This is a genomic window from Corallococcus sp. NCSPR001, assembly GCF_017309135.1.
Lineage (GTDB): Bacteria > Myxococcota > Myxococcia > Myxococcales > Myxococcaceae > Corallococcus.
In genome coordinates, this window is record NZ_JAFIMS010000002.1 from 4502093 (window position 1) to 4615374 (window position 113282).

98 protein-coding genes, 2 tRNA genes and 1 riboswitch (2 of these 101 running past the window's edge) are annotated in these 113282 nt (G+C 70.2%); of the genes, 66 read left to right on the top strand and 34 right to left on the bottom strand.

Translation table 11 applies throughout. From position 1 onward, the window contains the following. Together JYJ93_RS20380 and JYJ93_RS20385 are read right to left on the bottom strand one after the other, a co-directional pair. A protein-coding gene (locus JYJ93_RS20380; protein ID WP_120525317.1) for a hypothetical protein crosses the window boundary here: on the bottom strand, positions 1-34 show its start. The gene continues 167 nt to the left of window position 1, outside the view; 34 of the gene's 201 nt are visible here — the first part of the coding sequence; its start codon is at positions 32-34; its stop codon lies off the left edge, out of view. A 107-nt stretch (positions 35-141) separates the two neighbouring features. Continuing rightward, positions 142-936 carry a hypothetical protein gene (locus JYJ93_RS20385; protein WP_206793739.1) on the bottom strand — a complete coding sequence of 265 codons (795 nt, stop codon included), beginning with the start codon at positions 934-936 and terminating at the stop codon, positions 142-144. Positions 937-1380: 444 nt separating this feature from the next. Between JYJ93_RS20385 and JYJ93_RS20390 the strand changes: the two genes are divergently transcribed. Continuing rightward, positions 1381-3021 (top strand): bifunctional 3-(3-hydroxy-phenyl)propionate/3-hydroxycinnamic acid hydroxylase, encoded by a 1641-nt coding sequence (locus JYJ93_RS20390; protein WP_206793742.1) that lies wholly within the window; start codon positions 1381-1383, stop codon positions 3019-3021. Between the two features lie 8 nt (positions 3022-3029). Here JYJ93_RS20390 and JYJ93_RS20395 read toward each other — a convergent pair whose 3' ends face one another. Both JYJ93_RS20395 and JYJ93_RS20400 read right to left on the bottom strand, forming a co-directional pair. Continuing rightward, positions 3030-3773, bottom strand: coding sequence for a hypothetical protein (locus JYJ93_RS20395; protein WP_014397311.1), 744 nt, complete (start codon positions 3771-3773; stop codon positions 3030-3032). Positions 3774-3784: 11 nt separating this feature from the next. After that, positions 3785-5932 (bottom strand): hypothetical protein, encoded by a 2148-nt coding sequence (locus JYJ93_RS20400; RefSeq protein ID WP_206793744.1) that lies wholly within the window; start codon positions 5930-5932, stop codon positions 3785-3787. 402 nt (positions 5933-6334) lie between these two features. On the opposite strand from JYJ93_RS20400, the gene JYJ93_RS20405 reads away from it, so the two are divergent. From JYJ93_RS20405 to rsmI, 18 genes are all read left to right on the top strand, one after another. Further along, positions 6335-6886 carry a HAMP domain-containing histidine kinase gene (locus JYJ93_RS20405; RefSeq protein ID WP_206793746.1) on the top strand — a complete coding sequence of 184 codons (552 nt, stop codon included), beginning with the start codon at positions 6335-6337 and terminating at the stop codon, positions 6884-6886. Between the two features lie 180 nt (positions 6887-7066). Beyond that, the gene (gene icd, locus JYJ93_RS20410) at positions 7067-8362 is read left to right on the top strand and encodes an NADP-dependent isocitrate dehydrogenase (protein WP_206793747.1); all 1296 of its coding nucleotides are present in this window, start codon (positions 7067-7069) and stop codon (positions 8360-8362) included. 29 nt (positions 8363-8391) lie between these two features. Continuing rightward, positions 8392-9333, top strand: coding sequence for a malate dehydrogenase (mdh, locus tag JYJ93_RS20415; protein WP_206793750.1), 942 nt, complete (start codon positions 8392-8394; stop codon positions 9331-9333). A gap of 229 nt (positions 9334-9562) precedes the next feature. Continuing rightward, a complete protein-coding gene (sdhA, locus tag JYJ93_RS20420) occupies positions 9563-11440 on the top strand; it encodes a succinate dehydrogenase flavoprotein subunit (protein ID WP_206800394.1) in 1878 nt (625 codons plus the stop codon). 96 nt (positions 11441-11536) lie between these two features. Continuing rightward, entirely contained in the window at positions 11537-12343 is an 807-nt protein-coding gene (gene sdhB, locus JYJ93_RS20425) for a succinate dehydrogenase iron-sulfur subunit (protein WP_206793752.1), read from the top strand. 267 nt (positions 12344-12610) lie between these two features. Beyond that, a complete protein-coding gene (gene sucC, locus JYJ93_RS20430; RefSeq protein WP_206793754.1) occupies positions 12611-13771 on the top strand; it encodes an ADP-forming succinate--CoA ligase subunit beta in 1161 nt (386 codons plus the stop codon). Between the two features lie 32 nt (positions 13772-13803). Next, positions 13804-14700: a succinate--CoA ligase subunit alpha gene (sucD, locus tag JYJ93_RS20435; protein WP_120525306.1), complete on the top strand. Its 897-nt coding sequence runs from the start codon at positions 13804-13806 to the stop codon at positions 14698-14700. A gap of 43 nt (positions 14701-14743) precedes the next feature. Continuing rightward, positions 14744-15166: a nucleoside-diphosphate kinase gene (gene ndk / locus JYJ93_RS20440; RefSeq protein ID WP_120546387.1), complete on the top strand. Its 423-nt coding sequence runs from the start codon at positions 14744-14746 to the stop codon at positions 15164-15166. 151 nt (positions 15167-15317) lie between these two features. After that, positions 15318-16133: a siderophore-interacting protein gene (locus JYJ93_RS20445; RefSeq protein WP_206793756.1), complete on the top strand. Its 816-nt coding sequence runs from the start codon at positions 15318-15320 to the stop codon at positions 16131-16133. 88 nt (positions 16134-16221) lie between these two features. Continuing rightward, positions 16222-17352: a 23S rRNA (adenine(2503)-C(2))-methyltransferase RlmN gene (gene rlmN, locus JYJ93_RS20450; protein ID WP_206800395.1), complete on the top strand. Its 1131-nt coding sequence runs from the start codon at positions 16222-16224 to the stop codon at positions 17350-17352. A gap of 102 nt (positions 17353-17454) precedes the next feature. Next, entirely contained in the window at positions 17455-17715 is a 261-nt protein-coding gene (gene rpsP, locus JYJ93_RS20455) for a 30S ribosomal protein S16 (RefSeq protein WP_014397299.1), read from the top strand. A gap of 23 nt (positions 17716-17738) precedes the next feature. Next, on the top strand, positions 17739-18023 hold the full coding sequence (locus JYJ93_RS20460; RefSeq protein ID WP_014397298.1) for a KH domain-containing protein: 285 nt from the start codon (positions 17739-17741) through the stop codon (positions 18021-18023). Next, on the top strand, positions 18020-18568 hold the full coding sequence (gene rimM, locus JYJ93_RS20465; protein WP_206793757.1) for a ribosome maturation factor RimM: 549 nt from the start codon (positions 18020-18022) through the stop codon (positions 18566-18568). Before JYJ93_RS20460 ends, rimM begins: the two co-directional genes overlap by 4 nt. Next, positions 18565-19302 (top strand): tRNA (guanosine(37)-N1)-methyltransferase TrmD, encoded by a 738-nt coding sequence (gene trmD, locus JYJ93_RS20470; protein ID WP_206793759.1) that lies wholly within the window; start codon positions 18565-18567, stop codon positions 19300-19302. The genes rimM and trmD overlap by 4 nt, the downstream gene beginning before the upstream one ends. Before the next feature lie 119 nt (positions 19303-19421). Beyond that, positions 19422-19811, top strand: coding sequence for a 50S ribosomal protein L19 (gene rplS / locus JYJ93_RS20475; protein WP_206793760.1), 390 nt, complete (start codon positions 19422-19424; stop codon positions 19809-19811). 101 nt (positions 19812-19912) lie between these two features. After that, positions 19913-21823: a chromosome segregation protein SMC gene (locus JYJ93_RS20480; RefSeq protein ID WP_206793762.1), complete on the top strand. Its 1911-nt coding sequence runs from the start codon at positions 19913-19915 to the stop codon at positions 21821-21823. Positions 21824-21861: 38 nt separating this feature from the next. Continuing rightward, positions 21862-22227, top strand: a complete 366-nt coding sequence (locus JYJ93_RS20485; RefSeq protein WP_161662756.1) for a YraN family protein — start codon at positions 21862-21864, stop codon at positions 22225-22227. 13 nt (positions 22228-22240) lie between these two features. Then, complete coding sequence (gene rsmI, locus JYJ93_RS20490; protein WP_206793764.1) at positions 22241-23074, top strand: 16S rRNA (cytidine(1402)-2'-O)-methyltransferase; 834 nt, start codon at positions 22241-22243, stop codon at positions 23072-23074. Positions 23075-23108: 34 nt separating this feature from the next. Here the strand turns inward: rsmI and JYJ93_RS20495 are convergent, their stop codons facing one another. The 5 genes from JYJ93_RS20495 to JYJ93_RS20515 form a co-directional block, all read right to left on the bottom strand. After that, a complete protein-coding gene (locus JYJ93_RS20495; protein ID WP_206793766.1) occupies positions 23109-24395 on the bottom strand; it encodes a hypothetical protein in 1287 nt (428 codons plus the stop codon). 78 nt (positions 24396-24473) lie between these two features. After that, positions 24474-25505: a M23 family metallopeptidase gene (locus JYJ93_RS20500; protein WP_206793768.1), complete on the bottom strand. Its 1032-nt coding sequence runs from the start codon at positions 25503-25505 to the stop codon at positions 24474-24476. Between the two features lie 76 nt (positions 25506-25581). Next, positions 25582-27006, bottom strand: coding sequence for a sigma-54 dependent transcriptional regulator (locus tag JYJ93_RS20505; RefSeq protein ID WP_206793770.1), 1425 nt, complete (start codon positions 27004-27006; stop codon positions 25582-25584). Between the two features lie 24 nt (positions 27007-27030). After that, positions 27031-27903 (bottom strand): encapsulin nanocompartment shell protein EncA, encoded by an 873-nt coding sequence (gene encA, locus JYJ93_RS20510; RefSeq protein ID WP_014397288.1) that lies wholly within the window; start codon positions 27901-27903, stop codon positions 27031-27033. Positions 27904-27966: 63 nt separating this feature from the next. Next, complete coding sequence (locus JYJ93_RS20515) at positions 27967-28467, bottom strand: ferritin (RefSeq protein WP_206793772.1); 501 nt, start codon at positions 28465-28467, stop codon at positions 27967-27969. A 105-nt stretch (positions 28468-28572) separates the two neighbouring features. Between JYJ93_RS20515 and murJ the strand changes: the two genes are divergently transcribed. From murJ to JYJ93_RS20545, 6 genes are all read left to right on the top strand, one after another. After that, positions 28573-30306: a murein biosynthesis integral membrane protein MurJ gene (gene murJ, locus JYJ93_RS20520; protein WP_206793774.1), complete on the top strand. Its 1734-nt coding sequence runs from the start codon at positions 28573-28575 to the stop codon at positions 30304-30306. Between the two features lie 228 nt (positions 30307-30534). Then, positions 30535-32544, top strand: a complete 2010-nt coding sequence (locus JYJ93_RS20525) for a S1 RNA-binding domain-containing protein (protein WP_206793776.1) — start codon at positions 30535-30537, stop codon at positions 32542-32544. Between the two features lie 103 nt (positions 32545-32647). After that, a tRNA-Met gene (locus JYJ93_RS20530) sits at positions 32648-32721 on the top strand. Positions 32722-32799: 78 nt separating this feature from the next. Next, a tRNA-Met gene (locus JYJ93_RS20535) sits at positions 32800-32873 on the top strand. Between the two features lie 178 nt (positions 32874-33051). After that, positions 33052-33564, top strand: a complete 513-nt coding sequence (locus JYJ93_RS20540; protein WP_206793778.1) for a MarR family transcriptional regulator — start codon at positions 33052-33054, stop codon at positions 33562-33564. After that, positions 33557-34249, top strand: a complete 693-nt coding sequence (locus JYJ93_RS20545; protein ID WP_206793780.1) for a GNAT family N-acetyltransferase — start codon at positions 33557-33559, stop codon at positions 34247-34249. Before JYJ93_RS20540 ends, JYJ93_RS20545 begins: the two co-directional genes overlap by 8 nt. A 130-nt stretch (positions 34250-34379) precedes the next feature. Here the strand turns inward: JYJ93_RS20545 and JYJ93_RS20550 are convergent, their stop codons facing one another. After that, complete coding sequence (locus tag JYJ93_RS20550; protein ID WP_206793782.1) at positions 34380-35321, bottom strand: LysR family transcriptional regulator; 942 nt, start codon at positions 35319-35321, stop codon at positions 34380-34382. Between the two features lie 77 nt (positions 35322-35398). On the opposite strand from JYJ93_RS20550, the gene JYJ93_RS20555 reads away from it, so the two are divergent. Both JYJ93_RS20555 and JYJ93_RS20560 read left to right on the top strand, forming a co-directional pair. After that, positions 35399-36034 carry a pyridoxamine 5'-phosphate oxidase family protein gene (locus tag JYJ93_RS20555; protein WP_206793784.1) on the top strand — a complete coding sequence of 212 codons (636 nt, stop codon included), beginning with the start codon at positions 35399-35401 and terminating at the stop codon, positions 36032-36034. A gap of 60 nt (positions 36035-36094) precedes the next feature. Further along, positions 36095-37306 (top strand): alpha/beta hydrolase, encoded by a 1212-nt coding sequence (locus tag JYJ93_RS20560; protein ID WP_206793786.1) that lies wholly within the window; start codon positions 36095-36097, stop codon positions 37304-37306. Between the two features lie 13 nt (positions 37307-37319). Here the strand turns inward: JYJ93_RS20560 and JYJ93_RS20565 are convergent, their stop codons facing one another. The 5 genes from JYJ93_RS20565 to JYJ93_RS20585 all read right to left on the bottom strand — a co-directional run bounded on the left by JYJ93_RS20565 (position 37320) and on the right by JYJ93_RS20585 (position 42927). Next, on the bottom strand, positions 37320-38384 hold the full coding sequence (locus JYJ93_RS20565; protein WP_206793788.1) for a patatin-like phospholipase family protein: 1065 nt from the start codon (positions 38382-38384) through the stop codon (positions 37320-37322). Positions 38385-38435: 51 nt separating this feature from the next. After that, positions 38436-39779: a sigma-54 dependent transcriptional regulator gene (locus JYJ93_RS20570; RefSeq protein WP_206793790.1), complete on the bottom strand. Its 1344-nt coding sequence runs from the start codon at positions 39777-39779 to the stop codon at positions 38436-38438. Continuing rightward, positions 39776-41911 carry an ATP-binding protein gene (locus tag JYJ93_RS20575; protein ID WP_206793792.1) on the bottom strand — a complete coding sequence of 712 codons (2136 nt, stop codon included), beginning with the start codon at positions 41909-41911 and terminating at the stop codon, positions 39776-39778. Before JYJ93_RS20575 ends, JYJ93_RS20570 begins: the two co-directional genes overlap by 4 nt. 217 nt (positions 41912-42128) lie before the next feature. Then, the gene (locus tag JYJ93_RS20580; protein ID WP_206793794.1) at positions 42129-42365 is read right to left on the bottom strand and encodes a hypothetical protein; all 237 of its coding nucleotides are present in this window, start codon (positions 42363-42365) and stop codon (positions 42129-42131) included. Then, a complete protein-coding gene (locus JYJ93_RS20585) occupies positions 42295-42927 on the bottom strand; it encodes a hypothetical protein (RefSeq protein ID WP_206793796.1) in 633 nt (210 codons plus the stop codon). The genes JYJ93_RS20580 and JYJ93_RS20585 overlap by 71 nt, the downstream gene beginning before the upstream one ends. Positions 42928-43271: 344 nt before the next feature. On the opposite strand from JYJ93_RS20585, the gene JYJ93_RS20590 reads away from it, so the two are divergent. Then, complete coding sequence (locus JYJ93_RS20590) at positions 43272-43775, top strand: SRPBCC family protein (protein ID WP_206793798.1); 504 nt, start codon at positions 43272-43274, stop codon at positions 43773-43775. 10 nt (positions 43776-43785) lie between these two features. On the opposite strand, the gene JYJ93_RS20595 is transcribed toward JYJ93_RS20590, so the two are convergent. The 4 genes from JYJ93_RS20595 to JYJ93_RS20610 form a co-directional block, all read right to left on the bottom strand. Beyond that, positions 43786-45225 carry a cytochrome c peroxidase gene (locus tag JYJ93_RS20595; protein ID WP_206793800.1) on the bottom strand — a complete coding sequence of 480 codons (1440 nt, stop codon included), beginning with the start codon at positions 45223-45225 and terminating at the stop codon, positions 43786-43788. An 82-nt stretch (positions 45226-45307) separates the two neighbouring features. After that, positions 45308-45613, bottom strand: a complete 306-nt coding sequence (locus tag JYJ93_RS20600) for a hypothetical protein (protein WP_206793802.1) — start codon at positions 45611-45613, stop codon at positions 45308-45310. A gap of 87 nt (positions 45614-45700) precedes the next feature. Beyond that, positions 45701-47824, bottom strand: a complete 2124-nt coding sequence (locus JYJ93_RS20605) for an Ig-like domain-containing protein (RefSeq protein ID WP_206793804.1) — start codon at positions 47822-47824, stop codon at positions 45701-45703. Positions 47825-47887: 63 nt separating this feature from the next. Further along, positions 47888-49525, bottom strand: coding sequence for an OmpA family protein (locus JYJ93_RS20610; protein ID WP_206793806.1), 1638 nt, complete (start codon positions 49523-49525; stop codon positions 47888-47890). A 415-nt stretch (positions 49526-49940) separates the two neighbouring features. Here JYJ93_RS20610 and JYJ93_RS20615 point away from each other — a divergent pair, with 415 nt between their 5' ends. The 3 genes from JYJ93_RS20615 to JYJ93_RS20625 all read left to right on the top strand — a co-directional run bounded on the left by JYJ93_RS20615 (position 49941) and on the right by JYJ93_RS20625 (position 52206). Beyond that, positions 49941-50219, top strand: coding sequence for a hypothetical protein (locus JYJ93_RS20615; protein ID WP_206793808.1), 279 nt, complete (start codon positions 49941-49943; stop codon positions 50217-50219). A gap of 52 nt (positions 50220-50271) precedes the next feature. Then, entirely contained in the window at positions 50272-51099 is an 828-nt protein-coding gene (locus JYJ93_RS20620) for a PPK2 family polyphosphate kinase (protein WP_206793810.1), read from the top strand. Between the two features lie 99 nt (positions 51100-51198). Next, positions 51199-52206: a fatty acid desaturase gene (locus JYJ93_RS20625; RefSeq protein ID WP_206793811.1), complete on the top strand. Its 1008-nt coding sequence runs from the start codon at positions 51199-51201 to the stop codon at positions 52204-52206. A 60-nt stretch (positions 52207-52266) separates the two neighbouring features. On the opposite strand, the gene JYJ93_RS20630 is transcribed toward JYJ93_RS20625, so the two are convergent. After that, positions 52267-52752: a DUF892 family protein gene (locus JYJ93_RS20630; RefSeq protein WP_206793814.1), complete on the bottom strand. Its 486-nt coding sequence runs from the start codon at positions 52750-52752 to the stop codon at positions 52267-52269. Positions 52753-52962: 210 nt separating this feature from the next. Here JYJ93_RS20630 and JYJ93_RS20635 point away from each other — a divergent pair, with 210 nt between their 5' ends. Beyond that, on the top strand, positions 52963-55368 hold the full coding sequence (locus JYJ93_RS20635; RefSeq protein WP_206793816.1) for a helicase-related protein: 2406 nt from the start codon (positions 52963-52965) through the stop codon (positions 55366-55368). Positions 55369-55474: 106 nt separating this feature from the next. On the opposite strand, the gene JYJ93_RS20640 is transcribed toward JYJ93_RS20635, so the two are convergent. Next, positions 55475-55846 carry a DUSAM domain-containing protein gene (locus JYJ93_RS20640; protein ID WP_206793818.1) on the bottom strand — a complete coding sequence of 124 codons (372 nt, stop codon included), beginning with the start codon at positions 55844-55846 and terminating at the stop codon, positions 55475-55477. Between the two features lie 542 nt (positions 55847-56388). Between JYJ93_RS20640 and JYJ93_RS20645 the strand changes: the two genes are divergently transcribed. Then, complete coding sequence (locus JYJ93_RS20645) at positions 56389-58107, top strand: cobalamin-dependent protein (protein ID WP_206793820.1); 1719 nt, start codon at positions 56389-56391, stop codon at positions 58105-58107. Here the strand turns inward: JYJ93_RS20645 and JYJ93_RS20650 are convergent. Beyond that, positions 58064-58867, bottom strand: coding sequence for a DUF6600 domain-containing protein (locus tag JYJ93_RS20650; protein ID WP_206793822.1), 804 nt, complete (start codon positions 58865-58867; stop codon positions 58064-58066). The genes JYJ93_RS20645 and JYJ93_RS20650 overlap by 44 nt on opposite strands. A gap of 110 nt (positions 58868-58977) precedes the next feature. On the opposite strand from JYJ93_RS20650, the gene JYJ93_RS20655 reads away from it, so the two are divergent. Further along, entirely contained in the window at positions 58978-59688 is a 711-nt protein-coding gene (locus tag JYJ93_RS20655; RefSeq protein ID WP_206793824.1) for a siderophore-interacting protein, read from the top strand. A gap of 1 nt (position 59689) precedes the next feature. Here JYJ93_RS20655 and JYJ93_RS20660 read toward each other — a convergent pair whose 3' ends face one another. Beyond that, positions 59690-60055 carry a hypothetical protein gene (locus JYJ93_RS20660; RefSeq protein WP_206793826.1) on the bottom strand — a complete coding sequence of 122 codons (366 nt, stop codon included), beginning with the start codon at positions 60053-60055 and terminating at the stop codon, positions 59690-59692. A 215-nt stretch (positions 60056-60270) separates the two neighbouring features. Here JYJ93_RS20660 and JYJ93_RS20665 point away from each other — a divergent pair, with 215 nt between their 5' ends. The 5 genes from JYJ93_RS20665 (at position 60271) to JYJ93_RS20685 (ending at position 65196) form a co-directional block, all read left to right on the top strand. Continuing rightward, entirely contained in the window at positions 60271-60765 is a 495-nt protein-coding gene (locus JYJ93_RS20665; protein ID WP_206793827.1) for a hypothetical protein, read from the top strand. 27 nt (positions 60766-60792) lie between these two features. After that, positions 60793-61617, top strand: a complete 825-nt coding sequence (locus JYJ93_RS20670; RefSeq protein WP_206793829.1) for an alpha/beta hydrolase — start codon at positions 60793-60795, stop codon at positions 61615-61617. 170 nt (positions 61618-61787) lie between these two features. Then, complete coding sequence (locus tag JYJ93_RS20675) at positions 61788-62459, top strand: Isoquinoline 1-oxidoreductase subunit (protein ID WP_206793831.1); 672 nt, start codon at positions 61788-61790, stop codon at positions 62457-62459. Beyond that, complete coding sequence (locus JYJ93_RS20680; RefSeq protein WP_120523719.1) at positions 62456-62917, top strand: (2Fe-2S)-binding protein; 462 nt, start codon at positions 62456-62458, stop codon at positions 62915-62917. Before JYJ93_RS20675 ends, JYJ93_RS20680 begins: the two co-directional genes overlap by 4 nt. Positions 62918-62928: 11 nt before the next feature. After that, positions 62929-65196, top strand: a complete 2268-nt coding sequence (locus JYJ93_RS20685) for a molybdopterin cofactor-binding domain-containing protein (RefSeq protein ID WP_206793832.1) — start codon at positions 62929-62931, stop codon at positions 65194-65196. A gap of 15 nt (positions 65197-65211) precedes the next feature. Here JYJ93_RS20685 and JYJ93_RS20690 read toward each other — a convergent pair whose 3' ends face one another. After that, positions 65212-66465 carry a hypothetical protein gene (locus JYJ93_RS20690; RefSeq protein WP_206793834.1) on the bottom strand — a complete coding sequence of 418 codons (1254 nt, stop codon included), beginning with the start codon at positions 66463-66465 and terminating at the stop codon, positions 65212-65214. 105 nt (positions 66466-66570) lie between these two features. Here JYJ93_RS20690 and JYJ93_RS20695 point away from each other — a divergent pair, with 105 nt between their 5' ends. Continuing rightward, positions 66571-66762 carry a hypothetical protein gene (locus JYJ93_RS20695; RefSeq protein WP_206793836.1) on the top strand — a complete coding sequence of 64 codons (192 nt, stop codon included), beginning with the start codon at positions 66571-66573 and terminating at the stop codon, positions 66760-66762. Between the two features lie 110 nt (positions 66763-66872). Here JYJ93_RS20695 and JYJ93_RS20700 read toward each other — a convergent pair whose 3' ends face one another. Further along, on the bottom strand, positions 66873-68852 hold the full coding sequence (locus tag JYJ93_RS20700) for an amidohydrolase family protein (RefSeq protein WP_206793838.1): 1980 nt from the start codon (positions 68850-68852) through the stop codon (positions 66873-66875). A gap of 215 nt (positions 68853-69067) precedes the next feature. Beyond that, positions 69068-69180, top strand: a riboswitch (TPP riboswitch). A 45-nt stretch (positions 69181-69225) separates the two neighbouring features. Between JYJ93_RS20700 and thiC the strand changes: the two genes are divergently transcribed. Together thiC and JYJ93_RS20710 are read left to right on the top strand one after the other, a co-directional pair. After that, positions 69226-71097: a phosphomethylpyrimidine synthase ThiC gene (thiC, locus tag JYJ93_RS20705; RefSeq protein ID WP_206793840.1), complete on the top strand. Its 1872-nt coding sequence runs from the start codon at positions 69226-69228 to the stop codon at positions 71095-71097. Between the two features lie 130 nt (positions 71098-71227). Beyond that, complete coding sequence (locus JYJ93_RS20710) at positions 71228-71641, top strand: DUF4870 domain-containing protein (RefSeq protein WP_206793842.1); 414 nt, start codon at positions 71228-71230, stop codon at positions 71639-71641. A gap of 3 nt (positions 71642-71644) precedes the next feature. Here the strand turns inward: JYJ93_RS20710 and moaA are convergent, their stop codons facing one another. The 3 genes from moaA to thiO form a co-directional block, all read right to left on the bottom strand. Next, positions 71645-72670 (bottom strand): GTP 3',8-cyclase MoaA, encoded by a 1026-nt coding sequence (gene moaA / locus JYJ93_RS20715; protein ID WP_242543875.1) that lies wholly within the window; start codon positions 72668-72670, stop codon positions 71645-71647. 47 nt (positions 72671-72717) lie between these two features. Further along, positions 72718-73950: an HD domain-containing phosphohydrolase gene (locus tag JYJ93_RS20720; RefSeq protein WP_206793844.1), complete on the bottom strand. Its 1233-nt coding sequence runs from the start codon at positions 73948-73950 to the stop codon at positions 72718-72720. A gap of 172 nt (positions 73951-74122) precedes the next feature. Continuing rightward, complete coding sequence (gene thiO / locus JYJ93_RS20725; RefSeq protein ID WP_206793846.1) at positions 74123-75238, bottom strand: glycine oxidase ThiO; 1116 nt, start codon at positions 75236-75238, stop codon at positions 74123-74125. 293 nt (positions 75239-75531) lie between these two features. Between thiO and hisG the strand changes: the two genes are divergently transcribed. The 10 genes from hisG to JYJ93_RS20775 all read left to right on the top strand — a co-directional run bounded on the left by hisG (position 75532) and on the right by JYJ93_RS20775 (position 83389). Beyond that, positions 75532-76389 carry an ATP phosphoribosyltransferase gene (gene hisG / locus JYJ93_RS20730; RefSeq protein ID WP_206793848.1) on the top strand — a complete coding sequence of 286 codons (858 nt, stop codon included), beginning with the start codon at positions 75532-75534 and terminating at the stop codon, positions 76387-76389. Further along, a complete protein-coding gene (gene hisD, locus JYJ93_RS20735) occupies positions 76386-77687 on the top strand; it encodes a histidinol dehydrogenase (RefSeq protein WP_206793850.1) in 1302 nt (433 codons plus the stop codon). The genes hisG and hisD overlap by 4 nt, the downstream gene beginning before the upstream one ends. Then, on the top strand, positions 77684-78721 hold the full coding sequence (locus tag JYJ93_RS20740; protein ID WP_206793853.1) for an aminotransferase class I/II-fold pyridoxal phosphate-dependent enzyme: 1038 nt from the start codon (positions 77684-77686) through the stop codon (positions 78719-78721). The genes hisD and JYJ93_RS20740 overlap by 4 nt, the downstream gene beginning before the upstream one ends. Further along, the gene (gene hisH / locus JYJ93_RS20745; protein WP_206793855.1) at positions 78721-79314 is read left to right on the top strand and encodes an imidazole glycerol phosphate synthase subunit HisH; all 594 of its coding nucleotides are present in this window, start codon (positions 78721-78723) and stop codon (positions 79312-79314) included. Before JYJ93_RS20740 ends, hisH begins: the two co-directional genes overlap by 1 nt. Further along, a complete protein-coding gene (locus JYJ93_RS20750) occupies positions 79311-80027 on the top strand; it encodes a 1-(5-phosphoribosyl)-5-[(5-phosphoribosylamino)methylideneamino] imidazole-4-carboxamide isomerase (RefSeq protein ID WP_206793857.1) in 717 nt (238 codons plus the stop codon). The genes hisH and JYJ93_RS20750 overlap by 4 nt, the downstream gene beginning before the upstream one ends. Next, complete coding sequence (locus JYJ93_RS20755; protein WP_206793859.1) at positions 80024-80569, top strand: imidazoleglycerol-phosphate dehydratase; 546 nt, start codon at positions 80024-80026, stop codon at positions 80567-80569. The genes JYJ93_RS20750 and JYJ93_RS20755 overlap by 4 nt, the downstream gene beginning before the upstream one ends. Further along, complete coding sequence (gene hisF, locus JYJ93_RS20760; RefSeq protein ID WP_120562857.1) at positions 80569-81330, top strand: imidazole glycerol phosphate synthase subunit HisF; 762 nt, start codon at positions 80569-80571, stop codon at positions 81328-81330. Before JYJ93_RS20755 ends, hisF begins: the two co-directional genes overlap by 1 nt. Further along, a complete protein-coding gene (hisN, locus tag JYJ93_RS20765) occupies positions 81327-82109 on the top strand; it encodes a histidinol-phosphatase (RefSeq protein WP_206793861.1) in 783 nt (260 codons plus the stop codon). Before hisF ends, hisN begins: the two co-directional genes overlap by 4 nt. Continuing rightward, positions 82106-82723 carry a bifunctional phosphoribosyl-AMP cyclohydrolase/phosphoribosyl-ATP diphosphatase HisIE gene (gene hisIE / locus JYJ93_RS20770; protein ID WP_206793863.1) on the top strand — a complete coding sequence of 206 codons (618 nt, stop codon included), beginning with the start codon at positions 82106-82108 and terminating at the stop codon, positions 82721-82723. The genes hisN and hisIE overlap by 4 nt, the downstream gene beginning before the upstream one ends. Before the next feature lie 222 nt (positions 82724-82945). Beyond that, on the top strand, positions 82946-83389 hold the full coding sequence (locus JYJ93_RS20775) for a DofB protein (protein WP_128796955.1): 444 nt from the start codon (positions 82946-82948) through the stop codon (positions 83387-83389). Between the two features lie 60 nt (positions 83390-83449). Here JYJ93_RS20775 and JYJ93_RS20780 read toward each other — a convergent pair whose 3' ends face one another. Beyond that, the gene (locus JYJ93_RS20780) at positions 83450-84559 is read right to left on the bottom strand and encodes a hypothetical protein (protein WP_242543876.1); all 1110 of its coding nucleotides are present in this window, start codon (positions 84557-84559) and stop codon (positions 83450-83452) included. Positions 84560-84673: 114 nt separating this feature from the next. On the opposite strand from JYJ93_RS20780, the gene lpdA reads away from it, so the two are divergent. Beyond that, complete coding sequence (gene lpdA / locus JYJ93_RS20785; RefSeq protein ID WP_206793867.1) at positions 84674-86071, top strand: dihydrolipoyl dehydrogenase; 1398 nt, start codon at positions 84674-84676, stop codon at positions 86069-86071. Here the strand turns inward: lpdA and JYJ93_RS20790 are convergent. Further along, on the bottom strand, positions 86068-87066 hold the full coding sequence (locus JYJ93_RS20790) for a WYL domain-containing protein (protein ID WP_206793869.1): 999 nt from the start codon (positions 87064-87066) through the stop codon (positions 86068-86070). The two genes, lpdA and JYJ93_RS20790, sit on opposite strands and share 4 nt — an antisense overlap. 102 nt (positions 87067-87168) lie before the next feature. Here JYJ93_RS20790 and JYJ93_RS20795 point away from each other — a divergent pair, with 102 nt between their 5' ends. The 7 genes from JYJ93_RS20795 to JYJ93_RS20825 all read left to right on the top strand — a co-directional run bounded on the left by JYJ93_RS20795 (position 87169) and on the right by JYJ93_RS20825 (position 101221). After that, positions 87169-88125 (top strand): SDR family oxidoreductase, encoded by a 957-nt coding sequence (locus JYJ93_RS20795; RefSeq protein WP_206793871.1) that lies wholly within the window; start codon positions 87169-87171, stop codon positions 88123-88125. 64 nt (positions 88126-88189) lie between these two features. Then, positions 88190-89683: a hypothetical protein gene (locus tag JYJ93_RS20800; protein ID WP_206793873.1), complete on the top strand. Its 1494-nt coding sequence runs from the start codon at positions 88190-88192 to the stop codon at positions 89681-89683. 106 nt (positions 89684-89789) lie between these two features. Beyond that, positions 89790-90002: a hypothetical protein gene (locus JYJ93_RS20805; RefSeq protein WP_206793875.1), complete on the top strand. Its 213-nt coding sequence runs from the start codon at positions 89790-89792 to the stop codon at positions 90000-90002. A gap of 104 nt (positions 90003-90106) precedes the next feature. Continuing rightward, complete coding sequence (locus JYJ93_RS20810; protein WP_206793877.1) at positions 90107-96004, top strand: Ig-like domain-containing alpha-2-macroglobulin family protein; 5898 nt, start codon at positions 90107-90109, stop codon at positions 96002-96004. Between the two features lie 35 nt (positions 96005-96039). Then, the gene (gene pbpC, locus JYJ93_RS20815; RefSeq protein WP_269012444.1) at positions 96040-98307 is read left to right on the top strand and encodes a penicillin-binding protein 1C; all 2268 of its coding nucleotides are present in this window, start codon (positions 96040-96042) and stop codon (positions 98305-98307) included. Between the two features lie 11 nt (positions 98308-98318). Beyond that, positions 98319-99518 carry a SpoIID/LytB domain-containing protein gene (locus JYJ93_RS20820; protein WP_206793881.1) on the top strand — a complete coding sequence of 400 codons (1200 nt, stop codon included), beginning with the start codon at positions 98319-98321 and terminating at the stop codon, positions 99516-99518. Positions 99519-99727: 209 nt separating this feature from the next. Then, a complete protein-coding gene (locus tag JYJ93_RS20825) occupies positions 99728-101221 on the top strand; it encodes an OmpA family protein (protein ID WP_206793883.1) in 1494 nt (497 codons plus the stop codon). Positions 101222-101257: 36 nt separating this feature from the next. On the opposite strand, the gene JYJ93_RS20830 is transcribed toward JYJ93_RS20825, so the two are convergent. Continuing rightward, the gene (locus tag JYJ93_RS20830; protein WP_242543878.1) at positions 101258-102040 is read right to left on the bottom strand and encodes a DUF72 domain-containing protein; all 783 of its coding nucleotides are present in this window, start codon (positions 102038-102040) and stop codon (positions 101258-101260) included. 140 nt (positions 102041-102180) lie between these two features. On the opposite strand from JYJ93_RS20830, the gene lipA reads away from it, so the two are divergent. The 4 genes from lipA (at position 102181) to lipB (ending at position 107215) form a co-directional block, all read left to right on the top strand. Next, positions 102181-103110, top strand: coding sequence for a lipoyl synthase (gene lipA, locus JYJ93_RS20835; RefSeq protein WP_206793885.1), 930 nt, complete (start codon positions 102181-102183; stop codon positions 103108-103110). Positions 103111-103154: 44 nt separating this feature from the next. Further along, a complete protein-coding gene (locus tag JYJ93_RS20840; RefSeq protein WP_206793886.1) occupies positions 103155-104402 on the top strand; it encodes a dihydrolipoamide acetyltransferase family protein in 1248 nt (415 codons plus the stop codon). A 99-nt stretch (positions 104403-104501) separates the two neighbouring features. Continuing rightward, complete coding sequence (locus tag JYJ93_RS20845) at positions 104502-106133, top strand: ClpX C4-type zinc finger protein (RefSeq protein ID WP_206793888.1); 1632 nt, start codon at positions 104502-104504, stop codon at positions 106131-106133. Beyond that, entirely contained in the window at positions 106130-107215 is a 1086-nt protein-coding gene (gene lipB, locus JYJ93_RS20850) for a lipoyl(octanoyl) transferase LipB (RefSeq protein WP_206793890.1), read from the top strand. Before JYJ93_RS20845 ends, lipB begins: the two co-directional genes overlap by 4 nt. Before the next feature lie 6 nt (positions 107216-107221). On the opposite strand, the gene JYJ93_RS20855 is transcribed toward lipB, so the two are convergent. The 3 genes from JYJ93_RS20855 to glp form a co-directional block, all read right to left on the bottom strand. After that, a complete protein-coding gene (locus JYJ93_RS20855) occupies positions 107222-108043 on the bottom strand; it encodes an MBL fold metallo-hydrolase (protein ID WP_121779227.1) in 822 nt (273 codons plus the stop codon). Between the two features lie 34 nt (positions 108044-108077). After that, on the bottom strand, positions 108078-108752 hold the full coding sequence (gene ribA, locus JYJ93_RS20860) for a GTP cyclohydrolase II (RefSeq protein ID WP_120551886.1): 675 nt from the start codon (positions 108750-108752) through the stop codon (positions 108078-108080). A gap of 122 nt (positions 108753-108874) precedes the next feature. After that, positions 108875-110104, bottom strand: coding sequence for a gephyrin-like molybdotransferase Glp (glp, locus tag JYJ93_RS20865; protein WP_206793892.1), 1230 nt, complete (start codon positions 110102-110104; stop codon positions 108875-108877). Positions 110105-110266: 162 nt separating this feature from the next. Here glp and JYJ93_RS20870 point away from each other — a divergent pair, with 162 nt between their 5' ends. Then, on the top strand, positions 110267-111664 hold the full coding sequence (locus JYJ93_RS20870; RefSeq protein WP_206793894.1) for a protease inhibitor I42 family protein: 1398 nt from the start codon (positions 110267-110269) through the stop codon (positions 111662-111664). Between the two features lie 127 nt (positions 111665-111791). Further along, positions 111792-113282 carry the 5' end (the start) of a ribonuclease R gene (gene rnr, locus JYJ93_RS20875; RefSeq protein WP_206793896.1) on the top strand. It continues 1881 nt past the right edge of the window, so the window shows 1491 of its 3372 coding nt (coding positions 1-1491); the start codon lies at positions 111792-111794; its stop codon lies beyond the right edge, outside the window.

Below are 113282 nucleotides of genomic sequence, written 5' to 3' on the forward strand. Positions count from 1 at the left end.
CGGGTGACCAACGCTTGAATTCGAGCCATTCCATGAGCCTGCTCCTCGTTGAAGGAGCGGCCATTGAACCCACTTCAAACCCGGAAATCACGACGCCCCGCGTCGGCCCGGGGCGTCAGTGACCTCCTGCTGACAGGCCACTCAGGCCTGCGAGGGGGTGGCGGGTCGGCCAATGAGCATCATCAGGCCGAAGGGGTTCCCCGGGTTGGTGAGCCGGTCGATCTCCCAGATGTAGTCGTCGCTCAGGCCCTGGGTGAGCTCGCGCATCTCCTCCACGGAGTACGTGCGCAGACAGGACACCACGCCGTCGAACGCCGCCGCGATGGGGATGAGCGGCATGAGGTAGGTGAGGGCGAGCCGGTCCATGCGCACCGGGCGGATGAACGGCGTCGTCAGCGGCACGTTGATCAGCGCCGCCGCCGTCATCGCGATGGCCGGCCCGCGCCGCTCCACCAGCTCCATGATGGCGATGCCCCGGCGCTGGGCCACGGCGTCCGCCAGCACCTTGCGCGCCATGTCCGGCGGCAGGTGGTGGAACGAATTGCACATGATGCGGAAGCCCTTGTACGTCGCGGGCACCGCCGTCGCGTCCACCGGCGTCGTCACGTAGTCGATGCGGCCGGGGTTCGCCGCCTTCGCCTTCTCGAACGCGGAGACCTCCGGGTACAGGTCCGTCAGGAGCGCCGTCGCCTGGTAGCCCTCCTGCGACTCCAGCATCTCCAGCAGCTTCGGCACCGGCCCCGCGCTGCCGGACGCCATGTCCAACAGCTGCGTCTCGCCCATCGCCGCCATCGCGCCCTTCAGCCGCTTCACGAACTCCGAATAGCGGTCATCCGACAGGCTCCACACGTACGCGAGGAAGTCCGTCACCCCCCGGCGCAGCACCTTCGGGAACCAGGGCTGATCCTCTAATTCAAAAAGTTGCAGTCTGGGCATAATCGCTGGGCGCTCCAAGGGGCTCAGGGGGAGACAACTCCCGCACTGTCCCGCAGTCCCGAGCGACGTACAAGGGCCGCCTTCCAGGGGGATTGGCACACATCCCCAGTGCAGGGAACACAAGCAAAAACCTGTGTCTCTGCCGCTGATGCGAAACTTTGAAGCCTCGCAGGAAATCACTGCCCGAAAGGCAGACAGCGGACCGCGAGTGCTGATCAGCCCTGCAAGGTTTCTGGAGGGGTGCGTTTGATTATCAGGCGGTCGGAATGACGCGGACCGGGTGTTTCTGACTCGGGGGCGGGGCAACCGGAAACGCGTAGAGATCGCGTATCTGGAGTGGGGTTGCCGGAATTTATAGGTATTATTACTTACGACCGAGGGGGGCTTCGGTCGTTCGGTCGCTCGGTTCAAAACGGATCAGCTCGCACACAACGGGAGGGAGTAATGGCTCCGGAATCTGTTGATGTGATCGTCGTCGGAAGCGGCCCGGTGGGTGCCATGGCCGCGAACCTGCTCGGCCAGTACGGCCTGCGCACCGTGGTCATTGAGAAGGAGACCACCGCGCACACGCAGTCCCGCGCCATCAACGCGGACGACGAAGCGCAGCGCATCTTCCAGGCCGCGGGGCTCACGGGCGAGCTGGGGCCGGGCTTCCACCCGTGCCTGAAGATGACCTACGTGGACGACGAGATGCGGATGCTCGCCGAGGTGGACTTCACCAAGGTGGAGCGCCCCAACGGCCACTACATCGGCGCGCTCTTCAACCAGCCCCGCCTGGAGGCCTCGCTGCACCGGGGCATGGAGCGCTTCGCGCACGTCAGCATGTGGCGCGGCCATGAAGTCGAGTCCTTCATGCAGGACGACGAAGGCGTGTCCGTGCGCGTGAAGGACAACGTCAACGGCCGCACCTTGACGGTGCGCGCGCGCTACCTGCTCGCGTGCGACGGCGCCAAGAGCGGCATCCGCCGCCGGCTGGGCCTGAAGCTGGAGGGCACCACGGCGCTGGAGCACGCGCTGGCCGTCTCCGTGGAGACGGCGTCGTCCGCTCCGGACTTCACCTACTACCCCTGCGGCCCGGAGCGCGTGGGCATCGTGACGCGCACCGCGCACGACGAGATGCGCTTCGACACGCTGGTCAAGCCGGGGCAGGACCTGGAGTACGTGAAGACGCCCGAGTACGTGCGCGGCATCATCGCGCCCTTCATCGACCCGGACACCGTGAAGGTGAAGAGCGTCAACCTCTACGCCTACCACAGCCGCATGGCGGAGAAGTGGCGCGTGGGCCGGGTGTTCCTGCTCGGAGACGCGGCGCACCTGATGCCGCCGTTCCTGGGGCAGGGCCTGTGCTCCGGCCTGCGCGACGCGGCGAACCTCACCTGGAAGCTGGCGCACGTGCTGGGCGGCGCGGCGGACGCGTCGCTGCTGGACACCTATGAGGTGGAGCGCCGGCCGCACGCCGCGGAGATGATGAAGATGTCGGACTCGCTGGGCTCGATGCTGGCGTCGGGCGGTCCGTTCGTGGCCCGCGCGCGCAACGCCTTCATCAAGCTGCTGTACCACATGCCCGTCACCGGCCCCTTCATCCGCGAGTACAAGATGAAGCCGAACCTCTTCCACGCGGAGGGTTTCCTCTTCGGCGGCAAGCGCGGCAAGTCCAAGCAGGCGGCGGAGGGCGCCTACTTCCCGCAGCCGCGCGTGGAGCACGGCGAGGAAGGGGAGCGCCCGCTGGATGACATCATCGGCCACCGCTTCGCGGTGCTGACGCGGCCGGGTGCGCCCGCGGACGTCCAGCAGGCCGCCAGGACCCTGGCGGAGGACATCGGCGGCGTGTGGCTGTCCGTGGCGCCGGCGGCGCGCTCCGGCGCGGGCCGCTCCGGCGAGGTGGTGGACCTGGAGGGCAAGCTGGGCGAGTGGTTCGCCCAGCACGGCTCGGACCTGGTCGTCCTGCGCCCGGACCGCTACGTCTACGCGGCCACGAACAGCGCGGGCGTCGCGCAGGTCCACGCCTCGCTGAAGCAGGCCATCCGCCCGCTCACCCGCTGGGGCAACCGCGGCTCCCGGCGGACGGCGCAGCTCGGGGCCTGAAGGCTTCTTCAGGCGGCGGCGGACTGGAGCAGCTGCTTCGCCTTCGCCATGCAGTCGCCGTAGAAGCGCAGGTAGATGTCCAGCGCACGGGCGCCCGTCTTCGCGATGGTCGCCGCGTGCTCGGGCTTCTGGCCCAGCAGCTTGTTGAGCATGACCTCGTTGAGCGCCGTGTGGCCCACGTCCAGCTCCACGTGCTCCTTGATGAAGGACAGCGAGTTCATCACGTCCGGGCCCAGCACGGCCTTGCACTGCTCGATGAGCCGGGGCGCGAACACCACCGACAGGTTCTCAATCTCGTACTCGATGGCGACCTGGCCGCCCGGCATGGGGCCCGCGATGGTCTCCTCGTGGATCTCCCGGTACTCCTGCATGGCCCGGGTGGGGGCCTGCGCCATCAGGGCCTCCGCGTCCAGCTTGGGAAAGCGGCGCGCGTTCCAGCTGGCCACCAGGTTCTTCGTGTCCTCCACCATCATCAGGTGGTGACCGGCCTCGTGCTTGGCGTGGGTGATGAGCTTCTCGCCCACGTCCACCATCCCCGCCTTCACGCACGCCTCACCGGCGCGGCGGATCCAACCGTCCACGGGCTCCGTCATGTACACGCCCAGGGCACACAACTGGATGAGGAAGGCCTCCAGCAGGGCGGGCTCCACGTTGGGGTCCAGCAGCGTCGTCACGTGGGGACCGGTCGCCAGCAGGTGACGGACGTCGGTGACGTGGGGGAGGTACTGCTCTTCGACGAGGGGCTTGGTCATGGGGGGAATCCTCAACGGGAGTGGGCACCACGGCGCCCGATGGTGAGTTCGCTGATGTGCTCCAGGAAGTCCGGGACGAGCTTGGCGGAGATGATCCACAGGTAGGGATCCGGCCCGTCGTGCAGGCCGCACTCCTGCACGTAGTCGCCACCCTCGTCCTCGCGCAGATAGAGGAAGGAGGGGCGGTTGCGCGCGGCGTACCAGCGGCGGGCCGCGTCCAGGAGCGCCGAGTACGCGCGCGTTCCATCCCCCAGCAGGGAGAACAAGCGCGTGTTGTCCAGCAGGCGGAAGAGGTTCGCGCCCAACTGGCCCAGCTCCACCACGGCGGCGGCGTGGGGGACGCCGTCGCGGCGGGCGACCAGGACGGTGCGCTCGCGCTCCATGCCGAAGCTCTTCCACTTCGCCGTGACGGGGCCCATGTCCAGCCGGTCGCGGGTGAGGTCCAACGACTGCACGTAGCACTCGGGGAACTGCTGCGCGATGGTCGCCGCCAGCAGGGAGAGCTCGCTCGCGGTGGCGGGGCCCACCGTGTACGGGTGCACGCGGCCGGTCAGCTCGTGGCTGAAGGCCTTCATCTTCTGGATCTTCCGCGTGAAGGCCAGGGACGAGCCGGCCTCCATCTGGCGCTGCGCGTACTTCACGTGCGCCTTGTTGATCCACGGGTTGAGGGCCTCCACGTAGGCCACCACCCAGTGGAAGTCCGGGTCGCTCTGCGGGTGCTCGAAGGTGCGCAGGTAGAGGTCGCGCATGATGGCGCCCGCCTCCTTCAACCCCTCCGGCGGCTTGCCGGGCCGCTTCGCCACCTGGTGGCCCAGCCACGCGTTGCGGTACGGCTTGGTGAAGGACAGCGTCGCTTCAATGCCGCGCTCGGACGGCCATACGGCATTGCAGAAGAGCTGCGGCACCTCCGCGGCGCGCTTCGCGAGCGACGCGAAGTTCTGCTTCAGCTCCTCGAACTCCGCCGGGGTGCTGCCACCCAGGCTGAAGAAGCCGGAGCGGTTGAACAGGTCCCACAGCTGATCCACCAGGCCCTCGCTGGTGCGCGTGGCCGGGGACAGCGTCTGGGACACGAAGCGCACCCAGCGCGCCTCGTCGGAAGAGTAGGGCAGCACGCTCAGGCCGCACAGCACGGTGCCGTCCGCGCGCAGGCTGCTGACGTAGCGGATCTCCCCGCGCACGCTGACGCGCTGTCCGTCGCCCAGCTCCAGCTCGATGAGGGGCGGCAGCAGGCCGGGGAAGAGCAGGTCCTGCGGCTGGCAGCGCATGCACAGGCCGGAGAAGGAGATGTCCAGCACCTCGCGGCGCATCAGCCCCTGCTCCCGCCAGAGCGGGTGGTGGAACCGGGCGCGCACGCCCTCGGGGGCGGGGACGCGGCGGTGCCAGCGGTGACGGATGCGGAACAGCTCTTCGGGCAGCGGGGTGAAGAGGCGGTCACCCTCGGTCCGGCCCGTCTCCACGCGCAGGCGGTACGCGGAGTTGTAGCCGATGACGTCGATGTCGTACGCCGGCTCGCCGAAGTCCGGGGTGGACTCCTCCGTGCGCCACTCGAGCTGACCGGAGGAGGCGTGGAAGCGCTCCAGCACCATGCGCACCACCCGGCCCTGGCGGCGCAGCACGCCCTTGTTCCCGGACGCGCAGATGGCGGTGAAGATGGAGCGGATCCGCTCCCCATCCGTGATGATGTCCTGCACGGGCAGCGCGGAGGCCGCCGGCACCGCCACGCCCTGGCGGAGCGCGTCCGACAGGAAGCCCAGGATCTGCCGGCCCTGCTCCAGCGTCACGCCCACCAACTGCAGGCCCACCGGCGCGTTCGGGACGTCCATGTCCGTCCGGATGAAGGCGCCATTGAGCGGACCGATCGTGGCGCCGTTGCACGCCAGGTACACCGGGAAGGTGCGCGACTCGGTCGCCTCCGCCAGCGGCTGCCGCGGGGCCACCCACACCACCGTCGGGGACAGCCGCGTCACCTCACCCAGCACCGCGTCCGGCCGGCCCACCGCGCAGGTGATGGCCGTGGGACCGCTGCCGTGCAGCGAATAGCCCGAGTCATCCAGGGCGGCTTCAGCGGGGGGAAGGGGAATCACGTTGCGCAGCGCGTCGCCACTGCCGAATTCAATCGCATGCCGGAACTTCGAGGATGCCGGGATCCCTCCATCCATCGTCAGGACTCCCCTCTTGCGGGCAGCGACACCATTGGTGGTCGGCGATGTTGCGAGCACAACACTTCCTCCCTGATTCACTGGAGACGCTGACGGCTCTGGATTCTGGGAAGACATATTGGAGATCTCGGCCGTAACAGTCAAATCGAATTTATATGCCGGGGCTGTTTTTCCGCCTTGGGCCCTGACTCACCCTGGGTCGTAGTTGACCGATGGTATACGGGTTTTCCGAGGAGCAATCCGGACCCAGCGTGCGCATCCTTATCAGCAAAGTGTCGCAGGGCTGTAACCCTCCTTCACGTGAATAAGCGGTGGCGACCCGGGGCTGACGTGCGATGGACCGTGTCAGGGGGCGCCGTTATGGTCGGTGCATCTGGGACTGGCTGGGGAAGGGAGCCGCGAATGAGCGCAGCGCTGGATGTGAAGGGATCGCCGGGGGACGCGCGAGTCTCCTTGAGTGGCCAGGGGCTCGAGTCCGTGGACCTTCCAGACGTCTTCCAGGTGGACGTGGCGGTCTGCGTGCGGGACGCGCTGGGGCTGCTGGGCGCGACGCGGCGGCTGCACGGTGTGACGGTGTCGCTGGAGCTTCCGGAGGATCCCGTGGTGGCCCGGGTCAGCCGGCGCCGCCTGGAGCAGGTGCTCCTGCTCCTCGTCGCCCACGCGGCGGACGTGGCCCCGTCCCCGGCGGCGGCCGTGCGCGTGGTGGTGGATCCGCCGGACGACTTCGGGGATACGGGCCCGCGCTTCCAGGTGGTGATGCCGGGGGTGAGCCTGTCCGAGCGGGAGACGCGCTCGGTGGCGCTGTCGCCCCTGCGCGTGGGCAGCCCCCAGCGGCGGCTCGCCCGCGCGCGGGAGCTGGTGGACGCGATGGGTGGCGAGCTGGCGGTGGAGCGGCTGGAGGAGGGGACGGCGGTGAGCGTCCTCCTGCCGGCGCCCGGGCTCGCGAGCTTCTAGTTCCGCGTCCAAATCCGGAAAAACGATCCTGCTTCCGGACCATTGGCAGCGATAAGCGCGGCACGCTCCGGGTGCGTCCAACCCAGGAGGGCGTGCGGCCAAACTCCTTGACGACCGGGGGCGGGTTCCCGACTATCCGCCGCCTCCAAACACCCCGGTCTCAATCAGGAGTTTGCGTTCATGGCGCCTCCCTCTGGCGAGAAGATCACCCTGCAGAACGGCAAGCTGACCGTTCCGAACAACCCGATCATCCCCTACATCGAGGGCGACGGCACCGGCCGCGACATCTGGAAGGCCTCGCAGGCCGTGTTCGACGCGGCGGTGGAGAAGGCCTACGGCGGCAAGAAGAAGATCTCCTGGTACGAGGTGCTGGCCGGCGAGAAGTCCTTCAAGCAGATGAACAACTGGCTGCCGGACGAGACGGTCGCCGCGTTCCGCGAGTACCTGGTGGGCATCAAGGGCCCGCTGACGACGCCGGTGGGCGGCGGCATCCGCTCCCTGAACGTGGCGCTGCGCCAGATGCTGGACCTGTACGTCTGCCTGCGCCCGGTGCGCTACTTCAAGGGCGTGCCCTCTCCGGTGAAGCAGCCGGACAAGGTGGACATGGTCATCTTCCGTGAGAACACGGAGGACATCTACGCGGGCATCGAGTTCGAGGCCGGCACCGCGCAGGCGGAGAAGTTCCTGGGCTGGCTGAAGCAGGAGTTCCCCAAGGAGGCGGGCAAGATCCGCTTCCCGGCGAACGTGGGCATCGGCATCAAGCCCGTGTCGCAGGAAGGCACGGAGCGCCTGGTGCGCGCGGCCATCCAGTACGCGGTGGACCTGAAGCGCAAGAGCGTCACCCTGGTCCACAAGGGCAACATCATGAAGTTCACCGAGGGCGCGTTCCGCAAGTGGGGCTATGACCTCGCGGCGCGCGAGTTCGGTGACAAGGTCTACACCTGGGATCAGTGGGAGGCCACCAAGGCCGCCAAGGGCGAGGACGCCGCCAACGCCGAGCAGAAGGCCGCGGTCGCCGCCGGGAAGATCATCATCAAGGACTCCATCGCGGACATCACCCTGCAGCAGGTGCTGACCCGTCCGGACGAGTTCGACGTCATCGCCACGCTCAACTTGAACGGCGACTACCTGTCGGACGCGCTCGCGGCGCAGGTGGGCGGCATCGGCATCGCGCCGGGCGGCAACATCAACTACGTCTCCGGCCACGCCGTCTTCGAGGCCACCCACGGCACCGCGCCGAAGTACGCGGACCTGGACAAGGTGAACCCGGGCTCCGTCATCCTCTCCGGTGAGATGATGCTGCGCCACCTGGGCTGGCACGAGGCCGCGGACCTGATCATCAAGGGCATGGACAAGGCCATCGCGGCGCGCACCGTGACGTACGACTTCGCGCGCCTGATGAAGCTGGAGACGAAGGAGACCGTGTCCGAGGTGAAGTGCTCGGAGTTCGGTCAGGCCATCATCAAGCACATGTAGTCCCCACCCCAAAGCAGGAGGGCGAAACCATGGCTCACAAGAAGAAGAAGATCGGCCTCATCGGCGGCGGTCAGATCGGCGGCAACCTGGCGCTGCTGGCGGTCCAGAAGAACCTGGGCGACGTGGTGCTGTACGACATCCCGGCCGCCGAGGGTCTGGTCAAGGGCAAGGCGCTGGACATCAACCAACTGTCCGCGGTGGACGGCTACGACTGCCGCGTCACCGGCTCCACGGACTGGAAGGACGTGGCGGGCTCGGACGTGATCATCATCACGGCCGGCGTGCCCCGCAAGCCCGGCATGTCCCGCGAGGACCTGCTGGAGGTCAACCTGAAGATCATGAAGGACGTGGCGGGCAACATCAAGCAGCACGCCCCGGACGCCTTCGTCATCAACGTGGCCAACCCGCTGGACGCGATGGTGTTCGCGCTCCACAAGATCGCCGGCCTGAAGGACAACATGGTCGTGGGCATGGCGGGCGTGCTGGACACCAGCCGCTTCAAGTGCTTCGTGGCCGAGGCCCTGGGCTGCTCCATCCGTGACGTGGAGGCGCTGGTGCTCGGCGGCCACGGCGACGACATGGTCCCGCTCGTGCGCCACAGCACCGTGGGCGGCGTGCCCCTGACCCAGCTCATCGCCAAGGACAAGCTGGACGCCATCATCGACCGCACCCGCAAGGGCGGCGCGGAGCTGGTGGGCCTGTACAAGACGGGCAGCGCCTACTTCGCCCCGGCGTCCTCCTCCATCGCCATGGCGGAGAGCTTCCTCTTCGACCGCAAGCGCGTGCTGCCGTCCGCCGCCCTGCTCAAGGGCCAGTACGGCATCAAGGACTTCTTCTTCGGCGTCCCCGCGCAGATCGGCGCGGGCGGCGTGGAGAAGATCATCGAGGTGGAGCTCAACGACGCGGAGAAGGCCGAGCTGAACAAGTCCTTCACCTCCGTGAAGGGCACCGTCGAGCTCGTGAAGCTGTAGTCCCCGGCACGTCGGCCGGGCCCGCCGGAAGCTTGCTGGCGGGCCCGCCTGATGCCGTGAATGATCCGGGCTTATCGCCCGGCGCACCGTCGTTGCGGCGGTATTTTTCCAAGTTAACTAGCGTGTTGGACTCGTACCTGGCACGGGTGCGGGGCAGCGTCGCGAAGCAGGACTTCAGCGGCCCCCCGTGAAGGCACCCCCCCGGCAGCCGGTGCTCAAGGAGACGATGATGGCGGCAGCAGCGCGATTCACGGTGGTGGGCGGCGGTCTGGCCGGGCTGATGACGACGATCAAGCTGGCGGAGGCGGGTCACCAGGTGGACGTGCTCTCGCTCGTCCCCGTCAAGCGTTCCCACTCCGTCTGCGCCCAGGGCGGTATCAACGGCGCGGTGAACACGAAGGGTGAGGGCGACCACCCGGACATCCACGTGAAGGACACGCTGCGCGGCGGCGACTTCCTCGCGGAGCAGGTGTCCGTGAAGGGCATGTGCTACGCGGCGCCCGGCATCATCTACCTGCTGGACCGCATGGGCGTGACGTTCAACCGCACGCCGGAGGGCCTGCTGGACTTCCGCCGCTTCGGCGGCACCCTGCACAACCGCACCGCGTTCGCGGGCGCCACCACCGGCCAGCAGCTGCTCTACGCGCTGGACGAGCAGGTCCGCCGCTACGAGGCGGAGGGCAAGGTCACCAAGTACGAGTACTGGGAGTGGCTGGGCACGGTGAAGGACGAGTCCGGCCGCTGCATCGGCAGCGTGGCCATGGACCTGCGCACCATGGAGATCCGCACCTTCCCGGCGGAGGCGGTGTGCCTGGCCACGGGCGGCCCCGGCATCGTCTTCGGGCGCTCCACCAACTCCATCATCAACACCGGCACCGCCGCGGGCCGCGCGTACATGGAAGGCGCGCTGTACGCCAACGGCGAGTTCATCCAGGTGCACCCCACCTCCATCCCGGGCGAGGACAAGCTGCGCCTGATGAGCGAGTCCGTGCGCGGCGAGGGCGGCCGCGTCTGGGTGCCCAAGAAGAAGGGTGACACGCGCAACCCCCGGGAGATCCCGGAGAGCGAGCGCTGGTACTTCCTGGAAGAGAAGTACCCCAAGTACAAGAACTTGGTGCCGCGCGACGTGGCGACCCGGGAGATCTTCATGGTCTGCCGCGACCTGGGCATGGGCCTGGGCGGGCGCGACGGCGTCTACCTGGACGTGACGCACATCCCGGCCAAGACGCTCGACGCGAAGATCAAGGGCGTGATGGAGATCTACGAGAAGTTCGTCGGAGATGATCCGCGCCACACCCCCATGGTCATCTTCCCGGGCATGCACTACTCGATGGGCGGCCTGCACGTCTCCTTCGAGGCGGACTCGCGCACCCAGACGCCGCTGGACGGCAGCCCGGTGAACCAGAGCACGCGCATCCCGGGCCTGTACGCGGCCGGCGAGGCGGACTACGCCTTCCACGGCGCGAACCGCCTGGGCGCCAACTCGCTCTTGTCCTGCATCTACTCGGGCATGATCGGCGGCCCGGCGATGGCGGCCTTCGCCAAGAACCAGACGACCAGCGCCGCGGCGATGCCGGAGAAGTACTTCGCGGACGCGAAGAAGTACTGGCAGGACCGCTTCGCCACCATCAAGGCGATGAACGGGCAGGAGAACCCGTACCAGATCGCCAAGGAGCTGGGCGAGGTGATGACGGAGAACTGCACCGTTGTCCGCTACAACGACCGCCTGAAGAAGACGGTGGAGACCATCCGCGGCCTGAAGGACCGCTGGAGCCGCGTCAACGTGCTGGACACGGGCGTGGTCGCCAACCGCGCGCTGTCCTACACCAACCAGGTGTGGAACATGCTGGAGCTGGGCGAGGTCATCGCCACCAGCGCGCTCCTGCGCGACGAGAGCCGCGGCGCCCACTACAAGCCGGACTTCTCCCTGCCGGAGCCCAAGACGAAGGATCCGCGCGAGGATCCGCAGTGGATGGACCTGTGGCGCCAGCGCCACGAGAAGTGGGCGAAGACGACCATCGCCACCTACGCCACCCAGGGCCCGCAGATCTCCTACCAGGACCTGCCCACGCCGGTGCTGGAGCCCGAACCCCGCTGGTACGCGTAAGGCGTTCGTTTGCTTTCCGGGCCCGCGCGCGCCGTCATCCAGCGCACGCGGGTTTCCGCCACCTGATTTGGCAGTGAAGGGAAGGGCATCCGCATCATGGACACCGCACAGGCCAGCGCCGTCAGCTCCAAGACCATCGCCTTCCGCATCTGGCGGCAGGATGATCCGAACAAGCCGGGCCACTTCGAAGAGTTCAAGGTCCCCTACACGAAGGGCGCCAACGTCATCTCCTGCCTGATGGAGATCCAGCGCAACCCCGTCACCGTGGAGGGCAAGAAGGTGGCCCCCGTGGTGTGGGACTCCGCGTGCCTCGAGGAGGTCTGCGGCAGCTGCGCCATGAACATCAACGGCCGGGTGCGCATGGCGTGCTCCGCCCTGGTGGACAAGCTCCAGCAGCCCATCACCCTGGAGCCGATGAAGAAGTTCCCGGTGGTGCGCGACCTCACCGTGGACCGCGACCGCATGTTCGAGTCGCTCAAGCGCGTGAAGGGCTGGGTCCCCGTCGACGGCACGTACAACCTGGGCCCCGGCCCTCGCCAGTCGCAGAAAGACCAGTCCGTGATGTACGTGCTGTCCACGTGCATCACCTGCGGCAGCTGCCTGGAGGCGTGCCCCCAGGTGACGCTGGACAACGACTTCATCGGCGCCGCCCCCATCAGCCAGGCCCGCCTGTTCAACATGCACCCCACGGGCAAGCTGAACGCGGAGGAGCGCACGCGCGCCCTCATGGGCCCCGGCGGCATCCAGGACTGCGGCAAGGCGCAGAACTGCGTGAAGGTCTGCCCGAAGGAGATCCCCCTCACGACCTCCATCGCGGTGATGAACCGCGAGGTGAGCAAGCTGATCATCAAGGACATCTTCTTCAAGGAAGAGGAGCAGAAGGCCTCCGCCGGTCCGGGGTAAGCCTCCCGGACGCCGTCCTGGCTTCCTCGCGGCCCCGTGCCTGCGCCCCCTGTCACCGGGGCGCCGGGCGGGGCCGCGGCCTTTTGGGTGAAGGCCGCCTCATTCACCCGGACACCGGGTGTTATCCCCGGAGGCGACGCCTGTGTCCCGTCGCGACGCTGGAGGCCAAACGGCCTTGCCATCCGTCGTTTTCTGCGCAATGAGGGCCCGCGTTGACGCCCCGTGTAGGGGTTGTCCTCGTCTCCCCTCGTCCCACCCGGAGATTCGATGAAGATCCACGAGTACCAGGGCAAGGAACTCTTCCGGAAGTATGGCGTGCCCACGCCGCGCGGCATCCTCGCGCTCTCTCCCGATGAGGCGGAGGCCGCGGCGAAGGAGCTCGCGACGCCCGTCGTCGTCGTGAAGTCGCAGATCCACGCGGGCGGCCGCGGCAAGGGCGGCGGCGTGAAGCTGGCCAAGAGCCCCGCGGAGGCCAAGGATCTGGCCCGGCAGATGCTGGGCATGATGCTCAAGACCATCCAGACAGGCCCGGAAGGGCAGAAGGTCCACAAGGTCTACATCGAGGAAGGCCTCGACATCGGCCAGGAGCTGTACCTGGGCGTGACGCTCGACCGCGCCACCAGCCGCATCACCTTCATGGCGTCCACCGAGGGCGGCGTGGAGATTGAAGAAGTGGCGGAGAAGCACCCGGAGAAGATCCTCCGCGCCGTCGTGGACCCCGCGATTGGCTTCGCGGACTTCCAGGGCCGCGAGCTGGCCTTCGGGCTGGGCCTGACGGGCCCCACGGTGAACAAGTTCGTCCAGTTCTGCTCCGCGCTCTACCGGATGTACGTGGAGACGGACGCGTCGCTCGTGGAGATCAACCCGCTGGTCATCCGCAAGAGCGGCGGCGTGGTCGCGCTCGACGCGAAGGTGACCTTCGACGAGAACGCGCTCTACCGGCACAAGGACCTGCTGGAGTACCGCGACCTGGCGGAGGAGGAGCCCCGCGAGACGCAGGCCAAGGAGTACGACCTGGCCTACATCGCGCTGGACGGCAACATCGGCTGCATGGTGAACGGCGCGGGTCTGGCCATGGCCACCATGGACACCATCAAGCTGGTGGGCGGCGCTCCGGCCAACTTCCTGGACGTGGGCGGCGGCGCGAGCAAGGAGAAGGTGACGGCGGCCTTCAAGCTCATCCTCGCGGATCCGCAGGTCAAGGCGGTGCTCGTCAACATCTTCGGCGGCATCATGAAGTGTGACGTCATCGCGGAAGGCATCATCGCGGCGGCGAAGGAAGTGCAGCTGAAGATCCCGCTCGTCGTGCGCCTGGAAGGCACCAACGTGGAGCAGGGCAAGGAGCTGCTCCGCAACTCGGGCCTCGCCATCACCCCCGCGGACAACCTGCGCCAGGCGGCCGAGAAGGCCGTGGCGGCCATCAAGTAGGGCCTTCGCCCCCTCTTACCTGAAAGATCGCCATGAGCATCCTCGTCAACGAGAACACGAAGGTCCTCGTCCAGGGCATCACCGGTTCGGCGGGCTCGTTCCACGCCAAGCAGATGCTGGAGTACGGGACGAAGATTGTGGGCGGTGTCACGCCTGGCAAGGGCGGCACCTCCTTCGAGGGCAAGGTCCCCGTGTTCAACACGGTGGCCGACGCGGTGAAGCAGGCGGGCGCGAACACGTCCGTCATCTTCGTGCCGCCGCCCTTCGCCGCGGACTCCATCATGGAGGCCGCGGACGCGGGCATCTCCCTCATCATCACCATCACCGAGGGCATCCCGGTCAACGACATGGTGCGCGCCAAGCGCTACCTGCAGGGCAAGCCGGGCGTGCGCCTCATCGGCCCGAACTGCCCGGGCGTCATCACCCCCGGCGCCAAGTGCAAGATCGGCATCATGCCGGGCCACATCCACAAGCCGGGCCGCATCGGCGTGGTGTCCCGCTCCGGCACGCTGACCTACGAGGCCGTGCACCAGCTGACGCAGCTGGGCCTGGGCCAGTCCACCGCGGTGGGCATCGGCGGCGACCCGGTCAACGGCACCAACTTCGTGGACGTGCTGAAGCTCTTCCAGGCCGACCCTGAGACGGACGCCGTCATCATGATCGGTGAGATCGGCGGCAGCGCGGAGGAAGAGGGCGCCGAGTACGTCAAGCGCGAGTTCACCAAGCCCATCGCCGGCTTCATCGCCGGTCAGTCCGCTCCCCCGGGCAAGCGCATGGGCCACGCGGGCGCCATCATCTCCGGCGGCAAGGGCACGGCCTCGGAGAAGATCAAGGCGATGGAGGCCGCGGGCATCCTGATGGCCGCCAGCCCCGCCGAACTGGGCACCACGCTGCAGGCGGCCGTCAAGCGCGGCCCGCCGAAGCGCTAAAGCCGAACCTTTCACACGACCCACACACGAGGAGCCAAACACCATGGCCATCGAGCGCACGCTGTCCATCATCAAGCCCGACGGAGTGAAGAACAACCACGTCGGCGAGATCATCGCCCGGTTCGAGAAGGCGGGCCTGAAGCCCGTCGCCATCCGCCGTCAGCAGCTGTCCCAGGCGGAGGCCGAGGGCTTCTACGCCGTCCACAAGGCCCGGCCGTTCTTCAAGGACCTGGTGTCCTTCATGATCTCCGGCCCGGTGGTCCTGATGGCCCTGGAGGGTGAGAACGCCGTCCAGAAGAACCGCGACCTGATGGGCGCCACGGACCCGAAGAAGGCCGACAAGGGCACCATCCGCGCGGACTTCGCCCAGAGCATCGACGCGAACACGGTCCACGGCTCGGACAGCCTGGAGAACGCGAAGAACGAGGTCGCGTACTTCTTCCGCGAGACCGAAATCCACGGCTGAGCAGCTTCTTCAGCCTGGTGACAGCGGCCCGGTGTCCACGCCCCACGCGGCGCGGACCCGGGCCGTCGTCTTTTCCGAAGTTCGTCGGCCTTGCCCTCGTCGGCGCTCCTTGCTAGCGATAATGCAAATCACTATCGACAAGGACTCATGCATGAGTGGCGATTCGGAGCGCGTGGCCCGTCGTGGGCCGTTCCCGGTGAAGTTGCGGTTGCTGGAAGTGCAGCGCGTGACGCGGCTGTCGCCGCACATGGTGCGCGTGACGCTGGGCGGCCCGGAGCTGGAGGGCTTCTCGTCTCCCGGCGCGGATGACCACGTGAAGTGCTTCTTCGCGAAGCCCGGCGTGAAGAAGCCGGACATGCCGGTGGTGGGGCCCCACGGCCTGTCCATGCCGGAGGGGCTGGAGAAGCCCGCGTCGCGCGATTACACGCCGCGCCGCTTCGACCCGCAGGCGAACGAACTGGACATCGACTTCGTGCTGCACGGTGAAGGCCCCGCGTCGTTGTGGGCGCAGCAGGCGAAGCCCGGCGACTTCATGGGCATTGGCGGTCCGCGCAGCACGCACGACGTGGCGGACGACTTCGACTGGTACCTGCTCGCCGGGGACCAGAGCGCGCTGCCGGCGATTGCCCGGCGCCTGGAGGAGCTGCCGGCGGGCCGGCGCGCGTTCGCCTTCATCGAGGTCGCGGACGCGGCGGAGGAGCAGCCCATCGTCAGCAAGGCGGACGTGAAGCTCACCTGGCTGCACCGGGGCAGCGCGGAGGCCGGCACCACGAAGCACCTGGAGGACGCGCTGCGCGCCTGGGCGCAGCCCGCGGGGGAGGGGTTCGTGTTCGTGGCTGGAGAAGCCAACTCGCTCAAGCCCATCCGGGAACACCTGGTGAACGAGCGTGGTCTGAACAAGAGCTGGATGCGGGTGACGGGCTACTGGAAGCGCGGCGTCGCCGAGCACCACGACGCGAAGGGGTAGGCAGGGAAGGGGGCGGGCTCTCCTTTGACTTGCCGTGCCTTCTTGTGGGAAGCACGCCTCACTGCCCTTCGTTAGCCCCGACTGAATGATGTCCGAGCCTACCGCCACAGCCCTCCCAGTCACCGAGCCCCTGCCGGTGCCGGCCCCCGCGAAGCTGGTCGACGTGGCCAGCCTGTCTCGCGAGAAGCTCGCGCTGTTCCTGAGCGAGGAACTGGGCGAGCGCCCGTTCCGCGCGGCGCAGCTCTACCGCTGGCTGCACCAACGCGGCGCCACCTCGTTCGACGAGATGACGGACCTGTCCAAGGCCCTGCGCGAGAAGCTCAAGGTCAAGGCGGAGATCGTCCCGCTGGTGAAGGACCTGGAGCAGCGCAGCGTCGACGGCACCATCAAGTACCGCTTCAAGACGCGCGACGGGCGCTTCATCGAGTCCGTCTACATGCCGTCGGAGGACCGCAAGACGCTCTGCGTGTCCACGCAGGTGGGCTGCGCCATGGCCTGCTCGTTCTGCATGACGGGCACGCTGGGGCTGAAGCGCAACCTGACGCCCGGGGAGATTGTCGCCCAGGTGCACGCGGTGAACCGCGAGGTGCGCGCCAACGAGGGCCTGGAGACGCTGCGTCCGCTCACGAACCTGGTGTTCATGGGCATGGGCGAGCCGCTCCACAACTTCGAGAACCTCAAGACGGCGCTCTCCATCCTCCAGTCGGAGGAGGGGCCCAACTTCAGCCACCGGCACATCACCGTCTCCACCGTGGGCCTGGTGCCCATGATCGAGCGCTTCGGCCAGGAGACGGACGTCAAGCTGGCCATCTCGCTCAACGCCAGCACGGACGAGCAGCGCAGCAAGACGATGCCGGTGAACCGCAAGTGGAACATCCAGGCGCTGCTGGATGCCTGCCGCAAGTTCCCCCTGCGCCAGGGCCGCCGCATCACCTTCGAGTACGTGCTGCTCAAAGGGTTCAACGACACCGACGAGGACGCGCACCGGCTGAAGGAGCTGCTGCGCGACATTCCCGCGAAGGTGAACCTGATCCCGTACAACGAGAACCCTGGCCTGGGGTTCCAGACGACCGGCGAGCAGCGGGCCGAGGAGTTCCGGGCCATCCTTGCCGAGGCCCACGTCGCGGCATACATCCGGAAGAACCGGGGCCGGGACATCGCCGGGGCCTGTGGTCAGCTCGCCAACCGCGACGAGACGGCCGCTGAAGCCCCGGTGTGACATAAGCACCCGAGCTTCCTTGACAATCCAGTCGGCGGGGCGCTAAGAGCGCCCCCCTCCGCCTGTTACCGTAGAAGTCACACGATTTCGCTGGAGCGTTCCATGGCCGTTGTCCTCCGTCTTGCCCGCGCGGGCGCCAAGAAGATGCCGTACTACCACGTGGTTGCCACCGACTCGCGCAGCCCGCGCGACGGCAAGTTCCTGGAGCAGGTCGGTTCCTACGACCCCAACCACAGCCCCGCGAAGGTGCAGTTCAACGAGGAGCGGCTGAACTACTGGCTGAAGAGCGGCGCGCTGCCCTCCGAGACGGTCGCGGACCTCATCAAGACGGCGAAGAAGCAGGCCCCGGCGACCACCGCCTGAGCACGCCCCCGTCTGGACAAGACGTGGAGCCGCTGCTCACGTATCTGGCGAAGGCCCTGGTTGATCAACCCGACCAGGTCACCTTGCGCATCTCCGAGGCGGATGGCGGCCGGCTCTATGAGCTGAAGGTCGCCCCCGAGGACGTCGGCAAGGTCATCGGACGTGATGGGCGCACCGTGAACGCCCTCCGGACGCTGATCAACGCCGCCGCCCAGAAGCAGGGCCAGAAGGTCCGCCTGGAGATTCTCGACGACCGCCGCGCCCCGGGTTCGCCCCCGGCGCCGCCCGCTCCGGACGCCGCGCGGTGAGCGCGCAGCCCTGTCTGGAGCTGGGCTACGTGGCCCGTGCGCACGGGCTGCGCGGCGAGGTGGCGGTCAGGAGCTTCGACCCCGCCTCGGAGACGCTCGGCACCGTCGAGCGCGTCCGGCTGCGCCTGCGCTCCGGTGAGGAGCGCGAGTACGCCCTGGAGACCTTCCGTCCGGCCAACAAGGAGGACCTGGTGTTCTTCGAGGGCGTGGAGTCCCGCACGGCCGCCGAGGCGCTGGTGGGCGCGAAGGTGTTCGTCTACCGCGAGGACCTGGAGCCGCCCGAGGAGGGCGAGTTCTTCCAGGGCGACCTCGTGGGGCTTGCCGCCGTGGACGAGCAGGGCGCCTCCCTGGGCACGGTGGAGGAGGTCTGGGCCACCGGTGAAGTGCCCAACCTGGTGATCCGCGCGAAGGGCCGGCCAGAGCTGGTGGTGCCCTTCGCGGATGAGTTCGTGCCGGCGGTGGACGTGCCCGCGGGGCGCATCGTGATCCGGCCTCCGGAGTACCTGGAGGCGGACGGACCGGAAGGCCCTGGAGACGGCGGGTGAGCTACCGCGTGGAGCTGCTCACGCTGTTCCCCGGGATGGTGTCCGGCTATCTGGGCGCGAGCATCCTCGGGAAGGCCCAGGAGAAGGGGCTGCTCTCCGTCACGCTCACCGACGTGCGCGACTTCGCCGAGGGCAAGCACCGCGTCACCGACGACGCGCCCTACGGCGGCGGCGCCGGCATGGTGATGAAGCCCGAACCCCTGGTGGCCGCCATCGAGGCCGCCCGGGCCCGTCAGCCCGGGGCGAAGGTGCTCCTGATGAGCCCCCGGGGACCCACGTTCACGCAGGCGACGGCGAAGGAGCTGGCGCGGCACGAGGCCGGGCTGATCCTCGTCTGCGGCCGGTACGAAGGCGTGGACGAGCGGGTGATGCCCTTCCTGGACGGCGAGCTGTCCCTGGGCGACTTCGTGCTCACGGGCGGGGAGGTGGCCGCCATGGCGGTGGTGGACGCGGTGGCGCGGCTGGTGCCCGGAGTCCTGGGCAACGAGGCGTCGTCCGTGGCGGAGAGCTTCGAGGAGAACCTCCTGGAGCACCCGCACTACACCCGGCCGCCCGTCTTCAGAGGGGCCGAGGTGCCGGCCGTCCTCCAGTCCGGCGATCACGCCCGCATCGCCCGGTGGCGCCGGTGGAAGGCCATCAAGCTGACGCAGGAGCGGCGGCCCGACCTGTTCGCGCGGCTGGAGTTCAGCAAGGCGGATCAGAAACTGCTCGCCAGGGAAGAAGAAGCATTGTAACCCTCCGTGTTCTCGCGGAACCTTTTGTTGCAGGCTTGTTCGTCCCGGCGGTCTCTGCTAGGACGGCCCGCTCTTTTCCACGCGTCCTACGCGTCAAGTTCCGCTTTCTGGAGTCCGTCATGCGCCGCAGCCTCATCGAGCACGTCGAAAACAAGTTCCTGCGCAAGGACATCACCGAGTTCCGCACGGGTGATTCCGTTCGCGTCCACTGGAAGGTCAAGGAAGGCGAGAAGGAGCGCGTGCAGGCCTTCGAGGGCGTGGTCATCCGCAAGACCAAGGGCACGAACCGCGCGACCTTCACGGTTCGCAAGATGTCCTTCGGCGTCGGCGTGGAGCGCATCTTCCCCATCCACAGCCCGCGCTACGAGAAGATCGAGGTCCTCACCCGCGGCGACGTGAACCGCAAGCGCCTGTTCTACCTCCGCGAGCTGAAGGGCAAGGCCTCGCGCGTGGACGTGCTGGTGGACCCGGAGAAGCTCGCCGCCAAGGCTGCCGCCGCCCGGGGCTAGTAGGTCTTCAGAAACCCTCTCGCGGCCTTCGCGGCCGCGTGCGAGAAGGAGCGTCCATCACTGGACGCTCCTTTTTTCGTTCGGGCTAGACTGCGCGCGCCATGCACTTCGTCGAGGTCGCCATCCAGAACGTCCGCGGGTTCTCTCCCGCAGGGCGCTTCCCGCTGAAGACCGGGTACCTCATCCTCAAGCCGCCCACGGCGGACGTGCTGCCACTGGCGAACGTGGCGCTGTCGCTGCTGTTCGCGGATGGCCGGGGTGGAGACGCGAGCCTCGTGGGCTCCGCGGGGCGCTCCGGCAAGGCCGCGCTGACGTTCGTGGGGCAGGACGGGATGACGTACCGGATCTTGCGCGAGCTGGGCGGTTCCGGATCGCTGCACCGGCTCAATCCCGCCACCAGCCAGCCGGAGCTCGTGTCCACGGACGTCTCGGAGATCAACCAGTACCTGCGCGGCCAGGCGGGCCTGCCTCCGCGCACCACCTTCGAACAGGTGTACTGCCTCCAGTTGGTGATGCTGCCGTCGCGCCGGCCCCGCAAGAGCGTGGCCAAGGCCGCCGCGGCGGCGGGTGCGAAGGCCTCCGGGACCACGCCGTCGCTGGCGGCCGCCTCCCAGGTGACGCCGGCGGAGGACATCCCGGCCGCCGAGGCGAAGGTGAAGGTGCTGCAGAAGGAGCTCGTCACCGCGAAGGAGGTGGATCAGCTCCAGTTCAAGGTGGACGAGCTGGCGTCGCTCATCTTCGAGGCGGACTCGAAGCTCAAGGGCGGCGAGGGGCTCAAGGAGGCCATCGCGAACGCGGAGGCCGCCTGGCGCGCGGCGCCCTCGCCGGAGTCGCTGGGCCTGCCGCTGGACATCCTCACGCGCGTGAAGCGCTACCCGAAGGCGGTGGCGCGGCGGGACGAGGCGCTGGCGCGGCTGGAGACGGACCGCGAGCCGGAGCAGGAGGACGTGTCGCTGAAGGTGCCGCCGCTCACCGAGAACCGCTTCTTCTGGGGGGGCCTGGGCGCGGGCGTGCTCTTCATGGGCCTGAGCGTGGGCCTGGGCATCGTCGCGGCGCACCCCATGTGGCGCTACCTGGCGTTGATCAACATCCCCGCCTTCGGCACGGCCGCGTGGATGGCGCTGCGCTACGTGGACGACCTGCAGCACGCCACGCGCAAGGGCTCCAAGGACAACCGCAAGGACGCGCGGCAGAAGAAGATCCTCGACGAGTTCGAGCTCGAGGAGGCGCCGGTGCGCATGGCCATCAAGGCCCTGAACCTGGAGTCCCACACGGAGATCCCAGCCGCGCTGGAGCAGAAGGACCTGCTCGGCATCCGGCTGGGAGAGCTGCAGACGCAGCTGGAGGAGTACGAAGCCTCCCCCGAGTACCAGGCCGCCCTGCGCGACGGACAGGAGCTGCGCGCGCAGCAGGAGACGCTCAACGCGGAGCTGTCCGCCAAGGGCACCTACGTGCGCGACCTGCGCGAGGTGGAGCGGGAGCTGTCCCGCCTGAAGGAGTCCATCGCGCTGGCGAAGGCGCCCCCGGTGCCGGTGGCCGCGGCTCCGGGCCAGACGCCGGCGCCGGTGGATCCGCTGGAGGACCCGTCCCCCCTGGTGCTGTCGCAGGCCGCGGACGTGCTCACGACCGACATGCTGTCGGTGCAGGCGCTGCTGAAGGACCGCTGCGTGCAGTACCTCACCGCGCTCACGGACCGGCGCTATCAGGGCGTGGAGTGGGACCGCGAGGGCAACGCCTTCCTGCTCACGCAGAACAACCGCATCCCCGTGGGCGAGCTGTCCCCGAAGGACATCGACCTCTACTACCTGGCGCTGCGCATGACGGTGGTGGAGAAGACGTGCGCCCGGGTGAAGCGTCCCTTCCTCCTGGACGACGTGCTGACGGGCGTGGACGAGGCGAAGCTGCCCCTCGTCGCCCGCATGCTCAAGCACCTGGGCACGCTCACGCAGGTGCTGCACGTCACCGCCCACCCCGGCTTCGGCCAGATGTCGGACGGCACCGTTAACGTCTAGCCGCCGCGAGGAAGCACCTGGGGCGGCGGGGGACGGACATGGGGACGCGGCGGGACGTGGGGGACGTGGCGGAGGCGGAGGGCGTGCGCCTGCTGGAGTCGCAGGGCTTCCGGGTGGTGGCGCGCAACTGGACGTGCCGCTACGGCGAGCTGGACATCGTGGCGGAGCAGGGGGAGCTCGTGTGCTTCGTGGAGGTGCGCATGCGCTCCACGGCCGCGTGGGGAGACCCGTCGCACACCGTGTCCTTCGCCAAGCAGCGCCGGGTGGTGAAGGCCGCGCTGCACTATCTCTTCCAGAATGGCATCGACGGGCGCATGGTGCGCTTCGACGTCATCTCCGTCGTGGGCCAGGGCGAGCACGCCCGGGTGGAGCACCTGCCCGCCGCCTTCGACGCTGGCATGTAAAGGAATCCATCCCTTGGCTGGAACGCTCTACCTCGTGGCCACGCCCATCGGGAACCTGGGGGACGTCACCGCCCGGGCCCTGGAGACGCTGCGCACCGTGGGCTTCCTCGCGTGCGAGGACACCCGGCACTCACGCATCCTGTTGGACCACTTCGCCATCACCGGGAAGGACCTGGTGAGCCTGCCCGCCTTCGCGGAGGGGCAGCGCGCCGGACGCATCCTGGACCGCATCGAGGCGGGGGAGGACTGCGCGCTCGTCACCGACGCGGGCAGCCCCGGCATCAGCGACCCGGGAGAGAAGCTGGTGGCGGAGGCGCTGGAGCGCGGCCTGAAGGTGGAGCCGGTGCCCGGGCCCACGGCGCTGGTGGCCGCCCTGAGCGCGTCAGGCCTGCCCACCGGGCGCTTCCACTTCCTGGGCTTCCTGCCGCGCAAGGGGCCGGAGCGCCGGGCCATGTTGGATGAAGTGGCGCCCCTGTCCGCCACCTGCGTCCTCTACGAGTCCCCGCGCCGCCTGGCGGAGACGCTGGTGGACCTGCAGGAGGCCTGGGGCGACCGCCGCGCGTGCGTGGCGCGCGAGCTGACCAAGCTGCACGAGGAGTTCGTCCGGGGGCCGCTGTCCGCGCTCGTGGCGCGCTACGCGGGCGAGGAGACCCGGGGCGAGGTGGTGGTGCTGGTGGAGGGCCGCACCGGGGAGCAGCGCTGGAGCGAGGAGGAGCTGCGCCGGGCGCTGGAGTCGGGCCTGGCTCGCGGCGAGAAGCTCAAGCCGCTGAGCACGGAGCTGGCCCGCCGCGCGGGGTGGCCCGGCCAGGAGGTGTACCGGCTGGGCCTGGGACTGAAGCAGCGGTAGGGGAGCCCCGCCGCTGCTTCGTCGGGTGCGGCCTTCAGAAGCTGAAGGTCGCGCCGAGGTCGAAGCGGAACGTGGTGCTCTGGATGGCCCGGAAGCGGCGGGACACCAGGTCGTAGCGCCAGTCGAACGTGGGGTTCAGCTCGTCCGAGCCCGGGGCGGTGTCCACGGTGCCGTCGCCGTTCAGGTCCTGGCCAATGGCCTCGGTCGTGAGCAGGTGGTCCGTGTTGTAGAGGAAGTTGCCGGAGGCCCGGATGGTGAAGGCCTGCGCGGCGCGGGCGGTGACGCCCAGCTGGCCACCCACCTGGAAGTAGTCGTCGGAGGTGAGCAGCTTGCGCAGCGCGGAGCTCAGCTCGTTGTAGTACCGGCCGCGGCCCACGTAGTTGCCCAGCAGCCGCACGTCCAGGGCGAACTTCTGGGACCGGGCCGCGTTCTCGAAGGGCACCAGCTCCATGCCGAAGGTGAGCGCCGTCTGCGAGGGGGCCTGGATGCCCGTCTCCTTGCGGGTCCACGGCTCCTTGTAGCAGTTGTACGGCGCACCCAGGTTGCCCGGGGCGGGAGCACCGGACTGATCGCAGTTGGAGTACGCGCCGGGGCCGCGCACCGGGATGGTGTGGGACGCCTTGAAGTACGGCTCCGCCACGCCCATCTTCCGCGAGAAGGACGTGTAGAGCTGGTACTTGTGGACGCGGTCGCCCACGTTGCCGCGGTCGCCGTCCGGGTCGGTGTTGTCCAGGCTCGGGTCGCGCTGCTTGGCGGTGGGCGCCTCGTAGTCGATGCCGACGATCCACGTGGGCTTGGTGTCGTCCTTCTCCTGGTTGAAGAAGGCGTACGCCAGCCCGAAGTGCATGTTGCCCAGGCCGCCGCGGTAGCTCTCCTGGGGGACCTGGAAGAGCCGGCCCACGCAGCCCTCGGCCGAGTACGGCGAGCCGTCCGCGTTGAAGCAGCTGTTGGTGATGGTGGAGTTGCCCTGGGTCGTCCCCGAGACGAAGTTCCAGGTCTCGTTCTGCTGGAAGACGATGGGCAGCTTGAAGCTGAACTCCAGGTCCTTCCAGAGGCCGAAGGCCACGGCGAGGTTCAACCGCGCGTCCGTGCCCTTGTACCAGAGCTCGTTGACCTCCGAGACGTTGGTGGCGTCACCCCCGCGAAGCTGCTCGCGGACGATCTTCGCGCGCGTCTGCGTGCGCTCGAAGCCCACGTCGAGGAAGAGGTCGAACGGATCATCGTCCTCGAACGAGGAAGCAATCCGAGTGATCTCCGCCGCGCTGGCGGCGAACGGCACGCCCAGCGTCAGCGCGGCGATGACGGCGCGAAACCTGTGCATCCACTACCTCCGACGACCACGGCCCAGGCCTGCCAGCTAGCCGTGCCGTCGGAGGAGTGTCAAGAAATGGGTGGGGCTTTACTTCCCCGCGACGGACGTTCCCAGCAGTCCGTCCAGCCGCTGGACCTCCGTGTCGAAGGCGCCCTTCTGGGCGGCCGCCAGGGACGCGCGGAAGGTCTTGTGCTGGTCGAAGGGGTCCAGGACCCGGTTTTCGCCCAGCATCAGCTGGTAGTGCAGGTGGGGGGCGAAGGAGTGGCCCGTGTTGCCGCTCTGGGCCAGCACCTGGCCCACGTTGACGCGCATCCCGGGCTGGATGCTCTTGGGCAGCTCCGCCAGGTGCAGGAAGAGGGCGCGGCGGCCCTTGCCCCCGGACTCCACCAGCTCGATGCAGTTGCCGTTGCTGCCGAAGTTCCAGTTCTTGCGCTTGATGACGCCCGCGAAGGGCGCCCGGACCGTCGTGCCCACCGGCGCGCGGAAGTCCACGCCCTTGTGGCCGCGGCCGTCGCGCAGGAGCGAGGTGATCTGCTCGTAGCTGTCGATGGGCGACTTCTCCATCCGCAGCTCCAGCTCGTCGCCGCCGGGCAGGTAGTAGCGGGCGTTCTGCTCACCCGCGGGCGTGAAGCGGTAGGCGCGGTGCGTCTGGCCCGTCTTGCCGCTCACGAAGCGCACCGCGTACACCAGCGGCTCCTCGTTGGGGCGGCGCTGGAAGAGGACGTCCAGCGTGTCCCCCCGGAGGATTTCGCCGGGGACGCGCACCCACCACACCAGCGTGCGCGTCACCACCTGCGCCAGGGCGGGGCCCACGGTGGCGTCGGAGGCCTGGACGAGCGCCGTCTCCAGCGGGCCCTCGATGCGGATGGACACGCGCTCCAGGCCGGCGGCCTTCACGGGGTCGGTGGGCGCGGGCGGAGCCACGGGCGCCTGGGCCACGGTGCCGGCGTCCAGCGCGGACGCGGTCTGCGAGGCGACGTCCATGGGGACATCCGCCATGCGCTGTTTCCACCACCACACGCCACCCGCGGCCGCGCCGAGGATGACGGAGACGGCAACCACCGGTCCGAAGGGATTGCGCTTCGGTGGTCCACCGAGGGTGGGAAGATTCGGCCGCATTCAGGCTCCCTGAGGGTAAGAAGGTACGCGGGGGCCGAAACCGCTGGCGAAGAAGCGATATTTCGGCGGCCCCAGGCTACTCGTCCGGGCCGTCGTCCTGCCCGTCCGGGGTGGTGTCGCGCAGGCCGAACTCCTTCATCTTCGTCTGGAGTGACTTGCGGCTGATCTGCAGGAGGCGCGCGGCGCGCGTGACGTTGCCGCCCGTCTCCTCCAGCTTCTTGACGATGAGGTCCCGCTCCAGCTCCGCGGCCTTCATGCGCACGATGTCCTTGAGGCCGACCTCGCCCACGGGGACGTCCAGCGTGCCCAGCGAGGCGGCGACCTGTGCCCCCGCCTGCACGCCCGCTCCCCCGCGCACCGGCTCCGGCAGGTCCTTCGCCGTGATGAGGGGGCCGTCCGCGAAGAGCAGCACGCGCTCGATGAGGTTCTCCAGCTCGCGGATGTTGCCCGGCCACGCGTACGCCTGGAGCAGCGCGAGCGCGTCGTCGGCGATGCCTTCGATCTTCTTGTGGAGGCGCCGGTTGTACTTGTCCACGAAGTGCGAGGCGAGCATCGGGATGTCGCCCCGGCGCTCGCGCAGCGCGGGCAGCACGATGGGCACCACCGCCAGCCGGTAGTACAGGTCCTTGCGGAAGCGGCCCGCTTCGATCTCCGCCTGGAGGTCGCGGTTGGTGGCGGCCACCAGGCGCACGTTCACGCGCGTCGTCTTGATGCCGCCCACGCGCTCGAACTCGCCCTCCTGGAGCGCGCGCAGCAGCTTCACCTGCATCTCGACGGGGATCTCGCCGATCTCGTCCAGGAAGAGGGTGCCCTCGTCGGCCAGCTCGAAGCGGCCGGGCTTGGACGTGACGGCGCCGGTGAAGGCGCCCTTCTCGTAGCCGAACAGCTCGCTCTCCAGCAGCGTGGCGGGGATGGCGGCGCAGTTGATCTTGATGAACGGCTTGTCGCGGCGGCTGGACGCCCCGTGCAGCGCGGTGGCGATGAGCTCCTTGCCCGTGCCGCTCTCGCCGGTGATCAGCACCGTGGAGGGCGTGTCCGCCACCTTGTCGATGATCTTGTAGACGTCTTGAATCTGCGGCGACTCGCCGATGATGGCGGACCGGGCCTTGTGGTCCGCGCGCACGGAGCGCTTGGCGCTCTCGTTCGTCTTGGCGGCCTTGGCCACGACGGAGGAGAGCTCCGCCTGATCAAAGGGCTTGGTGATGTAGTCGAACGCGCCCGCCTTGATTGCCTCCACCGCGGAGTCCACGGTGCCGTGCGCGGTGATGATGATCACCGGCACGTCCGGGTTGGCGGCGCGCACGGCGGCGAGCACCTCCATGCCGCCCAGCTTGGGCATCACCAGGTCGGTGACGACGATGTCCGCGCCGTTCTTGTGGAACTCGGCCAGGCCCTGCTCGCCGTTCTCCGCCACGGTGACATCGAACCCGTCGCGGCGCAGCAGGGCGGCCAGCACCTTGCGCAGGTTCGTCTCGTCGTCGATGACCAGGACCTTGGCCATGAGTCTTTCGCGCGGGGCCGCGACCTAACGGCGTGCCGGAGGAGCGGCGGGGACGGCGCCTTCCAGCGTGCAGATGGCGTCCGGGTGCTTGATGCGCAGGAGCAGCGATTCCAGCACGCGGAACGGGTGGTTCATCTTGCTGGCGCCCAGGTAGGCCGCGACCATGTCCATGGCCACCGCCAGGTCCATGTTCTCCCGGCCCGTGGACACCACCACGCCGGACTCACCGCGCAGGCGGTTGGACTGGTAGACGCCGTCGGCAGCCAGCTGGCTGATGGTCTGGATCTCCAGCACGCCCGTCTTCTCGTAGATGCGGTGCAGCTGCGAGTACAGGCGCGGCGACAGCACCACGGCGTAGGGCCCGAAGTGGCCGGCCTCGTTGAGCTTGCGCGTGGCCTCCACGATGGTCTGGAAGCCGCCGCCCGGCGCCGTCCAGTCCCCGAGCGTGGCGGTGAGGCGGCCATTGGCCGTCATCAGGCCCTCGTAGCCCAGGCGCTGGTCGCCGTAGAAGATGAGCTCGTCCTCCTGCTGCGCGCACAGCGCGGCGGCGCCGGCGGCGGCGGACACGTCCAGCGGCATGTTGTGCGTGCGCGCCGCCTCGATGTCCCGCCAGTGCAGCAGGAAGTCCTTGTAGATGATGGGGATGGTCTTGAACTTGCGGACGTCGGTGAAGACCATCGCGGTCTCCTGCTCACCGACGATGTCCACCGCGCCCGGGGACACGCCCTGGAACTCGTCGTAGGCCACCGTCTGCACGCCCGCGCCCAGCGGCCCGTAGATGTCCAGGATGCGGCGGCCCACCAGCGAACGGCGCGCCACCTGGATCACCGTCTCGTTGAGGCGCGCCCACTCCTCTTCGCGCAGCGGGTTCTCGGCATGTCCAAGGAAGTCAGGCATCGGTGTCTCCGTCACGAGCGGCGGCAGAGGAGGGGAGAGGAGAAGGAAGGAAACGAAAGGGTTCTAACGACCGCCACCGGAGCCGCCGCTTCCACCGCCGCGGCGCAGGCTGCCGATGGTGAGCGGATGGCCGTTGGCCGAAGGCGGCGGCGCGGGGACGCCGTAGATGAGGCGCTGGGGCGGCAGGGACGTCAGGGGCTCGTTCGCCAGGCGGCCCACCGCGGCCGGGGCGGGTGGCGGCGCGCGCGTCACCACGGGCGGCGGTTCGGCGGCGGGCAGGGCGGGCTCCGAGGGGGCCCCCCCCACGGCGGCCTGGAAGTGGCCGGGGACGAAGGGCCTGGCGAAGTGCGCGTCCTGACCCTTGTCGAGCATGCGGAGCATGTGGGTCGCCTCGGACACGTGCTCCTTCTCCTCCGCCGCCAGGTGGAGGAAGAAGGCCTTCACTTCCGGGTGGGTGGAGTCCTCGGCGAACGCCTCGTACTCATTGATGGTCTCGAGCTCGCGCGCCAGGACGGCGCGGATTCTCGCGACGTCGGACCGCTCGGTGTCGGACTTTCCGGCCATTGGGGGCGGACCCTCGCAACCCGTGGGGAGACCGTCAAGTGAAACAGCGGTCGAAGGGTTTCCTGCTGCATGCCGAAGAACGCCGGACGTAGAGTCCGCCCCTTCGTGACCGCCCCCGCACCCGCCTCGCCTCCGCCCGCCGGCCCTCCGGCCGCGCCTCTTCCGTCCAGCCCTGAACGCAGCGCGGGAGGCCGGGGCGCGATGCTGGTGGGCATTGGCATCCTGGCGTCGCGCCTGATGGGGCTGGTGCGCGAGCGGGTCTTCGCGCACTACCTGGGCAACGCGGAGGCCGCCGCCGTCTTCAAGGCCGCGCTACGCATCCCCAACTTCCTCCAGAACCTCTTCGGTGAAGGCGTGCTGTCGGGCTCCTTCATCCCCGTCTACGCCCAGCTGTTGGGCAAGAAGGACGGGGACGAGGCGGACCGGGTCGCGGGCGCGGTGTTCGGCCTGCTGGCCATGGCCACCGCGGTGATGGTGGCGCTGGGCATGCTGGCCACGCCGCTGTTCGTGGACCTCATCGCGCCGGGCTTCCAGGGAAACGAGCGCGACCTGGCCGTGCGGCTGGTGCGCATCCTCTTCCCGGGCACGGGCTTCCTGGTGCTGAGCGCGTGGTGCCTGGGCATCCTCAACAGCCACCGGCGCTTCCTCCTCTCCTACCTGGCGCCCGTGGTGTGGAACGTCGTCATCATCGCCACGCTGCTGGGGGTGGGCGGCGTGTACGGCACGGCCGGGGGCCGCGCCGCGGAAGAGGCCGTGACGGAGTGGCTGGCCTACGGCGTGGTGCTGGGCAGCTTCCTCCAGTTCGCGGTGCAGGTGCCCACGGTGATGCGCCTGCTGGGCCACTTCCGCCCGGTGCTATCGCTGGCGAGCGCCTCCGTGCGCCAGGTGCTGAAGAACTTCGGGCCGGTGGTGCTGGGGCGGGGCGTGGTGCAGTTCAGCGCGTGGGTGGACACCGCCTTTGCGTCGCTCATCTCCAACCGCGCGTTGTCCTCGCTGCTCTACGCGCAGACCATCTACCTCATCCCGGTGAGCCTCTTCGGCATGGCGGTGTCCGCCGCGGAGCTGCCGGAGATGGCGCGCGCCACGGCGGAAGGGGAGGCCCAGGCGCACACGAAGCTGCGAAGCCGCATCGACGCGGGCTCGCGGCGCATCGCCTTCTGGGTGGTGCCCTCCGCCGTGGCGCTCTTCTTCCTGGGGGACCTGGTGAGCGGCGCGCTCTTGCAGACGGGCCGCTTCGGCGCCTCGGACTCGCGCTACCTCTGGTACCTGCTGATGGGCGCGGCGGTGGGCCTGGTGGCGTCCACCGTGGGCCGGCTCTACGCCTCCGCCTTCTACGCGCTGAAGGATCCGAAGACGCCCCTGCGCTTCGCCATCGTGCGCGTGGCCCTGGGGACCGTGAAGGCCTGGTTCCTGGCGCTGTGGCTGCCCGAGCGGCTGGGTCTGCCCCGGGAGCTGGGCGCGGCGTTCCTCACCCTGTCCAGCGGCATCGTCGCCTGGGTGGAGACCACGCTCCTGCGACGCAAGCTGCGCTCCATCGTGGGGCCCGTGGGCCTGCCTTCGGGGCTCCTGCCCCGGCTGTATGGCGCGGCGGTGGTGGGCGGGCTCGTGGCCCTGGCCGTCAAACAGGGGCTCACCGGCCTCCTGGGCCCCATGCCCGGGGTGGCGGCGGAGTGGGGCGGGACCCTGCTGGTGCCGCCCCGGCTGCACCCGGTGCTGGGCCTGTTGGCGACGGCGGTGCCCTTTGGCGTCGTCTACTTCGCGGTGTCCGCCGCGCTGGGCGTCCCGGAGGCGGGCGCCGTCTTCCGGAAGGTGGGCCGCAAGCTGGGGCTCGCCCGGTAGACGCGGCGCGGCGCCCGGCGGCACGGCTGCCCCCCAGGCAGTGTCTGGGGGCTCAAACGGAATGCAGGACAGGCCCCTTTTCGTTGGGATAGGAGGCCGATTGTGAAGGGGATGGCCGCATGCGGCTTCCTCCGGGCATGGCGCGCGTGTAAAGTCCGCCGCCTTTTTCAAGAGGCCCTGACTTCAAGGAAGTCCCGGGTCGGAAATCGTCAACGGAAGGTCTCGGCAGTGAGCGACGAGAAGAGCGGCGGAAATTCGGGCGGTCCTGGCGGTTTCGGTCCCAAGAAGCCGAAGGCCACGTTTGGCGACGTGATGCTGGGCATCCCTTCTGGGGGCCAGGGCAACGAGCGCGGCGGTGGCCGTGGCGGCCGGGATGAGAAGAGCGGGCCGGGCCGCGGTGATCGCGGGCCTCGCGACGCCCAGTCGCAGCCCCGTCCCCAGGGCGACGCGCCCCGTGGCGGCGGCGAGCGCGGCGGCGGCCGTGGCGGCGAGCGCCGGGGTGGCGGTGGAGGCGGCGAGCGCCGTCCGTCCGGCCCCATGGTGGTCGTGAAGCGGGCCTCGGGCTCCATTGAGACGCGCGCCCTGGAGGGTGAGAAGCCCGCCGAGGCGACCGCGACCGCGGAGCAGACGGGCGCCGACGCGCAGGCCTCCGCGGCCTCCACGCCGGCTCCGGCCCCGCGTCCGGTGACGCCGGCCCCCGCGGCGTCCAGCCCGCTGTACGACGAGGTCCCGGAGACCGAGTCCTTCGCGGACATGTTCGAGGCGCAGGTCAAGGACGGTGGCGCTCCCGGCCGCCGTGGGGTGCGCGTGGGCGAGAAGGTCGCCGGCACCATCTTCCAGCTGGGCGCGGACACCGCGTTCGTGTCGCTGGACGGCTCCGCGAAGTCGGAGGCGATGATCGAGCTGCGCGAGCTCAAGGACGACGAGGGCATCCTGCGCTTCGGCGTGGGTGACCGCCTGGAGGCGCACGTCGTGGAGATGGGCGCCAAGGGCATCATGCTCAGCCGCGCGCTCGCCAAGGGCAACGCGTCCTTCGCGATGCTCGCGGAGGCCCGCGCCTCCGGCATGCCGGTGGAGGGCCTGGTCCTCAGCGTGAACAAGGGTGGCGTGGAAGTCGCCATCGGCGAGACGCGCGCCTTCTGCCCCATCAGCCAGCTGGACATCCGCTTCGTGGAGAAGCCGGATCAGTTCATCGGCGAGAAGCTCCAGTTCCGCGTGACCGAAGTGCGCGACCGCAACGTCGTGCTGTCGCGCCGCTCGCTGCTGGAGGACGAGCAGCGCCGGCTGGCGACGGAGACGCGCAAGACCCTGGCCGTGGGCAAGACGGTCAAGGGCAAGGTCTCCGGCGTGCGCGACTTCGGCGTGTTCGTCGACCTGGGCGGCGTGGAGGGCATGATCCCCGTCTCCGAGCTCTCCTACACGCGCGTCGCGCACCCCAGCGACGTGGTGAAGCAGGGCGACGATGTGGAGGTGGAGATCCTCCGCATGGAGGAGGGCCAGCCCAACTCCCCGGACAAGGCCAAGCAGAAGGAGCGCATCACCCTGTCGCTGCGTTCGCGTCAGGAGGATCCGTTCAAGAAGGCGCTGGAGGAGATCAAGGAGGGCGACCGCCTGCAGGGCAAGGTCGTCCGGCTCCAGCCCTTCGGCGCGTTCGTAGAGCTGCGCCCGGGCGTGGACGGCCTGGTGCACATCTCCGCGCTGAGCGACCGGCGCATCGCGCACCCGCGCGACGCGGTGAAGGAAGGCGAGGTCATCTGGGTCTCCGTCGAGAAGATCGACCCCAATGACAAGCGCATCGGCCTGCGCCGCATCTCCGAGGAGGAGGCCCAGCGTCCTCCCGAGGAGCGTCCCGCGAAGGAGGCCCAGGCCCCGTCCGCTCCCAAGGAGCCCGCGGCGCCCCGTCCCAAGGTGGGCGCGGTCGTCGTCGGCAAGGTGGACCGGCTGGAGCCGTACGGCGTGTTCCTCGCGTTCCCGGGCGGCAAGGGGCTCATCCCCGCCAGCGAGACGGGCACCGACCGCGGCACGGACATGCGCAAGCACTTCTCCATCGGCCAGGAGCTGAAGGTGGCGATCATCGACATCGACGCCTCCGGGAAGATCCGCCTGTCCATCCCCGCGGCCATCCGCGCGGAGGAGCGCGCCGAGGTGGAGGCGTGGCAGAAGACGCAGCAGCCGGTGGGCGGCGGCAAGAAGGGCTTCGGCACCTTCGCGGATCTGCTCAGCAAGCTGGGCAAGTAGTGACGTCACGCCATCTCGGCGCTCGCCCGCGACAATGCGATGGGGCGCCGAGATAGGTGTTGACGGTAGCGAGGGGCTTCGGTACTTACCCTCTCGTTCTCGCCGCGGGGTGGAGCAGCCTGGTAGCTCGTCGGGCTCATAACCCGAAGGTCGCAGGTTCAAATCCTGCCCCCGCAACTTGAAAAGCCCGGGGTCGAAATGAAAGTTTCGACCCCGGGTGTTCAAAGCGAGAATCGCAGTACCGCGTCACGGTGACGCGGGGTGGAGCAGCCTGGTAGCTCGTCGGGCTCATAACCCGAAGGTCGCAGGTTCAAATCCTGCCCCCGCAACTTGAGAGAGGGCCCCGGTGGAAATGCCGGGGCCCTTTCGCTTTTCAGCGTGCGGACGAAGGCGCCCACGTCTGCGCGCTGAGCGCTAACGGCCGCTATCTTCACCCGCCGCTCGATCCCTCTCATGCTGCTGGCGGAGCGCTTGTGGTGAATTTGATAACAAGTTATATAACACGTCATGGGCGGATCGAACCAAGATGTCCTGAGGGGGCTCGGCCACCTTGCGCTGGGCACCCGTCTGAAGCGCATTGGAGACCGGCTTCAGACGCACACACAGGTCATTCTCGACGAGGCCGAAGTGCCGGTGCCTGCCTCGCACCTGCCGCCACTGGAGGCGCTGGACAGCGGTGGGGCGATGACCGTGGGTGACCTCTCGCGTGCCCTCGGTGTGACGCAGCCAGGTGTGACGCGTATGACGGGGGCGCTTGAGGCCGCGGGATTGGTCCGCTCGGGTGCCGCCGAGGACGACGGACGCGCGCGCGTCATCGCGCTGACCCCGGCCGGCCGGGGACTGTTGGCGCGCTTGAGGCGGCACACGTTTCCGTTCATCGAGGCCGCGGTTCGCGACGCTTGCGGCGATGAGTCGGGTCGCTTCCTTGCGCAGTTGGCCCTGTTGGAGGACGCGCTCGAGGAGCTGCCACTTGCCGCCCGTGCAGCTCGGCTCGCCAAGGGAGCTCGTCGGCATGATTGAGCTCGATCGTCCTGTCTGGGCATCCCTCACCACGTTCCACGTCTCGGTGGCCGAAGGCGACGAGCGTGCCAGACGGTTCGTTCCGGAGGTCAACCTCTTCGCCTCGGCGCGGGATGACGAGCCCGAAGCCCAGGCGGCGCTCGCGGCGCTCGTGCCTCCCGGCGAGCGGGTCTACGTCCTGCAGGTGCCTCCTGTCCTGGTGCCATCGGGGCTGCGCGCAATCAAGACCGCCGGTGGCGTGCAGATGGTCGCGACCCGGCAGCTGACCGAGGAGCACGAAGACGAGTGTGAATCGCTCACCGAAGACGACGCGCCCGAGATGCTTGCGCTGGCCTCGCTGACCGAGCCCGGTCCCTTCCTGGCTCGAACGCATCAGATGGGTCGCTTTCTGGGCATCCGGCGTGGCGGCAGGCTCGCCGCCATGGCTGGGGAGCGCATGCGTTTCCCCGGCCACACGGAGGTGAGCGGCGTCTGCACCCACCCGGACTTCCGAGGACAGGGCCTGGCACGCCGACTTTCGACAGCCGTCGTCGCAGCCATTCAGCGGCGCGGTGACCGTGCCTTCCTGCATGCGTGGGCGACCAATACCCCTGCGATTGCGCTCTACCGCAGCCTCGGCTTCGAGGTGCGTGCAGAGGTCAACGTGGCGGTTCTGGAACGAGCCCCTGACGAGCCACCCGGCTGAGGAAGAACGGCTTCCGGGAGTTCATAGAACCTCGAGGTTGAATTCGACGGCGGTCTTGAGTCCCAACAGGGGGCAGGCCCCGCAGCGTGCGAAAGGGCCTCGGTGGAAACGCCGGGGCCCTTTCGCTTTTTCAGCGTCTGGCTTTGCCACCCGTGGGCCTGGACGGGCGCCACGCCTCGACGGGCAGGAGCGGGTGCTCCTCGAAGTGGCCGCGCGCCGTGCGGACGAACGCGCCCACGTTGGCGGAGGCGCTGCGGCGTCCGGGGTAGATGACGCTCACCGGGACGGGAGGCGGCGCGAATGCCCCGAGGAGCAGGACCAGCCGCCCCCCGAGCACGGCGTCCGCCACCTGGTATGAGAGCGTGCGCGCGATGCCGGCGCCTTGCTCCGCCGCCGCGATGGCCGCGTCCGCGCTGTTGAGGATGAGCCGGGGCTGGATGCGCACCGGCTGCTCCCTTTCTCCGAACCGCCACTCGTTCGTCGCGTCGAGGTTCTCGAAGGCGATGAGCTCATGGCGGCTCAGCTCGGCGGGCGAGCGGGGTGACCCGTGCTGCTTCACGTAGTGGGGGCTGGCCACCAGCACGCGGCGGACGGTGCCGACCTTGAGGGCGATGAGGCTGCTGTCCTTCAGCTCTCCCAGGCGGACGGCCGCGTCGATGCCTTCGTCCACGAGGTGCTGGTTCCTGTCCGACAGGTGCATGCGGACGGACAGGGCCGGATGCGCCGCGAGCAGCTTCTGGACCACGGGCAGGACGTGGAGCCGCCCGAAGACGATGGGGGCGGAGAGGTGGAGCTCGCCTCGGGGTTCGGCGTTCTCACCGCGGACGCGGCGGTCGGCCTCGTCCAGGTCCTCCAGCAGCCGCTGGCAGCGCTCCAGGTAGATCTGCCCGCGTTCGGTGAGGCGCACGGAGCGCGTCGTGCGCGTGAGGAGCGCGATTCCGAGCCGCTCCTCGAGCTGGGCCACGGCCCGCGTCGCCACGGAAGGGGAGATGCGGAGCCGGCGAGAGGCGGCCGTGAAGCTTCCCTGCCTGGCGACGGCGACGAACGTCCGGAGCGTGAAGAGCTGGTCCATGATTCTTGCGTAGCTGACAATAAAGGATTGCTGAACCGGCTGATTGTTTCACCGCTTTGGATGGCTAGAACAGTGCCATGGGACGATTCGCAAGACTGGCCTTCACCCCCGCGGTCCAGGCGCTCCAGGAGAAGTTCGGGAGCCGCGCCGCCTATGCCCGTGTCGAGCGAACGGGAGACACCCTGGACGTGCTCACGGACGACGAGGCGGAGTTCCTCTCCCAGCGCGACAGCTTCTACATGGCCAGCATCGGCTCCAACGGATGGCCCTACATCCAGCACCGGGGCGGCCCGCCGGGCTTCGTCCGGGTGCTGGACCCGCACACGCTGGGTTTCGCGGACTACCGGGGGAACAAGCAGTACATCTCCGCGGGCAACGTCAGCGAGAACGACCGCGTCGCGCTCATCTTCGTGGACTACCCGAACCGTGCGCGCCTGAAGGTCCTGGCGCACGCGTCCGTCATCACCCGCGAAACGGACGCCGCCACGCTCAAGCGCCTGGAGGTCCCCGGCTATGACGCGAAGGTGGAGCGCGGCTTCGTGCTCAAGGTCGAGGGCTTCGACTGGAACTGTCCCCAGCACATCACGCCCCGGTTCACCGAGGCGGAGCTGGACGAGATGCTGCGTCCGGTGTCGGCCGAGCTCCAGACGCTCCGCTCGGAGAACCGCTCCCTGCGCGAAGAGCTGGAGCGCTTGAGGCGGACCCCGGTTTGACCTCGTGGTTACGGATGGGTAGGTTACGGTCCGGTAGGTATGGCCATGGAGGCACGCGCCATGAACAACCGGTCTCAGGGAACGCGGAAGAACGCCGATGCCTTGCGTGGGGCCAGCCGCCTGGCGGTGCGAGCCACCCGAGGCGTGATGGGGCTCGTGGAGGAGATGCACCGCACCATCGCCAGCGGGCCGTCCGTGTTGGGCAGACCGCTGGAGCGCCCGGCGCGTGCCATGACGGGGTTGCTCTACGGAACGCTCCTGGGCGTCACCCGGCACGTCGGGGAGGGGCTGGATGCCGTGCTCGCGGGGCTCTCTCCGTGGCTGGGGGACGGTGCTCCGGGGCCTCAGCGTGAGGCGTTGCTCTCCGCGCTGAACGGCGTGCTCGGGGATGCGCTGGAGGAGGAAGGCAACCCGCTCGCCATCCCGATGGCGTTCCGGGTCCACGGGCAGCCGTTGTGCCTGGAGCCGGAGGCCCTGCGCGCCACCCTCCCGGAGGCAGGCAGCCGGCTGCTCGTGCTGGTTCATGGCTCCTCGATGAACGACCTGCAGTGGAACCGGCGAGGGCATGACCACGGCGCGGCGCTGGCGCGCGAGCTTGGCTACACGCCGGTGTACCTCCACTACAACAGCGGCCTGCACATCTCCCGGAACGGACGTGCGTTCTCGGGGCTGCTGGAACAGCTCGTGGCCTGCTGGCCCGTACCGCTCGAATCGCTGACGCTCCTGGGACACAGCATGGGTGGGCTCGTGGCGCGGAGCGCGTGCCTCGCGGCGGAGACCGGGGGCCATGGCTGGCGTCCCTTGTTGCGGAGGCTCGTCTGCCTGGGTTCGCCCCATCACGGTTCACCGCTGGAGCGCGGAGGGAGCTGGGTGGACGTGCTGCTGGAGATCAGCCCGTACAGCGCGCCGTTCACACGCCTGGGACGGATCCGCGGTGCCGGGGTCACGGACCTTCGCTTCGGCAACGTGCTCGACGCGCACTGGGAGGGGCGGGAGCGCTTCGGGTGGGGGGGCGATGCGCGTAGAGCCCTCGCGCTGCCGGAAGGCGTGGACTGCTACGCGGTCGCGGCGACCACCGCGAAGACGCTGTCGCGGCGTCCGCCGGGTGACGGACTGGTGCCGGTGGACAGCGCGCTCGGGCGCCATGCCCTGCCGGAGCTGACGCTGCGGTTCCCGGAAGCGAACCAGCGCATCATCCCAGGCGCGAACCACCTGGACCTGCTCGACCACCCGGAGGTCTACGCCTCACTTCGAACGTGGCTTGCTTGCTGAGTGGATCCGCGCGCTACAGCGGCTGGACGTGCTCCGCGATGCGGCCCGAGGCAAGCAGCTCCCGCAGCTCATCCGCCATGCGGTCGCCCTCGGTCAGCACCTGCCTCCACGCGCGGATCCGGTCGTCGGCCGGCATCCGCGTGAAGTCCGCGCGGTCCGGGATGCGTCCACCGGGCAGCCGCGCCAGGTGCGCGGGGGACGGCGTGATGATCAGCGCGCGCCGGAAGTTGAGCGGCCCCGCGCGGCGCCACTTGAGCGACTTGTCGAACCAGCCGGGCACGACGTACGGGTAGAAGTGCGGATAGAGCACCAGCCCCTCACCCGTGCCGTAGTCGACGTCCAGGTGGTAGTCGACGACACCGCCGTCCCGGTAGGTGCCAAGGGGCGCACCCGGGATGTCATGGACGCCCGCGAGCACCATCGGGATGGAGCCCGACGCGATGAGCGCCGGGCGCAGGTTGTCGCGGGTGAGGGGACGGTGCACGGACGGCAGGTCCTTGAGCCCCGCGAACGGGCTCGAGTCCCCGGCGGTATGGAAGATGACGCGCTCCATGTGGAGCCCGAGCGTCCGGCGGCTCACCGCGTTCGCCAGCGCGCCCAGCACGAAGCCCGCGAGCTGCACGCTGGACGGCTCCATTGCCAGCAATCCCTTGCACCGGGTCGTCACCACGTGCAGCCGCGCCCACGGGTGCGTGAGGATCTCCTCCACGCCGTCCGGCCCCAGGAGGGAATCCAGTATCGTCGCGCTCCTCTCGCTGACCAGCGAGGGGGGAGGCTTGGGCGGATAGCGCTGCTCCAGGTACGCGTCCGCGAAGCGCCGGAGCGCGGCCACCGGGTCCTTCCGCGCCAGGCACGCGAGCCGCCAGCTCCCGATGGAGCTGCCAATGAGATGCAGCGGCCGGGTGCGGGGCCCCTGGAGGAACTCGCCGAACAGGACGCGGTCGATTCCCTCCAGCCCCAGCCACTTCGGGCCGCCGGAAGCGCCTGGAAGGATGTCCACGTCCTCCGCGCGCAGTCCGCGCTCCCGGAGGGTGCGCAGGGCGTCGGGGCCCGCAAGCAGGGTCAGGCTCTGGCTCATCGTGGGCGCGGACCCTAGGGCGTATGGGCAAGGAGGTCGAGTGGGCCGCCGTCAGCCGCCCTTGTGCTGCCAGCCCTTGAGCTTCGCGTAGAGCGAGCTGCGGGAGATGCCCAGCTTCGTCGCCGCGCGCTCCACGTGGCCGCCCTCGCGCGCCAGCACGCGCTCGATGTGGCGGTGCTCCAGCTCCTCCAGCGTGAGGTCCTCGCCCAGCGGCTCCTCCGCGGGCAGCAGGGACTCGAAGCGCAGGGCGCTGCGCGACAGTCGCGAGGTGCCGGACAGGAGCACCGCGCGCTCCAGCACGTTGCGCAGCTCCCGGATGTTGCCCGGCCAGCTGTAGGCCATCAGGGCCCGCTCCGCGTCGGGCTCCAGCTCCACCTGGCCGCGGCCCCGGTGCGCGCCCATCTCCGCCAGGAAGTGGCTCGCGAGCACCGGCACGTCCTCCGCGCGCTCGCGCAGGGGCGGCACGTGCAGGATGAGCGTGCTGATGCGGAAGTACAGGTCGCTTCGGAAGCGCTTCTCTCGCGCGGCCAGCTGCAGATCCTGGTGCGTGGCGGCCACGAGCCTCACGTCCACGCGCCGGTCCTTCACGTCCCCCAGGCGGCGGAAGCGCTTCTCCTCCAGCACCTTGAGCAGCTTGGGCTGGACGGCCACGTCCATGTCGCCAATCTCATCCAGGAACAGCGTGCCCCGGTCCGCCACCTCCAGCAGGCCCTGCTTCGCGGCCACCGCGCTGGTGAAGGCGCCCTTCTCGTGGCCGAACAACTCCGAGTCCAGCAGGTCCTTGGACAGCGCCGCGCAGTTCAGGTCCACGAAGGGGGCCTCCTTGCGCGGTCCCCCCTCATGCAGCCAGCGCGCGAGCACGCTCTTGCCGCTGCCCGTCTCGCCCGTGACGAGCACCGGGCTGTCGCTGTCGCGCACGCGCTCCGCCTGGTCGCGCAGCGCGCGGATGGCGGGGCTGTTCCCGATGAATGGATCCACCTGCGTGCGCACCGCGCGCGAGCGGTCCGCCAGCAGCCGCTGCCGCTCGCGCCGCTGGGCCACGAGCCGCTCCAGCACCACCTTGAGCACCGCCAGCTCCAGCGGCTTGGTGAGGAATTGCTCGGCGCCTTCCTTCACCGCCTGCACCGCCAGCTCGATGGAGCCATGCCCGGTGAGCACCACCAGGGGCACCGCCGCGTCCAGCTCCTTGAGCCGGGGCAACAGCTCCAGCGCCGTGCCATCCGGCAGGCGGTAATCGATGACGGCCACGTCGGGCCGGTGCGTGCGGAAGCCCTCCTGGGCCTCGGCCACGCTGGTGGCTTCATCCACGTCGAAGCCGTGCTGGGTGAGGTAGCCCTTCATACCCAGACGGACGCCGGGCTCGTCGTCCACGAGCAGGATGCGGGTGCGAGTCATGACACCTGTGACTGCGGAGTTGTGCCGGTGTGAACGGCGGGGGAAAGGGCGGGCAGCAGGATGGTCACCTCCGCGCCCCCTTGGGGGTGGTTGGACAGGCGAATGCGCCCCTGGTGCTCCTCCAGGATGCGCTGGACGATGGACAGCCCCAACCCGGTCCCTCCTCGACGCTTGCTGAAGAAGGGCTCGAAGACGTGGGGCAGGTCCTCGCTCTTGAATCCGGGCCCGCCGTCGTGGACGGTGCAGCGCACCCACGGGCGCCCCGCCTCTTCCACGGTCTCCGCCGTTACGTGAACGGTAGTGCCCTGGGGGGAGTGCTGCACGGCATTCTCCACCACGTTGCGGAAGACGTGAAACAGGCGGCGCGCGTCCATGCGCACCGGGGGCAGCGCGTCGGACACCTCGCGCTCGAGCTTCACCGCCGCCTTGTCGCTCGTGAGCATGCAGGCGGACAGGGCCTCGGAGACCACCGCGCCCACAGCGCCGTCCGTCCACTCGCCCCGGGTGGGGCGGCCGTATTCGAACAGCTCCTGCGTGAGGTGGGTGAGGCGGCGCACCTCGCCGCGCAGCACGTCCAGGTAGGGCTTGAGCTCCGGCTGCGCGCCGTACGTGGCCTCGATGGCGTCCACGACCGCGGAGATGGAGAAGAGGGGATTGCGCACCTCGTGGGCCACGCCCGCGACGATGGCGCCCATGGCGGCCATGGTCTCACTGCGGCGCACGTGGGCCTGCAGCTCCAGCAGCCGGGTGACCTCAGTAGCCACCAGGATGATGCGGGGGTCCTCGCTGGCCTTCTCGTCCACCCAGGCGGCCGACACCTCCCAGGTGCGGTGGGACTCCGCGTCGTGCACCTGGCGGCTGGTGCTTCCGTGCGTCGCGCGCAGCTCCTCCACCAGCGGTCCCGCGCTGGACCAGGGCGGCGCACCGGCGGTCACGGAGAGCGGCTGGCCGGAGGGGTCCGCCTCCCGGAAGAGCAGGCGGGCCGCTTCATTGAGCCGGTGGATGATGCCCTCCGCGCTCAGCACCAGCAGTGGTGATGCCACCGCGTCGAAGGTGCGGCGCCACTCCGTCGCGGAGCGGCGGAAGCTGTCGTTCAATCGCTGGCGCAGGTCGTCCGCGAGCCGCCGGTCGGTGACGTCCGTGACGACGCAGCCCAGGTGCACGCCGCCCCGGTCGTCCAGGCCGGAAGCCGCGGCGCGGCTGCGCACCCAGCGCACGCGCCCGTCCGCGCAGATGATGCGGTGTTCAATCTCCACCTCCGTGCTCGGGGCCAGCGCCAGCGACTCGATGCACTCGCGGTAGCGCGTCCGGTCCTCCGGGTGGATCATCTCCGCCCACAGCGGCGAGGGCGTTCCCTCCGGGCCGCCGCCGGCGGTGAAGGCGCTGGCCGGAAAGCCGGTGGTCCGCTCCACGACGGGCGTGCAGTAGAAGTCACGCAACACGCCGTCCCGCAGCTTCCCACCCCACAGGTAGTCCGGCAGCGACCGGGTGAGCACGTCCAGGCGCCCCTCGTGCTCCTGGAGGGAGGCCTCCGCGCGCATCCGCTCGGTGACCTCCGACAGGGACGCGATGACGCCCAGCACCGCGCCGCCCGAGCCGCGCACGCGCGAGTAGCTCCCGAACCAGAAGCGCGTCTCGCCGGGCGCGGCGGGTGTCTCCACCTGGAGGCTGAGGTCCTGCAGGGGCGCGTCCGACTCCAGCGCGCGGGCGAGCCGGGGCGCGAGCACCGTGCCCAGCGCCGGCAGCACCTCCGCGACGTGGCGGCCCAGGTGCGCCGCCACCGGCAGGCCATTCATCGCGGCGAGCGCGGCATTGACGTGCACGTAGCGCAGGTCGCGATCGTAGAACGCGAAGCCCACCGGCGTGATGTCCATCACCGCGTCGCGCAGCGCCCGCGCGTCATTCGCCTGGTTGAGCAGCCGGGCGCACTCACGCTCGCTCCGGGCCATCGCGCGAAGCGCGGCGAGCGCGCCCACCGCCGCCAGCACGAACGCGCTCACCGCCACCAGGGCGAGGCGGACACCCGCTGACTGGCTTTCGCTCCAGGCCGCGACCAGCCCCATGAGCACCGCGCACGCGGCGGCGACAGCGAGGATCCGGACCAGGTGCTGGGGCGAGAAGGACGTGAGCATGGCGCGCGACGAGCGCACCTCAGTCTACGGTTTCCTGCATCCTCCATGCATCGTTTACGTCGCTTCCTGGAGCCGCCCAACGCAGACGTTGGACGAAGGTCCAGGGCCGGGTGCAAGCCATTCTCTTCGGGTGAATGGGCGTGGACTCCAGGTGCGTCTGGATTGTGGAAATCCACGAGGCGGGCAGGCCCCCTCCCGCCTCGCGGTGGGCTGGTGCCTACGCGATGATGTTCGGAGGCCCCGGATGGTTGGGGTCATGCGCCGGTGGGTCCTGGATGCCCGGCTCCACCTCCGGGTCCTGCTGGGGCGGAGGCGGTTCCCGGCGCTGGGGCTCGCCCGGCGGTGGATCCTTCTCCGGCGTGGGCGGCCGGGGCGGATCAATCTCAGGCGTGGGCTTCGGTCCCGGCTCCTTCACCGGCTTCGTGGGCGGATTCGTCTGTGGATTCGTCGGCATGTGCTTCCACACTGCGCATGCCGCTCTCCCAGGGAACCGCCGGGACCACCTCTTGAGGCTCGGCTGCGTGGTTTTCGACAGCCGCGGTGGCGTCCTCGCGACGGGCGTGGGCCCAGACCTCCACCACCGGCTCGATGCGCGGGGTGAGCTGGAGCATGGAGCTTGGGAAGCAGCGCGCAGGGAGCCTCGCGAAGACCTGGCGCGCGTCCTCCGCCTCCCTCGGGCTGGCCACCGCGACGTGCGGCCGGACGATGAGGTCGGTGAAGTGGGCGGCCTCTTCAGGACCCCCGCTCACCAGCCGGGCCGTGGCGGAGCTCTGGTAGAAGAGCACGTCCACGCCCGCCTCCCGGGCTCCGTCCAGGAACGCGTGCAGCGTGCGCCCCTCCACCGCGCCCACCAGCAGCGCCTCCGGGTCCCACCGTCCATCGCCGGGCCCGACCTGCTGGCCGCACAGCGGACGGCCAATCGGAACGGGGGGCGCACGGTCGCTCGTCAGCACCGCGCCCCGGTCTCCCTGCCAGTAGAGACGCGTTTCGTACTCGGTGATGGAAGCGGAGGTCATCGGGCATCTCCTCGGCAAGGGGCATGCGCCATGCGCCTTCAACAGCCATGCCGGGACAATGCTTCACATCCCGCCAGCCCATGCCCTGGAGGGCGAGTCCCCCCAGGTGGGCTGGTGATCGCGGGGCCACACGCAGACTGACCCGGGATGCGGCGCGCTTACAACAGCCCTTTTGGACGATTCCGACTCCGCTGCCCTTGCTCCACATCACGCGCCTCAATGCCTGACATGGGGGGCGGCATGAATGCGATGCGATGCGGTGGGGGATCGGGTCCGTTGACTGTATGGCTTTACGAGAGCTTCCAGGGCAGCGCGGCCTGAGGCGCCCCATTTCGAACATGTCCATGCACGAACGACGTGAGGCACCGATGGCCGAGGCCTATGCGAGTCAGCTCATCCAGGCACCCGCGGACGTGGTCTGGGACCGCGTGGGAGGCTTTGACAGCCTTCCGCGCTGGCACCCGGGCGTCGTCTCCAGCGAGCGGGTGACGCGTCCCGACTCCGGCCCCCTGCGCCGGTTCACCACACGGGACGGTGAGGTGTACCTGGAGGCGCGGTTGGCGTACGACTCGAACGCGCGCAGCTATGCGTACGAGATGTTGGAGGGCCCGCTGCCCGTGCGCGACTTCGTGGCGAAGCTGCGGGTGACGCCGGTGACGGCGACCGGGCAGACCTTCGTGGAGTGGCACGCGACCTTCCGGCTGGCGCCCGGCCACGAGGGCGAGGCGGCGGCGCTGTCCCAGTGGATCCGCGAGGAGTTCTTCGCGCGGGGCCTGCGGGGACTCGCGCACACCTTCCTGCCACCTCCGCCCCGGGTGCCGGCGCCGGAGCTGGAGTGGCGGCGTTGAGCGCCCGCGTTCACATCCGCTGGAGGAAGCGCAGCAGGTCCTTCTTCTGCGCGGGGCCGAGGGACTCCGGCGGCCCGCCCGGGAACTCGGGCGGGTGCACCGGCGGCGCGCCCACGGACGGGATTCCCGGGAGGATGAAGCGGCTGTAGGTGTCCACCGTCTCCGCGAGCGTGGCGTGGCTGTTGTCGTGGAAGTACGGCGCGGTGCGGGCAATGCCTCGCAGGGACGGCACGTCGAAGGCTTCGAACTCCGCGGGGTCGCCGCTGATCAGCGCGCGTCCGGGGTCGGTGGAGGACCACTGCGCCGCGAGCGCGGGGCCCACGATGGGCGCGCCGTTCTCATCCAGCGCGGGGTTGATGTCATCCGGGTCGCCGCTCGCGGTGACGGGGATGGGAGGCAGGTCCGTGAGGGCGTGCTGGCGCGTGCCGTCCGTGTAGAAGCGGAAGCGGTACTGGGGGAAGTCGACGGACGTGTTGAAGAGGGGCACGACGCCGCGCTGGCCCAGGTAGGTCATGTACGCGTAGCCGGCGTTGAGGAACTCGCTGTGGGGGCGGGGCACGCGCACGGGTTCGGGCGTGCCTCCGGGCGTGACGGTGTACTGGATGTTGCCGTCGGGCTTGAGCGCGTAGAAGAGCGCGTCGTGCGTGGCGCGGTTCACGATGCGGTTGCGCGTGCGGTCGCCGTGGCAGGCCTCGCAGGCCAGGTTGTAGACGTCACGGCCGCGCCGCTCGGACGCGTCGAGCAGGAGCAGGGCGTCCGGATCCGGGATGATGCTCAGCGGCCAGCCGCGCTCCAATAGCTCCGACACGAAGCGGGCGCGCGGAGAGCTGAACACGCTGCGCTCGAACGCGGCGATGCGCTGGAGCACGGCCGGCGCCACCGTGCCGCCCTCGCTGTGGCTGGTGACGGCGCTCTGGGCCTGGGTGACGAGGTCGGTTTCGCGGCCGTCGAACTGGAAGGGACCGGAGAAGCCGGTGTCGGCGATGCTCGGCACGGCGCGCCAGACGGACACCTTGCGGTCCGGGGCGGTGATGACGTTCCCCTGCACGTCGATGACGTCCATGTTCGCGGGGAGCGGGAGCACCACGCGCACCAAGCCCTTCTTCAGGTGCTCGTAGGTGGGCACGGGGGCGGTGGGGTCATCCGCGTCGATGCGGTTGAACAGCGGATCCGCGGGGTTGCTCGCCCAGAGGGACTCCACGTGCTCAGGGGTGAGCGCGGTGTTGTCCGCGAGGACGTGGCACGTCGCGCAGGAGCGCCCGTTGGTGCCGGGCAGGGCCTCCTGGAAGTGCTTCCTGCCAGCGACCGCCTGCGCCACGGACGCCAGCTCCGCCTGGGACGTCGCGGGCTCGGCGGTGGCCTCCACGGAGGCCGCGGTGTCGGTGCAGCCAGCGAGCCCGGCGAGCGCGAAGGCGCCCAGGGTGCTCGCGATGAATCGATGCCCTGCCATGTGTTCCCCTCCCGGTTGCCGCGATGGGAGGGGAACACCGCGCGCCCCGCTTCGTGTCACCGCGAAGGCGCGCGGGGGGACGTCAGTCCTTCCGGAGCCAGTCCTGTCGCTGCTCGAACGTCCGCACCTGGAGTCCCCGGGCCAGTTGCTTGAAGACATCCTCCCAGGCGGTGAAGGCGCGGAAGAAGACGCACGTCAGGCAGAAGACGAAGGGCGTGCGCACGGCCGCGCGGATCACCATGAGCTGCGTGGCGGAGCTGTCCGAGGGGATGTGGTCGGTCACCCGGAACGCGACCCACAGGAGGCTCACGAGGACCGGGATGAGCAGGGTGGCGACGGAGGCGTCAACGAGGTGCGCGCGGAAACGTTGATCAGAAGAGAAGGGCATTCGGCTCGAACGTAAGTTGGAGTGAAGGCAGGCACCGGGCGGCACGATGGACCGCCCCGTGCGGTGTGATTTAGCGAAGGGTGACGCTCAGGACTTGCGGCGGCGGGCGCGCGCCATCAGGCCCGCGAGCAGCGCGCCGGCCCACATCGCCGGAGCAGGGGACGTGGCGCCGCAGCCCAGGCCGCCGCCAAGCAGCTCGTCGTCGGGCGTGCCGCCGATCACTCCGGAGTCGTCCGGAGTCTGGCCACCGCCGGTGCCCGGGTCCGTGGTGCCGCCCGTGCCGGTGCCCGCGTCCGAGCCGTTCCCCGTGTTGCCGCCGGTGCCCGGGCCCGGGTCCGTGGTGCCGCCGGTGCCCGTGCCCGCATCCGTGCCGGTGCCGGTGCCCGTGCCGCCATCCGTGCCCGTGCCGGTGCCCGCATCCGTGCCCGTGCCACCATCGGTGTTACCGCCGGTGCCCGTACCGCCATCCGTGCCGGTGCCACCGCCCGTGCCACCGCCGGCCTGGGTCATCTCCCACGTGTAGCTCACCGCGACGCCGATGTTGCCCGCCGCGTCCACCGCGCGGACCTGGATCGTGTGCGTCCCGGGCAGCAGGTTCTCCAGCGTGATGTTCGCCAGGCAGTCCTGGAACTCGAACCCATCCACGCTGCACTGGAACGTGGCCAGCGCTTCATTCGAGTCGAAGCCGAACGAGGCCACCGTTCCGGCCAGCACCTCCGGTGGCGACGTCACCAGCGAGACCACCGGCGCCACCGTGTCCACCGTCCAGGTGTGCACGGCCGGCGTCAGGTCCGGCAGGCCGTTGGGCGCGACGGCGAACACGCTGAACACGTGCACGCCATCACGCAGGTCCTGGTACAGCGCCGGGTTGGCGCAGGACGTCGGCAGCAGCGAGTCCAGGTTGCACCGGAACGTGGCGCCCGCGTTCTCCGACGTGAAGCCGAAGGTGGCACTGGTGCTGGCGCTGAACAGCGGCGGGCCCGACACGATGCGCGTGTCCGCCCCCGTGCTGTCCAGCGTGAAGGACACCGTCACGGGCAGGCTGACGTTGCCCGCCGCGTCCTTGGCCGACGCCGTCAGCAGGTGCACCCCGTCCACCAGCGTGCCCGGCAGCGCGACCGTCCACTGGCCCGCGACATCCACCTCCGCCGTGCCCACCGTCACGCCGTCGACCATCAGCTGCACCACCGACCCGGGCTCACCCCGGCCGCTCACCTCCGCGGGCGAGACGGCCACCGTCGCGCCCGGCGTCAGCGACGTCACCCGCGGAATCGCCGGCGCCACCGTGTCCACCGTCCAGCTGAACGTCGTGGGCTCCGTCTCCTGGTTGCCCGCGGCGTCCCGGGCGCGCACCGCCAGCGTGTGCGGCCCATCCGCCAGCAGGAGCGTCAGGTACGGCGACGCGCACGGCAGGACGGGGCCGCTGTCCAGCGAGCAGGTGAACGTGGACGGCGTCTCCGAGGACTTGAAGGCGAGCGCCGAAATCGGAGCGTTGCTGTAGGCCGGCGGCGTGGACGTGAAGGTCGTCTTCGGTGGCGTGAGGTCCACCGTCCACGAGTACGTGGCCGGCGTGGTGTCCGTCAGCAGCCCGAGCAAGTCCTTGGAGCGCACCTGGAACCGGTGCGCGCCTTCGGCCAGGTTCGTGTAGTCGCGCGGGTTGTCACACGCCACGAACGTGTCGCTGTCCAGCGCGCACTGGTACGACACCAGCAGCGCCGACGACGCGAACGTGAAGCGCGCCTGCTGCTGCGCGGTGGAGAGCGCCGGGCCGCTGAGGATGACCGTCTCCGGCCCCAGCGCCAGGATGCTGAACTGCACGCTGGCCGCGGGGCCCGTCTGGCCCGCGACGTTGGTGCTCACCGCCACCAGCGTGTGAACGCCGTTGGACAGCAGCTCCAGCAGCCCCGGCGTGTAGCTCCAGCGGCCATTCACGTCCGCCGTCACCGTCGCGGCGATCTTCCCGTCCAGGCTGAGCGTCACCTTCGCGCCGGCCTCCGCGGTGCCGCTGTAGAACGGCAGCGCGGTGTTCAAGATCAGCCCCAGCGTGGGCGTCAGGATGACGGGCGCCGCGGGAGTCGCGTCGGGGAGCGCCGCGGCCAGCTGGCGCGGGGACACGGTGTTGGAGACAGGCGAGGCCTCGGCGGTCGCACGGGCATTCAGGCAAAGCGCGGCCAGGGCCCCCACGAGGAGGCGATAGGAAGAGGTCGACATGGGAGGTTCCGGAAGAGAGGAGGGTGCGGCGAAAGGGGAGGATGAGAGGGATTGGACGGCGGATCAGTCGCGCGAGGCCTGGCCGGCGGCGGGCGCGGACTCGATGTGGAACTCCACGCGCCGGTTGAGCTCACGGCCGGAGGCGGTGTCGTTGGAGGCGACGGGGGCGTCGGGGCCACGGCCGGCGGCCATCAGCCGATCCGCCGGGACGCCGCGCGTCTCCAACTGCTGGACGACCGCGGAGGCGCGCTGCTGGGACAGCGTCCGGTTGGTCTCCGGACGGCCGCGCGAGTCGGTGTGGCCCTCCACCAGGATGTGCTTCAGCTCCGGGTGGTTGACGAGCACCTTCGCCACCTGCTCCAGCAGCGGGAACGAACGCGGCAGCACACGCGCCTTGCCGGAGGCGAAGTAGACCTTCTCGCGGATCTCCAGCCGGTCCTGGGTGATGACCACCAGCTGCTTCTGCTTCGCCGGGCATCCCTGGTTCGCCGCGGGGCCCGCCACCATCGGGCAGTTGTCCACCATGTCCGCCACCGCGTCGCCGTCGTTGTCCACCTCCGGGCAGCCGTCCTCGTCGAGGAAGCCGTCGCGGTCCTCGGGGTCCACCGGGCAGTGGTCCTTGGCGTTGGCCACGCCGTCGTTGTCGTCATCCAGGTCCGGGCACTGCTCCAGCGAATGGCTCTGGTTCGGGGCGCACACGTCCACCATTGCCACCGGAGGCGCCACCGGCGCCGGCTCCGGCGCCACGGCGGCCACCACCGGAGCGGGAGCGGGAGCAGGGGCGGGGGCCTCGGCGACGCGGGGACGCATCATCGGCTGGACCGCCTGGAGCGCGGAGACGGACAGGCCGGCCATCACGCGAAAGGCGGGCGTGCCCGGCGCGGTGCCCAGACCGGGGCCGCCCAGCGCGAACACCTCCATGCGGGACCCCAGCGTGTAGCGGCCGCCCGCCAGGAGCTCCATGGGCACCGGGCTGTCCGTCAGCGGCACCGCGGAGCGCAATCCCAGCTCGCCGCGCAGCTTGTGCCCCGTGGTGGCCACGGTGGCCGCCCAGGGCAGCTCCGAGCCGACCGCGTTCGAGCCCACCGCCGTGCGGTTGCGAAGCCGGATGCCTGCCTCCAGGCCCAGCACCACCGGCCCCACCGTGCGGCCCGCGGACACGCGCGGTGTCACGTCCCAGCCGCCGCTGCCCTGGAGCGAATCCTTGTTGCCCACGGGCAGGCCCACCGCCAGCTCCGCCGCCAGCGACACCGGCGCGGACGCCTCATCCAGCAGCCCCAGCCGGCCCTGCAGCACCGGCGTTCCCAGCCCCCACGAAGAAGGAGACGTCATGCCCGCGTCGGAGAACCCGTTCGTGCCCTGGTGGGCCATCAGCGGGAGGATGGCGCCCACCTCGAACCGCTTGCTCACCGTATAGGTGCCCGCCAGCTGCACCTGCGTGCGCGACCCGACGAGCGACTCCATCCGCTCACCATCGCGGAAGAGCGTGAGCGGCGAGCGCTCGTAGTGCGCCGCCAGGGACAGGCGCAGCTCACCGGGCTCGCGCAGGCCGCCCGCCGCCGTGCCCAGCGCGGCGCGCGACGTGGGGTTGAGGCTCAGCCGCTCCAGGTCGAACGAGGGAACAGGGGTCGAGGCGGCGCTGGCCAGGGAGGGCAGCAGCGCCAGGGTGGACAACAGACGCAGACGGTTCGGCAGGAACATGGGGGTCCGGTTCATCTGGCTCTCGCGATGTGGCGGGTCGAAAGCTGGACGGGCGAGATGGGGGGTTGTGAGGAATTGATTGCTGCCCAGATGTCTGTGTTGGACTTTCGTTCAGGGCAGGATTCGCGGTGGGGTGCGGACGCCGGGCAAAGCAAGCGCAATGCCGAGCGCGGCGTGGCTCACCCATTCCCCGCAAATGGCACGAATTGCTGGAGTGTGACTGGATTCGGGGTGCTCGCAGGGCAACCTGGCGGGATGTCTTGTCTGGATTCAAGAATCGGATTCTGGAATCTGGACCGCTCGCCTGCTTTCGCGTTCCGGACGCCGTGGGAGGAGGCGCGGCGGCGCGGGAGGACTGGCGCGATTGGTGCTTGGGCGCCTTCGCACTTTCCCCGCAGGACCCCGGAGGAGACACGTGATTCAGGAGCGCAAGCGAGGCCATGCCCTCTACGCACTCAACAGGGTGTTGGTGGTGGCCCGCTTCATGTCCTTGAAGGGGCATGATCCCCAGACGCTCGCGGCGGTGCTGGACGCGGCCGAGCGGCTGACATGGTTCCTGGCCGCGCCACAGGACGAGACGGCGCGCTACCGGCAGTGGCTCCAGGAGCTGTCCAGCCGCCACACCCTGTGCCGGATCGTCCTCGAAAGGTTCGACTCGGACGTTCTGCCGCCGTCCTGGCTCGGAACGGTGTGAATCCGCCTTCGCTCCAGGCACGCTGCCGCCCATACCAGGAGCGAAGAGGACCATGGACATCATCCGCAACGACAAGCAGGGCGCGAAGGTGAAGCTGGAGCGCATCGCCACGACGCCTCCCAAGAAGGAGGACAAGGAGGCGGCCAAGGAGGAGTTCGCCGCGCTGGGCGAGGAGCTGTTCGACCTTCAAGACCTGCTGTGGGGCGCGAAGATGAACTCCGTCCTCATCGTCCTGCAGGGGCGCGACACCGCCGGCAAGGACGGCACCATCAAGCACGTGGTGGGCAGCCTCAATCCGCGCGGCGTGAGCGTGACGTCCTTCGGCGTGCCCAGCACGGAGGAGCGGGAGCACGACTTCCTCTGGCGCGTGCACCTCAAGGCCCCGCGCCAGGGCGAGTTCTCCATCTTCAACCGCTCCCACTATGAGGACGTGCTCGTGGCGCGGGTGAACAACCTGGTCCCGGAGAAGCTCTGGCGGTCGCGCTACCAGCACATCCGCGACTTCGAGACCCTGCTCGCCGAGCACGGCACCCTCGTCCTCAAGTTCTTCCTCCACATCAGCCAGGAGGAGCAGGAGCAGCGGCTGCTGGCGCGCGAACAGGAGCCTCGCAAGGCGTGGAAGATCGCCGCGGGTGACTGGGAGGACCGCAAGCACTGGGCGGACTACACGCGCGCCTATGAGGACGTCTTCGCTCGCACGTCCACCCAGCAGGCGCCCTGGCACCTGGTTCCGTCGGACGCCAAGTGGTACCGCAACCTGGTGGTGGCCCGCGCCGTGGCGGAGGCCCTGCGCCCCCACCGCGAAGCCTGGCAGGCCCGGCTGGATGAAGTGGGCAAGCAGAAGAAGGCGGAGCTCCGCGCCTGGCGCAAGAAGCGCTGACACACGGCCTTGCGCGTCATCCATGACGCGAAGGGCCCACGGCGCGCGTGTGTGAAGCGCTGACCCGGCCATGACATGGGGATGGGACAACGCATCCCCATGGAACGAACCCCGCCGCCATCGAGCAAGGACCTCATTGCCCGCACGCGTCCCTTCGCGGCCCAGGACACCGCGCGCTCCCTCTGGGCGCTCGGCTCCACCTATGCCGCGCTCGTGGGCGCGGTGGTGCTGGCGGCGGCCGCGCCCTGGTGGCCCCTGCGCATCGTGGGCGGCCTCATCGAAGCGCTGGTGCTCATCCGCTGCTTCATCCTCTTCCACGACGCGATGCACGGGGCGCTCCTGCCGAAGTCCCGGTGGGCCAAGGCGCTCTTCCAGGTGCAGGGGCTGCTCACGCTCACGCCCGCGCGCATCTGGAATGACACGCACAACCATCACCACGCCAACACCGCGCGCATCGCGGCGGACTCGGCGGGCACCTTCGTCACCTGGACCACGGACCAATGGCGCAAGGCCACCGGGGCGCAGCGCCTGGGCTACGTGGTGGAGCGCCACCCGGTGACGTTGATGCTCGGGTACTTCACCGCGTTCCTCTACAGCCTGTGCCTCCAGCCGTTCGTGAAGAACCCGAAGCGCTACTGGACGTCCGGGCTCGCGCTGGCCGTGCACGTGGCCCTGTCCGCGGCCGTCTGGCACTTCTTCGGCCTGGGCGTCTATCTCAGCGCCTTCGTGGGGCCGCTCATCGCCGCGTACGCGCTGGGCACGTACCTGTTCTACGCGCAGCACAACTTCGACGACGTGGCCATCCTGCCGGAGCCGTCGTGGAACCACGCGGACGCGGCGCTGGAGGCGAGCAGCTACATGCGCTTCGGGCCGGTGATGGAGTGGTTCACGGGCAACATCGGCTACCACCACGTGCACCACCTCAACCCGCGCATCCCGTTCTACCGGCTGCCGGAGGCGATGGCGTCCATCCCGGAACTCCAGGGCCCGCACGTCACCACGCTCACGCTGAAGGACATCGTGGGGTGCCTGCGGCTGAACCTGTGGGATCCATCGCTCAAGCGGATGGTGCGCTACCGCGACGCGCGGATGTCGCCGGGCACCTGAGGAACCTCGGCCCGGCGGGTCCGTTCGGGACCCGCCCGAGGAACCCACCGGGCCGGGGTCTCAAGGCTTCAAGAGCGCGTGCAGGGCGTTGGCGTGGGCCTCCTCCTCGTCGAGGAGCTCCTCCAGCAGCCGCCGCGTGATGGGATCGCGGACCGCGAAGTAGGGGATGAGGTCGCGGTACGACGCGATGGCGACGCGCTCCGCCTCCAGGTTCTCGCGCAGCAGCTCCACCAGCGTCCGTCCCTCGTCGTCCTGGGTGTCACCGCTGGACATGAGCCCTCCAAGGTTGAAGTCCGGCCTGCCGCCCAGCTGCTGGATGCGCTCGGCGAGCCTGATCGCGTGGTCCTGCTCGTCGCGGGCGTGCAGGCCGAACGCGGCCTTCATCGCGTCGTGGCAAGCGCCCGCGGCCAGCAGGGCATGGCGCGTGTAGCGGCGCACGCTGACGACCTTGGTCGCCAGCGCGGCGTTGAGCAGCGTGAGGCGGACCCCCAGCTCTCCCGGGTCGCCCGGCTCGGTGGTGGATGGCTGCGAATGCATGTCGGCCATGGAATTGCCCTCGGGCGGCTGCGTGTCCGGAAGCTGGGGGGCCCGGGCAGCGCCGTCCATCCCACCTGCCCCCGCGTGCCAGGGGCGCCGCGCCTGTCCGTCCCGCCCTGCGACGCCTGCCTCCACGCCGGGCGCGGGCAGGGACGTTGGTCGCGAACACCCCCCGCGGCCTCCAGGGCGGAGGAGGGGGTTCGGGGTTAGTCTTCGCCAATGAGCTCGAGCCCATCCAGCCGGCCGTCCGTCGTCGTGGCGGAGCTGGGGCCCACGAACACCGGGAAGACCTACCGCGCCATCGAACGGATGCTCGAGCACGACTCCGGCATCATCGGACTGCCGCTCCGCCTGCTCGCCCGTGAGGTCTACGACCGGGTGACCGCGAAGGTGGGCGAGGGCCGGGTCGCGCTGATGACGGGCGAGGAGAAGCGCGTCCCGCCCCGGCCCGACTACTGGATCTGCACCGTGGAGGCGATGCCAACCGACCGGGAGGTGGACTTCCTCGCGGTGGATGAAATCCAGCTCGCCGCGCATCGGGAGCGTGGGCACGTCTTCACGGACCGGCTGCTGCACGCGCGCGGGCGCAAGGAGACCTGGTTCCTGGGCGCGGACACGATGCGTCCCATGGTGTCCGCGCTGATTCCGCACGTGTCCTTGAAGCGCGCCACGCGCCTGTCGCAGCTGCGCTACGCCGGGCGCCGCTCGCTGAAGAGCCTGCCGCCGCGCTCCGCGGTGGTCGCGTTCTCCGCGGACCGCGTCTACGAGCTGGCCGAATCGCTGCGCCGCCTCCGGGGCGGGGTGGCGGTGGTGCTGGGCGCGCTGTCGCCCCGGACGCGCAACGCGCAGGTGGCCATGTATCAGTCCGGCGAGGTCCAGTACCTCGTGGCCACGGATGCCATTGGCATGGGGTTGAACCTGGACCTCAACCACGTGGCCTTCGCGACGCTCTCCAAGTACGACGGCGCGGAACAGCGCGACCTGTATCCGGACGAGCTGGCGCAGATCGCCGGCCGCGCGGGGCGTCACCTCAACGACGGGAGCTTCGGCGCGCTGAACACGCTGCCGGAGCTGCCGCCGCGCATCGTCTCCGCCATCGAATCCCACCGCTTCCCGGCGGTGCGCAGCCTCGTCTGGCGCAACTCCTCGCTAGACTTCTCCAGTCCGGAGGCGCTGCTGGATTCATTGTCGCGGGCGCCGCGTGACAGCGCCTTCGTCCGGGTGGAGCGCGCGGACGACTTCGACGCGCTCAAGGGGCTGTCCGCGGTGCCCGCCATCCGCGAGCTCACCTCCGACAAGGCCTCCGTGGAGCTGTTGTGGCAGGTCTGCCAGGTGCCGGACTTCCGCAAGGGGCTCTTTGGACAGCACGTCGCGTTGCTGCGTGAGACGTTCCTCCAGCTGACGGCTGGGGACGGGAAGCTGGACCCCACCTGGTTGGGCCGGCAGGTGTCGCCGCTGGATGATGCGTCGGGAGACATCCACACGCTGATGGACCGGCTCGCGGCCATCCGCATCTGGACGTACATCAGCCATCGTCCGGGCTGGCTGAACGACGCGGAGGACTGGCAGGAGCGCACGCGCCGCATCGAGGACGCGCTGGGGGATGCGCTACATGAGCGGCTGGTGGAGCGCTTCGTCCAGCGGGCGGCGAGGAGGAGCGCGCGCCGCTTCGTGAGGGCCAGCACGCAGTCGCAGTCCGGTGCCTCCGACAGTCCGTTCGCCAAGCTGGGGCAGTTGCTGACGGAGGTGCCGGGCGCGGAAGGCGTGGTGATGACGGAGGAGCAGTTCGTCCAGCGCGTGGTGGACGCGACGCACGACGCGTTTGAAGTGGACGCGGCGGGGCGCATCTCCTTCGAGGCGCAGCCGCTGGCCCGGCTGGTGCGGGGGCGCGACCGGCGCTCGCCGCAGTTGGCGTTGGCGGAGCCGGAGGTGTGGACGGGCGGCGCGCGTCAGCGATTGGAGCGCCGGTTGGTGGCGCTGGCCAGGGACCTGGTCACGGAGGCCATGGGAGGCTTTCCCGCGGAGTCCTTCACGAGCGCGAGCCGCTCACCGGCGACGCGCGCCGTGGCCTACCAGTTGGCGGAAGGGCTGGGCGTCATCTCCCAGGCGGAGGCGCGCGAGCAGTGGCGGCTCCTGGACGAGGAGTCACGGGAGCGGCTGAAGGCGCAGGGCGTCCACGAGGGCCAGCGGTACCTCTACGTCACCCAGGCCCTGTCGCCCCAGGCGCTGGAGCGGAGGGCCATGTTGACGGCGCTGTTCCAGCAGGCGGCGTGTCCGCAGGGCATCCCCCAGGAGCCGGCGCTGAACGTCTCCGCGCTGGCCGGCCGGAGCGCGCGGTCCTTCGGCTACGAGATCATCGGGCCGGTGGCGCTGCGCATCGACATCGTCGAACGGCTGGGAGAGGGATTGCGCGGCCCGCAGGGGGCGAAGCAGGTGCAGGCGCTCATGCAGCAGCTGCGATTGGACGGAGGCGTCCGCGCGCAGGTGCTGCGGACGTTGGGTGGACAGCCCGGAGGCACCGCACAGAAGCGGCGTCGCCGCAGGCGGGGGCGGAAGCCATCGGAGACGGGTGGTGTTCGCGGTCGTGAACCGGCAGGCTCGAGCCGGTTCAACGACCGCCCATGAAACGATTCCTCACCACCGAGGAGAAGCAGGACGCGGAGATCCAGGCCTCGCTTCGCGCCGCGAACCTGTCCGAACTTCTGGAGTGACAGGCGCCGCACCCTGGCCGTCACGGCTCGTCAGACATGCCGGAGAGTTGTTCCAAGGCGAGCTCGCGGTAGTAGGGGACGACTTCGACGGCGAGCACGTCACGCATCTGCTGGCGCGCGCTGTCGAAGTCGCCTTGCCGCTGGAAACTCCACATCCGATGCAGCGCGTCCGTCAGGCGGTTCGAGCCCTCGGCGATGCGCCGCTCGGCTTCGCGCACCAGCGCCAGCGCTCCATCGCGGGTGCGCAAGATGGCCTCTGCATCCGTGATTGAGACTTCCTCCGCGGTGCGCAGCATGAGGGTGCGCACCTCGTCACTCATTGTCAGCGGCGCTCCCTCGCGAAGGACGCGCCGTGCAAGGGCGCGGAACGGGCTCCAGTCGGGTGTGCTCATTCGGTTCTCACCGCTTCGGTTTGGATGGGCGGCACATATCAAGAGGCCAATCGTGTTGCCCTTCGCATCTGCGCAGACAATCGGTGCAGGGCCCCGCGAATCGACCGTCCACGCAGGCGTTCCAGTTTCGCAAGCACCTGTTCTTCCACGCGGGCAGGCGTGGATCATCCACGTAATCGTCCGCCTCGGAGCTGGCGTGGGTACCGGTGGCTCCGATACCCGCTGCCATGATGACCGCCGCTTCGGAGGTGGTGAGTCCACATGCCTCTGGGAACCCTGGGTGTCGCTGAATGCAATTCGTCTCCGTGTCCATCGCGACGCTGGCACATCCCAGGCTGAGAGCCGCGAGGATGGGGGCAGGGCCGCGCCACCAGCGGGCGATTCTCCAGGGGGGGCATGAGGAGCGGACACTACCGTGGAGAGGGGCCGTCCAGGGAGCGGGCCGGCAGCCTGGGAGGAGGGGAGGCGACGAATCCACGCGGGGCCTGCCCTGATTCGCCTATACCTTGGCCCTGTCTCCCTCTCAGGCCGGTGGTCGTCCCATGAGCAGTGGTCGTGCCCTTTCGCCAGTCCTCCTCGTCGGTGCCGGAACGGGCGAAGCCACGTGCGGCATCCTCTACCTGGCGAGCTACCTGCGGCGCGGCGGGATTGAAGCCTTCGTGCGGCTGTGGGACGGGGACGAGAGCGCGGGCGAGGTGACCCAGTCCTTCGAGCGCCTCATCGCCCGCGTTCGCCCGAAGCTCATCGGCATCAGCCTGAAGTGGTTCCACCACGTGGACCGCGCGCTGCTCATCGCGCGGACCATCCGGAAGATCGATCCGTCCATCCGCATCGTCGTGGGTGGCAACTCCGCGTCGTACTGGTGGAAGGAGTTGAGCGGCTATGACTGCATCGACCACGTCATCCTGGGCGATGGAGAAGCCCCCCTCCTGGCGCTCTGCAATGGAGAGGAAGCCCCGCCCAACGTCGTGACGCGGCATCCGGACGGCCGTCCCCGCAGGCTTCCGCTGGCGTACGTGCAGCGCTCCACCAACACCCAGGACCTCTACTACTCGCACTTCAACGAGATCTTCCTCAGCCAGATGGACGCGCACTCCTTCTCCGGCTGGGTCGCGCCCGGCAAGGGCTGCGGCGAGAACTGCCTCTATTGCGGCGGCGCGCGAGGCAATCAGAAGGCGGACTTCGGCCGCGCGAAGCCGTTCCTGCGCGCCGAGGAGAACGTGCGCCGGGATCACCAAGAGATCGCCAGCCGGACCTGGCAGATGCGCTACGACTTCGCGGGCAGCACGGCGGAGTTCTTGGGGAGCACCTGGGCGGGCGTGGACCTGTCGCGCCACTGCTGCACGTACTTCCTCTGGGGCGTGCCGCGCGTGGAACTGGTCGCGGCGCTGGCGGAGACCTTCCAGCGCATCTACATGGTCATCGACATCGGCTGCTTCTCCGAACAGCAGCGCCTGGAGCAGATGTCCAAGGGCCTGCTCAAGCCCTGCGCGAAGGACCGCGAGCTGCTGGATGTCATCGAGTCCGTCCGCCGCCATCCGAACGTGGAGGTTGAAATCTCCGGCATCGGAGGACTCCCGTTCATGAACCGGGAGCGGCTCGCGGAGGAGCTGCGGTTGGTGGAGCGCATCATCGGCCTGGACTGCGTGGTGGGCTACCAGCGGCTGGAGGCGCAGCCCGGGGCGCTCGTCACGGAGCATCCCGCGCGCTTCGACATGGTGACGGAGGCGAAGACGTTCGCGGAGTTCCTCGACTACTTCGAGCGCCGCGAACCCGGTGACGTGTCCGTGCCGATGATCCGCTTCAAGGACCAGGAGCTGGAGGCCGCGGTGCAGCGCAACTCCGACCGGGTGGACGAACTGGCCTGGAAGCACCGGGACACGAGGAAGCGCGTGGACCTCCACGGCCGCACGCGGCTCAAGAACACCGCGCCCTCGACGAAGCGCTTCACGCTGGGAGACTGGCTGGGCAGCCACCGCGCGCCCGCGAAGCTGGCGAAGGAACCGGTGACGGTCCTGCGCTCGGTGGACGGCATCACCCTGAGCTGCGCGCCGTCCGTCAGCCCACGCAAGTTCACCGACCCCACGTTGACCCAAGGCGAGGACGGCGCCATCCTCCTCGCCGCCCTGGCCGCCTTCGACAAGCCCACCACCGTCTCCAGCGCGGTGTCACACCTGGGCACGAAGGAGCGGCTGGATCCGCACTCCGCTCGCGAGGTCATCGACCATCTGGTCGATGGGCGCTTCCTCCAGCCGGCGTAGACGCGGAGGCTTCATGCGCCTTGGGCTCCGCGCTCGCGGCGGACGCGCGAGGCGGCTGCCCCGTGGGGGGCGTCATCGGCTTTGCGCGCGGCACCTCCTGGCCGGTGGCCCGAGCGACCTCCTCCGGCTCCGGCCCCCGGTTCCAGTACCCCTCGCGAGCCACCACGTGCTCGCCCACGGGCTGCGTCTGTCGCATCAGCTCCTGGACCTGTGCCTCCGGGAGGAGATGTGACCCCACGTCGGGCTGCACGAAGTTGTTCGCGCTCACGAACGTCCAGCTCAGTCCGGTGCTGATGCCCGGCGGCGCGAGGGGCTGCCAGCCAACGAAGCCATTTCCCCAACGCCAGTCCACCCAGGCAGGAGCCCACTCATTGTCTGGCCACCACACCCAACCTTCCGTTGGCGTGGTGAACCACCGGCCGTAGTGGAAGGGCGCCCAGCCCCACTCCGAGTCGCTCTCGAAGGTCCATCCCCAATCGCTGGAAGCCCACCGGCCGTCGGTGGAATACGGGGTGAAATCCGCGCCCACCTCGGCTGGGTCCGGCCGCCACACCCAGCCGACGTCCGGCAGGTTCATCCACGTGCCGTAGGGCGCCAGCACCTCCCGGAACTGGGACATGGGGTTGTCCAGGGGCGTCGAGCTGGAGGTCACCTGTGGCCCGAATTCCTCCGGGCCCATCGCGCAGCCGCTGGCGGCCAGGATGGCAAGGACAGCGGTGCCGGTCCGAAGCCAGCGCACCCGGGGATGCCAGGGGGCCATGTCCGGTTCCTTTCGTGGGGGTCTCTGCCCTGCAAGGTGAGGACGCCTTCACACAACTTCACGAGCCGTGCGCGTGCAGGAGGCGTATGGACGCCTGAACGGAGGCTCCAATGGCAAACGCCAAGGCCATGCTCGGAAGCATGCTGGGCCGTTTTCTCTTCACCGAAGCGAAGGTGACCCAGGTGCGCGAACTGTCACGCGCCTTTCGACAGATTGACTGTGAAGGGCCCGCGCTGCGGGGGCAGGGATGGGCTCCCGGCGACAAGGTGCAGGTGTTCCTGCCCGGGCTGGGCATGCGCACGTACACGCCGCTGTCGTGGGACGAGGCGCGCGGCGCCACGGCCTTCCTGGTGTACCTGCACGGCGACAGCCCCGGAGCGAAGTGGGGCCGCGACGTGCGCACCGGAGACACGGTTCAGCTCTTCGGCCCCCGGCGCTCGGTGACGCTGGAGTCCGGCGACGCGCCGGTGGTGCTCTTCGGTGACGAAACGTCCTTCGCGGTCGCGCACGCGTTCCGCACCGGAGCGAAGCGCAATGTCACCCCCATCTTCGAGGTGACACACCGCGAGGACTGCGCGCCCGCGCTGCGCGAGCTGGGCTTCGAGGGCCACGACGTGGAGCGCACGGCAGGCGACGCGCACCTGGCGCAGGTCTACGAACGGCTGCGCGAAGCGCTGCGTGAGAAGCCCGGCGCGACGCTGGTGATGACAGGCCGGGCGCAGTCCATCCAGGCCCTGCGCTCGCGGCTGCGCGGCGACGGTGATCGCGCCACGCCGAAGGTGAAGGCCTACTGGGCCGTGGGCAAGACGGGGCTCGACTGATTCAGGCCGGAGCGAACTGGAGGCCGCGCAGGAAGTCGTCGCAGCCCCGCGTCACGCCCGCGGGGCGGCGCTTGGACTTCTGCTTGAGGAAGCGCGAGGCGTCCTGACGGCGGTAGCAGGTGAGGAGCCGGTCCTCGTCGTTGAGGATGAGGATCCACCCGCGCGCCTGCCGCGCCAGGGACGAGTCGCGCAGCGACACCGGCAGGTCGCGCTCGTGCACGGTGAGGTGGGTGGCACCACACGCCCGGGCGGGAGTGCCGAACTCGAGGATGAACGCGATGACCTCCTCGCGCAGTCTCCAGCGGGCACACTGCTCGACGAAGAGGCGGGTGAGGGAGAACACGGACGACGCGGGGCTCTGGCGCATGGCGGGCTATCTCCTTGCGCGCTTCCCAATACACACCGCGTTCCAACGCCCCGCCCACGCGATTTCGCGCACTTGCGCGAAGCCCCCCCGCGCCCTGAAAGACATTCCGTCAATCCCGGCCGCGGCCCGTGTCACCCAGGCACAATGGCTTGCGATTTGACGCCTCAGGCGTCAAATTGACGCCTGAGGTGTCAAATTGACGCCTGAGGTGTCAATTGGCCCGGCAAGGCGGCAAGGCAGCGGCGAAGCGTGACGAGGACGCCCTCTACGACGTCATGCTGTTCGTGCGTCCGCTGCACCGGTATCTGCTGAAGGCGGTGGAGGATCAGCTCGCCGGTACTGGCGTGACGGTGGGCATGCGGGCGGTGTTGGACCGGCTGTTCCTGCACGGACCGCAGACGGTGCCGCAGCTGTCGCGGGGCATGGAGCTGGGGCGCCAGTTCGTCCTGCGGCTGGTGAACACCGGGCGCGAGGCGGGGCTCCTGGCACCGCTCCCCAACCCGGCGCATCGCCGCTCCTCGCTGTTCACCCTGACGCCCCAGGGCCGGGCGGTCATCGAAGGCATCCGCGCGCGCGAGTCCGTGAAGCTGCGCGAGGTGGCGGCGGAGCTGGACCGCGAGGACATCGACGCCTGCGTGCGCGTGCTCTCCGTGATGGCCGACCGCTTCCGCCCCAGCACCGGGCCCATGGATTACGGCGGAGACCCCTGAACCCGACGCATGAAACAGGAGGAGGCCATGCCGGAAGCACATCGCATCGAACGACGGCAGGTGGACGTGAACGGCCGTCCCGCCACCGTGTACGTCGGAGGAGACGGTCCTCCGCTGCTGCTCATCCACGGCGGATGGGGGAGCGCGCCCGGACACTGGTCCCGCGCGTGGGAGCTGCTCGCGGAGCACTACCGCGTGGTGGCGCCGGAGCTGCCGGGGTTCGTGGAGGGGGAGGCGCTCGGGTCCTACGAAGCCTATGGCCAGTGGTCGGTGGCTCTGCTGGACGCGCTGGGCATTCCAGCGGCGTGGTGCGTGGGCAATTCGTTCGGCGGCAGCGTGGCGTGGGTCCTGGGGAGCCAGCATCCGGAGCGCTGTCAGGGCGTCATCATCGTCAACGGGCTGCCGCCGCCCGCGCCGCCCCCGGCCTGGATGATCCGGTTGGGCCACTGGCGCCCGGCGCGTGCGCTGATGCTGGGGATGTACCGGCGCGTGGCCTTCACCCGGGGCATGCTCGACCGGGCCTTCGTCGCGAAGGGAGACGCGGACGTGCCGGCCTTCCTCGCGCCGCTCTTCCGCGAACGCATGCCAAGGCCCGCGGAGGTCGTCTTCGAGTGTATGGGCTCGAGCCGTGAGTTCGCGGCGCCTCGCGGCCCGCTGTTGCTTCTCTGGGGCCAGCAGGACCGCGGCCCTGGGACGAGCGAGGCGTCCGCGCGAAAGTTCCATGCACGGCTGCCCGGCAGCCAGCTGGTGTTCGTGCCCCACGCGGGGCATCTTCCCCAGTGGGAGAACCCCGCCCGGTTCGTCCAGGAACTGGTGGCCTTCACGCAGGCCGCCGTCCCTCACGCAGCGTGACGGCGCCGCCCACTCCCAGGATCGGGTCCGTTCTGAAGAAAACCTTCACAGGCCATGCGGCTTTTTGAAAGGCTCCGGGAGGGCAGGACCAGGGCAGCATCGCCCCTCCGGCCTCGCGACGCTGTGTGTGAGGCTGGAGAACCTCTGGCCGAAGGGATGGACGGGGCACGATGAATCTTCGCTCGAAGGCACTGGGAGCCGTGCTGGGCGCGGGAGCGGCGGGGCTGTCGCTGGCGCTCCTCTTCAGCGCGGGATGCGCGGGCCGCGCGGCGCATCCAGGCGTGGTGCCGCCTCCCGAGAATCCACAGGCGCTCCGGCCGCCGGAGGCCTTCGCGGGCATCGGCGACAAGAAGGAGCGCTCGCGGGCGCTGTTCCTGGAGGCGAGCCGGGTGATGCTGCATCCCCGCTGCGTCAACTGCCACCCCGTGGGCGACAGTCCGCTCCAGGGTGAGAACAGCCAGGTCCATGATCCGCCGGTGGCCCGCGGCCCCGAGGACCAGGGCGTGCCCGGCCTGGAGTGCACCTCCTGCCACCAGGACCGCAACGCGCAGCTGGCGCGGGTCCCCGGCGCGCCCAAATGGCACCTGGCGCCCAAGGTGATGTTCTGGGAGGGGCGCACGCCCCGTTCGCTGTGCGAGCAGTTGAAGGATCCGGCGCGCAACGGCGGCAAGAGCCTGGCGGAGTTGATCGAGCACTCGGCGCATGACGAGCTGGTGGGCTGGGGCTGGAAGCCCGGGGCGGACCGGGTTCCGGCGCCGGGAACGCAGGCGGAGTTCGGGGCCCTGGTGGCCGCGTGGGTAAAGGACGGCGCGGAGTGCCCGCGCGAGGAGAGCCGACCGTGAGCATCCGTCTGCGAGTGAATGGGACCGAGCACGTGCTGGATGTGGATCCGGAGATGCCGCTGCTCTGGGCGCTGCGCGACGTGCTGACGTTGACGGGCACGAAGTACGGCTGCGGCCAGGCGCTCTGCGGCGCGTGCGTGGTGCACATCGACGGCGCGGCGGTGCGCTCGTGCGTGACGCCGGTGCGCCGCGCGGAGGGCCGCGAGGTGATGACGATTGAAGGCCTGTCTCCGGACGGCTCGCACCCGCTGCAGAAGGCGTGGGTGGATCTGGCGGTGCCGCAGTGTGGCTTCTGTCAGGCGGGGCAGATCATGACGGCGGCGGCGCTGCTGGCGAAGAAGCCGAAGCCCACCGACGCGGAGATCGATCAATCGCTGGCGGGCAACCTCTGCCGCTGCGGGACGTACACACGCATCCGCACCGCCGTGAAGAAGGCGGCGGGACTGCCGACGGAGTGAGGACCGCCACCATGCAAGACACGCGCATCCGTCTGTCGCGCCGCTCCGTGTTGGAGGGAATGGGACTCGTGGCCGCGGGCCTGGGGCTGGAGGTGTTCCTTCCCGCCAGGGCGCACGCCGCGCCCATGCCAACGTCGCTGCCCGCGGTGCCCACGGATGGCCTCCGGGCCAACGTCTTCGTGCACGTGGCGCCGGACGGCGTGGTGACCATCGTCTGCCATCGTTCGGAGATGGGGCAGGGCGTGCGCAGCTCGCTGCCGGTGCTCATCGCGGACGAGCTGGGCGCGGACATGGCCCACGTGAAGGTGGTCCAGGGCGACGGCGACGAGGCCTACGGCGACCAGAACACGGACGGCTCCAGCAGCGTGCGGAAGATCTTCGACGACCTGCGCTACGCGGGTGCGACGGCGCGCACGATGCTGGTGGCCGTGGCGGCGAAGCGCTGGAAGGTGGCGCCCACGGAGTGCGAGGCGCGCGACCACGCCGTCTTCCACAAGGGCACGCAGCGGACGCTCAAGTTCGGAGAGCTGGCCGGTGACGCGGCGAAGCTGAAGGTCCCCAAGAAGGAAGCGGTGACGCTCCGTCCGCGCAGCGAGCTCAAGCACCTGGGCAAGGAATTGCCGCTCTTGGACGGACCGGACATCGTGACGGGCCGCGCGGTGTTCGGCGCGGACGTCGTGTTGCCGGGGATGCGCACGGCGGTCATCGCGCGTCCGCCGGTGGCGGGAGGCAAGGTGGCCCGCTACGACGCGACGAAGACGCTGGCGGTGCCGGGCGTGCGGCAGGTGGTGGAGCTGCCGGCGGCGACGAAGCCCTTCCTGTTCCAGCCGCTGGGAGGCCTGGCGGTAGTGGCGGACAACACCTGGGCGGCGATGAAGGGCCGCGCGGCGCTGGACGTGACGTGGGAGGGCGGGGACAACGCCGTCTACGACTCGGAGGCCTACCGCGCGCAGCTGCTGGAGGTGATCGGCAAGCCGGGCAAGGTGGTGCGCAACGTCGGCGACGCGGAGGGCGCGCTGGCGAAGGCGGCGAAGCGGGTGCAGGCCACGTACAACACGCCGCACCTGGCGCACGCGCCCATGGAGCCCCCCGCGGCGGTGGCCAAGGTGGAGAACGGCACCTGCGAGGTGTGGGCCACGACGCAGAACCCGCAGGCCGCGCGCAGCGAGGTGGCGAAGGCGCTGGGCATGGACCCGTCGAAGGTGACGGTGCACGTGACGCTGTTGGGTGGAGGGTTCGGCCGCAAGTCGAAGCCGGACTACGTGGTGGAGGCGGCGCTCGTCGCGAAGGCGGTAGGCGCGCCGGTGCGCCTGCAATGGACGCGCGAGGACGACGTGCGCCACGACTACTACCACTCCACGAGCGCGCAGCGGCTGGAGGCGGGCCTGGACGCGAGCGGCAAGGTGGTGGCGTGGCACCAGCGGATCGCGTTCCCGCCCATCGGTTCGACGTTCTCCGACGCGACGTTCGCGGGGGACGGGGAGATGGGGCAGGGCATCGTGGACCTGCCGCTGGCAATCCCAGACGTCAGAATGGAGAACTGCGAGGCGCGGGCGCACACGCGCATCGGCTGGCTGCGGTCCGTGGCGAACATCTACCACGCGTTCGCGGTGCAGAGTTTCATCGACGAGCTGGCGCACGAGCGCGGCACGGATCCGCGAGACACGTTGCTGGAGGTGCTGGGGCCCTCGCGCATCGTGACGCCCAAGGACCTGGGCGTGGCGAAGATCCCGAACTACGGCCAGTCCATTGAAGAGCACCCGGTGGACACGGCGCGGCTGCGCCGGGTGATTGAGCGGGTGACGGGCCTGTCGCGTTGGGACGAGCGCAAGCGGGAGGGCAGGGCGCTGGGGTTGGCGGCGCACCGCAGCTTCCTGACGTACGTGGCGGTGGTGGTGTCGGTGGTGAAGGACGCGGACGAGCGCATCCGGGTGGACGAGGCATGGATCGTCGCGGACGCGGGCACCATCGTGAACCTGGAGCGGGTTCGCGCGCAGATGGAGGGCGCGGTGGTGTTCGGCCTGAGCCTGGGGCTCTACGGCGCCATCACGATGAAGGACGGCGCCACGGTGGAGAGCAACTTCCGCGACTACCGCCTGGCGCGCATCGCGGAGACGCCCAGGCGCATCCACGTGGACATCATCCCCAGCGACGGCCGCCCCGGAGGCGTGGGAGAGCCTGGAGTGCCTCCGGTAGCGCCGGCACTGGCCAACGCGGTGTTCGCGCTCACGGGGACGCGTGTGCGCGAGCTGCCGTTGGTGAAGACCGTGAAGGTGTAGGCGGAAGCCTCGCCGTCACGGCACCCACAGGGCGCCATCTGAAAGGGGGGTATCCGCGCCGCTGCCCCCCATGCCGCCCCAGATGAAGAGGGCGTTGCCCGTCCACAGGCCCACGTGCCCGGTGCGCGCGGATGGGGCGCCCGCGGTGCGCAGCGGCGCCCACGTGTCCGTGGCCGGGTCATAGGCCGCGCCGTCCGAGCAGACGCCGCCTCCAGAGCCACAGTTCGGCGAGGTGCCACCCCAGATGACCATCTTCGAGCCGGTCCACACGGCGGTGTGCCCGATGCGTGGCGAGGGCGCGCCCTTGGCGGAGACGGCTGACCACTTTCGGTACACCGGATCGAACGCGGCGCCCCTGTCGCAGTAGATCGGAGGGTCATGGTAGGGGTCGTCGCCACAGCCGATCCCGCCCCAGATGATCATCCGCTCCCCGGTCCACACCGCCGTGTGAGACCAGCGGGCCTTGGGGGTCCCTTCTTCGGATGGAAACGCCAGCCAGTCGTCCCCAAAAGGGCCGTACATCGAGCCGTCCTGCAGGGCCACGTCGAGGGGGCTGCCACCATTTCCACCCCAGACGTACATCACGCCGTCGATCCACACGGCGGTGTGCGCATAGCGGTTCGGGGGGGCCTTGACGAAGTTCATCGTCGTCCAGAGGTTTTCCTTCGCGTGGTAGATGGCCCCGTCCCTGAACACACGTGGCGCTCGGGCATCCTTGCCGCCCCAGATCAGCATCTGCGTGCCGGTCCAGAGCGCTGTGTGTCCCCAGCGCGGAGCGGGCGCGTAATCAGCCTTGATCGGGGGGCTCCAGGCGTCGCTCGTGGGGTCGTAGGTCGCGCCGTCGCCACAGGGAACGTCGGTGCCACCGCAGCCAAGTCCGCCCCAGACCATCATCCGCTCGCCGGTCCACACCGCCGTATGCCGCGAGCGTGCGGAGAGCGCGCCCTGGGTCGACATGGGCGTCCATGTCTTCGCCGCCACATTGAACCGGGCCCCGTCGCCGCAGAATCCATCCGCGGTGCAGCTGCCCCGTCCGCCCCAGAGCAGGACGTTCTGGCCATCGAAGACGCTCGCCACGTCACTCCGCGCGGCAAGGGATGAGCCCGAGGGGAGGGGCGTCCAGGAGCCCTGCTCCTGCTGTGGCTGTTCCTGATCATCCGGGCCGTTCTGCTCCTTCTCACTCGAGCAGCCAGCGAGGGTCAGGAGGAGCAGGCCTGGAATCAGGCACATCCGGAACGGCTTCACTGCGTCATGCGTCGACTGCGCCACGGGTTCTTCCTCCGGTGACAGGGGACGCGGCAGTCTGCATCACTCGCAGTGAAGTTCACCACGACCGCTGAGATTGCTTCGCCACATGCGGCTACGATGGAGCCCATGTTCGACGCCATCGTGGAGTTCTACCGGGAACCCTCATGCATGGTCGGCTTTGATCTCTACCAGCCGAGTGGGTCACTCATCGGACTGACCGCAGTGGGAGTCGGGCTGCTTGTCTTTCTTGTCTGGTGGCTCAGGAGGGGAACCCGGCATGAGCGCGACACCCTTCACGTTCGCCACGAGGATCCTTGAAGAGTGAGGCTGCGTGAGAGCCGTATGTCCTGCTGGCCAGCTCCAGACGTCCTGACTGAGAAGACAAAGGGGCGTCGCCCGCGGTTCGGACGACGCGCCGGGTGAATCACTCAGTTCCGCTGCGCGGGGTCCTTGCCGCCCAGGTACGTCCGAACGACCGGGATCTTGCTGAGGGTCGCCGGGTCTCCACCCTTGGCGGGATCACGGTCGAGCGGGTTCGCACCCAGCACGACGAAGTCCGCCACCTTGCCCGGCTCGATGCTGCCCACCCACTTGTCGATTTCATGCTGGCGCGCCGGCTCGATGGTGATCGCGCGCAGGGCCTCCTCGACGGTCGTCGCGTGCTGGGGCCCGAGCACATACGTCTTCTGGAAGTCGGGATAGGCCCACGTGCGCCGCGTGACGGCCTGCTCGACGAACCAGAGCGGCCGGGCCGGCGTCACCATGGAGTCGCTGTGGAAGGAGTAGGGGATGCCGTAGCGACGGTTGAAGTCCACCGGGTCGATGTCGATGTCCTGGTGCGTTCCATTCTTCTGGAGCATCCGCGCCAGGGCATCCCCCCAGTACGCTACGTGGCCGATGAGGTGCGTCACGCGCAGGTCCATCGCCGGCACCTTCTCTTGGCTGGCGGTGACGTGTGTGCCCTTGCGCAGCTCACCAATCGCTTGCGAAACGGAGTCCTGGCCCACGGTGTTGTGGATGAGCAGCATCCGGTGCGTGTTGGTCTGCTCCACCTGGAGCCGGGAGAACGCGTCGACAGCCCACTGGTTCGCTTGATTGCCATTGGCGTGCAGCTGGAAGCGCCAGGCTGAGTCAGCCCACAGCGGGCGCATGGCATCCGCGAGCTCCTTCGCGTTCTTGAAGTCGCCTTTGCCCTCTCCCGCTTCCGGGCAGTGTCCATCCGTGCCGTAGACATAGGGCTGTCCGAGCAGCGCGGTGCACCCCTGCGTCGAACCGTCCACCCAGAGCTTGATGGCGCCGGCCCCCAGCCACTTGGGCAGGGCGCAGTCGTTGTCCGGGCTCGGCGTGCACGAGGGCCCGGTCGGCTTGAGCGCCGGTTTGACGACGTCTCCATTCGCGTTCACGACCGGCCCCGCCGCCAGGTGGGTCACCACGCCCGTGACACGCAGCGGGAAGGCCGGGTTCATGGCCAGGAGCTTGACCAGCTCGAGCTGCGACCGATCGGACAGACCGCCGTCGGCGATGGTCGTGAGCCCGGCTTCACGCAGGGCCTGGATGGCCTTGAGGAGGGACTGGAGGCTCCCGCTCGGGATGTCCCTCCGCACCATCATTCCCTGCTGTGTCGCCTCCAGGAACGGCGCGAAGGCGGCGGACTCCTCGAGCAACCCCGTGTACTGGCCATCGTCCCCGACGACCCACCGGCCTCCGTGCTGCGTCACCGAATCCGGAGGGTTGCACGGCTTCTGTCCCTTGCAGACGGCCTCGAAGGCCTTGTCGTTCACGTAGGCGAGGTGGCCGGACTGGTCGAGGATGATGACCGGACGGTCCTTGGTCACACACGCGTCGAGGTAGAGCTTCGGCTGCTGCATGAACTCGACGGTCGACGTCACGCCACACTTGCCGGGGACGAACTGCTGCCGCGACGGGTCCAGGTTCATCCCGAGGACGAACATCTTGGCCGTCTCCGGAGTGGTGGGCTCCAGCTTCATGGAGCTCAGCGCGCTCAGCAGGTCCCGGTGCTTCGTGCACTCCTCGGGCGTGGACAGGTTGTAGGGAGGAGGCAGGCAGGGCGCCAGGTTGTGCGTGCCCAGCACGCTCTGGATGAGCGTCGGCAGGATGTGCAGGTGCGGGTCGATGAACCCGGGCAGGAGGACCTGTCCCTCCTCCAACTCGACGCGCTTGGAGCCCACGCCGAGCCCCGCGCTCAGGTCCTTCTCGGTGCCGACCTTCAAGATGCGGCCCTTGCCATCCACGGTGACGGCTTCGGCGATCGTCCCCTTGTCATCCAGGGTGATGATCTTGCCGACGAAGAGGGTGGTGTCGTCGCCCCCCGGAGGGGTGGGGCGGTTCGTCGCGCACGACGTCAGCATCGCGAGCGCTCCAAGCGCCGCGAGGAAGTGTTTTTGCATGCGGTCTCCTGTTGGGGAGCCCGCAGTCTACGGAAGCGCACTTCATGGCGAAAGAAGGAATTCGAGATTTTCTTGACGTGTCGTGTCTGTGTTTGACATGTCAGGGAAAGGACTGACGCGTCCGTGCCCCTCCCCACGGGGCCACCGTGCGTCCACTGGACCCAGGCCCACCTCCGCCCGGGTTGAAGCGGGCTTGCCCCTGCGCTACACCGCTCCGCAGTCGCTAGGGGTGCCCCCGGAAGGGGGCTGAGACGGACGTGTGGCCGCGTCCGATCCCTTTGAACCTGAACCGGTTAGTACCGGCGGAGGGAAGCGGTGTGGGCGCTCCATGCTCCCGTCCCGTCTCCCGTCCGTTCTCACGAGGAGATGTCCGATGAGTGGAGCGTCCAAGAGCCTCAAGGTCGATGGGAAGGTGCTGGAGGGAATCAGCCGCGGCCCGCTTCCCGCCTCGCGCAAGGTCTACGTGTCCGGGTCCCTGCACCCCGACCTCCGCGTCCCGCTGCGCGAGATCGCCCAGACGCCCACGCGCCACCACGGCCACGCTGGCCCGGAGACCGCCAACCCCCCCGTCCACGTCTACGACTCCAGCGGCCCCTACACCGACCCTGGCGCCGACATCGACCTGCGCCGGGGCCTGCCCGCCGTGCGCGAGAACTGGATCCGCGCCCGCAACGACACGGATGAACTGTCCGGCATCACGTCGGAATACGGCCGCGCCCGCGAAGCCGACCCGCGCCTCAATGGCCTGCGCTTCAGCCACATGCGCAAGCCCCGCGTCGCGAAGGCCGGCGCCAACGTCAGCCAGATGCACTACGCCCGCAAGGGCATCATCACGCCGGAGATGGAATACGTCGCCGTGCGCGAGAACCAGAAGCTCGACGCTTCACTCGCCGCCCAGCACCCCGGCCACTCCTGGGGCGCCGCGATTCCGCGGGTGATTACGCCGGAGTTCGTGCGCGACGAGATCGCCAGGGGCCGCGCCATCATCCCCGCCAACATCAACCACCCGGAGCTGGAGCCGATGATCATCGGCCGCAACTTCCTGGTGAAGATCAACGCCAACATCGGCAACTCCGCCGTCACGTCCTCCATCGAGGAGGAGGTGGAGAAGATGGTCTGGTCCATCCGCTGGGGCGCGGACACCGTCATGGACCTGTCCACCGGCCGCAACATCCACGAGACGCGCGAGTGGATCCTCCGCAACGCGCCCGTGCCCATCGGCACCGTGCCCATCTACCAGGCGCTGGAGAAGGTGGGCGGCAAGGCCGAGGAGCTCACCTGGGCCATCTTCCGCGACACGCTCATCGAACAGGCCGAGCAGGGCGTGGACTACTTCACCATCCACGCGGGCGTGCGCCTCCAGTACGTGCCGCTCACCGCGAAGCGCCTCACCGGCATCGTCAGCCGCGGCGGCTCCATCCTCGCCAAGTGGTGCCTGGCCCACCACAAAGAGAACTTCCTCTACACGCACTTCGAGGAGATCTGCGAGATCATGAAGGCGTACGACGTCAGCTTCAGTCTGGGTGACGGCCTGCGCCCCGGCTCCATCGCGGACGCCAACGACGCCGCGCAGTTCGGCGAATTGGAGACGCTGGGCGAGCTGACGAAGGTGGCCTGGAAGCACGACGTGCAGGTGATGATCGAAGGCCCCGGCCACGTCCCCATGCACCTCATCCAGGAGAACATGACGAAGCAGCTCGCCGTGTGCCACGAGGCGCCGTTCTACACGCTGGGGCCCCTCACCACGGACATCGCGCCCGGGTACGACCACTTCACCAGCGGCATTGGCGCGGCGATGATCGGCTGGTTCGGCACGGCGATGCTCTGCTACGTGACGCCCAAGGAGCACCTGGGCCTGCCCGACCGTGACGACGTGAAGGAGGGCGTGATCACCTACAAGATCGCCGCCCACGCCGCGGACCTGGCCAAGGGCCACCCGGGCGCCCAGGCCCGCGACAACGCCCTGTCCAAGGCGCGCTTCGAGTTCCGCTGGGAGGATCAGTTCAACCTGTCCCTGGACCCCGAGCGCGCCCGCGCCTTCCACGACGAGACGCTCCCCGCCGAGGGCGCCAAGGTCGCGCACTTCTGCTCCATGTGCGGCCCGCACTTCTGCTCCATGAAGATCACCCAGGACGTGCGCGACTACGCGGACAAGGTCGGCGTCAACGAGACCCAGGCCCTGGAGCAGGGGATGAAGGAGAAGAGCGAGGAATTCAAGAAGGCGGGCCACGAGCTGTACCGCTGACGCCCGCCGGGGGACGGGGGCCTGCTGGCCTGGCCCCTGTCCGCTGGATGACAGGCACCGACACGCCATGTCATGGTGCGTCCATCCGGGCGCACCCGTCGCGCCCCCCAGACCTTCCGGAAGGGCTCTCATGGACATGGACCCCCAGCAGCGTGAGGATCAGCAGTTCGGCTCGTTCATCACCGGCTCGCCCACGGCGACGCAGGATGAGAAGACGATGGGGATGTTGGCCCACCTGGGCTCCATCGCCGGCTTCGTGGTGGGCGCGGGCTTCCTGGGCTGGGCGGTGCCGCTGTTCCTGATGCTGACCAAGGGCAAGGAGTCGTCCTTCGTCCGCGCCAACGCGGTGGAGTCGCTCAACTTCCAGCTCACCACGCTCATCGGCATGCTGATCTCCGGCGTGCTGGTGTGCGCGCTGGGGCTCGGCGTCGTCACGGGCTTCATCGTGGGCGTCGCGTCGCTGGTGTTCAGCATCATCGCGGGCATCAAGGCCAACGAGGGCCAGATCTACCGCTACCCCGTGAACATCCGGATGGTGAAGTAGCCCTCAGCCGCCAATGCCCATCATGGGCAGGAGCGTGGCGCCGTTTCCGGCCTCCGTGAAACGGTGCCCCTCCGGCTTCTCCCCGAGCGCGCGGCGCACGGCCAGGGCCAGCTCCTCGTCCGTCGCGCCGCCCCGGATGAGCTGGTGCAGCGGCGCCTGCGCCCGGCCGCCCAGGCAGCTGCGCAGGTCGCCGTTGGACGCCACCCGCACCCGGTTGCAGCCCCCGCAGAAGTTCTGCGTCAGCGGGGAGATGAACCCCACGCGCCCGCTGTCCGTCTTCCAGTAGCGCGCCGGCCCGGACGTGGGCGACGCGGCGCTCTCCTGCGGCTCCTCGGTGAGGACGCGGCCGGAGGCCGCCAGGCGCTCCAGCAGCTCCGCCGTGGGCACCGGCGTGCCCTGCCCGAAGGGCATCAGCTCGATGAAGCGCGGGGTGATGCCGCGCGCGTGCGCGTACGTCACCAGCTCCGGCACCTCCGCGTCGTTGATGCCGCGCATCACCACGACGTTGAGCTTCAGCGACTGGTAGCCCGCGCCCGCCGCCGCGTCGATGCCGCGCAGCACCGCTTCGAAGTCGCCCTGCTTGGAGATGCGCCGGAACACGTCCGCGGACAGCGTGTCCAGGCTCAGGTTGAGCTGGGTGACGCCCGCGTCGCGCAGCGGCCCGGCCAGGGACTCCAGGCGGCTCGCGTTGGTGGTGATGGCCAGGTGCTCCACGCCGGGCACCGCGGCGATGCGCTTCGCGATGTCGAGGATGTCCGGCCGGGCGAGCGGCTCGCCGCCTGTCAGCCGCACGCGGCGGATGCCCATGCGCGCGAAGACGGAGACGATGCGCTCGAACTCGCTCGCGTCGAGCAGGTCCTTCTTCCCGCCCCAGGAGGCCGGCGAGCAGTAGGTGCAGCGGAAGTTGCAGCGGTCCGTGACGCTCAGCCGCAGGTACGTCATGCGCCGCCCCTGCGCGTCACACAGCGGCGGGGCGAGCGGATTGGGAGCGGGCAGGGGAGCGGTCATCGCGGGGCCTTCCGCCTTCATGGATAGCAATCCCCGCGCGCAAAAGGCACCGCTTCCCCCGGAATGCTTCAGCCCTCGGTCCCGGAGGCTGAACGGATGACGGCGGGCGGCGCGCCGATGGGCGTGGTGCTGGGCCCCACCGGCGGGGAGTCCGGCTCGTCGTCCAGGTCGGTGAGCCGCGCCAGCTCGGCCTCGGACTCGGCGGCGTCCGCGGCGGCCTGCATCGGGTTGAGCTTCTTCTCCGCCATCTCCTTCTTGATGCGGATGAGCCCCTCCTCGCCAATGTCCAGGAACGCCTTCACGACCTCAGGGTCGAACTGCGTGTTGGCGCAGCGCTTGATCTCCTGGATGGCGTTCGCGAACGTCGTGCCCTTGCGGTACGGCCGGTCGCTCGTCATCGCGTCCAGCGTGTCCGCCACCGCGAAGATGCGCGCGCCGATGTGGATCTCGTTGCGCTGGAGGTTGCGGGGGTAGCCCGCGCCGTCATAGCGCTCCTGGTGCGACAGGACGATGTCCGCGGGCGTGGAGAGGAAGGGGATGTTCTGGATCATCTGGAAGCCGATCTCCGGATGACGCCGCATCTCCAGCCACTCGTCGGGGGTGAGCTTGCCGGGCTTGAGCAGCACCGCGTCCGGCACGCCGATCTTCCCGATGTCGTGCAGGAGCGCCCCGCGGCCGATCTCCTCCATCTCCTTGCCGTGGATGCCCATGCGGGTGGCGATGGCGGAGGTGTAGCTGACCACGCGCTGGGAGTGGTCGCTCGTCTCGTGCTCGCGCGCGTCCAGGGCCGCCACCAGCGCCAGCAGCGTGTTCTGGTACGTGTTCGCGATGTTGTGCAGCGCGCTGCGCAGCTCGGCGGTGCGGTCGCGCACCTTGCCCTCGAGCTTCTTCTGGTAGCGCTTGCGGGCCATCTCGATGCGGCGCTTGGCGAGCGCGCGTTCGATGGCGCGGATGAGGTCCGTGAGCTTGGGTGGCTTGAGCAGGTAGTCCACCGCGCCCCGGCGCAGACAGTCCACGGCGGACTCGGTGTCGCCGTAGCCGGTGAGCATGATGACGGACGTGTCCGGCAGCCGCTCGCGCAGGTTCTCCAGCAGCCAGAGTCCGTCGCGGCCCGGCATCTTCATGTCGCTGATGACGAGCGGCGTCTCTTCTTCACCCGCCACGTCGAGCGCCATCTCGGCGCCGTTGGCCACGACGCAGTTGTAGCCCTCCTCACGGAGGAGCACGGAGATGACGTCGCGGACGGAATCGTCATCGTCGACGATCAGGATTCTGGGGGGTGCGGGGGGGATGGCTTCCACGGCCGAAGATTCTAGAGGTTTCCAGGGATTAAAGGCGAACGAGTGCGAGAAATCATCACCCTCTCGCCTCCCTGCCATCCAGGGCGGGGTGCGAGCCCTGGTTCCAGGGTGAACGTCTCCGGTCTCTGAAGCATTCCCCACCCTCCGGAGTAGGGCGGGCAGGCACGGCGCGTCAACCGCGCGCCACTGTCCCCCGGTCATAGCGGAAGGGGGTGAGGTCCACCGAGGGCTTCTCCCCCAGCACGGCCTGGGCGACGAGCTTCGCGGTGATGGGGGCGAGCAGGATGCCGTTGCGGAAGTGGCCGGTGGCGAGGAACAGGCCGGGCGTGGGGCCCTCTCCGATGTACGGCAGCGCGTCCTGGGTCCAGGGGCGGAAGCCGGCCCAGGTCTCCGTGATGGGCGCGCTGCCCAGGTCCGGGCACAGCTGCAGGGCCATGTCGAGGATCCGCGCCAGCCCCGCCGCGGTCACCTGCTTGTCGAAGCCCACATGCTCCATGGTGCTCCCGGCGATGATCCGCCCATCCGCGCGCGGCACCAGGTAGCCCTTCGCGGACGTCACCACCCGCTCCAGCAGGGGCAGCCGCGTCTGCAGTTGCACCATCTGTCCGCGCGCCGGGCGCACCGCCTGCGCCGACACGCCCGCACCCTGGACCAGGGAGGACCACGAGCCCGCCGCCAGCACCACCGCGTCCGCGCGGAGCACCTCGCCGTCCAGGTCCACGCCCACCGCGCGGCCGTGCTCGTGCACCACGCCGCGCACGTAGCCGCTCTTGAACACCGTGCCCACGCGCGCGGCGGCCATGGTGAGCGCGCGCACGAGGAGCCGGTTGTCGACCTGGTGATCATCCGGGAAGTGCGCGGCGCCCACGGCGGTGGGGGACAGGTGGGGCTCCAGCTCGCGCGCGGCCTTGCCGTCGAGCAGCTCGGCGCGCAGCCCCATGCCGTGCTGCCAGCCCACGGTGGACTCCACGTGATGCAGGTCCGCCTCGTCGAACGCGACGCGCAGCAGGCCGCACGGCCGGTACGCGATGTCCACGCCGGAGAGCTCGCGCAGCTCCGCGGCGAAGCTCCCGTAGAGGGCGCGGCTTCGCAGGCACAGCTCGAAGAAGGGGCCCGGTCCCTCGGACTCCCACTGGGGCGCGAGGATGCCGCCGGCGGCGCTGGAGGCTTCGGCGCCGGGGATGGAGCGCTCGAGCACCGTCACGCGCGCGCCCGCCTGCCGGAGCTTCAGCGCGATGCCACAGCCCATCACACCACCGCCCACCACGAGGACGTCGGAGGTTGCCATGCGCCGCTTGTGCTCAAGCGAGCACGGGTTTGCAAGCGTCAAGACAGACCATGACCCGGGGTGACTTGACGCTGAGGCCTCCCGTCGTTAACCCTAGGGCCGTGCGTTCCACGTCCCTGCATCACCACCATGCGCATCATCGGCCGGCCCATGACGGGACCGTTCGCCGCGCGCATGCCTGGGTGACGCACTAGAACGCACCCACTTCCGGCAGATGCCGCAGTGACCGAAGGCCCGTCCCCCAAGGACGGGCCTTTTTTCGTTTCCGCCCCCGCAGTCCCACGAGCCCATCCATGTTGAAGATTGCCCTGCCCAACAAAGGACGTCTGTCCGAGGAAGTGCGCGAGCTGTTCAACGACGCGGGCCTGGAGGTGCGCGCCCGGGGCGAGCGGGCCCTCACCGCGTCATTGGGCGGCGAGTTCGAGGCCATCTTCGTCCGCGCCCAGGACATCCCGGAGTTCGTCGCGGACGGCGCCGCGCAGGCGGGCGTCACCGGCTGGGACCTGGTGAATGAAGCCGGGCGCGAGCTGGAGCCGCTGATGGACCTGGAGTTCGGCCGCTGCCGGCTGGTGGTGGCCGCGCGCGACGAGAGCGGCATCTCCCGCGTGGAGGACGTGAAGGAGGGGATGCGGGTGGCCTCCTGCTTCCCCCGGCTGACGCAGGCCTTCTTCCAGCAGCGGGGGCAGCAGGTGACGGTGGTGCCGGTGAGCGGCGCGGCGGAGATCGCCCCGCACCTGGGCATCGCGGACATCGTGGTGGACCTCACGTCCACGGGCTCCACGTTGAAGATGAACGGCCTCAAGGAGGTGGCCACCGTGCTGGAGTCGAGCGCCCGGCTGGTGGCGTATCCGCGCAATGACTCGGAGGCGCGGCGCGCGCTGGAGGAATTGACGCAGGCGCTGGGGTCGGTGCTGGCGGCGCGCGGGCGGCGCTACCTGATGGCCAACGTCCCGAAGACGTCCCTGGAGCAGGTGCGCGAGGTGCTGCCCGGCCTCAACGGCCCCACGGTGGTGGACGTGATGAACGGGGGCCACTTCGTCGCGGTGCACGCGGTGGTCTCGTCGCGGAACCTCTACCGCACGGTCAACGCGCTGAAGGCGCTGGGCGGGCAGGGCATCCTCGTCACGCGCATCGAGAGGTTGATGGCATGAGCGCCTCCATCCTCAAGTACCAGGGGGCCTTGTCCTCGCTGGAGCCCGACGCGCGGCGGAAGCTGCTGGCCCGCACCGGGGAGTCGGATGCCCTGGTGGCTTCCCGTGTCCAGGCGCTGATTGCCCGCGTTCGCGGTGAGGGCGACCGGGCCCTCTTCGAGTTCGCGCGGGAGTTCGACCGCGTGGAGCTTTCAGCGCTGGAGGTTCCGCGTGAACGGTGGAACGCGGCGTTGGAGTCGATTCCCTCCGGCGTGCGAGAGGCGCTGACCCGCGCGGCGCGCAACATCGCCCGGGCGCATGCGGCGCAGCGGCCCCAGGCCATCGAGGTGGAGACCGAGCCCGGGGTCATCGTGGGCCGCCGGCCGGATCCGCTGAGCCGCGTCGGTGTGTACGCTCCGGGTGGCCGGGCGGTGTACCCGAGCAGCGTGCTCATGGGCGTGGTCCCCGCGAAGGTCGCGGGCGTGGACGAGGTCATCGTCTGTTCGCCGCCGGGGCCGGATGGCTTGCCTGGCGCGGGCGTGCTCGCGGCGGCGACGCTCGCGGGCGCGGACCGGGTGTTCGCCTTGGGAGGCGCGGGCGCGGTGGCCGCGCTGGCCTATGGGACCCAGAGCGTTCCCCGCGTGGATCGCATCGTCGGACCGGGCAACGCGTACGTGGCGGCCGCGAAGCTCCAGGTGGTGGACGCCGTCGCCATCGACGCGCCCGCGGGCCCGAGCGAAATCCTCGTCGTCGCCGACGCGAGCGCCCGTCCGGACGCCGTGGCGCGCGAGCTGCTGGCCCAGGCGGAGCACGACCCCGAGGCCTGCTGCGTGGCGCTGGTGGTGGGCGCTTCGCTGGCGCAGGCGGTGCGGGACGCGGTGGAGCAACAGGCCCGCGTCGCCCGTCGCGGCGACATCGTCCTTCCGGCGCTGGGGAGCCGGGGCGCGGTGCTGCGCATCGACTCGCTGGAGGAGGCGTGGCCCTTCGTCGCGGAGTTCGCTCCGGAGCACCTGCTGCTCGCGACGGCGAAGCCCTCGGAGGACCTGGCGCGGGTTCGCAACGCGGGCACGGTGTTCGTGGGACAGCGCGCGTCGGTGGCCTTCGGTGACTACCTCACCGGTGCGAACCACGTGCTGCCCACGGCGGGGCTGGCCCGGGCGTACTCGGGACTGAGCGTGCTGGACTTCTACCGGTGGACCACGTGGCAGCGCGTGACACCGGAAGCCGCGGCGGCGATGGCGGACGACGTGGGGACGCTGGCGGACAGCGAGGGCCTCTTCGCCCACGCGGCCGCGGCCCGGGCCTGGAGGGTGCCGTGATTCCATTCCGTGAGACGTACCGGGACATCCCCTTGTACTCCCCGGCGAAGAAGCCGTGCCGGGTGGACCTGAGCGACAACACCAACCTCTTCGGCGCGCCGCCCTCCGCGGATCGCGTGCTGCGGGAGGAGGGGTTCCTTCGGCTGTCCCGCTATCCCGCTGGCTATGCGCCGGACCTGAAGCGCGCCGTGGCCACCTACGCGGGTGTCGCCGTGGAGAGCGTGACGACGGGCTGCGGATCGGACGACGTCATCGACTGTGCGCTGCGGGCCTTCCTGGAGCCCGGGGACGCGGTGGCCTTCCCGGATCCCACGTTCGTGATGGTGCCCTTGTATGCCCGGTTGAGCGCGCTCAAGCCCATGCCCGTGCCGCTGCGCGCGGATCATGACCTGGACGTGGACGGGCTGCTCGCGACGAAGGCGAAGCTCATCTACGTGTGCACGCCGAACAACCCCACCGGCACGGCGGCCTCGCGCGCGGCGCTGGAGCGGCTGGTGGACTCGGCTCCGGGCGTGGTGCTCATCGATCAGGCCTATGTGGAGTTCGCTCGGGGCGGGGACTTCCTCGACCTGGCGCGGACGCGGCCCAACGTGCTGGTGACGCGCACGATGTCCAAGGCGTTCGGCCTCGCGGGCCTGCGGGTGGGGTGGGGCGTCGGGGCATCGTCACTGGTGGCGGAGGTGGAGAAGGCCCGGGGGCCCTACAAGCACACGGCGCTGGGCGAGGCCGTGGCGGTCGCCGCGCTCACGGATGATGTCGCGTGGATGGAGGCCTGCGCGGCGGAGGCGGTGGAGAACCGTGAGCGGCTGCGAGGCGCCTTGAAGTCGCTGGGGTTGGAGCCGCTTCCTTCGGAAGGCAACTTCCTCCTCGTCCCCGTGCCGGAGGCGCGGCGGGTGGGCGAGGCGCTGCGGGAGCGCAACGTGAACGTGCGGGTGTTCGAAGGGCTCACGGGCGTGGGCGATGCGCTGCGCATCGGCTGCGGCCCCTGGCCGATGATGGCTTCAGCGCTGAAGGCCCTGAAGGAGGTGCTGTGATGCGGGTGACCCTGTTCGACTATGGCGCGGGCAACCTGCACTCGCTCGTCAAGGCGCTGGCCACCACGCCCGGCGCGGACGTGCGTGTGCAGGAGGATCCGCTGCGCGCGCTGGATACGGATGTCCTGGTGCTCCCCGGCGTGGGCGCGTTCGGTTCAGCGGCGGCGCGGCTCGCACCGGGACGCGAGGCGATGCGCAAGGCGCTGGACGCGGGCCTGCCGTGCCTGGGCATCTGCCTGGGCATGCAGTTGCTCTTCGACGAGAGCGATGAAGGGGAAGGAAAGGGGCTCGGTTACTTCCCGGGCCGGGTGACGCGACTGGCCGCGCGGCACGTTCCGCAGATTGGCTGGAACGACGTGGAGGAGGACCAGGCGCTGAAGTTCATGCGGCTGTCCACCGTGTATTACGCGCACAGCTTCGTGTGCCGGGCCACGGAGTCTCGCGAGGTGATGGGCTGGACGACCCATGAGGGCGACCGGTTCCCCGCCTCCGTGCGGCGCGGAGACGTGCTGGGCGTGCAGTTCCACCCGGAGAAGTCCTCCCACGCGGGCGTGCGCTTCGTGCAGGCGTTCCTCCAGGAGGTGTCCTCATGATCGCCATCCCGGCCATCGACCTGCGGGAAGGCGCGTGCGTGCAGCTCGTAGGGGGCTCCTACGAGGCGGAGCGCGTGCGCGTGAATGATCCGCTGGATGCCTTGAAGCAGTGGCTGGCGCTGGGCTTCCGCACGTTCCATGTCGTGGACCTGGATGCTGCGCTGGGCAAGGGCTCCAACGCGGACGTGGTGACGCGGCTGATTTCGCATGCTCCGGGCCTCACGTTCACGGTGGGCGGCGGTGTCCGTGAGGCCTCGCGCGTGGAGGCGGTGCTCGCGGGTGGGGCGTCCTCGGTCGTCGTGGGGACGCGCGCCATCGAGGACCTGGCCTGGCTCACCGAGGTCTCGGAGCGCTTCCCCGGCCGCGTGGTGGTCGCGGCGGACGTGAAGGGCCGCGAGGTCGTGACGCGCGGATGGACGTCCGGCAGCGCGCGCGACATCCGCGACGTGCTGGCCGCCCTGGAGCCCCTGCCGCTGGGCGGGATGCTCGTCACGGCGGTGCACAAGGAGGGGCAGCTGGGCGGCGTGGACCTGCCCTTGATGGAGGAGGTCGCCCGTTCAAGCCGGCACCGGCTCTACGCCTCCGGCGGGGTGACGACGCTGGAAGACCTGCGCTCGCTGGCGAAGGTGGGTGCATACGGAGCGGTGGTGGGCATGGCGCTGTACACGGGGCGGTTGGATGCGCGCGCGGTCGCGCGGGAGTTCACGCAATGAGCACGGTCACCACGGTGGTCCGCGAAACGAAGGAGACCCAGGTCACTGTGGAGCTGGCGCGCGGGACCGGCGTGGCCCGGGTGGACACGGGCCTCAAGTTCTTCGACCATATGCTCGCCACGTTCGCGCGCTACGCGGGGCTGGACCTGACCCTGCGCGCTCGCGGCGACCTGCGCCACCACCTGATGGAGGACGTGGCCATCACCCTGGGCACCGCCGTCCAGCGCGTCATCCCCGCCACCGCCGCGCGCTACGGCGAGCGCACCCTGCCCATGGATGACGCCCTGGTGCAGGCGTGCCTGGACGCGGGCGGACGCTTCTACTACCGGGGCCCGCTGAAGAACCGGCTGTACGAGCACTGGATGCGCTCCTTCTGCGAGCACTCGCGCATCACGCTCCACCTGCGGGTGCTGCGCGGCAAGGACAGCCACCACCTCACCGAGGCGGCCTTCAAGGCGCTGGGGCTCGCGCTGCGCGACGCGATGGTGGACTCCGGCGTCGTCTTCAGCATGAAGGGCATTGTCTCCCTGGAGGTGAAGTGATGCTGCGCCGACGGATCATCGTCTGCCTGGATGTGAAGGGCGGGCGCGTGGTGAAGGGCGTCCAGTTCGAAGGCCTGCGCGACGTGGGCGACCCGGTGGAGCTGGCCCGGCGCTACGAGGAAGCGGGCGCGGACGAGGTGACCTTCCTGGACATCTCCGCGAGCGCCGAGGAGCGCCAGACGCTGTGGGACCTGGTCCAGCGCACCGCGGAGCGCCTCTTCATCCCGCTCACGGTGGGCGGAGGCGTGCGCACCGTGGACGACGTGGGCCGAGCGCTGCGGGCCGGCGCGGACAAGGTGAGCATCAACTCCGCGGCCGTGGCCACGCCGGAGTTGCTCACCGGCTGCGCGGAGCGCTTCGGCGCCCAGTGCGTGGTGGCCAGCATCGACGCGAAGCGGGAGGGAGACCGCTACCGCGTCTATACACATGGTGGCCGACGGCCCACGGACCTGGACGCCGTGGCCTGGGCGAAGGAGTGCGTCCGGCGCGGTGCGGGCGAGGTGCTGCTCACCAGCATCGACCGGGACGGGGCGCGCACGGGCTATGACCTGGACCTGACCCGCGCGGTGGCGGAGGCCGTGGACGTGCCCGTCATCGCCTCCGGAGGCGCGGGCCGCGCGGAGCACGTGCGCGATGCCCTGACCCTGGGCGCGGCGGACGCGGCGCTCGTCGCCGGCATCCTCCACGATGGCCTCACCACGGTGGGCGCCTTGAAGTCCCTGCTGAATGACAACGGCATCGCCATCCGGAGCACGACATGAACGCGGACCCGCGAGACTTGATGGAGGCCGCCGCCGACGTGGCGCGCAAGGCCGGTGACGTGGCGCTGGACTTCTTCCGGCGCGGCATCGCCGTGGACACCAAGAGCGACGGGACGCCCGTGACGGTGGCGGACCGCACCGCCGAGTGGACCGCCCGCGAATGGCTGGAGGCGCGCTTCCCCCAGGACGGCATCCTGGGCGAGGAGTTCGGTGAGTCCCGGCCGGGTGCGAAGCGCCGGTGGATATTGGATCCCATCGACGGCACGAAGACGTTCATCCGGGGCGTGCCGCTGTGGGGCACGCTGGTCGCGGTGGCGGAAGGGGAGACCATCCTCGCGGGCGCGGCCTACTTCCCGGCCGTGAACGAGCTGGTCGTCGCGTCCCCGGGCCTGGGCTGCTTCTGGAACGGATCCGCGGCGCACGTGTCGGAGCAGGACTCGCTGGCGCAGGCCGTGGTGTGCGTCACCGACGAGCGCTTCCTCCAGAGCCCCGCGAAGGGCGCCGCCTGGAAGGAGCTGTCCCGGCAGGCGTCCCTCTGCCGCACGTGGGGGGACTGCTATGGCTACCTCCTCGTCGCCACCGGCCGCGCGGAGGTCATGGTGGATGAAGCCCTGTCGCCCTGGGACGCGGCGGCCCTTCAGCCCATCATCGAGGAGGCGGGCGGCGTCTTCACCGATTGGAAGGGCACGCGCACGGCGTTCGGCGGTGACGGCATCGCCACCAACGCGGCGCTGTCGAAGCGCGTGCGCGAGGTGCTGCGCGCGGGAGTCCCGTCATGACGCTGGACCTCTCCAAGCTGGACTTCGACAAGGGCCAGGGGCTGGTGACGGTGGTGACGCAGGACGCGAGCACCGGCGACGTGCTGATGGTGGCGCACGCGGACCGCGAGGCGCTGGAGCGCACGCTCGCCACGGGCGAGATGCACTACCGCTCCCGCACGCGCGGCCTGTGGCACAAGGGCGCCACCAGCGGGAACACGCAGCAGGTCGTCACCCTCACCGCGGACTGCGACGGCGACGCGGTGCTCGCGCGCGTGCGCAAGGCCGGCCCCGCCTGCCACACCGGCGAGGAGACCTGCTTCGGTGAAGGCCGCTGGGACGCGCTCGCGCACCTGGACGCGACGCTCGCCGCCCGAGCAGCCGGCCCCCAGCCCGAAGGCGCGAAGCCCAGCTACACCCGGCGCCTCCTGGAGGATCGGAACCTGCGCCTGAAGAAACTGGGCGAGGAGGCCGCGGAGCTCGTCACCGCCTGCGCGGACGCGGACACGCACCGGGCCGCGGAGGAGGCCGCCGACGTGCTCTTCCACACGCTCGTCGCGGTGCGCGCCCTGGGCGTGACGTTGGACGACGTGAAGGCCGTCCTCGCCGCCCGCGCACGTCCGAAGTCGCCATGAATTCCCGGAATAATCTGGCGTGTCGGTTGCGACCCAGGCGGAGTTGTCCAGTTGTACTGCATCCTCACAGCGTGACTGGCACACAGGCGCGCCAAAGGTGCATGCGTGTGTCCGCTACTCTTCAACCGCTTCTGTGATCCTGGTACAGATTCCGCCCTGCGACACGGGCCGTGCCCGACGAAGCGGCCCCGTCGTCATCAGCGTTCGCATCCCGGAGGCTTCGTGTCTGCCACGTACCAATCCGAACTCATCGACCGCGTCCTGTTCTCGCGGTGGCACAACCCGCCGACGAAGGACGATGTCCAGGCCATCATGGCGCAGATGGAGGACGCGACGCAGCGACTGGGGCAGAACGTCCTCTACATCGCGTCCATCAGCCCCAAGGCGAAGGTTCCCGACGCGACCGAGCGCGCGCACCTGAACCAGATGGTCGCCGAGGGCCGCCGCTACTGTGAGCAGTCCTGGCTCGTGTACGAGGGCACGGACCTGCAGCACAACCTGCAGCGAGTCATCATCTCGGGCGTGCTCATCCTCACGCGCACGTTCGACAACTACCTGTCGGTCGCCAAGTCCGCGGACGCCATCGTCAAGGACGTGTCCACCGCCCTGAAGAAGGATGCGTCCGGCATCTTCCGTCAGGCGCGCGAGCGCGGCCTGATCGCCTAGAGGACCCACGCGGGCGACGTCGGAGCCCCTCCGACGCCGCGTGCGTGATGGCGCCCGTGCCTACCGGGCGCCGATGATCTCCAGCTCCTTCAGCTCCACCCCCGGCCGCTCCGGAAGGACGCTCAGCGCGTCCACGTCGAGCAGGGGGACCCCGGGCTTGCAGATCTCCCACCTGCCCGTGCCGTGGAAGCGGCAGACGGTGGGATCCACGAAGAAGCCCTTGCCCCCCGGCTCCGCGTGCCCCACGCCGTCCGGCGCGCGGACGTGCGCCCGCAGGGAGCCCGGCCCCGTGGCCCGCACCTGGAGGGACACCACGTACTTCAGCGACGGCGCGTACCCCAGCCGCAGCGCGCCGTCCGAGCCCGTGCCCCCATCCGAGCCCGCCATGGGCAGCTTCACCCCGGACAGCTCGTCCCGGTCGAACGCGCGGAACGCGTCCCCGGGCCCGGTCTGCTGATCCGGCTCGATGGGCTTCGTCTCCACCGTGCCCGCCGTGTTCAGCGTCGCGAGCATGGGCGCCCGCCGGGCCTGCTGCACCGCCGCCGCGTTCAGGAGCGGCGCGGGCAACTGCCCCGTCTCCACGCACGTGGGCGCCAGCGCCTCCGTGAGCGCCAGCAGCTGCGGCTCCACCTCCGCCCCCGTCACGGCCGCGGGGCCCACGGCCTGGCGCGCGAGCTCCTGGCAGGCCGCGCCCAGGGCGGGACCCGCGTGCTCCAGGCTCCAGCTCGCCTCCTGGAGGGGCGGGTTCTTCCGGGTCGCGGCCTCCTGCAACGCGCGCGTGACGGCCTGGCCGCAGGGATTGTCGGCGGGCGCACATCGCTCGCACAGGGTGGCGAGCAGCTCGCGGGGCAGGTCGTCCTTCGCCGTGAGGGGCGACAGGGAGGCCAGGGCCGGGCCCCGGGCGCAGGCGGCGGCGGGAGGGGTGGGGCAGTCGCCCAGCTGCCGGCGCGCGTCACTCCAGGCCGTGCCCGCGTCCCCCAAGGTGCCTCCGTCGCTCTGGAGGAGCTCCCCCAGGACAGCGTCCAGGCCCCGGCACGCGGCGGGGCCCAGGTCCGGCGGGGTGATTTTCACCGGCGGCTTCGCGCCCGGCGCCTTCCCGGGGGCCGGAGCGGGCGGGGCTTGATGCGACACGTAATAGAGGCGCGCGAACGCCAGCAGCGCTACTAGCATCAAGAGAAGCGTGTGGAGCGGGAAGCGACGCACGAGCAAACTCCTTGATTCCAACCGGGACCGGGGGTTATCAGCGCCCGCGAGTTCCATCCGCAAAAATGACCGGAGGCGTGTGTGGCTGAGACTTTCGACGTGGTGATCATCGGCTCGGGTCCTGGCGGCTATGTGGGCGCCATCCGCGCGGCCCAGCTCGGGCTGAAGACGGCCATCATCGAAAAGGACAAGCGCCTGGGTGGCACGTGTCTGCACCGCGGCTGCATCCCCACCAAGTCGCTGCTGTGGACGGCGTCGCTCTTCCACCACATCAAGGAGTCGTCCGACTTCGGCATCGACGTGGCGAACCCGACCGTGAACTGGGCCAACGCCCAGAAGCACAAGGACAAGGTCGTCACGAAGGGTGCCAACGGCATCGACTTCCTGATGAAGAAGAACAAGATCACCGTGGTGAAGGGCCACGGCCGGATCGCCGGCAAGGGCAAGGTGGAGGTCACCGCCGAGGACGGCTCCAAGCAGACGCTGGACACGAAGAACATCATCATCGCCACGGGCTCCGTGCCCAAGTCCCTGCCCAACGTGGCGGTGGACCACAAGCGGGTGATGAACAGTGACTCCATCCTGACCATCGACCGCATCCCCAAGAGCATCATCGTGCTGGGCGCGGGCGCGGTGGGCTGCGAGTTCGCCTCCGTGTTCAACCACGTGGGCAGCAAGACGGCCATCGTGGAGTACATGCCCGCGCTGCTCCCCATCGAGGACGCGGACATCTCCAAGGAGCTGGACAAGATCTTCAAGCGCCGCGGCATCGACGTGCACACGGGCTCCGCGGTGCAGAAGGTGGAGCACACGGCGGACGGCGTGCGCGTGACCATGAAGGTGGGCGAGGAGACCAAGACGCTGGAGGCCGAAATCCTCCTGTCCGCGGTGGGCCGCGCGCCCGTCACCGAGGACGTGGGTCTCAACAAGACGTCCATCCAGACCGACCGCGGCTTCATCAAGGTCGACACGCTGTGCCGCACCAGCGAGCCCAACGTCTACGCGATTGGCGACGTCATCCCCACGCCGATGCTGGCGCACATGGCCAGCGCCGAGTGCGTGATGGTGGTGGAGCACATCGCCGGCAAGAACCCCGCGCCCATCAACTACGACCTGACCCCGTCCGCCACGTACTGCTACCCCGAGGTGGCGTCCGTGGGCCTGACGGAGAAGAAGGCCAAGGAGCGCGGCTACGACGTGAAGGTGGGCATCGCCCCCTTCGGCGCGGTGACGAAGTCGGCCATCTCCAACGAGTCGGTCGGCCTCATCAAGATCGTCTCCGACAAGAAGTACGACGAGGTGCTGGGCATCCACATCATCGGGCCGCACGCCACGGAGCTGCTCGCCGAGGCCTGCGTCGCGATGAAGCTGGAGATCACCACCGAGGAGCTGGCTCACACCATCCACGCGCACCCGACGCTCTCCGAGATCATGCACGAGGGCGCCGAGGCCACGCTGGGCCACCCGCTGCACTTCTAGCGGACGCGGCGGCCCGGCCTCTTCTGGCCGGGCCCGCCGTAGAGCGCCGACAGTGAGGCCGCCAGCGCGGCCAGCCGTTGGCGCAGCGGTTCCGGGGCGAGCACCTCCACGCCCGCCCCGATTTCGCACAGCTGGGAGACCGCGATGGACTCCCGCTCGAAGTCCAGCGTCACCTTCCGCTTCCCACCGCGTGCCGCGGGCGCCTTGTCCATGCGCTCCCCGTCGGCCGGGGGACGCATCCTCCGCAGCGCTGCTTCCCCTTCCTGCGTGCAGGAGAGGGTGACGTCGTAGCGGGGGCGCTCGGTGGCGAACTTCGCGCACCAGTCCTTCCAGAAAACGGGCAGGTCGAAGCCCTGCGGGCGGGTGAAGCCCTGGGGGGAGAGCCGCACGTCGCCAATGCGCCCGCCCCGGAAGACGCGCGGGCCCTTGTCCGTCCCCGCGACGAGGTACCAGCGGTCCGCCTTGATGACGAGCGCGTAGGGGTCCACTGTCCGGCGGGAGCGGGCGCCGTCGAAGTCCTGGTAGCTCAGCGACACGCGGCGATCCTGCCAGGCGGCGTCGCGCAGCTTGCCCAGGTGCGGCAGGGGCTCGCGGCCGGTGAACCAGCCGGAGGCGTCCACGTGCAGCCGCTGGCGTGCGTGCTCCAGCGCGGGCTGCTGGAGGGCGGGGAGCGCCGCGGCCAGCTTCACCAGCCCCGTGCGCAGCGGTCCGGACAGGCCCAGGTCGTCCAGGGCCCCGGGGGCGCCCACGGTGGCCAGGGCCTGGAGCTCCGGGCGGGTGAGGCCGGTGAGCTGGGTGCGCCAGCCCTCCATCAGCGCCACGCCGCCGGCGGCTCCGCGCGTGGCGTAGACGGGGACGCCCGCGGTGGTGAGGGCGTCCAGGTCCCGGTGGACGGTGCGGCTGGAGACCTGGAGCTCGCGCGCCAGCTCGCCCACGGTGCTGCGGGAGCGGGCCTGGAGGCGCATCAACAGGTGGACGAGGCGATCCGCGCGCATGGGCCCTCTGGGGTTCGGGAGAGGTGCAGTCTGGGCCGGCAATCATGACAGGGGTTGTCAGGATTGGGGATGCATGGTGGCGCGTGAAAGGGGAGCACGGACATGAAGCCACTCGAAGGACAGGTGGCCCTGGTCGCGGGAGCGACGCGGGGCGCGGGCCGGGGAATCGCGACGATGCTGGGGGCCGCGGGGGCCACGGTGTACTGCACCGGGCGCAGCGTGCGGGGTGGGCTTGCGAGCGGAGCGTCGCGGCCGGAGACGATTGAAGAGACGGCGGAGCAGGTGACCGCGCTGGGCGGGAAGGGCATCGCGGTGCGGGTGGACCACTCCGTGGAGGAGGAGGTGGAGGCGCTGTGTCAGCGCATCCGCGCGGAGGCGGGGAAGCTGGATGTGCTGGTCAACGACATCTGGGGCGGGGAGACGCTGCACGAACTGGGGCTGCCGTTCTGGAAGCAGTCTCCGGCGAAGGCGCGGCTGATGTTCGACCGCGCCGTGGGCACGCACATCGTCACGAGCCGCTACGCGGTGCCGTTGATGCTGGAGCGCGACCGGGGGCTCATCGTGGAGGTGACGGATGGGGACTCGTTCGGGTACCGGGGCGCCGTCGCGTACGACGTGACGAAGATGGCGGTCATCCGGCTGGCGTTCGCGATGTCGCGCGACCTGCGCCGCACGAACATCACGGCGCTGGCGGTGACACCGGGGTTCCTGCGCTCGGAGGAGATGCTGGACGGCTTCGGGGTGAAGGAGGCGAACTGGCGCGACGCGGTGAAGGCGGTTCCGGACTTCATCGCGTCGGAGACGCCGTCGTACGTGGGCCGCGGGGTGGCGGCGCTCGCGGCGGATCCGGAGGTCCACCGCAGGGCGGGGCGCGTGGTCGCCTCGTGGACCCTGGCGCGCGAGTACGGCTTCACGGACCTGGATGGTTCACAGCCGCACTGGGCGGAATATTTCGAGCGGACCTATCGCAAGCCGTACACCATCGCGGATGACGCGGCGTATGCGTCGTGGCTCGGGGGCTCCATCGAGACGGTCTGCCCGGACTGGCCGAAATACTGACCGTGCACGGCTCATCCCCCGCGGTCGGGTGACGCGCTATGGTCCGGCGCGAGAGGTCGCGCACATGGCCAAGGGGCACCGCAGGAACGACGAGCCGGATCGGATCGACGAGACCCGGGTCGCGCCGTTGGACGACGACCTGGACGAGACGGACGAGGTCCGCACCGAGCAGACGCAGGTGCCGGCCTCGGTGCAGCGCGACGCCGCGGAGGCGGCCCGTTCCTCCGCTGCGGCTCCCGGCCGGAAGTCCTGGGGCAACCAGTCGCGGGCCGCGCCCCCCACGAGCGCGGCCCCGCGCGCACCTGAGTTCACGGGCCTGGAGACGCGGATGACGCCGCCTCCTGTTCCCGACGATGACCTGGTCGAGGAGACCCGCGTGGAAGGGCTGTCGCCTTTGCCGCCTCCCCCGGGACCGGGCGCGTGGGAGGAGGACGACGAAGCTGAGTTCGCTGCTCCGGCGACCGTCGCGCGTCCGTCGCGGGACGGGGATGGAGGCAGGCCGGGGCGTGCGGGAGAGGGTGGGCGCTCGCGTAGCGGTGCCCGCGAGAACGGGCAGGGCGCTCCGGAGGCTGTGCGTCCGGGTCGCGCGGTGACCCGCGAAGAGGGGCAGGACCTGCCGGAGATCGTCCGTCCTTCACGCGGTGAAGGCCAAGGCCTCCCGGAGAACGCACGCTCGGCTCGTGGCGGCGCGCGTGAAGAGGGCCAGGGCCTTCCGGAGATCATCCGCCCGGGTCGCGGTGGTTCACGCGATGACGGCCAGGGCCTTCCGGAGAGCGCACGCTCTTCCCGGGGCGCTGGGTCCGCTCGTGGCGGTGGCCGTGAGGAAGGGCAGGGCCTTCCAGAGATCGCCCGCCTGGGCCGTGACGGCGCGGAGAGCATCGAGCTGCCGGAGCTCATCCGCGCGGGCCGTGGTGCCGAACTCGACGGAAGCTCCTCCGAGCCTCCTCGCAAGGCCAGCCGGCCGGAGCCGATGATCTTCGCTCCACTCCCGTCCGCGCAGGCGGCGAGCCAGTCGTCGGAGGCGACCCCCGAGCTGCGCACGATGTTCGCCACCCACTCCGCGCTGCTCGCGGAGCGCCTCAAGGCCGAACTCCAACACAAGATCTACGGCCGCAGCCCGCACCGCATCCTCCGCGTGGACGAGCCCGAGGGCCCCAGCACCGCGGGCGGCAAGCAGGCCCGTCAGGCCATCTCGCTCGTGGACCGCAAGGGGACCGCTCCCGCGCTCGTCGCGGGCTGGGTGGACGTGGCCAAGGGACAAGCCTCGCTGCGCAACCACGAGGCCGTGGCCAAGCGCTACGAGTTCCAGCACGGCACGCCGCTGGAGCTGGTCCCGGAGGAGTACGAGAAGTTCCTCAACGACGTGGACGAAGTGCTGCGCACTGCCGCCATCCAGGTCCGCATCCTCGTACCAGACGAATCCACGCCCACGCGCGCCACCGTCGGTCAGCAGGCACCGCGCGCCACCGGCGTCGCCGTGCGCTGGGTGATGCTGCTCGTCATCGTGGCCTTCCTGCTGGGGCTCGGCGCGGGCGCCACGCTGCTGCGCGGAGGCTGAAGCCCCGCCACTGTCCGCTGAACGAAGGGGCGCTGCGCACCGGTGCGATGGCCCGGCCGCCGCGCCCCTTCCACCTTGGTGTCTCCCCATCCGGCCGGAGGCACCCATGGCATCCCCCCATCGCCGTCCGAAGTCCCACCTGCGCAAGCTGCTGGGCGGCTGCGTCGTGTCCGTCGCCCGGGCCTTCGCCCCCGCCTCCGTGCTCGCGGACGGCCCTCCGGTGCTGGATGCCCGTCCGCGTCACGGGCGCGTTCCAGGCCCGGGCCGCCACTCTCAAACACTCGGAATCCGAGGCGCGGATCCGCGCCTCCCCGGATGACGCGGGAGTGACAGCGGGGCGGGGGGCCCCGTGGTACGGTGCTCGCGTCATTTTTCAGGGGGGACAGTCACGAGTGCCCGCCCTGGAACTCCGTGAGCCCCACCATGCGCAGACTCTCTCTGCTCGCCCTCTGCCTCGTCGTCGTCACCGCGTGTTCATGCGGCGACAAGGACTCGAAGGGCGGCCCCCAGGAGACCGGCACCGCGCCGGCTCCGTCCTCGAAGTCCCCTGGCCTCGCCGTCGAGCCGCTGCCCGAGCCTCCCGCGCTGAAGATCGACCCCGAGGACGCGGCTTCGCAGGGACCGCTCTCCATCGCGGCCGCCCGGCCGACCGGACAGGTCTACGGCAACGCCCGGCCGACCCTCACCTTCACCAAGCCGATGATCGCCCTGGGCTCGGTGGCCGCGGAGCGTGGCCTGGCGGCCCCCGCGACCATCACCCCCGCGCTGGAAGGCGAGTGGCGCTGGCTGGGCTCCGCGAGCGTGGAGTTCGTGCCGAGCGGGTCCGTGAAGATGGGCACGCAGTACACGGTGACGGTGCCCGCGGGCCTCAAGGCCATGGACGGCACCGCGCTGGCGCAGCCGTACAGCTTCCAGTTCGAGACGCCGCGCCCCTCGCTCCAGACCGCGCAGCCGGAGTCCGAGTTCCGCTGGCTGCAGCCGGAGCAGGTCTTCACGCTGACCTTCAACCAGGCCGTGAAGGACCTGGCGCAGCACGCGCGCCTGGAGCCCGCGACCGGCGCGCCCGTGCCGCTCACGCTGGTGAAGACGACGCCGCTCGCGGACGTGAAGGAGGTCCAGGTGGGCAGCGGCCCGCAGCGCCGCTCCCAGGACCGGCGCGTCAAGTACGAGCTGAAGCCCGCGCAGAAGCTGCCCTCGGGGACGCAGTTCACCCTGGTGCTGGACGGGGAGCTGACGGGCACGGAGGGCCCGCTGCCCATGGGCGAGGCGGTGCGCTACCCCTACGCCACCTACGGCGCGCTCAAGGTGGAGTCCGCGGGCGCGTGCGTCTTCACCTGGGGCGAGGAGCAGTGCTCCTACGGCCCGCTCATCCTCTTCACGTCCAACGAGCTGGACGCCGCCTCGCTCAAGGGCAAGGTGACGCTGGAGCCGAAGGCGGAGATCGACTGGGAGCGCGTACAGACGCAGCTGCCGTGGTCGGGCGCGGAGCTGAAGAGCCCCTACGTGTCGCTGCCCGGCCGCTACCGCCCCGGCACCACGTACAAGATCAAGGTCGCGGAAGGGTACAAGGACCTCTTCGGCCAGACGGGCCCGGCCTTCCAGGGCCAGGTGAAGCTGTCGGACGTGGAGCCGTCCTTCGACTCCGGCTCGCGCGAGGCGCTGGTGGAGGCGTCCGGTGACGGCTCCATCCCCATGGTGACCACCAACGTCCCTGAAGTGCAGGCGGAGATCTGGTCGCTGTCTCCCTCCGAGCTCGCGCGGCTCATCGACACCAACGAGTGGCCGGCCTCGGAGCCGTACCGCACGACGCTGGACACGAAGTCCGCGCGCAACGTGGAGCGCACCTCGCCGCTCGACCTGCGCCCGGCGTTCAACGGGGCGAAGACGGGCCTGTTCCTGACGCGGCTGGATGCGCCGTCGCTCAAGCAGAAGTACCCGCGCCGCGTGATTGGCCAGGTGACGGACCTGGCGGTGCACGCGAAGCTGGGCGCCGCCTCCGGCGTGGTGTGGGTGACGTCGCTGGCGACGGGCGCCCCGGTGCCGGACGCGCAGCTGACGCTCTGGGACAAGCAGGGCACGGAGCACTGGACGGGCACGACGGACGCCAACGGCCTGGCGAAGGTGCCGGGCCTGTCGGAGCTGCTCAAGCCCAAGAACGAATCCGCCTGGAACACGCCCTGGGCCATGGTGTCCGCGGTGAAGGACACGGACATCGGCGTGACGCTGTCGACCTGGGAGGGCGGCATGTCGCCCGGCGCGTTCTCGCTGCAGAGCGCGTGGGAGGGCCGCGTCGCGGACAGCCTGGGCTTCGTGTTCGCGGACCGCGGCATCTACCGCCCCGGTGACGACGTGATGCTCAAGGGCGTGGCGCGCTACCGCCGCCTGGGCGTGCTCAAGGCGCCGCCCGCGAACACGAAGGCGCAGGTGACCGTCACGAGCTCGCGCGGCGAGAAGGTCTTCCAGACGGAGGCCGCCGTCACGAAGTACGGCACCTTCCGCGCGGACCTCAAGCTGGGCAAGGACCTGCCGCTCGGCTACTACGACGTGGCCGCGCAGCTGAAGGTCGGCGGCGAGACGCTGAGCTACGGCGGCACCTTCCGCGTGGAGGAGTACCGCGCGCCGCAGTTCCGCGTGGACGTGACGGTGCCGAAGAAGGACGTCGCGGCCGGCGAGCCGCTCACCGCCCGCGTGGACGCGCGCTACCTGTTCGGCGGCGCCATGGGCGACGCGCAGGTGCGCTGGAACGTGCAGCGCGCGAGCTCCTTCTTCACGCCCCCGGGCAACGAGGCCTTCACCTTCGGCGTCAACACCTGGTGGTGGGACGATGATCAGCCGGAGCACAGCGCTGAGTCGTTCGGCTCCGGTGACGGCCGCACGGACGCGCAGGGCCAGCTGGCGCTCGCGCTGGGCAACGCGGACGCGCCCGGCGGCAAGACGTGGGAGTACACGCTGGAGGCGGAGGTGGAGGACGTCAACCGCCAGCGCGTGGCCAACCGCAACCTCATCATCGTGCACCCCGCGGATGTCTACGCGGGCCTGCGCCTGCTCTCCACCGGCTTCGCGGAAGCGGGCAAGGAGGTGGGCCTGGAGCTCGTTGCCGTCTCGCCCGAGGGCAAGCGCCAGGACGGCGTCGCGGTGGACGTGAACATCAAGCGCCGCGAGTGGAAGTCCATCCGCAAGAAGGGCGAAGGCGGCCAGTGGTTCACCGTCACGGAGCCGGTGGAGACGGAGGCGGCGAAGTGCTCGGTGAAGAGCGCGGCGACGCCGCAGCCGTGCAAGTTCACCCCCGCGGAGCCCGGCCTGTACGTGATGGAGGCGGTGGCCACGGACGCGAAGGGCCGCAAGGCGACGACGCGCGACTCGCTGTACGTCACCGGCTCCGGCTGGGTGTCGTGGCAGCGCAACGACACGGACCGCATCGACCTGGTGGCGGACAAGCAGCTGTACGACGTGGGTGACACCGCGAAGATTCTCGTGAAGAGCCCGTACCCGCAGGCGGACGCCATCCTCACGGTGGAGCGCGAGGGCGTGCTCAGCGTGCGCCGCGTGAAGCTCAAGGGCAGCGCCACCGCGCTGGACGTGCCGCTGGGCGAGGGCGCCATCCCCAACGTCTTCGTGGGCGTGGTGCTGGTGCGCGGCCGCGTGGAGGCGGCCAAGGGCATCGAGTCCGGTGACGACCCGGGCCGCCCCGCGGTGCGCGTGGGCTACACCCAGCTGCGCGTGGAGAAGAAGTCCAAGCGCCTGTCCGTGGCGCTGACGCCGGACGCGCAGGAGAAGCGCCCGCGCGACAAGGTGACGGTGGACGTCGCGGTGAAGGACGCGGCGGGCAAGGGCACGAAGTCCGAGGTGACGCTGTGGGCCGTGGACGAGGGCGTGCTGCGGCTGACGGGCTACAAGGCGCCGGATCCGCTGGACGCGATGTTCCAGGAGCGCGGCCTGTCGGTGCGCATCGGCGAGCCGCTCATCCACCTGGTGCTGCGCAAGCTGTACGGCGAGAAGGGCTCGAGGCCGGGCGGCTCCGGCGGCTCCGACGCGACGGGCTCCGGCATCCGGTCCAACTTCAAGACGACGGCGGTGTTCCAGACAGTGGAGACGGACGAGCAGGGCCAGGCGAAGGTGGAGTTCACGCTGCCGGACAACCTGACCACCTTCCGCATCATGGCCGTCGCCGTGACGGACGCGGACCGCTTCGGCGTGGGCGAGAGCAAGGTGCAGGTGGCCAAGCCGCTGCTGGCGCTGCCGGCGCTGCCCCGGCTGGTGCGCGTGGGTGACAAGGCGGAGGCGGGCGTGGTCATCCACACCACCAACCCGGCCATCAAGGAGGCCAAGGTCACCGCGCAGCTCACGGGCGTGCGCGTGGAGGGGCCCTCGGAGAAGACGGTGCAGTTGGATGGCAAGGCCCGCGAGGTGCGCTTCACCTTCGTGGCCGAGCAGCCGGGCACCGCGGTGCTGCGCTTCTCCGTCGCGGGCGGTGGGGAGACGGACGGGGTGGAGCAGAAGATCCCCGTGCAGCTGCCCGTGGGCATGGAGGCGGTCGCGGTCTACGGCGACACGACCAGCGAGCGCGTGGAGGGGCTCCAGCCGCCGGGCGGCGTGCGTCCGGGCATGGGCGGCCTCACGCTGACGATGTCCTCCACGGTGATGGGCGGGTTCGACGAGTCGATGAACCAGCTGGTGGACTACCCCTACGGCTGCCTGGAGCAGATGTCGTCGCGGCTGGTGCCGTTCGTGGCGCTGCGCGAGCTGTCCGGCAAGTTCGGGGTGGCGTGGACCGGCGGCTCGGAGGAGCAGAAGCAGGCGTTCGTGCGCGGCTTCCTCAGCGAGGACGCGCTGAAGACGCAGGGCTCGCTGGATCCGGACACGGTGGTGACGGCGACGGTGCGCAAGATTCAAGCGCTCCAGAACCACGACGGCGGCTTCCGCTTCTGGGCCTCCAGCGACTGCTCGTCGCCGTATGCGTCCGCGTACGCGACGCTGGCGTTGGCGCGCGCGAAGGAGGTGGGCTACCCGGTGGACACGGCCGTGCTCGACAAGGCGAGGAAGTTCCTGGCGGACAAGGTGGCGGCGGGCGTGTGCTCGCAGTGCGCCTACGGCTGCAGCTCGCTGGGGCTGGAGACGCGGGCCTTCGCGCTCTACACGCTGGCGCGCATGGGGTCGCCTCGGCCGTCGTACTACAACGAGCTGTTCGAGCAGCGGGAGAAGCTGCCGCTCTTCGCGCGGGCGATGCTGACGGACGCCATCTTCGTGGGGAAGGGCAACCGCGCGCAGGGCCAGAAGATGCTCCAGGAGCTGCTCAACACGGCCCAGGAGACCGCGGCGGGCGTGCACTTCCAGGAGACGGACCCGAAGACGTACGCGCCGCTTTGGTCCTCCGACACGCGCACCACGGCGCTGGTGCTCCAGACGCTGGTGGACGTGCAGCCGGACCACCCCTACGTGTCGAAGATGGGGCGCTACCTGGCGTCCGCGCGCGAGGGTGATGGGCGCTTCCGCAACACGCAGGAGGCGGCCTTCACGCTGATGGCGCTGTCGGAGGTGGTCCGCCGCAAGGAGACGGCCGCGCCGTCCTTCGAGGCGGTGGTGAAGCTGGGCGGGCAGGTGATCGCCTCCGCCGACTTCAAGGGCCGCGACATGGGCGTGAAGACGGTGCAGGTGCCGGTGGAGAAGCTGGGGCCCGCGGGCAAGGCGCAGCCCTTCACCTTCGGGGTGAACGGCACGGGCAACCTCTACTACGGGGCGCTCCTGCGCTACGCGCCGGCGCAGCTGCCGGTGGACCCCCTGGACCGGGGCATCATCGTCCAGCGCTGGTTCGAGCCGTACACGGGCGGCGGCCAGGCGAAGGCGGCGCGCGCGGGCGAGCTGGTGCGCGTGCGCGTGCGCGTGGCCACGCCCATGCGGCGCAACTTCGTGGCGGTGGACGTGCCGCTGCCCGCGGGCCTGGAGCCGGTGGACACGTCTCTGGCCAGCACGGCGAGCCTGCCGGGCCCGGCGGGCTCCGGCCAGGAGGAGGGCCCCGGCGAGGGCTACGAGTACGAGAGCGAGGAGGACCTGTCGGAGACGGACGAGGGCAACAACGTCTGGGCGACGCGCTTCTGGTCGCCGTTCAACCACACGGAGATGCGGGATGACCGCGTGGTGTTCTTCGCGGACGAGCTGCCTCCCGGTGTGCACGTGGCGACCTTCGTCGCCCGGGCCACGACGCCGGGCGACTTCCTGCTCAAGCCCGCGCACGCGGAGGAGATGTACGCGCCGGAGGTGTTCGGCCGCTCCGAGGGTGGGCGCTTCCCGGTGTTGATGCCGGACGAGGTCGCTTCGAAGTGATGCAGCGCCTCACGCTTCGCGGGGCAGTCCGCGCCGTGGCTGTTCTGGCGGCGCTCCTGGTGGTGGGCTGCGCGGGCTTCATCGCGTGGCCCCTGCCGGGGACGTTGTTGTCCCGCGAGGCGCTGTCCTCGCTGGTGCTCACCGACCGCACGGGCCACGCCCTGCGCGAGGTGCTGTCCCGCGAGGACGGACGCAGTGTGGGCCTTCCGGAGGGACGCATTCCTCCGAAGGTGCGGCAGGCGTTCATCGCCGCGGAGGATCAACGCTTCACGCGGCACCCGGGCGTGGACGTGGTGGCGGTGGCCCGGGCGGCGCGAGACAACGTGTCCGCCGGGCGCATCGTGTCCGGCGCGTCCACGATTCCGCAGCAGCTGGCGCGCAGGCTGGTGCCCCGCGAGCGCTCGTGGTGGGGCAAGGCCGGCGAGGCGCTGTGGGCGCTGCGGCTGACACTGCACCTGTCCAAGGAGCAGGTGCTGCTGGAGTACCTGGACCGCGTGCCGCTGGGGAACTCCACCTTCGGCGTGGAGGCCGCGGCGCGGCGGTACTTCGGGCGGCCGGCGGAGCGGCTGTCGGTGGGACAGGCGGCGCTGCTCGCGGGGATGGCGCGGTCGCCCGCGCGGAGGGACCCGTACCGGCGGCCGGAGATGGCCCAGGCGGGGATGCGCGACGTGCTGTCGCGCATGGTGGAGGAGGGCTTCCTGACGAAGGAGGAGGCGCGGCTGGCGGAGGAGACGCCGCTGGACCTGGTGCCTCCGGAGCGCGTGTTCGAGGTGCCGCACCTGACGACGGCGCTGCTGCAAAGGCTGCCGGAGATGGGATTGGACCGGGCGTCGCGCATCGAGACGACCATCGACCCCGCGCTCCAGGCGTCCGTGGAGAAGGCCATCACGGAGGAGCTGCGCGGCCTGGCGCACCGGCGCGTGGGTGAAGCGGCGGCCATCGTCATCGACAATGCCTCGGGCGAGGTGCTCGCGTACGTGGGGTCCTCGGACTTCCTGGACGAGGAGAAGGGTGGGCAGAACGACGGCGTGCGCTCGCTGCGGCAGCCGGGGTCGGCGCTCAAGCCGTTCGCGTACGGGCTGGCGCTGAGCAAGGGCTTCACGCCGTCGAGCGTGCTCGCGGACGTGGAGGTGCACCTGGCGACGCCAGGTGGCGCGTACGTGCCGAAGAACTACGACCGGCGCGTGCACGGCCCCGTGCGGCTGCGGGCGGCGCTGGCGTCCAGCTATAACATCCCGGCCGTGCGGGTGGCGGACGCGCTGGGGCCGGAGCAGGTGCTGCGCGTGCTGCGTGAGGCGGGCTTCCAGAGCCTCACGGAGAGTGCATCGCACTACGGCGTGGGCATCGTGCTGGGCAACGGGGACGTGACGCTGCGCGAGCTGGCGCGGGCGTACCGGGGGCTGGCGCGGGGTGGGGTGGTGGGGCCGTTGCGGGAGGTGCGCGCGGCGTTCGGGCCGGATGGCAAGCCGCTGAGGATTCCGCAGGAGCTGGAGGAGCACCGCTTCCTGGCGGCGCGGCCGGTGGAGCTGCTCACGGACGTGCTGGCGGACGAGGCCGCGCGGGCACCGGCCTTCGGTCTGGACAATGCGTTGCGGCTGCCGTTCCGGGTGGCGGCGAAGACGGGGACGAGCCGGGCGCACGTGGACAACTGGGCGGCGGGCTTCACTCGCGAGCGCACGGTGGCGGTCTGGGTGGGCAATTTCGACGGCACGCCGATGCGAGGGGTGTCCGGCATCACGGGCGCGGGCCCGGTGTTCGCGCGGGTGATGGCGCTGGCGATGCAGGGCATCCGGGCCGCGCCGCTGGTGGACCGGAGCCACTTCGAGTCCGCGGAGATCTGCCCGCTGTCCGGCGAGCGAGCGGGCCCGAACTGTCCCGGAGCGATGAAGGAGGTCTACCTGCCGGGCACGGCGCCGCGCCACACGTGCACCATGCACCGGGGCGACGGATCGCTGGACGTGGGCCCGGCGTATCTCGCGTGGGCACAGGCGGAAGGACTGGCCTCCACGTCGGTGAGCGCCGAGGGCGGACCGGGGATGCAGCCCGGCTTCATCCTGCCGGCGAACGGGGACGAGTTCCTGGTGGAGCCCGAGCTGCCCGAAAGCGCGCAGGCGGTGCCCGTGCGGGTGATGGCACCCCAGGGTGCGAAGCTGCTGGAGCTGCGCACGGACGACGGCCGCCGCATCGAGCTGCGTCCGCCCTTCGTGACACGGCTGCCAGCGGTAGCGGGAGAGCGCCGCTTGGAACTCTGGGCGCCCGGTGGCTCCGAGCCGCTGGCGGTGACGCGGTTCCGGGTCCGATGAACGCGGCGGGCGTGGCCGTGCTCATCGCCGCGCTGGTGGCGGGCACGGCGCCTGACGTCGAGAGCACGGGCGCCGTGTTACCGGCGGCCGATGCACAAGCCCACTCTGCTTCACGGCCCGCGAGATCGTCGCCAGCCGCCGGTTCACTGGCCGATGCGAGCGCATCCTCCGCGTCGGTCTCCCGCGCGCGTCAGCCCGTGGCCGATGCGCAGGTCGACGTGCGCATCCTGTCCAAGCACCGGCCCGCACGGTTGCGGCTGGACGGTCCGCGCTCACTGGAGGTCGTGGCTTCGGGGAACACGCTCGTTGTCGATGGCAGGCCCCAGCCTCATGCGCTGCGGCTCGACGCTGGCCGTTGGCATGTGCGGGGCCGTGGCCTGGATCGGCGCTACGAGTCCTCGCTTTCGCTGGAGGCCCAGGACGGTGAGCTGATCGTCGTCGCCACCTTCGCGCTGGAGACCTACGTCGCCGCCGTCACCGCGAGCGAGACCGAGGTCGACACCCCTTTCGAGGCGCTTCGTGCACAGGCCATCACCGCGCGCAGCTACGTGCTCGCTTCTGGCAAGCGGCACGATGAGGCCCGGGCGTGCGATCTCACCCACTGCCAGGTCCTTCGCGGAGAAGGCTTCGCCCGCCACCTGCGCCGCGCCCGCGATGCCGCCCGCTTGACGGAAGGCGTCGTGCTGCGCCTTCCCAGCGGCGCCGTGGCCCTGGCTCCGTTTCACGCAAGCTGCGGCGGACATACGGCCGAGCCCGTGGCCGTGTTCGGTGCCCCGGACCTCACCGGCGCCGCCGCCGTGCCGGACCGGTGTCCCGCGTCGCCGTGGCGCGCTGTCGTGCCTCGCGCGCTGGTGACGGCCGCCGCTTCGGCCGCGGTCGGTGGCCCCGCGCAGGCGGAGGATCTGCTGCTGGACCGCGACTCTAGCGGCGCGGTGGTCCGCATCGTGGACCGCGCTTCGGGACGCGAAGGCCGGGGTGACGCGTTCTTCCGCGCGCTCGGGGCGCGGGCGGGTTGGGATCGGATCCGCAGCGCGCGGTTCTCGATGACGCTTGGCGGTGACCAGGCACTCCTCGAAGGGCAGGGCCACGGCCACGGCGTCGGACTCTGCCAGGCCGGCGCGGCCCTGCTCGCACGGCAGGGCTGGACCGCGGAGCAGGTGCTCGCGCACTACTTCCCGCGCGCCCTCCTGGAGAAGCCCCAGAGCAAGTGAACCCGGGGGCCGAGATGGCCTCTCGTTCGCAGTCGTCCGCGAAGGTGACGACCCTCCAGGGGCTCTCCCCAGGCCTCTCCGCGAGGGCTTACCAGCAGCCGTCGTGCTCCGTATCGATTGCACCAGAGCCCTCAGCCCCGCGCGGTCCGGTGGGGAGGTGGCTTCGCGCACCGGCCATCCCGGTGCGGGACCCAACCGGGAGGCATCACATGGCGTTCAATCTGATCGAAGCAGTCGGCTCACAGTTCATGCAGAAGGGATTGCTCCAGAAGATCAGCGGTTCGCTCGGCGAGGATCCGCAGGCCACCACCAAGGCGCTGCCGGGCGCCATCGCCGCCGTGGCCGCGGGCGTCGCGGACCAGGGCGGAAACGAGGCCGGTGCCCACCGCCTGCTGACGAAGCTCAACGAGAGCGGCTACACCGGACCCGACGCGCCCCCGCGCACGGGCGGCGTCGGCGAGGGGCTCCTCGACGAGGAGGAGAGCGGGAAGGGGATGCTGAGCGGAATCTTCGGCAACAAGCTGGGCGGCGTCACCGAGGGGCTCGCGCGCTTCGGGGGGATGCGCAACGCCGGCTCGGCGACGCGGCTGTTGTCCCTGGCCGCCCCCATGCTGATGGGCGTCCTGGGCAAGCAGGTGCGTGATCAGCGCATGGGCTCCTCCGGGCTGATGCAACTGCTCAACGGCCAGCGCAACAACATCGCCGCCGCGCTGCCCGCGGGCCTGGGCGGCATCCTGGGCTTCGGCGGTGCGCGCCACGCGGTCGCGGAGGTCATCGAACCCCACCGCGAGACCGTGACCCAGGTCCGTGAGACCGCCCCCGTGCGCGAGGCCCACACCGTGCGCGAGACGACGCCCCGGACGACGTACAACCGTCCGCCAGAGAAGAAGAAGAGCATCGCCGGCTGGGCGGTGCCGCTGGCCCTGCTCGCCCTGGTCGCGCTCGCGTGGGGTGCCCTGCGCGGACGCAGGCACGAGTCCGCGCGGGCGCCGCAGGTGACCCGCACCACGACGCCTCCTCCGCAGGACCGCGTCGCGCAGACCCCCCAGCCCGCGAGGCCCACGACGCCCCCGCCCCCGACCCAGCCGCAGGCCACGCAGCCGACCCCGCCCGCGACGGGCGGATCCGGCACGGTGGGGAACGAGGGCACCGGCGGCTCCGGCACGCAGCCGAGCGAGGGCGCCAACATGGCGGCGGACGCGGGCACGGGCGGCTCCGGCGGCGACGTGGAGAAGGAGACCGCGGGCGCGGCGGAGACCCAGGAGCAGCAGACCGAGGGCACCGGCGGCTCGGGCCAGGAGAAGATGCGCGTGAGCGACCCCAACAGCCTGCGTGAGGCCATCAACGGCCCGAGCGCGGAGCAGGGCTTCGTGCTGGAGGGCGTGGAGTTCAAGACGGGCTCGTCGCAGCTCACCAAGAGCAGCCAGCGCATGGTGGGCGAGCTGGGGGACGTGCTGCAGGAGAAGTCCGATACGCGCGTGCGCATCAACGGCTTCACCGACTCCACCGGCAACGCGGACACCAACCGCCAGCTGTCGGAGAGCCGCGCGGAGAGCGTGCGCCGGGCGCTCGTGCGCCGGGGCATCCCGCAGGACCGCATCGAGGTCAGCGGCGAGGGTGACGCGAATCCCATCGCCTCCAACGACACTCCCGAGGGCCGCGTGCAGAACCGCCGCATCGAGGTGCAGGTGCTCGGTCAGTAATCCCCCCGGGCACGCGGTCCCGGCGGCGTCCGGTCCTCATGGGGAGGGCCGGGCGCCGCCGTCTTGACGGTGCAGGGGTTCCCCCAGCAGGTCCGCCAGGTCGAACGCGTCCATCAGCGCGTGCCCCCGCAGGTCGTTGTTGAAGAACACCCACGCCGTCCGGCCCGCGTCGCGCCAGGCCTTCAAATCGTCCGCCACCCGCCGGAGCGCGCGGCGTCCATAGCGGCCCTCGTAGCGCCCCTGAGCGCCGTGGAAGCGCAGGTAGCGGAAGCCGCCGGTGGGGCGGGGGACCGGCACGTCCACGAGGTCGTGCTCGCACACCGCCGCGCCATACGCGTCCAGCAGCGCGAACACCTCCGGGTGGTACCAGGCCGAGTGCCGGAACTCGAAGACGTGCTGGACGCCGCCCGGCAGGTGGGCGAGGAAGCGCTCCAGCCGCTCGGGGTCCGGCTTCGTCATGTTCGGCGGCAGCTGCCACAGGACGGGCCCCAGCCGGCTGCCCAGGCGGAGGACCCGCGAGTGGAAGAGCGCCACGCCCTCGCCGACCTCCTTGAGGCGCTTCAGGTGCGTGAGGAAGCGGCTGCCCTTGCACGCGAAGCGGAACCCGCGCGGCACCTGCTCCCGCCAGCCGTCCACGGCCGCCTCCGTGGGCAGGCGGTAGAACGTGGCGTTGAGCTCCACGGTGGAGAACACGCGCGCGTAGTAGGGGAGCCAGCGGCGGACCGGCAGCCCGTCCGGATAGAAGAGCCCCTTCCAGTGCTTGTAGACGTAGCCGCTCGTTCCCAGGTGGATGGCCGCCATGCGCTGGAGGATGGGCATGCCCCCCGCGCGTGGCCGCGCCCTGTCCACCGCGTTACACCTCCCGGAAGTTGTCCTCGGGGTTGGCCCGCGCTAACGCGAGGCGTTAGGGCTTCACGCTTGACCCTGCTTTCACCCACCCTCTAGAAGGCCCGCGACCCATGGCGACTCCCGACCGATTCCCCCTCCCACAGGTCCCTGACAGCACCCGGAAGCCTGAGTGGTTGAAGGTGCGCCTGCCGCATGGCGAGGGCTATGAGCGGGTGAAGGCCATCGTGAAGCGGGTGGGCCTGTCCACGGTGTGCGAAGAGGCCCGCTGCCCGAACATCGCCGAGTGCTGGGGCGGTGGCACCGCCACGGTGATGCTGATGGGCGAGGTGTGCACGCGCGCCTGCCGCTTCTGCCACGTGAAGGTGGGGGCGCCTCCGCCGCTGGACCCGATGGAGCCCATCCATCTGGCGCAGGCGGTGAAGGAGATGAACCTGGAGTACATCGTCGTCACGTCGGTGAACCGCGACGACCGTCCGGACGGAGGCGCCGGCCACTTCGCGTCCGCCATCCGGGAGCTGCGCAAGGAGAGCCCGCGCACGCTCGTGGAGGTCCTCATCCCCGACTTCAAGGGGAAGGAAGAGGACCTGGCCACGGTGGCGCAGGCGAAGCCGCACGTGGTGGCGCACAACGTGGAGACGGTGGAGCGGCTGACGCCCACGGTGCGCGACCGCCGCGCCACGTACCGCCAGTCCCTGCGCGTGCTGGAGTACCTGAAGAACCGCCCGGAGAAGGTCTACACCAAGACGTCCGTGATGGTGGGCCTGGGCGAGACGGACGAGGAGCTGGAGCGCACGTTCAAGGACCTGCGCGATGTGGGCGTGGACGTGCTCACGCTGGGCCAGTACCTGCAGCCGTCGCAGTACCACCTGCGCGTGGAGCGCTTCGTGACGCCCGCGCAGTTCGAAGCGTACAAGGCGCTGGCGGAGTCCTTCGGATTCCTCTACGTGGCCTCCGGGCCGCTGGTTCGCTCCAGCTACCGCGCCGCCGAATTCTTCATGAAGGGCCTGATGGAGCGCGAGCGCGTCGAGCGACTCGGCTGACCGGACGCACCCCTTCCCCAACCCAGAGAGAGACACTCCCCCTCATGGCGACTTTCGAATTCAAGCTCCCGGATCTCGGCGAAGGCGTGGCGGAGGGCGAGCTCGTCAAGTGGCACGTCAAGGAGGGCGACCTGGTGAAGGAAGACCAGGTGCTCTGCGAGGTGATGACGGACAAGGCCACCGTCACGGTGCCCACCCCCCACGCCGGCCGCGTCGTGAAGACGCACGGGCGTGAAGGCGACATGGCGAAGGTGCACCAGTTGCTGGTGACGCTGGAGATGGAGGGGAGCGCTCCCGCGGCGCAGGCCCACGGAGCTCCGGCTTCGAGCCCCGCGCAGGCGGCTGCGGCTCCGGCCTCTGCCTCGGCCACCAAGGTCCTGGCCACGCCGGTCACGCGCCGCATGGCGCGCGAGCACGGCCTGGACCTGGCGGAGATCTCCGGCACGGGTCCGCAGGGCCGCGTGACGAAGGCGGACGTGGTGGCGGCGCTGGAGGGTGGCAACGGCGCCCCGAAGAAGAACGAGGTCGCATCCTCCGCGCCCCAGGCCGCGCGTCCGGCGGCGCCGCCGGTGGCTTCCGGCAAGGGCGACGAGCGCATCGCGCTGCGCGGTCTGCGCAAGAAGATCGCCGAGAAGATGGTGCGCTCGAAGTTCACGATGCCGCACTTCGCGTTCGTGGAGGAGGTGGACGCCACGGACCTGGTCGCGCTGCGCACGCGGCTCAACAGCCAGCTGGCGGCGGCCGGTGACGGCACGAAGCTGACCTACCTGCCGTTCATCGTGAAGGCGACCATCGCCGCGATGAAGAAGTTCCCGCACCTCAACGCGAACTTCGACGAGTCGACGCAGGAACTGGTGGTGCGCGGCGAGTACAACATCGGCATCGCGGTGGCCACGCCGGACGGCCTCACGGTGGCGGTGGTGCGCAACGCGGACCAGCTCACGCTGGGCGAGCTGGCGAAGGAGATCTCCCGCCTCAGCGTCGCGGCGCGCGACCGCAAGCTGAAGATGGAGGAGCTGACGGGCGGCACCTTCACGATTACTTCGCTGGGGCAGAGCGGCGGCCTGTTCGCCACGCCCATCCTGAACCACCCGGAGGTGGGCATCCTGGGCGTTCACAAGCTGAAGAAGCGCCCGGCGGTGAAGAACGACCAGGTCGTGGTCCGGGACATGATGAACCTGTCGCTGTCCTGCGACCACCGCGTCATCGACGGCGATGTCGCGGCCAGCTTCGTGTACGAGATCATCAAGTACCTGGAAGCGCCGGACCTGTTGTTCCTCGCGATGGCGTGAGGGCACGCGTCGTGGGGCACTCCCGACCGCTCCTGCTCCGGGGGGCGGCCGGGAAGCGGGGGACCTCCGGAACTGCAACGTTGAAGGCGGGCATCCGCGATGGCCGACAATCCCCGTGAGTTGATCCGCGCCGCGCAGACCGCCGAGCTCCAGGGGGACCGCGCGCGAGCGGCGGAGTGCCTGGAGCAGGCCGCCGCGCTGTACCAGAAGTCCGGGCACACCTCGCGCGCCTCGCAGTTGTTGCGGCAGGCGCGCCAGTTGAAGGCCCGCGCCCCGGACGTGAGCCCCGCCTTCACCGCGGCGATGACGGGCAACAAGGACGCGGCGGCCTTCCGCGCGGTGAGCTGGGGCGACGCTGTCTCCGACGCGTTCAACGACAAGGTGGACGCCGTGGTGCACACGCTGGAGGAGCCCACGGTGACTGGCGGCGCGGCGCTGCCCACCGAGCCCGGCCTGCCCAAGCTCGCGGGAAGGATCGCCGCCATCGGCGCGCCGCCTCCAGCCGAAGCCGTGACTCCGCATGACGGCCCCGCCTCCGCGAGCCCAGCCACGGACCCAGAAGGGACTGCCGCTATCGACGCCGACGGTCCACCCGCGGACAGGGAGACGCCCGCTTCCGACGATCCGCCGCGCGCCTCGAATGACGGCGACGTCGTCGTCCCGGGCGGACTGCTCATGCCGCCGGAAGAGGACGAGCTCGACCCGGCGACCGGTCTGCTGCGCGCCTCGGGAGCCGGGGACACCGTCGTTCCCGGAGGGCTCCTGCGGCCACCGGACGAGGACACCTCGCCCGTGCACGCCGAGCCCGCGCGGGGCCGCCGGCGCGAGAAGCGCATCATCGAGAGGGGGCCCACTCGCGCGGATCCGGCCCTGGACGCCTGGTGCTCGTTCTGCTGCCGCCCCCGGGGCGAGGTCGGCGACCTGGTGGCGGGCCCGGCCGGCGCGTTCATCTGCAAGGGTTGCCTGGGTGAATCCCAGGGCCTGCTGGGCGACGTCGTCGCTCCGTCCCCCGTGCGCAAGCCCGTGGTGGAGGAGCCGCGCGCCGGGGCCGTGGAGATGGTGGGCCACGACGAGGTGAAGACCCTGCTGGAGCGCACGCTCCAGGCGGGCGCGCGCTGCCTGCTCCTGGTGGGCCCGGAGGGCTGCGGCAAGAGCCTCTTCTTCCAGTCGCTCCAGCGGCGCGGCCAGGGCGTGCTCACGTCCGTGGACGCGCTGGAGTCCACGCCCGGCACGGAGCCGCTCCTCGTGGAGGACGTGGACCGCCTGGAGCCCCGCGCCCAGGCCTCGCTGACCGCGTTCCTCGGGAGCCGTCCGGCGCGCGCGGTGGTGATGAGCGCTCGCGGGGCCGTGTCATCGCTGGGCCTGTGGGTGCGAGGGGAGGGCGGCAGCCTGCCCGTCCCCACCACCGCGGGCATGATCGAAGCCGTGCAGGGCACCGTGCCGGTGTCGCTGTTGGAGCGCGTGCAGGTGCTGCTCCCGGTGCGCCGCCCCACGGTGCCGGAGCTGGTCGAAGTGGCCCGCCGCACCCTGGCCCTGCGCCAGCCGGCGGTGACGTTGTCCGAAGAAGTCCTGGGAGCGTTCGCCGCCGAAGCGGTCCGCTCCCCACGCGCGGGGCATGAGCTCCAGGCGCTGCTGTCTCGCGTCTACGCGGGCAGCTGGAGCCTGGAAGCGGCCCAGACGCCCGCCGCGCCATCCCAGAACCCACGAGGGGGGCGAAAGGGATCACCATGAACACGCTCACCGTCTTCCGCCTGGGCCGGGTGGAGTACGAGGACGGACTGAAGCTGATGCACCTGTTCGGCGAGGCCCGCCTCCAGGAGCGCATCGGGGACGCGCTGCTGCTGCTGGAGCACCCGCCCGTCCTCACGCTGGGCCGCGCCGCGAAGCGCGAGAACATCACCGCCACGGACGCGCGCCTCCTGGAAGAGGGCGTGGAGGTGTTCGACACCAACCGCGGCGGCGACGTCACCTACCACGGCCCCGGGCAGGTGGTGGGCTACCCCATCCTCCTGCTGCCGCCGGAGCGCCGCGACGTGCGCCGCTACGTGCGCGACGTGGAGCGAGGACTCATCCAGACGCTCGCGGCCTTCGGCCTCACCGCGGGCGCCATCCCCAAGTGGCCGGGCGTGTGGCTGGGGCAGGAGGGCTCGCCGGACGCGCGGAAGATTGGCGCCATTGGCGTGCACCTGTCGCGCTGGCTCACCACGCACGGCTTCGCGCTCAACGTGAACACGAACCTGGAGCACTTCCAGCTCATCGTCCCGTGCGGCATCCGCGAAGCCGGCGTCACGTCCATGCAGCGCGAGCTGGGCCACCCCGTGTCCGTCCCGGACGTGGAGGAGGTGCTCGCGCGCGAGTTCACGCACGTGTTCGACGCCCAGCGCGTGGACGGCACCGTGGACCTGCGCACGGTGAGCGTCGCCGTGATGCACGGCCGGGGGCCCGAAGCGCGCGTGCTGCTCTTGCGCCGGACGCCGGAGCGCGGTGGCTTCTGGCAGACGGTGACGGGGCGCCTGGAGCCGGGCGAATCCCCCGTGGACGCCGCCCGCCGCGAGGTGGCCGAGGAGACGGGCCTCACGCTTCCCGTGGTGGACCTGGCCTACCGCCACGCCTTCGCGCTGGGGGACGCGCTGCCGCCGAAGCTGGTGGAGGAGCACGCCTTCGCGGTGCACGCCGCGCCGGACACCCAGGTGCGCCTGGGCCCGGAGCACGACGCCTTCGAGTGGGTGGACGTGCCCACGGCGCTCGCGCGGCTGCCCTTCCGGGGCCTGCGCGAGACGGTGACCCGGGCGCTCAAGACGCCCGGGCCGTGACAGCCACTACAGCTGGATGACCATCGCCTCCTTGGCGGCGATGGTGGCCTTGCGGTGCTTGCGCACCTCGCGCAGCAGCTTGTCCATGCCCGCGTCGTCGCGGCCCGGGTCGTGGTGGAAGAGCACCAGTTGCTTCACTTCACTGGCGTCCGCCGCGCGCACCGCCGCTTCCCACGTCGAGTGGCCCCAGCCCGTGCGGGCCGGCCCGTTGCGGCCACGGTACTCGTCCTCCGTGTACATGGAGTCGTAGATGAGCGCGTCCGCGCCCCGCGCGAAGTCGAACAGCTTCGCGTCCAGGTCGGTGCCGTGCTCCACGTCCGTCGCGTACACCAGCGAGCGCCCGCCGAAGTCCACCCGGTAGCCCACGTTGCCGCCGGGGTGGTTCAGCTCCAGCGTGCGAACGGTGGCCTTGCCCACCGGGATGTCCTCGCCCACCACCACGTCCCGGTACGCCAGGCGCGTGCGGAACACCTCCTCCGCCGTCACCGGGAAGTAGGGGTGCACCATCTGCCCGGCCAATATCTGCTTGAGCGATTTGCCGTCCCGAGGCGACCCGTACAGCGTCACGTCGTTCGCCGGAGAGAACATCGGCGAGAAGAACGGCAGCCCCTGCAGGTGGTCGTAGTGGTAGTGCGAGATGAAGATGGACGCCTTGACGGGCTTGCGCGTCGCCACCAGCGCATCCCCCAGGCCTCGCGCTCCGGAGCCCAGGTCGAAGATGAGCAACTCGTCGCCGCAGCGGACCTCCACGCACGGCGTGTTGCCGCCGTAGCGCTTCGTCGCCGGGCCTGGCGAGGGGATGGACCCGCGCACCCCCCAGAAGCGCACCTCGAAGCGCGCGGTGCTCCGCCGGGCCGGGCGCTCAGCCGGCCTTGGCTTCGGTGTCGTCGTCCTCCGCGAAGAGCTCAATCAGGTGCCCCGTACGCTCGCGCTTCGTCTTCAAATAGTCGACGTTATGCGGATTGTGCTCGGTCCGGGAAGGGATTCGGCGCCGGACCGCCACGCCTTCCTCCACCAGCCCGGCGATCTTCAGCGGGTTGTTGGTGATCAGGTCCACCGAGCGCACATCCAACGACCGCAGCATCTCCGCGGCGATGTCGTAGGAGCGCAGGTCATCCGCGAAGCCCAGCTGGCGGTTGGCCTCGTAGGTGTCCAGCCCCTTGGACTGCAGGGCGTAGGCCTTGATCTTGTTGCCCAGGCCGATGCCGCGGCCCTCCTGGCGCAGGTAGAGCACCACGCCCAGCCCGTTCTGGGACACGAAGTCGAGCGCCCGGTCCAGCTGCTCGCGGCAGTCGCACTTGAGGCTGCCGAAGACCTCGCTCGTGAGGCACTCGGAGTGGATGCGCACCGGCACCCCCTCCAGCCCCTTGGGCTCGCCCACCACGAGCGCCACGTGCTCCTTCCCGTTCCGCTTGTCGCGGAAGACGATGGTCTTCAGCACCCCGCGGGCCGTGGGCACGTCCGCCTCCGAATACCGCTCCAGGTGCTGGGTCGGCTTACGGGTCGGCAGGACCTGGGGTGAGCGCGTGTCGGACATGGTAGGTCGTCTCCCAGTGAGGGGCCGTTACTTCTCGCCCCCCTGGATGCAAGTCAAGGTGACACCCCGATGGGTGTGGTGAAACCCGCCTGTTTGGATGCGGCGGACGTGGACTGCGTTGCTCAAGCGACCCACGAGAGGGGGAGCAGCTCCACATGGGAGCCATCAGTCAAACTGCTGGTTTCTCGGGGGAAGTGAAGCAAATGTGTGGCTGCCGCAGCTGAACGCAGGGCCCCTGATGTCTGAGTCCCCAGGGGTTTCGCCCACAGCTCGCCCGCCCGCCAGGTGGCCGTGACTCGCACGAAGTGGGCAAGCCCCGGGGCCTTGGAGAGCGGTCCCTCCAGGCGCCCGGCGACGCGGGGCGGCTCCACGTCCGGGTGCCCCAGCAGCCGGCGCAGGGCGGGGCGCACGAAGAGCTCGAAGGTCACCAGGGACGACGTGGGGTTGCCGGGTAGGCCCATGAAGAGGGTGGAGCCCCGCTGGCCCACCACCAGCGGCTTGCCGGGCTTGATGGCCACGCGCCAGAAGCGCTGCTCCACGCCCAGGGCCTCCAGGGCGTCCTTCACGAAGTCGTGGTCGCCCACGGAGACGCCCGCGCTGGTGAGCACCACGTCGAAGCCCTCCGTGCGCGCCAGGGCCTCCTGGACGGCCTCGCGCGTGTCCCGGGCGATGCCCAGGAGCGTGGGCACGCCGCCCGCGCGCCGCACCGCCAGGGCCAGGGCGGGGGCGTTGATGTCCACGATGCCGTCGCCGGGGGGCTCGTCCACGCGGCACAGCTCGTCCCCGGTGGACAGCACCGCCACGCGCGGCCGGCGGGGCACCGGCACCGTGCCCTGGCCCTGCGCCCACAGGAGCCCCAGCTCCGGGATGCCCAGGGGCGTGCCGCGCCGCAGCAGGAGGTCGCCCTCCTTCGCGTCCTCGCCCCGGGGGCGGATGAAGTTCCCCGGCTTCACGGCCTCCAGGATCTCCACGGCGTCCGGTTCGCCGGGGACGGGGCGGGTGCGCTCGCGCATCACCACCGCGTCCGCGCCCGGGGGCAGGGGGGCTCCGGTCATGATCCGCGCGCAGGTGCCGGGGACGACCTCGCGGGTGGCGCGCCTGCCGGCGAACACCGTCTCGCCCACCGCGAGGCGCACGGGCAGGGGGCCCGCCAGGTCCCGGGCCTGGACCGCGTAGCCGTCCATGGCGGAGTTGTCCCAGGGGGGCAGGGTGCGGCGGGCGGGGACGTCCTCGGCCAGCGCGCGGCCCAGGGCATCGTCCCCGGGCACCCACTCGGTGGCCAGCGGCGTGCACAGCCCGAGGATCCGCGCGCGGGCCTCGTCCACCGGCAGCAATGCGGGGGCGTCACTCATGCACGTTTCCCACCCAAAGTCCGTGAGAAAATCAAGTGTTAGTTTGACAGCCCAGCTGATCATCGTTACAAGCAATCGTGATCGCGAGGCTCGCGTCCAACAGCAGGGGCGTCCCGCCAACCCGTTGATAGCACACGGGAAATTTCCAAGGAGACAGCGTCGATGGCCAAGCCCAAGTCCGGGGCGAAGAAGCCGACTCCCGCTGCAAAAGCCGGTGCGAAGCCTGCCGCGAAGAAGGACAACGCGGCCCGCCTGGATCTGATCAGGAACGCCTCGAAGAAGGTGGCGACGGCCGCGACGAAGGTCGTCAAGGCGGTGGCTGAAGGGGCGAAGGGAAAGGTCGCGGCGGCGAAGAAGGCGGTGGCGGAGAAGGTGGAGAAGGCCCCCGCGGCCGCCAAGAAGGCGGCGGCCAAGGCCGCTCCTCCTGCTCCCACGACGCCTCCCGCGAAGGCTGGCAAGGCCGCGCCCCCCGCGAAGACCGCGCCCGCGGCCGCCGGGAAGAAGGCGGCCGGGAAGGCAGGGGGCAAGACCCCGTCGGTCGTCCCCGCCGGTCCTCCCGTGGAGAAGCCGCGTCCTCGCGCGACGAAGCTTCCGCCCGTGGGCGAGCCGCTCACGAAGCGTGAGATGGAGCAGTTGCTCACCGCCGGCGAGGGCCGCGGCGTGATGGGCGAGGGCAGCCTCAAGGGCCGCCTCATCCTCAGCGGCGAGATGCCCCACCTGGTCGTCGTGGGCCGCGACAAGCGCGAGCTCACGTTCCTGCTGCAGGGACCGGATCAGGAAGTGCTGCCCGCGTACGTGGACCACAAGGTCTCCGTGAGCGGCCTCATCAAGAAGACGACCAACCACAGCGGCGTGGTGGAGGTGCGCAAGTACTCCGCCAAGAAGCCGGAAGTGGAAGAGGTCGCGCCGGCTCCCTCGGATTCGGAGCCGAAGCTGCGCTACCTGTCGCCCGGCGAGGTCTCCATGGCCGTCGCCGCGGGCATGGGCGCCGGCATCAAGGGCTTCGCCAGCATCCGGGGCAACCTGGAGATGATGGGCGAGGACTTCGTGCTCGTCGTGTCCAACGGCGGCACGCGCCAGCAGGTGTCCTTCGCCATTGAAGGCAAGGCGGCGGTGAAGAGCCTGCGCAAGCACGTGGGGCAGACGCTCCAGGTGACGGGCGTGGTGGACAAGACGTCCGGCTGGGGTGGCCGTATCACCGCGGAGACGGTGGAGCCGCGTCCGTCCGAGGCGCGCTCGGTGTCCCGCGACGAGATGGAGCTGGTGCACATCGAGGGCGAGGTGCCCACGTCCGTGGACGTGAAGCTCAACCACGGCCTCACGGTGCGCCTGCAGGAGCAGCCCGGCGCCACCTGGGCCATCGAGCCGACGCTGGCCAAGCGCGTGGGTCTGCGCGAGGCCAACTTCGAGCCGGGCGCCGCCGGCGGCCCCGCCACCCGCGAGTTCTTCTTCACGCCTCGCAACCCCGGCAACTTCGAAGTGGAGTTCTTCCTCGCCAAGGCGTTCACGCCGGGTGTGGTGGAGCGCTCCTTCAAGATCAACGTCACCGTCAAGCCCTGACGGCCTGGGCGCACGGGCCCTCCCTGGACCGCAAGGTCTCCCAGGGAGGGCGAATGGGGGCCGGGGGGTTCCCGCCCGCACCCTTCGGGCTTACCCGTTCCCTCAGCGGCCTTGCCGCATCCCCACCGTGAGCCTCTCCCAAGACCACATCCGACAGCTGCTCGCCGACGCCGATCACCCCCTGGGCGTGAAGGAGCTCCTTCGCGTCGCGGGGCTGAACCCCGGACAGCAGACCGACCTCAAGCGCGCCCTGCGCGAACTGGTGCGCGCGGGCGTCATCGTCAAGGACGGCAAGCGCTTCCGCCTGGAAGGCCCGCGCACGCCCCGGGCGCCCGAAGCCGGCTTCGAATCCCGCCGGGACGCGTCCGCTCCGCCCTTCAAGAAGCGGGGCCCCGCGCCGGGCAGCGGGCGGGAGGAGCGCCGGGGCGGCTTCCGCGACGAGCGTCCGGGCTTCCGTGGCGGCGGTGACTTCCGGCGCTCGCTCCAGCGCGGCTCCCGGGACGACCGCTTCGAGGAGTCCGGACAGCCCGCGGTGGAGGGCATCCTCCACATGCACCGGGACGGCTTCGGCTTCGTGCACCCGGTCTCGGGCGAGGGCGAGAACATCTTCCTGCCGCCCGGCGAGGCGCAGCGGGCGCTCGACAACGACCGCGTCCTCGTGGAGGTGGCGGGGCGGCCGGGCCGCTTCGAGGGCCGGCTGGTGCGGGTCATCAGCCGGCGGCGTGAGCTGGCGGTGGGCACGTACGTGGCGCAGGGCCGGCACTCGCTGGTGATGACCACGGACACGAGCCTGCCGGGCCCCATCCGCGTGCCGCCGACGCAGATGGCGCGCGACGGCGACCTGGTGAAGGTCCGGCTGGGCGTGGGCGCGGACCTGCTGGAGCCCGGGCAGGGGCTGTTCGGTGAAGTGGCCGGTTCGCTGGGCCGGCCGGGTGACCCGAGCGCGGAGGTGCTGGGGTCCGCCTTCGCGCATGGCTTCAACGACGAGTTCCCGCCGGAGGTGATGGACGAGGCGGACGCGTTCGCGGTGAAGGTGACGGAAGCGGAGGCCACGGAGGGAAACCGCCGCGACCTGCGCGAGATGCCGCTCATCACCATCGACGGCGAGGACGCGCGCGACTTCGACGACGCCGTCTACGCGGAGCCGCGGGCCGGAGGTTGGCGGCTGGTGGTGGCCATCGCGGACGTGTCGCACTACGTGAAGGAGCGCACCGCGCTGGACGCGGAGGCGCTCAACCGCGCGACGTCGGTGTACCTGCCGGACCGCGTGCTGCCCATGCTGCCGGAGCGGCTGTCCAACGGCATCTGCTCGCTGCGTCCGGACGAAGACCGGCTGTGCATGGTGGCGGACATGACGTTCGACCGTCACGGCCAGCGGCGCTCGCACGAGCTGTACCCGGCGGTGATGCGCAGCGTGGCGCGCTGCACGTACAACGAGGTGCAGGACGTCCTGGACGGCAAGGACGTGCCGCACCGCAATTTCCTCAAGCCCCAGTTCGAGCAGTTGATGGCGCTGGCGCGCGCGCTGATGGGCATGCGCAAGGCGCGAGGCGCCATCGACTTCGACGTGCCGGAGCACAAGGTGGTGCTGGGCGAGGACGGCGTGCCGCTGCGCATG

Bases quoted from the DNA above. Each gene is read 5' to 3' on its own strand.
- thiO (WP_206793846.1), bottom strand. From the start codon at position 75,238: ATGGCAACCTCCGACGTCCTCGTGGTGGGCGGTGGTGTGATGGGCTGT.
- JYJ93_RS20825 (WP_206793883.1), top strand. From the start codon at position 99,728: ATGGCGTTCAATCTGATCGAAGCAGTCGGCTCACAGTTCATGCAGAAG.
- JYJ93_RS20545 (WP_206793780.1), top strand. From the start codon at position 33,557: ATGATTGAGCTCGATCGTCCTGTCTGGGCATCCCTCACCACGTTCCAC.
- JYJ93_RS20630 (WP_206793814.1), bottom strand. From the start codon at position 52,752: ATGGCCGACATGCATTCGCAGCCATCCACCACCGAGCCGGGCGACCCG.
- JYJ93_RS20595 (WP_206793800.1), bottom strand. From the start codon at position 45,225: ATGGCAGGGCATCGATTCATCGCGAGCACCCTGGGCGCCTTCGCGCTC.
- JYJ93_RS20580 (WP_206793794.1), bottom strand. From the start codon at position 42,365: ATGCCGACGAATCCACAGACGAATCCGCCCACGAAGCCGGTGAAGGAG.
- hisD (WP_206793850.1), top strand. From the start codon at position 76,386: ATGAGCGCCTCCATCCTCAAGTACCAGGGGGCCTTGTCCTCGCTGGAG.
- JYJ93_RS20600 (WP_206793802.1), bottom strand. From the start codon at position 45,613: ATGCCCTTCTCTTCTGATCAACGTTTCCGCGCGCACCTCGTTGACGCC.
- rlmN (WP_206800395.1), top strand. From the start codon at position 16,222: ATGTCCGAGCCTACCGCCACAGCCCTCCCAGTCACCGAGCCCCTGCCG.
- hisG (WP_206793848.1), top strand. From the start codon at position 75,532: ATGTTGAAGATTGCCCTGCCCAACAAAGGACGTCTGTCCGAGGAAGTG.
- JYJ93_RS20810 (WP_206793877.1), top strand. From the start codon at position 90,107: ATGCGCAGACTCTCTCTGCTCGCCCTCTGCCTCGTCGTCGTCACCGCG.
- JYJ93_RS20800 (WP_206793873.1), top strand. From the start codon at position 88,190: ATGGCCAAGGGGCACCGCAGGAACGACGAGCCGGATCGGATCGACGAG.
- glp (WP_206793892.1), bottom strand. From the start codon at position 110,104: ATGAGTGACGCCCCCGCATTGCTGCCGGTGGACGAGGCCCGCGCGCGG.
- JYJ93_RS20555 (WP_206793784.1), top strand. From the start codon at position 35,399: ATGGGACGATTCGCAAGACTGGCCTTCACCCCCGCGGTCCAGGCGCTC.
- JYJ93_RS20400 (WP_206793744.1), bottom strand. From the start codon at position 5,932: ATGGATGGAGGGATCCCGGCATCCTCGAAGTTCCGGCATGCGATTGAA.
- sdhB (WP_206793752.1), top strand. From the start codon at position 11,537: ATGGACACCGCACAGGCCAGCGCCGTCAGCTCCAAGACCATCGCCTTC.
- sucC (WP_206793754.1), top strand. From the start codon at position 12,611: ATGAAGATCCACGAGTACCAGGGCAAGGAACTCTTCCGGAAGTATGGC.
- ndk (WP_120546387.1), top strand. From the start codon at position 14,744: ATGGCCATCGAGCGCACGCTGTCCATCATCAAGCCCGACGGAGTGAAG.
- JYJ93_RS20805 (WP_206793875.1), top strand. From the start codon at position 89,790: ATGGCATCCCCCCATCGCCGTCCGAAGTCCCACCTGCGCAAGCTGCTG.
- JYJ93_RS20445 (WP_206793756.1), top strand. From the start codon at position 15,318: ATGAGTGGCGATTCGGAGCGCGTGGCCCGTCGTGGGCCGTTCCCGGTG.
- sdhA (WP_206800394.1), top strand. From the start codon at position 9,563: ATGGCGGCAGCAGCGCGATTCACGGTGGTGGGCGGCGGTCTGGCCGGG.
- rpsP (WP_014397299.1), top strand. From the start codon at position 17,455: ATGGCCGTTGTCCTCCGTCTTGCCCGCGCGGGCGCCAAGAAGATGCCG.
- JYJ93_RS20590 (WP_206793798.1), top strand. From the start codon at position 43,272: ATGCACGAACGACGTGAGGCACCGATGGCCGAGGCCTATGCGAGTCAG.
- JYJ93_RS20660 (WP_206793826.1), bottom strand. From the start codon at position 60,055: ATGCGCCAGAGCCCCGCGTCGTCCGTGTTCTCCCTCACCCGCCTCTTC.
- JYJ93_RS20780 (WP_242543876.1), bottom strand. From the start codon at position 84,559: ATGCTAGTAGCGCTGCTGGCGTTCGCGCGCCTCTATTACGTGTCGCAT.
- JYJ93_RS20790 (WP_206793869.1), bottom strand. From the start codon at position 87,066: ATGCGCGCGGATCGCCTCGTCCACCTGTTGATGCGCCTCCAGGCCCGC.
- moaA (WP_242543875.1), bottom strand. From the start codon at position 72,670: ATGAAGGCGGAAGGCCCCGCGATGACCGCTCCCCTGCCCGCTCCCAAT.
- JYJ93_RS20640 (WP_206793818.1), bottom strand. From the start codon at position 55,846: ATGAGCACACCCGACTGGAGCCCGTTCCGCGCCCTTGCACGGCGCGTC.
- JYJ93_RS20500 (WP_206793768.1), bottom strand. From the start codon at position 25,505: ATGCGGCCGAATCTTCCCACCCTCGGTGGACCACCGAAGCGCAATCCC.
- JYJ93_RS20750 (WP_206793857.1), top strand. From the start codon at position 79,311: ATGATCGCCATCCCGGCCATCGACCTGCGGGAAGGCGCGTGCGTGCAG.
- JYJ93_RS20505 (WP_206793770.1), bottom strand. From the start codon at position 27,006: ATGGCCAAGGTCCTGGTCATCGACGACGAGACGAACCTGCGCAAGGTG.
- encA (WP_014397288.1), bottom strand. From the start codon at position 27,903: ATGCCTGACTTCCTTGGACATGCCGAGAACCCGCTGCGCGAAGAGGAG.
- JYJ93_RS20710 (WP_206793842.1), top strand. From the start codon at position 71,228: ATGGACATGGACCCCCAGCAGCGTGAGGATCAGCAGTTCGGCTCGTTC.
- lipB (WP_206793890.1), top strand. From the start codon at position 106,130: ATGAACACGCTCACCGTCTTCCGCCTGGGCCGGGTGGAGTACGAGGAC.
- JYJ93_RS20575 (WP_206793792.1), bottom strand. From the start codon at position 41,911: ATGCTCACGTCCTTCTCGCCCCAGCACCTGGTCCGGATCCTCGCTGTC.
- JYJ93_RS20645 (WP_206793820.1), top strand. From the start codon at position 56,389: ATGAGCAGTGGTCGTGCCCTTTCGCCAGTCCTCCTCGTCGGTGCCGGA.
- lipA (WP_206793885.1), top strand. From the start codon at position 102,181: ATGGCGACTCCCGACCGATTCCCCCTCCCACAGGTCCCTGACAGCACC.
- JYJ93_RS20565 (WP_206793788.1), bottom strand. From the start codon at position 38,384: ATGAGCCAGAGCCTGACCCTGCTTGCGGGCCCCGACGCCCTGCGCACC.
- ribA (WP_120551886.1), bottom strand. From the start codon at position 108,752: ATGTCCGACACGCGCTCACCCCAGGTCCTGCCGACCCGTAAGCCGACC.
- mdh (WP_206793750.1), top strand. From the start codon at position 8,392: ATGGCTCACAAGAAGAAGAAGATCGGCCTCATCGGCGGCGGTCAGATC.
- JYJ93_RS20495 (WP_206793766.1), bottom strand. From the start codon at position 24,395: ATGCACAGGTTTCGCGCCGTCATCGCCGCGCTGACGCTGGGCGTGCCG.
- JYJ93_RS20625 (WP_206793811.1), top strand. From the start codon at position 51,199: ATGGAACGAACCCCGCCGCCATCGAGCAAGGACCTCATTGCCCGCACG.
- JYJ93_RS20620 (WP_206793810.1), top strand. From the start codon at position 50,272: ATGGACATCATCCGCAACGACAAGCAGGGCGCGAAGGTGAAGCTGGAG.
- JYJ93_RS20605 (WP_206793804.1), bottom strand. From the start codon at position 47,824: ATGTCGACCTCTTCCTATCGCCTCCTCGTGGGGGCCCTGGCCGCGCTT.
- JYJ93_RS20395 (WP_014397311.1), bottom strand. From the start codon at position 3,773: ATGACCAAGCCCCTCGTCGAAGAGCAGTACCTCCCCCACGTCACCGAC.
- JYJ93_RS20795 (WP_206793871.1), top strand. From the start codon at position 87,169: ATGAAGCCACTCGAAGGACAGGTGGCCCTGGTCGCGGGAGCGACGCGG.
- JYJ93_RS20550 (WP_206793782.1), bottom strand. From the start codon at position 35,321: ATGGACCAGCTCTTCACGCTCCGGACGTTCGTCGCCGTCGCCAGGCAG.
- hisN (WP_206793861.1), top strand. From the start codon at position 81,327: ATGAACGCGGACCCGCGAGACTTGATGGAGGCCGCCGCCGACGTGGCG.
- JYJ93_RS20840 (WP_206793886.1), top strand. From the start codon at position 103,155: ATGGCGACTTTCGAATTCAAGCTCCCGGATCTCGGCGAAGGCGTGGCG.
- JYJ93_RS20685 (WP_206793832.1), top strand. From the start codon at position 62,929: ATGCAAGACACGCGCATCCGTCTGTCGCGCCGCTCCGTGTTGGAGGGA.
- JYJ93_RS20390 (WP_206793742.1), top strand. From the start codon at position 1,381: ATGGCTCCGGAATCTGTTGATGTGATCGTCGTCGGAAGCGGCCCGGTG.
- rplS (WP_206793760.1), top strand. From the start codon at position 19,422: ATGCGCCGCAGCCTCATCGAGCACGTCGAAAACAAGTTCCTGCGCAAG.
- JYJ93_RS20670 (WP_206793829.1), top strand. From the start codon at position 60,793: ATGCCGGAAGCACATCGCATCGAACGACGGCAGGTGGACGTGAACGGC.
- JYJ93_RS20845 (WP_206793888.1), top strand. From the start codon at position 104,502: ATGGCCGACAATCCCCGTGAGTTGATCCGCGCCGCGCAGACCGCCGAG.
- JYJ93_RS20540 (WP_206793778.1), top strand. From the start codon at position 33,052: ATGGGCGGATCGAACCAAGATGTCCTGAGGGGGCTCGGCCACCTTGCG.
- JYJ93_RS20870 (WP_206793894.1), top strand. From the start codon at position 110,267: ATGGCCAAGCCCAAGTCCGGGGCGAAGAAGCCGACTCCCGCTGCAAAA.
- JYJ93_RS20560 (WP_206793786.1), top strand. From the start codon at position 36,095: ATGAACAACCGGTCTCAGGGAACGCGGAAGAACGCCGATGCCTTGCGT.
- JYJ93_RS20385 (WP_206793739.1), bottom strand. From the start codon at position 936: ATGCCCAGACTGCAACTTTTTGAATTAGAGGATCAGCCCTGGTTCCCG.
- JYJ93_RS20585 (WP_206793796.1), bottom strand. From the start codon at position 42,927: ATGACCTCCGCTTCCATCACCGAGTACGAAACGCGTCTCTACTGGCAG.
- JYJ93_RS20515 (WP_206793772.1), bottom strand. From the start codon at position 28,467: ATGGCCGGAAAGTCCGACACCGAGCGGTCCGACGTCGCGAGAATCCGC.
- JYJ93_RS20830 (WP_242543878.1), bottom strand. From the start codon at position 102,040: ATGCCCATCCTCCAGCGCATGGCGGCCATCCACCTGGGAACGAGCGGC.
- JYJ93_RS20405 (WP_206793746.1), top strand. From the start codon at position 6,335: ATGAGCGCAGCGCTGGATGTGAAGGGATCGCCGGGGGACGCGCGAGTC.
- JYJ93_RS20635 (WP_206793816.1), top strand. From the start codon at position 52,963: ATGAGCTCGAGCCCATCCAGCCGGCCGTCCGTCGTCGTGGCGGAGCTG.
- thiC (WP_206793840.1), top strand. From the start codon at position 69,226: ATGAGTGGAGCGTCCAAGAGCCTCAAGGTCGATGGGAAGGTGCTGGAG.
- icd (WP_206793747.1), top strand. From the start codon at position 7,067: ATGGCGCCTCCCTCTGGCGAGAAGATCACCCTGCAGAACGGCAAGCTG.
- hisIE (WP_206793863.1), top strand. From the start codon at position 82,106: ATGACGCTGGACCTCTCCAAGCTGGACTTCGACAAGGGCCAGGGGCTG.
- sucD (WP_120525306.1), top strand. From the start codon at position 13,804: ATGAGCATCCTCGTCAACGAGAACACGAAGGTCCTCGTCCAGGGCATC.
- JYJ93_RS20650 (WP_206793822.1), bottom strand. From the start codon at position 58,867: ATGGCCCCCTGGCATCCCCGGGTGCGCTGGCTTCGGACCGGCACCGCT.
- JYJ93_RS20480 (WP_206793762.1), top strand. From the start codon at position 19,913: ATGCACTTCGTCGAGGTCGCCATCCAGAACGTCCGCGGGTTCTCTCCC.
- JYJ93_RS20570 (WP_206793790.1), bottom strand. From the start codon at position 39,779: ATGACTCGCACCCGCATCCTGCTCGTGGACGACGAGCCCGGCGTCCGT.
- hisH (WP_206793855.1), top strand. From the start codon at position 78,721: ATGCGGGTGACCCTGTTCGACTATGGCGCGGGCAACCTGCACTCGCTC.
- JYJ93_RS20655 (WP_206793824.1), top strand. From the start codon at position 58,978: ATGGCAAACGCCAAGGCCATGCTCGGAAGCATGCTGGGCCGTTTTCTC.
- JYJ93_RS20675 (WP_206793831.1), top strand. From the start codon at position 61,788: ATGAATCTTCGCTCGAAGGCACTGGGAGCCGTGCTGGGCGCGGGAGCG.
- JYJ93_RS20755 (WP_206793859.1), top strand. From the start codon at position 80,024: ATGAGCACGGTCACCACGGTGGTCCGCGAAACGAAGGAGACCCAGGTC.
- JYJ93_RS20485 (WP_161662756.1), top strand. From the start codon at position 21,862: ATGGGGACGCGGCGGGACGTGGGGGACGTGGCGGAGGCGGAGGGCGTG.
- hisF (WP_120562857.1), top strand. From the start codon at position 80,569: ATGCTGCGCCGACGGATCATCGTCTGCCTGGATGTGAAGGGCGGGCGC.
- JYJ93_RS20700 (WP_206793838.1), bottom strand. From the start codon at position 68,852: ATGCAAAAACACTTCCTCGCGGCGCTTGGAGCGCTCGCGATGCTGACG.
- JYJ93_RS20610 (WP_206793806.1), bottom strand. From the start codon at position 49,525: ATGTTCCTGCCGAACCGTCTGCGTCTGTTGTCCACCCTGGCGCTGCTG.
- JYJ93_RS20695 (WP_206793836.1), top strand. From the start codon at position 66,571: ATGTTCGACGCCATCGTGGAGTTCTACCGGGAACCCTCATGCATGGTC.